The organism is Verrucosispora sp. FIM060022 (genome assembly GCF_003977705.1).
Lineage (GTDB): Bacteria > Actinomycetota > Actinomycetes > Mycobacteriales > Micromonosporaceae > Micromonospora > Micromonospora gifhornensis.
Genome location: NZ_RQIV01000003.1, coordinates 516,930 through 619,446 on the forward strand (window position 1 = coordinate 516,930; position 102,517 = coordinate 619,446).

Genomic DNA, 102,517 nt, shown 5'->3' on the forward strand with positions numbered 1-102,517 from the left:
CGAAGTCGATGGTGTCGACCCGGTTCGCCAGCTGGATGCCGGTGAGTTCAACGTCGGGCAGCGTGGTGCTGCCGCCGACCAGGCCCTCGTGGGAGATCTTCTCCAGCCAGAGACCAGCCCGGGTGCCGTCGCCGGGGTCGGGGAACCCGTGGGTCAGGCTCCACCGCTCGACGTTACTGAATCCACTGCCGCTGCGAATCTGCGTGGTGACCGCGCTCAACCGCTTGCTGGACCAGAACGTCGGGCTGAACTTGTCGACACAGGTCGAGCCGGTGCACTCCGAGTCCCACGGAGTGTCCGGCCACCGCACCTCGTTCTTGGTGGTGCAGTTGCTCAGGCACCGATCCGCCTCGGTGAAGACCACCCGAGCGCTGGCACCGTTGTCCAGCGCCGAATCACGGCCGGCGGTCACCCTGGTGCCGTAATCGATCCGCTTCAGGTAGCCACCACGGTCGTAGCTGACCGCGTCACTCGCGGTCTTGTTCCGGCCGTACTTGTTCGTCTCCTTCGTGTACCAGAACGACATCGAGTCGCCGTTCAGGTTGGCGACGTGTTCAAGGTTCCACCGCCAGGTGCGCTCACAGGAGGAATCGGCGAACGCAGGCTTCCGGCAGGGCTCGTTCACGTCGTTGCCGAACACCGGCGCGTTCCACGCCGAGTTCGTCACCGGGTCACCAGAGGTCCAGCCGGGCAAACGGTTCGAGCCGAACCGGTACTCCGTGCCGTCGGTGGTGGTGAGCGTCCAGAATTCGCCGTCCTCGTCGCCGTTGGCCGCGCCCGTGTGCCGAACGATCCGCGCCCCGTCATCAGTACGCAGGTGCCACCTTTGCTCGGACGAGTTGTAGAGCAGTTCGCCGGAGAAGCCGTCAAGGTGCAGCGTCGCGTTGTCGGTTTCCCAGCACAGGTCGTACGTCTTGGTGGTGTTGTTTCCTCCGGTGTCCTTGGCGCAGGAGCGGTACCGGCGCTCGATGTAGCCGCCCGGCCAGAACTCGAACCCCTCGCCGACCCAGGACGGCTGGTTGTTCGACGCCGCGTGCCGGCCGTCCACCGACTGGGACGAGTAGCCGAACGCCAGATCGGGCTCCAGCCCGCCCGGTGCCGGCGGCACCCGCATCGGGTACGACCAGTTGAAGGAACCGGTGTTCCCTCCGACCGACCAGGTCGACGACGGTTGCAACGGGGTCGCCGAGTAGTCACCCGCCGGTCCGGTAGCGCCTGCGGCCACCGCCACCAGCGTGCCCGCCGCCGCTACCGGAAGTTGGGCCGACACCGTCTGGGCAACCGGGTTGTTCCGCGACTTCAGCGGTGTTCCGGCACAGCGCTGCTGCTCCGGCGTGGTCAGTGCGCACTCCGGCAGGGTCACCAGCCGCAGGCGGGTAGCCCAGTCGGCGCCGTAAGCGGTGGCGAACGACGAGTAGTCGACTGTCATCCGCAGGTCAGCCGACCCGGCGTCGGCCCGGGCGGCATCAGTGGCAGCGGTGTCGGCCTGACCGACACGCATCAGCACACCCCGGATTCCGGCCCGCTCGGTGGCCTTTCGGTCCAGGGTCTGCACCCGCACTCGCTGTATGTCCAGGATCTGCGCCCGCATCCGTTGGGAGGAAGCCGCCCCGACTCGTTCGACCCGAACCGGTAGGCCGCCGACCCGCGCCGAGGTGACCGTGGCGCTGCTGTCCAGTTCCGCTACGGCGGTCGCGGCCGACGGCCAGATCGGCGCCGGTTTGGCACTGGCGCTGCGCATCGCGGCGGCTCGTGTCGGCGCGGTGGTCGCCACATTGGTGACCGGCACCGTGGGCACCGGGCGGGCCTCGGGCTCGACCGACAACCGGTCGTCGTCGGGCCGGGCCGACGCGGGGGCTTGCAGCAGAGTCACGGCCAGGACGGTCGTGATGAAGCCGGAAAGGGTCGAGCGGCGACGTCGCCGCCATCGTGCCGAGTTCGACAGCGAATGTAACCGAGGGGTTGCCTTCACCGGTGATACCTCCGAGGCCGAGTTGGTTAGCCAGGGGCAGGGACGGATGGACGGGATCGCCGGGACCGGTCCGATCGGACCGGTCCCGGGCAACTGGTCGGGCCTACGGAAGGCGTTCGATTCGCAGTCCGGTTCCGGGGTGGAGCACAGGCTGTCGGTAGGTGTAGCGCAGAGCGCTGGTGCCGTCTGCGTTGTCGATACCGATCGTCGAGGCACCGCCCTGCTCGATGTGGGTGCCGTCGTTGTCGGTGTAGGCGAAGGTGTAGCCTCCCGCCTCGTCCATGATCACCTCGAAGGAGATCCTGGTCGTCGGGTCCTCGTACGATCGGACGTTGCGCCACTCGACGATGAATCGGCGGTTCGGCCCGCTGCCGGTGGTGGCCGTCCGGACGCTGGCGTCGGCGTCGACGATCCAGTCGTGCCACAGGGGGTAGATCGCCGCCTTCGGCAGTTGTGACTCCGCCGATGACGGGATCGGCCAGGCGTCCGGTGACGAGGCCGCGGGTTCGACGAACGTGAGCAGGCCGTTGGTGTCGACCCATGCGGTGGTGTACGTCTGGCCGTAGTGGGTGACCGGGAACGGCAGGGTGATCGGGGTGTAGGCGTCGTCACCGGTCAGCGGCAGCACCGTGCCGTCGGCCGGCACGAAGCTGACCGGCTGTTCGGCGATCGTGTAGCGGGCGCCGGACGGTGTGGCGCCCCGGTCGAAGTTCACCGCGCTCGTGGTGTTCGTGCCGACCGTCACCGGCGTCACCGCCGACCCGACACAGGGTCCGGAGCTGAGCGTGGCGATCACCGCGTACGTCCCGCCGGGCACATCGTCGAACTGGTACCCGCCGCCAGCGCTGGTGGTGGCGCTCCGGCCGGCCATTGCCACGGTAGCCCCGGCCACCGGCGTTCCCTGGCAGGTCACCGTGCCACTGACAACGCCGCTGCCCGGCGGGTTGGGCTTGAAGAAGATGCCCTTCCCGGTGGCGAGCACAGCTTCCTTGTGTGAGTACTGGAACGCGATGGTGCCTGCACCGTTCTCGATGCCGACTGTGGCCGCCGACCCCCGTTCACCTGCGTGAGCGGGGTTGATGTCGGCATAGGTGAACGTGACGTCGCCGTTCTCGTCGAAGACCGCCGAGAAGGAGGCCCGGGCCGAAGTGTCACCGTAGAGATGCACGTTGCGCCACTCCACCACCCACCGCCGGTTCGGCGCGGTGCCACTGGTCGCGGTGGCGATCCGGGCCGCCGAGTCCACGATCCAGTCGTTCCAGTGCACGTAGACGGCGGCGTTGGGTCGGCCCTCCGACAGCGGCGATGGGATCGGGGTCGAGTTGGCGTAGATCCAACCGTGGAAAGCCGGGTTCCGGAAGGTCATCACACCGTTGGCGCTGACCCAGGCCGAGGTGTACGACTCGCCGTACAGCTTGATCGGGAATGGCGGGTTCTTCTGCCACACCGTGTCGTCGCCGCTCCACGACTCGGTCACATTGCCCGGGATGAAGGGCTGCGACCCGGTCCTGCACCCATAGCCAAACTCGTCGCCATCGATCATCACCGAGAGGTCGATCCAGCTGGTGGTTCCACCGGCGAAGTTGAACACTTCCCGGGCGTACTGGCCGGCACAGCGGTCGTCACCGGTCGCCGCGGCAACGACGTGCTCACCGATCGGCACACCGGTGAACTCGTAACTGCCGTCTGCGGCGGTGGTGGTAGTCGCCCCCGACGGCGTCAGGGTCACCGTCCGACCGGCGACCGGCTCACTGGTGACCGCAGTGGTCACCGTGCCCCGGACCGTGCCCGACGTGTTCGGGCTGTAGACGATCGACCCGTTGCTCGGCACCACTGCCGTCTGGAAGGAGTACAGGGCAGCGACCTCGGCCCGCTCCGTGCTCTCCAAGCCGACAGTGGCTCCCGCACCCTGCTGGATCGGGGTGGTCAGGGTGCCGTAGTGGAACCCGATCCGCCCGTCCTCGTGCAGCATCAACTCGAAGGTCACCCGGTTGTTCGGCGCGGCGACCCCCTGCATCAGCACGTTCCGCCACTCCACCACGAACCGCCGATTCGGTGCGGAACCCAGCAGCTCGGTACGGATGCTGGCCGACGAGTCCACGTTCAGGTCATCCCAGAACGGGGCGATGACCCCGTTCGGAATCGCCGCCGTCGGCATCGTCGGGTTCACCCAGATCTGTTGCACGTTGCCCGGCTCGGCCCCAAAGTTGATCAGGCCATTGGTGTGCAGCCATGCCTTCGAGTACGGCCGGCCGTGATAGGTGAACGGGAACGGCAAGTTCAGGTTTGCCCAGGCGTCGTCGCCGGTCAGCGCCACCACATTCGACGCCGCCACGTAGCCCGACGCGCCTACCACGCAGGCGTACCCCATCGTCCCGTGGTCCGGGCCCAACCGGAGATCGACCGTGCGGTTGTCGTCCAACTCCACCTGGTCCTCGGCGCTACGGCCGCAGCGGGCCCCGACCCGGGTCGAGACGGTGTAGCTGTCCGCCACCAGATCCTCGAAACCCCACGCCCCACCCGGGCCGGTTGTCGTCGACAACCCACGCGGGTCGAGCGTCACCGTCGCACCCACCACCGGGTTGCCGTTCTCGTCGCGCAGCACCCCGGAAAGGTCATGCAACTCCAGCGTGCCGTCCTCCTGCGGGTGCACGAAGGTGACCGCCTGCCCGCTGGCCAGCGCAGGCTCGTCCACCGAGTACGCCAGACCGACCTCCCCGTCCGGCGCCTCGATACCGACCGCCGCGTAAGCACCTCGCACGGGATCGCTCGTGAGACCGTCGTAGTTCGTGGTGATCGTGCCGTCCGGCGCCAGGACCACCTCGAACGAAAGCCGCTGGGCCGTATTGCCCTTGCGGTGCACGTTGCGCCACTCGACCACGAACCGTTGGTCCGCTCCGCTGCCGGTGCTCGCCGTTCGCACACTCGCCGACCCGTCCACCACCAGGTCGTCCCAGAACGGGGCGATCAGCGCGTTCGGGGCTGCCGGCAGCGGCCAGGTGCCGTTGGTCTTCGGATGCGACCCACCGGGGTCGATGAAAGTGAGATAGCCGTTGGTGTCCACCCACCCGGACAGGTACGCCTGACCGTAGAACGGGAAGGCGAACGGCAGCGACACCTCGGTCACCGCATTGTCACCGGTCAGCGGCAGCACCGTCTCGTTGGCAGTGGCGAACGAGGCCGTCCGGCTAGCGCAGGTGTAACCGGAGTCGTCCGTGTACGGCGCGAGGTAGAGATCTCGCCACCGCGGCGAACCAGCGGTGATGGTGATCGTCGCGCTGGCGGTCAGGCCACATCGGTCGCCGTAGCTGGCCGTGAGCGTGTACGTGCCCGGTGGCATTCCGGTGAAGGCGTAGGCCCCGGAGTTGTCGCTCGTCGTCTGGAACCCGCCCGGTTCCAGCGTCACCACCGCACCCACCAGCGGACTGAAGTCGGCGTCGTCCAGCACCGAACCGCTGAGGCTGGTCGCCGCGGTCACCTCGAAGTACGCCTGCGCGAGTCCGCTACGCCGGTTGCCGTCATCGACGGCCACCACGAACAGGGAACGCTCGCCAACCACGCTGCCCACATTGATCGACACTGTCGCCGTGCCGCCGGGTGCCGATGCGGACACCTCGGTGTCCACCGCAGTGCTGCCAACGCTGTAGCGGAACTTCGTGACGTTGGTGTCCCCACCCGCGTTGAAGGTGACGGCAAGCTGGCTGCCCGTGTTCGCCTCGGTGCCACCGGGGAATGCGACCACCGCCGGCAGCGGGACCGCCAACTCGGCGAGGTTGGCCGCGCTCTCCGCGAAGTTGTAGATCCGCACGTCGTCGATAGCACCGGCAAAGAATCCGTCGTCCCCGCCATTCCACTTCCGCTTACCCACGGTCACATTCGTGGCCGCGTTGAAGCCACCGCTCAACGTCGCGGTCGCCGTCTGCGCGACACCGTTCACGTAAAGCCGCAACGTGCTCGTCGACGCGTCGTAGACCGCCGCCAGGTGGGTCCACTTGCCCGCCGTGGGGGCACTGTTGGACAACACCGAGAACAGCGCCGGATTGTCCGCGTCCGCACCCGCCATGGTGAACCGCCAGCGGTTGTCCGGGCCCGAATAGCCAAGCGTGTAGGCGAACACCCGCAACCCGTTGGCCGAGACAATGGTCCGCTGGCCGGTCACCCCGCTCGTCGAATCGACCCGAACCCGCGCCGTGACGGTGAAGCTGGAATCCGTGCGCATCGAGGTCAACACGTTCGTGTCCGGATGCGGGTAGCGAACCGCCCCGGTCACCACCCCGTGTCCCGTCGTGCCGTTCACCGACAACGCGCTGCCCACCCCCGACCGACCGGCCGTCCGCGACGCGCCACCGGCCAGGGAAAGGTCGTTGTCGTGCTCGGTCACGTCGCCAGCGCTCCCGCTGGCCTCGTCGAATGTCCAGTGCGCCGCCGGGCCGGCGCCGGCCCGCACGACGAAGGTGTACGTCCTGGGCGTCGCCGAGTAGCGTCCGGCATGGTCCTTCGACCACACCCGCAAGGTCTGCGTCCCGTCTCGGACCGGCTTCACCGTGAGAGTCGCACCGTAGTCTCCACTACGGGCAGGGACCGTGGCGGCGTTCAGGTAGGTCCCGGAGTCCAGCGTCCAGGCGTACTCCTTCACCTCGTGCCGACGCAGCGTCGGAGCAGTGACCTCGAAGGTGCCCTCGATGCCCACGCCGCCGCGTGGCGTGCTCCCCGTCGGGTAGTCGGTGGAGGCCACGTTGGAGGGCGTTTCCGGGGGCGTCGCATCGACAACGAACTCACAGGTTCCCGACCAGTCGCTGTAGTGGCTCCCATCGTGGGTACGCGACTGCCAGACATACGTACCACCGTCGACCAGCTTGCTGGCCGGGATGGCGCGCGACACCGTGGAGGGGTTACCCGAGGCCTGCGAGATGCGGTCGGTGTCGTTCCGTGAGCCGCCGAGCGGCCACCAGTGGAACCAGGTGGTCAGCGACTGCTGACCGGTGTCCGGGTCCGACTGCCGGGCGGCGAGGGTCGGCGTCAGGGTCAACACGTACGGCCGCGCGGAGCCGGTCGCGCAGGCCCTACCGTCCGACTTGCGGTCCGTCGGCGCGGCCGGCTTGGTGTTGTAGGTGATGGCCAGTTTCGGCGAGGAGTGGTTGAACCGCTTCCACTGGTTCTTGGTGCTCTCGTCGACCGCCCGCAGCCCGACGGTCATGGTCGACTTCTTGTCCTGCTCCGCCACCTTCTTGACCATCGAAAGGACGTTGAACTCGATCGGGCCGACGCCCAGGCAGCCGTGGACCGCGCCGTTCTTGCGGTTCGCGGCGGTCTGTGCGGTGTAACTGCTGTTCCAGGTCGGCTGTTTGTTCCACGTCGTGCTCGACGAGATGTCACCCGTCAGCCAGAGCTTGGCGTTCGACTTCGGGCTGCACGTCCAGGAGTGGCGTTGTTCGATCCGGAAGGTGGCGGCCTGGATGATCTTGCCCTTGACGCCGGAGACGTCCATCCGGAAGAACGACCGGATGATGTGGTCACCGCATCCCGCGCAGTCCTCGGTCCGGCCCGCGCCGGCCGAGCCGTTGGTGGAGCCATTGTTCAGCGCGCTGGCGTTCTTCCAGAACGAACTGGTCTTGTACTTGCTCCACACCGTCGTCCACGAGCTACCGGAGATGTTTCCCGTCCACGCCGGGTCGATGTAGATCGGGAACGTCGCCGTCGGGCTGTTCAGCAGCGCCTTGTCCGGCACGATCGTCAGGCTGTTCCGACCGATCTTGACGGGCATCACCGCCCGCCGAGCACCCTCGGCCGGCTCGCGCGCCGCCGCGTCCGCCGATTTCGCCTTCGCGTCCTTGTCAGCCGCGGCCGTGGCCGGATCCTCGCCCTTCCGGCGTGCCGGAGCAGCTCCAGCCGGCGGAGAGCTCAGCCTCAGCTCATCGCCGGGTAGGTCCGAATTGACCGAGGAGTCCCACATCAATGGTGCCGGGGCCGTGAACACGGCGGATCCCCGGTCGTCGTGTGCGACGAGCGTCCCCCCGTCGCCTTCCTTGACGGTCACCCCTTTGGTCGACATCCCGAACCGGAGTTCGGACAGCCGGGAGTTCTTCGCGGCCTTCGGCGTCCGGACCACGAGTACATGGGAGAATCCCAACGCGCTGGCGGTGACCTGAAGATCCGTTTCCGGCAGCACCTCACGGTAGATCGCGGTGTCTCCCGACAACTCCGGTGCAGGCAACGGATCCGGCCAGGACACCGACAACTCCCGGCTCCCGTCCACGACCCGCGCCAACGGTCCGTCGCCACCTGTGGAGAGGAAGACCGGCAGCACCGACGCCTTCGGCGAAACTCCCTGCGATGTCGCCTTCAGTGTGGTGTTCACCGGTACCCACGATGACCCGCGCCGCACCCGCACCGGCGCCAGACTCTCCTCCAAGGTCCGCGACCCGTCCGGGTTCAGGAAGGTCTGCGACACCTCGGTTCGCTCGGAGAGAATCTCTACCCGACTCTGACAGATCGCCACCATCGACTCGGCGCTGCGCGCGTCCGGCTGCTCATCGACGCAGGCTGGTTCAGCCGGCGCCGCCGGCTCGGCAGCGGCGGGAGAGGTCGCCACGAGCGAGCTGGCCACCATCACGAGCGCGGCCAGCCCGGCCGTACGGGCTCGCCAGACGTACCTGTGCCGATTGTTCCGGCCACGGATTCCCAGCGCGGTCGACATTGATGCCCTCCGAGTCTGCGTTCGAGCGGTGAGATGTGCCCTTGACGTCGGCACAGGGATAGGAGTGGCCGTGCTATTGCTACGGCTGCGCCAGGTCCTAGATGGGGTCAGCGGAGGTGAGCCAGCCGGTGGTGAGGCGCGCTGGCAGGTGCCGAGGCGGGTCAGGCCCAGGAACTCGTTATCGCCATTGACGAAGCCCGTGAGGCCGGGACAGGCAAGATGGTTGCCACGCCGATCGCCGTAGGAGTCTGACGGCATCCGGAAGACAACGCCGATGGCGATGTTCTGGGGCGCGCTGGGAGTCGTCGGCAAGCCAGGTGAGCCCGCCGAGGGTGCCGGCGGCGATGATGCTCGACACGGCGCAAACCGCCAGCCCTTACGTCACCCTCTGCTGCTAACTCCGCCGTCCACGCACGCCGCGACACGCCCATGCAGATACCAGCCCCCGTGATCATGCACATCGATGCGCTAACTGTAGGAGGGGACACGATCTGTGTAAATAGCCGTCACACGCAGCGACCACAAATCGGGCATTTGAGCTTCGAAATCGCCGAACGTGATCACGGGATTCCTGCCAGCACGAGCCCGCCCAGCTCACGCCCGTCACCGGAGTGCAGTATCGGGCGCTGGGTGACCATGGCCGCGACCACGAGATCACGGAAAATCGGCACCAGTCGATGACTGGTGCCGATTTTCCTGCACAAATACAAGGTGGAGCCGAGGGGACTCGAACCCCTGACCCCCACACTGCCAGTGTGGTGCGCTACCAGCTGCGCCACGGCCCCTTGCGGTTGTCCCCGGTCACCCGGGCACTGGAAGAACTATACACACGGCACCCGGCATGGTCATCTCGCGGGGTCCCCGTCGGGCGGGTCAGTTGAGCGTCACGTCCGGCGGGAAATGCGCCACCGCGGCCATCATGCCGCCCTGCCGGCGCAGCACCATGGGCCACAGGTCGTCGGGGCGCTCGACGAAGGCGTCGCCGGGCAGCGCGTCCAGCACGAACCAGGAACCCTCCTCGATCTCCTGCTCCAGTTGCCCACCGCCCCAACCGGCGTACCCGGCGAAGACCCGGATGGTCTGCACGCTCTCCCGTAGCCGGTCCGGGTCGACGGACAGGTCGAGGGTGCCGACGGCTCCGGAGACCTGGTGGAAGCCTTTGAGACGGCGTACCGGCGAATGCATCCGGGCCAGGCAGATCGCCGACTCGGGCTGCACCGGGCCGCCCTCGAACAGCACCGCCGGGTGCCGGGCCAGATCACCCCAGTCGCGCAGCACGTCGGCCACCGGCACCTCGGTCGCCCGGTTGAGGACCACGCCGAGGGCGCCGCCGGGCTCGTGGGCGACCAACAGCACCACCGTACGGTCGAAGTTCGGATCTTTCAGTGCGGGCGTCGCCACCAGTAGTTTCCCGGTCATCGACTCCATGGCTCGCCCGCCGATCGCCTGCCCCTCTCCCTGCATCACGTGTACCCGTCAGCCGTGTAGCAGCCGAGAGGGCCGGTCATGAAGACCGTCAACGAGCCCTGTCGATGCCATCCGCGCTGTCGTAGCCATGTCTGGCACGATAGCTTGCGTCCCCGGCCGTGGCGACGGTCTGATCGTCGTGTGATCGACAGTGATGCCCGCAACGCCGAATGGCCCTGTCGGCCGAAGCCGCCCGGTTAGATTCAGGGGCGATGGCAACGGTCCGTGACACCACCTACGAGCTGCTCCGTGCGCTGGGCATGACCACCGTGTTCGGCAACCCCGGGTCGACCGAGGAGCCGTTCCTGCATGCCTTCCCCGACGACTTCCAGTACGTGCACGCGCTGCACGAGGCGTCGGCGGTCGGCATGGCCGACGGGTACGCCCAGGTCACCGGACGACCGGCGCACGTCAACCTGCACACGGCACCCGGCACCGGTAACGCCATGGGCAACATCGTCACCGCCTGGCACAACCGGACACCGCTGATCGTCACCGCCGGGCAGCAGACCCGGCAGATGCTGCTGCTCGAACCGCGCCTCACCGCCCGCCGTCCCACCGAGCTGCCCCAGCCGTACGTCAAGTGGGCGTACGAGCCGGTCCGGGCGCAGGACGTGCCGGCGTCGCTGATGCGGGCGTACGCCACCGCGATCCAGCCGCCCGCCGGGCCGGTCTTTCTCTCCCTGCCGCTGGACGACTGGGCGCAGCCCGCCGATCCGCCACCCGCGGTCCGGTCCGTGGCGACCCGGTTCGCGCCCGACCCGCAGCGGCTGCGGCAGTTCGTCGCCGCCCTGACCAGCGCCCGGTCACCGGTCATGGTGCTCGGTGCGGCGGTGGACCGCGCCGACGCCTGGGACTCGGCGGTGGCCGTGGCCGAGCGGCTGGCCGCGCCGGTCTGGTCGGCACCTGCGCCCGAGCGGACCGCCTTCCCCGAGAGCCACCCGCATTTTCAGGGCGTGCTGCCCTACGCCGCCGGGCCGTTGGCCGAACGGCTGCACGGGCACGACACCGTGCTGGTGGTCGGTGCCCCGGTGTTCCGGTACTACCCGCACGTGCCCGGCGACACCGTGCCCGAGGGCGCCCGGCTGCTGCACGTCACCGACGATCCGGAGGAGGCGGCTCGCGCACCGGTCGGTGACAGCCTGCTCGGCGACGCCGGACTCACCCTCGCCGCCCTGGCCGAGCTGCTGCCGTCGGCGGACCGACCACCGCCGGCCGCCCCACCCGATCCGCCACCGGTCGAGGATTCCCTCCCGCTGAGTGCGGACGCGCTCTTCGCCGCGTTGGCCCGGTACTGGCCCTCCGACGGGGTGCTCGTGCAGGAGTCGCCGTCGAACCTCTCCGCGCTGCGTCGCCGGCTACGGTTCAGCCGACCCGGGTCGTACTTCACGATGGCCAGCGGTGGGCTCGGTTACGGGCTTCCGGCGGCGGTCGGCATCGCGCTGGCGCAACGGGACACCGGCCAGCACCGGCCGGTGATCGCGGTGATCGGCGACGGCTCGTTCCACTACTCGGTGCAGGCCCTGTGGACCGCGGCCCAGCTGCGACTGCCGCTTGTCGTCGTCGTACCGGTGAACCAGCAGTACGCCATCCTCAAGGCGTTCGCCGAACTCAAACACACTCCCGGCGTACCCGGGCTGGATCTTCCCGGCATCGACGTCAGCGCGGTGGCCCGTGGTTACGGCTGCGCCACCGCGGTCGTCGAGAGCCCCGACCAGCTCGGCGAGGCCCTCGACGTGGCGCTGCGCGCGGACGGCCCGACGGTCCTGCCCGTACCCATCCGCACCGACATCCCCCCACTCCTGTAGGGGTGGATGTAAGGAAGGTGCCCTTCTTAACGCCTGAGGTATAGGAAGGGCCCCCTGTTAACACCACAGAGCGCTTAGTTGCCGCCGATGCGCAGCGGTGCGCCGGTGAGCGCGTCCAGGACGGGCCGGGCGCCCAGCGGCTCCTTGAGCGTCACCTCGACCGGCTCCATCCTGAGCATCGCGTCGCAGACGTCGGTGGAGCGCACCACCGTGCCACCCACCACCACGATGTCGTCGCGCTCCTGCACCAGCGGGGTGATGTCGGTGTCGCAGCTGCCGACCCCGAGCCGGAAGGCCAGCCGCGTTCCGTCCACCTCCACGATGTCCTGCGCGGCGACCAGCCCCTCCGGGGCGGTGTCGGAGGGTGCGACCGGCTCGGGCACCGCATCGACCGCGTGCGGTGCGACGGCGGCGGCGGCCACCACGGCGCCGATCTCCTCGACGGTGAACAGCCAGGCCGGCACCTGCGCCTCGCCACGGCTGGTGCGCAGCGGCGCGGTGCCCAGTTCGACCTTGCTGATGGTGAGCGCGACGCACTCCCCCTGCGGCCGGCTGGCGACCGTGTCGTCCGGTTTGCCGCCGGGCGCAGGCGGCGGCGGGATGGCGGGCTCCTTCGACCCCGGGCACGACGGGGGGTCGCTGCCGCGGGTGAGCGCCAGGAACGCGTCGGTGGCGCTGACAAGTGGTACGCGCAGCTGCCCGTCGGGGAAGCGGATGGTGCCGTCGTCGGGCTGCCGCACGGGCAGGTCGGCCGGCTTGCGGTACCAGCCGGCCTGGAACGCCGTCTGGGTCGCCGGGGTGAAGTTCGCCTCGCCGATCAGCACCGCGGGGTCCTGCAACGGTACGTAGCCCTCGCGCCAACCCGGCCCGGGTTGCCACGCCTCGGCCACTGCGGTGGCCCGGCGGTCGAACGGCCCCGGCTCGTCAGCGGAGCTGATGGGACCGGTCGGTGCGGTTCCGGTTCCTGCCGGCGCGCAGCCGGCTACGACGATCATCAGGGGCAGACCCAACCGGGCGGCGAAGAGACGCATACCCCGTCTGACGGCTCTGGCCTGCACTTGGTTCCCACGGCACACCGGTCGGGCCCTTCTGGCGCAGACGTGCCTCTCGGGCACGAACGTGTGATCAACCTTTTGGCGTAGACGCGACTGCGCGCCCCGGCCGGGTGGCCGGGGCGCGCAGTCAGGTGGTGGAGGTGCCGGGAATCGAACCCGGGTCCTTCGCCGCCTTGTCAGGGCTTCTCCGAGCGCAGCTCGCTGTGCCTCTACTCGGCCCCTCCGATCACGCGAGCGAGTCGGTGTGACGGGCCCAGTCGCTGATTGATCTCGCCGCACGGACCCCGCGACCGGGTCCGATTGGCCAGCCTTCTAGCTGATGCCGGCTATCTGGGTCGAAGGCGCTCCCAGGCCGACAGACTCACTACTCGCCTCAGGCGGCGAGAGCGAAGTCAGCGCGATTGTGCTTGGCGCTTATTGGTTTCCGACGAACGATTCTCGAGACGACGTCGGCTTCCTCGGCTCGCTTCCCCTGCCGCAACGTACGAAGTCGAAACCAGTCACCCCCTCGACAGGCCGCCAACTTCCGGCGGCTCCGACAAGCGTAACGCCTGCCGCAACCCGATTCATCCCCAGGCCACGTCGCCGACGCGACCGAAGGGCGAACCGGACAACTCACTCAGCCATGCCCTTTCCTCGCCGACCGACCGCACGTTGGATCTCCCGGTCGGCGTCCCGCTTGGCGAGGTCCTGGCGCTTGTCGTACGCCTTCTTGCCCTTGGCCAGGCCGATCTCGACCTTGGCCCAGCCGTCGGAGAAGTAGACCTGCAACGGCACCAGGGTCAGCCCGCTCTCCCGGGTCTTGCCGATCAGGCGGTCGATCTCCAACCGCTTGAGCAGCAGCTTGCGGGTACGCCGAGGCTCGTGGTTGGTCCAGGTGCCCTGGGTGTACTCCGGGATGTGCATGCCGTGCAGATACAGCTCACCGTCGCGCTCCTGGGCGAACGCGTCGACAAGCGACGCCCGCCCGGCCCGCAGCGACTTCACCTCGGTGCCGGTCAGCGCCATGCCCGCCTCGTACGTGTCGAGGATGGCGTAGTCGTGGCGGGCCTTCTTGTTGGAGGCGACGACCTTGCGCCCCTTTTCCCGTGGCATCGCCGCGCCACCTCCTTTCGTTGCCCGCTCCCCCGGCGACGTGCCGGCCGGAGAGCGGAGATCATGCTACCCGAACGACAAGGGCCCTTCCGCGCGGTTTATTCCAGCGCCGAAGAGCCCTTGCGACGGTCGTACCGAAAGCTAGACCCGCAGGTAGAAGCGGAGCGTGACCCAGGCGGTGACCGCGCTGATCAGGCCACCGACGCCCGCCATCACCGGGAAGGTCAGCAGCACCTCGCTCCAGCTGACCGGGGCGAACAGGCCCTGCAGGGCGCTGAGGGCGTCATCGAAGAGGAACTTCTTCAACGCGACCAGGGCACCCAACCCGAGCACCGAGCCGATCAGGCCGGCGACCACCGCTTCCAGGACGAAGGGTGCCTGGATGAACCAGTTCGAGGCACCGACCAGCTTCATGACCGCGACTTCACGCCGTTTGCTGTACGCGGCCACCTGAATCGTGTTCGCCACCAGGAGCAGCGCGGCGACGGCCATCGCGATGGCGGCGGCCAGCGCGACGTTCTGCCCGGCTGTGAACAGGTTGAAGATCTTGTCGAGCACCTGACTCTGGTCGACCACCTGGTCGACCCCCGCGGCCGAGGAGTACTGCTCCGAGATGGACTTGTACTGCTCCGGGTCGACCAGGTTCAGCCGGTACGACTCGGGCAACTGGTCCGCCTTGACCGCGCTGAGCAGGTCCGGCGAGTCCCGGAACATCTCCTGGAAACGCTGGAAGGCCTCGTCCTTGTTGACGTAGGTGACCTGTGAGATCAGCGGGTCGGCCTCCAGCCGGGAGCCCAGTGCCGCACGGTCCTCTTCCGAGATGTCGGTCTTCAAGAAGATCGACACCTGGATGTTCTCGAAGTACAGGTCCTTCATGTCGGCGACCTTGGTGTAGATCAGGCCGCTGGCACCGAGCATGGTCAGCGAGACGCCCAACGTGATGATCATCGCGATGGTCATGGTCACGTTGCGCCACAGTCCGACCAGTACCTCGGACAGGACGTATTTCATCCGCATCGGGATATTCCTCCGGCTCTCCGGCGTGAGGTGTTCGTCGTCAGATCGGGGTGCGGTGGGCTGCGCTCGTCACCCGTAGACGCCGCGGGCCTGGTCGCGGACGATGCGGCCGCTCTCGATCTCGATGACCCGGCGGCGCATCTGGTTCACGATGTTGGAGTCGTGCGTGACCATCACGACTGTCGTGCCGGTGCGGTTGATCCGGTCCAGCAGGCGCATGATTTCGATTGACGTGTCCGGGTCCAGGTTTCCGGTCGGCTCGTCGGCCAGCAGGATCAGGGGACGGTTCACGAACGCCCGGGCGACTGCGACACGCTGCTGCTCACCACCGGAGAGCTCGTGCGGGTAGCGATGCTCCTTGCCACCGAGACCCACCAACTCCAACACCTCCGGCACGACCCGGCGGGCCACCGCCTTGGTCTTGCCGATCACCTCGAGCGCGAAGGCCACGTTCTCGTACGCGGTGCGGTTGGGCAGCAGCCGGAAGTCCTGGAAGACGCAGCCGATCGAGCGGCGGAAGTGCGGGCGCTTCCAGGACCGCATCGAGGTGACGTCCTTGCCGTTGACCACGACGCGACCCTTGTTGGGGGTCACCTCGTGCAGCAGCATCTTGATGATCGTGGACTTGCCGGAGCCGGATGGGCCGATGAAGAAGACGAACTCGCCCTTGTCGATCGACACGGACACGTTGTCGAGCGAAGGCCGCGACGCCTTCGGGTACGTCTTCGTCACTTGCTCAAGCTGAATCACGGGTGGTGAGTCTACGCCGTGTAACTGTCGTGCCAAGTCCTACGCCCCGCCGTTGCGGGGGAAGTCATTGATCCAGCACGTCATGTGGAGATCGATGACGCACTCCGCCCACGACCGGTCACGCAGCGTCGCCGGCGAGCTGCTGCTGCTTGCGCCAACGGATCCCGGCTTCGATGAAGGAGTCGAGGTCACCGTCGAAGACCGCGCTCGGGTTACCGGTCTCCTGCTCGGTACGCAAATCCTTCACCATCTGATACGGGTGCAGCACGTACGACCGCATCTGGTCGCCCCACGAGCCCGCGGCGTCGGTCTTCAGGCCCGCCATCTTGGCCTGCTCCTCCTGCCGCTTGCGCTCCAGCAGCCGGGCCTGCAGCACCCGCAGCGCGGACGCCTTGTTCTGCAGCTGCGACTTCTCGTTCTGGCAGGTCACCACGATGCCGGTCGGGATGTGGGTGATCCGCACCGCCGAGTCGGTGGTGTTGACGCTCTGCCCACCCGGCCCGGACGAGCGGTAGACGTCGATCCGCATCTCGTTCTCGGGGATGTCGATGCTGTCGGTCTGCTCGACCACCGGCAGCACCTCGACGCCGGCGAAGCTGGTCTGCCGACGGCCCTGGTTGTCGAACGGGCTGATCCGCACCAGCCGGTGGGTGCCGGACTCCACGCTCAGCGTGCCGTAGGCGTACGGGACCTTGACCGTGAAGGTGGCCGACTTCAGGCCCGCCTCCTCGGCGTACGAGGTCTCGTAGACCTCGGTCGGGTAGCCGTGCCGCTCGGCCCAGCGCAGGTACATCCGCAGCAGCATCTCGGCGAAGTCCGCCGCGTCCACGCCGCCGGCGCCCGCCCGGATGGCCACCAGCGCTTCCCGGGAGTCGTACTCGCCGGAGAGCAGGGTGCGGACCTCCATCTCCTGGATGGCCTTGGCCAGCCCGGTGATCTCCGACTCGACCTCGGAGAGGACCCCCGAGTCGGCCTCGGCCTCGGCCAGCTCCAGCAGCACGTTCGCGTCGTCGATCCGCGAGCGCAGGCTGCCCAGCTTCTCGATCTCGCCGTTGACGTACGACAGCTGCGAGGTCACCTGTTGGGCCCGGGCCTGGTCGTCCCACAGGTCCGGGGCGGACGCCTCCTGCTCCAGACGGGCCTTGTCCGCCCGCAGGCGGTCCAGGTCGAGCACCGCCTCGATGTTGCGCAGGGTGGCGTCGAGATCCTTGAGCTGGTCGGCGTAATCGGCAGCGGTCACGACAGACAAGGGTACTGCTCGGACGAGGAGTGAGCTTGCGAGCCCCGCACTCCGAGCCAAAATGGCTCCGCTCGGACGAGGAGTGAGCTTGCGAGCCCCGCACTCCGAGCCAAAATGGCTCCGCTCGGACGAGGAGTGAGCTTGCCAGCCCCGCACTCCGAGCCAATTGAAAGCTGGTCAGCTGCTGACTGGTGCGTTCTTGAGCCAGGACAGGGCGGCCTTGTGGTACGCCACGGCGAACTCCAGCGCGCTCGCGTCGTACGTGTCGCCTTCCTTGCGAGCGGCCTTGACCTGCTCGCGGACCCGGGCCAGCGCCTCGGTGTGGTATTCGTTGGCCGCGGCCTGGAGGCTCTTCAGCTGGGTCGCGGAGTGTAGTTGCCCGAAGGCGATCCGCAGGGCGATCGGGTTGCGGATGGTGTCCCGCCCCGGATCCTCGGCCAGCCAGCGGGAAAAGGTCCGCTTACCGGCTGCCGTGATCGCGTACGGTTGACTCATCCGCGGCCCGGGCTTACCCAGCCGGACGAGGCCCTTCTCGGCCAGCACCGGCAACTCCCGGTAGACCTGGCTGCGGGTCATCGACCAGTACGGCGCCAGCCGGCGCTCGGCGGCGGCCATCAACTGGCCACCTGTCATGGGGCCCTCGTGGAGCAGCCCGAGCAGGGCCGCCGCCGTGGGGTTGACTCCGGATTCCGCCATGCCGTTCACGCTGCCACTTTGACGGGCCGGCGTCCAGGATTTCACCGTTTCGCCACCCATTGGGGTTTCCTATGTGCACTGTCGGTGCGCGACGGTCCACCCGGCAGCCCCGCCGACGGCACCACTCGACCACGAGCGCCCCGCCCCCACGAGCGGCCTGTCCCCACGAGCGGTAGACGTTAAGAGGGGCCCCTTCCTATGCACGAGGCGTTAGGAAGGGGCCCTTCCTTACACCTCAGCCCATGTGGGGGTAGGTGTGGTCGGTGGGGGGCACGAAGGTTTCCTTGATCGTCCGGGGGGACATCCAGCGGACCAGGTTGTGCCAGGAACCGGCCTTGTCGTTGGTGCCGCTGGCGCGGGCGCCACCGAAGGGCTGCTGCCCGACGACCGCACCGGTCGGCTTGTCGTTGATGTAGAAGTTGCCTGCCGCGTACCGCATCTTCTCGGCCACCGCGTCGACCACCCGGCGGTCGGTGGCGAAGATCGACCCGGTCAGCGCGTACGGCGCGATCGCCTCGGCCTGGGTGACCACCTCGTCGAAGCGGGCGTCGTCGAAGACGTGCACGCCGAGGATCGGCCCGAAGTACTCGGTGGTGAACGTCTCGTGCGCCGGGTCACCGCATTCGAAGATGGTCGGGCGGACGAACCAGCCGACCGAGTCGTCGGCGGTGCCACCGGCGATGATCCGGCAGCTGTCGTCGGTGGAGATCAGCTCCAGCGCGGCGGTGTGCCGGGAGAACGCCTTGTCGTCGATGACCGCGCCACCGAAGTTGCGGAAGTCGGTGACGTCGCCGTAGGTCAGGCCGTCCGCGGTGGCGGCGAGCCGATCGCGCAGGCCGCCCTCCCAGATCGAGCGGGGAACGTACGCCCGGGAGGCCGCCGAGCACTTCTGGCCCTGGTATTCGAAGGCGCCCCGGATCAGCGCGGTGTGCAGGGCGTCGACGTCGGCGCTGGTGTGCGCCACCACGAAGTCCTTGCCGCCGGTCTCGCCGACCAGCCGGGGGTAGCCCCGGTAGCCGGCGATGTTCTCGCCCACCGTGCGCCACAGGTGCTGGAAGACCTTGGTCGAGCCGGTGAAGTGGATGCCGGCCAGGTCGGGGTCGGCGAGCACCACGTCGGAGACCTCCTCGCCCCGACCGGTGACCATGTTGATCACGCCGGGGGGCAGGCCGGCCGCCTCGAACAGCCGCATGGTGAAGTGCGCCGCGAACTGCTGGGTCGGGCCCGGCTTCCAGACCACCGTGTTGCCCAGCAGGGCCGGAGCCGAGGGCAGGTTGCCGGCGATCGCGGTGAAGTTGAACGGGGTGACCGCGTAGACGAAGCCCTCCAGCGGCCGGTGGTCGAACCGGTTCCACACGCCCGGCGAGGACATCGGCTGCTCGGCGAGCAGCTTGCGGGCGAAGAACACGTTGAACCGCAGGAAGTCGATGAACTCACAGGCCGAGTCGATCTCGGCCTGCACGGCGGTCTTCGACTGGCCGAGCATGGTGGCCGCGTTGAGGGTGTCGCGCCACGGGCCGGCGAGCAGTTCGGCGGCGCGCAGGAAGATCGCGGCCCGCTCCTCGAAGGGCAGTGCCCGCCATCCCGGGGCGGCGTCCTTGGCCGCCTTGACCGCAGCCCGGGCGTCGTCGTGGGTGGCGTGCCCGGTGACCCCGAGCACGTGTGCGTGCCGGTGCGGCTGCACCACCTGGATCGGCGCGCCGCCGGCCATCCGCTGCTCGCCCGCGATGGTCATCGGCAGGTCGATCCGCTCGGCGGCCAGCTCGGTGAGTCGCCGCTGGAGCCGTTCGGCGTCGGCGCTGCCCGGCTCGTAGGTGCGCACCGGCTCGTTGTGCGGCTCGGGTACGGAGAACACGGCGTCCATCAGGGCTCCTGGCGATCTCGACGACGGTGGCGAAACCGGCCCCAAGGGTGGCGGGACCGCGCGCCAATCTTCCCACGACCAGCTTCGACCGATCACCCCCTGGCCGTTGGACGACCGTAGATCCGGAGGCAAGCAGAGGAGTCAGGCAGAGATTCGTACCTTGAGGGCCACACAAACCGAAGGAACATAGATCATTTCAGGTACGCGCAGGGCTCAGGCTCCTCCTCCGCCGGGCCGCGTACGCTGGATTGCCGGTGACGTGCCCGGGCCGGATCGCCAGGTCCGGGCGGCGAAGGGGAAACGATGAGCAACCAGCCCGGTGGGCCGACCGCCGCGCAACCCGACCGGCCGCAGACCACCGACGAGGTGGCTGCCGACGGGCCGGATCCCGCCCCGACCCAGGACGCCGACGGGTCCGTCGAGCTGCTCAGCGACGCCGCGGACGGCTCCGCCCCACCGCCACGCGCGCCGGGCACCCTCGGGTTGGCGCTGCTGGCGACCGGTTGGCTGGCCGCCATGCTCTGGTCCACCCGGGAGGCGATCCAATCGGCCACCGCCGGCGTCACCGCGATCAGCCTGTCCGCCTTCGCCCTGCCCGGCGTGATCTCGGCCGCCCTGGTGGCCGGTGCTGCGGTGGGCCTGGCGGTCAGCGAGCCGGTCACCCGCCGGGGCGATCGGGCCACCCTGCGCTTCGCGGTGGCGGTCGGCGTCGGCCTGCTGGTCGGGCTCGCCGCCGCCCTGGCCATCGAGCTCAGCTACGACGGCAACACCACCACCCGCACGATCGCCGGTACGACCGCCGCCGCGGCCGTCATCGGCGGCGCGTTGGCCGGTGCGCGCAACGGGGCGGTCATCGGCGCCGTGGCCTCCGCCGCGCTCGGCACGCTGCTCTTCGTCGTGGGCTTCAGCGTCGCCCGTGATCCCCTGTTCAACCTGTTCGGCGCGGGCGACAGCCAGCAGTCGCTGGTCACCGCGGCCACCTGGGTCTCGCGTACCGAATCGCTGCTCGCCGGACTCCTCGCCGGCCTGCTGGCCTTCGGCCATCTCACCTGGGCCCGGCGGCGAGCCGCCCGCCGCGACACCAGCGTCACCGCCCTGCGCTGGCCGGCGTACCTGGTCGCCGGGGCCGGCCCCGGGCTCCTGCTGCTGCTCGCCGAGGTGATCATCCGGGTCGGCGGGCGTTCCCTGATCGACCTGGCCGCCGCGCTGAGCGAGGCCGACGCGGTGGCGCAGACCTCGCTGGGCACCTCCCGGGTGGACAACGGGATCTGGGTGCTGTTCGTGGGCGCACTCACCGCCATGATCATCTTTGGCCGTACGCTGTCCCCGGCCCCGGAGACCGACCCCGAACCCGTCGAGGCCGGCGCAGCGCGCTGAGCGCGCGGGTCACCCCTGGTCGGCGGCGTCGCGCAGCAGCAGCTCCAGCTCGCTGGGGTCGTACCACTCCAGCTCGTGGTCCTCGACACCATCGACGGTGAACTGCGCGTCCGGGTCGCCGGCCAGCGCCTCCATCACCACCTTCGCGGCGGCGGTGACATCCGGTACGGCGTCGACGCCGTCGACGTGCAGGGCCGCCACGGCGTTGGCCGCCACCACCCCACGCAGCTCCACCAGGCTCGAACCCAGCTCACCGTCACCCCGGCCGAGCGCTGACGCGGGCAGATCCGCCGAGACCACCACCCGCCGACGCGGTGCCGCAGAATCATGATGGAGCAGTTGCAGGGCGTCCTGCGCGGCCCGGGTGAAGGCGACGTACTCCAACTCCTCCTCGTCACCCTCCGCGTACCACTCGCGCAGCATCGGGGTCACCGCGTGCGCCTGGGTCGCGGCAAGGCCGTGCTCGGGCAGCCTGGTCAGCATCGGTACGGTCGCCGACAGGTACACCCGGACAAGCTGGTCGGTCACGGTCGGTCTCCCCTGCTCTGCTCCGGTCGGCGACTGCGCCGCCCGGGCGCACGCTCACCCTGAACGTCATACACCCCCCGCCACCGTGGTGAAAGCTCGGGGCGACCGGTGTGTCCAACGCGGCACCCAACGGTGGCACGCTCAGCGCCTGCTTACGATGTCACCCCTCGGCGGCAGACCCTGTCGTCCCTCGATGGCAAACTTAGGCAAACGACGCCAACCCGGGGAGTTCACGTGGAGCCCAGGTTCCTGCTCCTGTCCGACGTGGCCGCCGAGCTGAACGTGTCGGATTCGCAGGTCTACCACATGGTGCGCAGCGGCGAGCTGCCTGCGATCAAGATCGGCGGCCGGGGTCAGTGGCGCGTCGAGCGCGCCCGGCTGGAGGAGTACATCCAGCAGAAGTACGCGGAAACCGCCGAGTGGGTACGCGGGAATCCGCTGACCGAGCGCGAACCCGAGTAGTCGCACCACGCCCGAAGGCATTGACCGACGACTCTGCCATGCCACAGAATGAGGTCTATCGAAAGCAAACGAAGGCAAACGTAGGGAACAACCGGATCGAGCGAGAGGGCCAGGGCGATGATCGATCCCCGGCGACCTGGGCCGAGCCACCCGCCTGTGCGGTTGCGGCCAGCACCCGCGTACGACCCGCCCTTCGTCGACGAGAGCGCCGGATGGCCCGAACCGGGCGACGGCCAACTCGCCCTCGACCTCTTCTCCGCCCACCAGCGATCCGCTCGGCATGCCTCGGAGCGCCCACCCCACCCGCGGGTCACCGCCCGCCCGGTCCCCGTACGCCCCGGCCACGATCCGGTCCGGCAGCTACCATCCGGCGCCCTGGCCACCGCCACCCCGTCGGCCACCCGGGTCGCCCACCGCTTCGTCGCAAACTGCATCGAGGTCTTCAACGGCTTCCGGCCGCCGGTGCAACTTCGCCGTCAACTGGACCCCACACGCAGCGCCCAACTGCTGCCCGAGCTGGCTCGCGCCACCGCCCGCGCCGTCCCGACGCGCCGCCGTACCCCCCGCCCCACCCTCCGGCTCCGCCGCCTGCGCGTCTGCGAACTCCACCCCGCCGCCATCGAGGCCGCCGCCGTACTCACCGGCGTCGTCGACACCAACTGGGCCATGGCGCTACGTCTGGAACACCGGCGCGGCACCTGGCTCTGCACCGACCTCCGCGTCCTCTGACACCCTGACGTCCCCCGCAGCCCGCACTGACACCCTCGGCAGCCCCATCCCAATCCGCGTGCTTACCCACTGACCAAGTCCGACCCAACCTCAGCCCCGCATCGTCGCCCTGCTCACCCGGCACCCAGCCCCGATCACCGACCTCCCGCCCAGGCTGGCCTCAACATCGAGACGCTGGAGCGACCCAACTGCCGCAGCAATCACCCACAGCATCCTCAAGATCGCGCTCGATCCTGGATCGAGTGGTCACCTTGCCGCTCCGAAACCACTCGATCCCACATCGAGCAGGACCTTGCCCCGCCAACCAGCACCAGCACCCCGGAGCGCAACGCGAAGGCGGCGCGGAGGGCCAGCGCGAAGGATCAGCGCAAGGGCCAGCGCGGAGCGCAACGCGAAGGCGGCGGGGAGGCGCAGAGCGGGGAGGGCGCAGCACGGAGGAGACAAGGGAACGGCAGTGTGGGAAGGGCGACGCAGGGCAGGGGGAATGTCGAAGCCCCGGACACCGCGTCAGCGGTGTCCGGGGCTTCGGGGGTGCTCAGTCAGCTGGCCGAGGTGCCACCGGGGGCACCGTGGCAGCGCTTGTACTTACGCCCGGAGCCGCAGGGGCACGGTGCGTTACGGGACGGGCCGTTGCTGGCCGCGGCCTGCCCGTTGGCCGCCGTCTGGCGGGCCGTGCTGGATGCCACTCCGGCACCGCGCAGGCCATTGGCCTGACGCTGCGGCGCGGCCGGGGCGGTGCGGCCGGGGGCTGCCGGTGCGTCGGGCTCCGGGCCACCGATGCCGAGCGCCGGGGCGCGCTGGTCGTCGCGCTGCACGGCGACCGCACCGGCGCCGGCCTCACCGTCGATGGTGGGGGCGGAGTACTGAAGGCCCTGCTGCTGCGGTGCACGGCCGAGGCCCTTGGCCCGGATCTCCACCGGCTTGTCCAGCAGCTGGACTTCCTCTTCCTCGGGCTCCGGCTCGTTGACCTGCACCTCAAGGTTGTAGAGGAAGCCGACCGTCTCCTCCTTGATGCCTTCCATCATGGTGGCGAACATGGCGAAGCCCTCGCGCTGGTATTCCACCACCGGGTCACGCTGGGCGTACGCCCGCAGCGTGATGCCCTCCTGGAGGTAGTCCATCTCGTAGAGGTGTTCACGCCACTTGCGGTCGATGACCTGGAGCAGCACCATCCGCTCCAGCTGCCGGGTGCCCTCGGCACCGAGCTGCTCCTCACGACGGTCGTACGCGGCGTGCGCGTCCGCCCGCAGTCGGGAGATGAGGAAGTCGGCGTCGATGCCGGCCCGGGAGCCGCCGGCCTCCTCCTCCATCTCCTCGATGGTGATGCCCACCGGGTAGAGCTGCTTGAGGCTGGCCCAGAGCTGCTCGAGATCCCACTCCTCGGCGTAGTTCTCCGACGTGGCGCCCTGGACGTACGCCTCGATCACGTCGTCGATCATGTTGCGGACCTGCTCGGAGAGGTCCTCGCCGTTGAGTACGCGCAGCCGCTCGGCGTAGATCACCTGGCGCTGCTGGTTCATGACCTCGTCGTACTTGAGGACGTTCTTGCGGATCTCGGCGTTCTGCCCCTCGATCTGGGCCTGCGCGCTCTTGATCTGGCGGGTGACCATCTTCGACTCGATGGGCACGTCCTCCGGGATGTTGAAGCGCTCCATGACCGCCTCGACCGCACCGGAGCGGAACCGCTTCATCAGCTCGTCCTGCAGCGACAGGTAGAAGCGCGACTCGCCCGGGTCACCCTGCCGACCGGATCGACCGCGCAGCTGGTTGTCGATCCGCCGGGACTCGTGCCGCTCGGTGCCCAGCACGTAGAGCCCACCGGCGGCGGCCACTTCCTCGGCCTCGGCCTCGCAGGCCTGCTTCCACTTCGGCAGGACCTCTTCCATCGCCTTGTCGTACTCTTCGGCGTTCTCCACCGGGTCGAGCCCGCGCTGGCGCAGCTCGCTGGCGGCGAGGAACTCGGCGTTGCCGCCGAGCAGGATGTCGGTGCCTCGACCGGCCATGTTGGTGGCGACGGTGACCGCGCCCTTACGGCCGGCCTGCGCGACGATCTCCGCCTCGCGGGCGTGGAACTTCGCGTTCAGCACCGAGTGCGGGATGCCCCGGCGGCGCAGCAGCTGGGAGAGGATCTCGGAGTTCTCCACCGAGACGGTGCCGACCAGCACCGGCTGCCCGGCCTGGTGGCGCTCGGCGATGTCCTCGATGACCGCGTTGAACTTGGCCTTCTCGGTCTTGTAGATGACGTCGGCCCGGTCCTGCCGGACCATCGGCCGGTGGGTCGGGATGGTCACCACGCCGACCTTGTAGACCTTGTTGAACTCGCCCGCCTCGGTCTGGGCCGTACCGGTCATGCCGGAGAGCTTGTCGTAGAGGCGGAAGTAGTTCTGCAGGGTGATGGTGGCCAGGGTCTGGTTCTCCTGCTTGATCTCCACCCCCTCCTTGGCCTCGATCGCCTGATGCATGCCCTCGTTGTAGCGGCGACCGTGCAGGATGCGGCCGGTGAACTCGTCGACGATCAGGACCTCGCCGTCGCTGACGATGTAGTCCTTGTCGCGCTTGTACAGCTCCTTGGCCTTGATGGCGTTGTTCAGGTAGCCGACCAGCGGAGTGTTCACCGACTCGTAAAGGTTGTCGATGCCGAGACGGTCCTCGACCTTGGCCACGCCGCGCTCGGTGACCGCGATGGTGCGCTTGGCGTAGTCGACCTCGTAGTCGCCCTCGCCGTCCTTGCCGGCCTGCAGGCGGGCCACCACGGCGGCGAACTCGCCGTACCAGCGGGCGGAGTGCTCGGCCGGACCGGAGATGATCAGCGGGGTCCGGGCCTCGTCGATCAGGATGGAGTCGACCTCGTCGACCACGGCGAAGTTGTGGCCGCGCTGGACCAGCTCGTCCTTCGACCAGGCCATGTTGTCGCGCAGGTAGTCGAAGCCGAACTCGTTGTTGGTGCCGTAGGTGATGTCGCACTCGTACGCCGCGCGGTGCTCGGAGGCGGGCCGGTTGGGCAGCACCACACCGACGGTCAGGCCGAGGAACTGGTGCACCCGACCCATCCAGGCCGCGTCACGCTGGGCCAGGTAGTCGTTGACGGTGACCACGTGCACGCCCTTGCCGGACAGCGCGTTGAGGTAGACCGGCATGACCGAGGTCAGCGTCTTACCCTCACCGGTCTTCATCTCGGCGATGTTGCCGAAGTGCAGCGCCGCGCCGCCCATCACCTGGACGTCGTACGGTCGCTGACCGAGCACCCGCGCCGCTGCCTCCCGGCAGACCGCGAACGCCTCGGGCAACAGGTCGTCCAGGGTCTCGCCTTCGGCGAGCCGTTCCCTGAACTGCTCGGTCATGCCGCTCAGCTCTTCGTCGGTGAGGTTGACGTAGTCGTCCTCGATCGAGTTGACGGCGGCGGCGATCGCCTTCAGCCGGCGCACCATGCGCCCCTCGCCCGCGCGAAGGACCTTTTCCAGAATCGACACGGATCAACGCTCCCCTAGACAGTCTCGAACCATCGTAGGCGTTTCATCGGGCCAATGGTCACTGGTGGCGGCCCTCGGCCATCGCGAAACCGACATAACGTCCGACGCTCCAGGCTACGCGCCCGGTTTACCCGTTACGCCGTGGGCGAACGATCCGGCACGATGGGTCGAATGGAGCCCGTGGAGATCACCGAGGCCGGACTGACGCTCCGGCCGTGGCGGCCGACCGACGCCGACGACCTGCATCGCGCCGGCCAGGATCCGGAGATCCAGCGCTGGATCGACTTCCCCCGACCCTACCGGCCGCAGGATGCGCAACGGTTCATCGCGGGCCGCACGCGCCAGTGGGCGGAGGGCACGGCAGCCGCCTTCGCGGTCTGTGACGCCGCCACCGGCCGACTCCTCGGCGCCGCTGATCTGCAGCGAATCGACCGGAGCCGGCAGCTCAGCGAGATCGGCTACTGGACCGCCCCGTGGGCGCGCGGTCAGGGGGTGGCGGTCCGCGCCGTCCGCGCCCTCGCCCGGTGGTCCTTCGCGGAACTGGACCTGCGCCGGCTGCTCTGGACGTCCCGCGCGGGCAACCACGCCGCCCGGCTGGTCGCCCTGCGCAGCGGCTTCCGGATCGAGGGTCGGCTGCGCGCCGCCGACCCGGCACCCGGCAGCTACGAGTGGGTCGGCTCGCTGCTGCCCGGTGAGGTGCCGGCACCCGGCGAGGTCGGTCCGGCCGGCCCAGGCTCCCTGGAGGCTCGCCGAGCCGCCGTCTTCGGCCGGGCCCAGCCCACCCTCTTCGCCAGCACATCGCGACGCGAGTTGCGCCTGCGTCCGCTGGAGGACCGCGACCTCGACGCGTTGGTGATCACCTGCCAAGATCCGGAAACCCTGCGGTGGACCACCGTCCCGGAGGCCTACGACCGGTCGGCGGCCGTGTCCTTCCTGGCCCACTGCGAGGACTGCTGGGCCGGCGGCACCGCCACCTGCTTCGTGATCGCCGACGAGCAGGACCGCTACGCCGGCTCGATCGACCTGCGGCTGTCCTCCGGCGACCCGCTGCTGGCGACCGTCGGCTTCATGACCGCGCCGCACGCCCGGGGTCGCGGCTACCAGACGGCGGCGCTGGCGGCGCTTACCACCTGGGGCTTCGCCACGCTCGGGCTGGCCCGCATCGAGTGGTGGGCCAAGGTCGGCAACGTCGCCTCCCGCCGGGTCGCCGAGAAGGTCGGCTTCGCCATGGAGGGCACCGCCCGGGCTGCGCTGAACCACCGCGGCACCCGGGCCGACGCCTGGGTCGGCGCGCTGCTGGCCGAGGACCTGGTCCCGCTGAGCAGCGCGGCACGAACCAGCGCAGGTACCAGCAACCGGCCGGCAGCGGGCCAGGTGACGGTGTGACGCCCGAGACGATCGAAGCCCACGGCGTACGCCTGCGGCCGTTCCGTCCGGCCGACGAGGCCGATGTCGTCGCCGGCTGTGCCGACCCGCTGACCCAGCGGTTCCTCGACGGCCTGCCCAGCCCGTACACCGAGGCCGACGCCCGGTGGTGGATCACCGAGGGTGCTCCCGCGGCGTTCGCCGCCGGTGGGGCCGCGTACGCCGTCGCCGATCCGGCCACCGACCGGCTGCTCGGCACCATCGGGCTGAGCCACGCGATGCCACCGCGACGGCAGGCCGAGATCGGCTACTGGGTGCATCCGGACGCGCGGGGACGTGGGGTGGCAACGGCGGCCACCCGGGCGCTGGCCGAGCGCGCCTTCACCGACGGCATCGAAAGGCTGGAGTTGCTCGCCCAGGTCGAGAACGTGGCCAGCCAGCGGGTCGCGTTGGCCACCGGTTTCCGACCCGAGGGGATACGTCGAGGTGGTGGCCGGGCGCGCGATGGAGGCCGACGGGACCTGGCCGTCTGGGTACGGCTGGCCGACGATCCGCCCGGACCGTACCCCCGGCTGCTGCCCGACCTGCCCGGTGGGCGACTCACCGACGGGGTGATCGTGCTGCGGCCGCTCGGGCCCGAGGACACCGACGAGATGTACCGCCTGAACACCAGCCCGGACGTGGTGGCCAGCCGGGTACCACCGGGTCCGCCGGCCCGCGAGGAGATCGTCCGGCGCAGCGTCGGTGCGGCGCACGAGTGGCTGGTCGGTACGGTCGCGTCGATGACCATCCTCGACGCGGCCTCGGGGTCGGTGGCCGGAACCTGCATGTTGCTGCACGACCAGCCCGGCGGGCAGGGGATGCTCGGCTACAGCCTGTTCCCGCAGTGGCGGGGACGCGGCTTCGCCACCCGCGCGGTGCGGCTGCTCGCCAGGTGGGGCTTCGAGCAGGTCGGTCTGGCCCGGTTGTGGGCCGGCACCCTCCCGGACAACCAGGCCTCCCGGCGGGTGCTGGAACGGGCCGGCTTCCGCTACGAGGGACTGTTGCGCGCCCGGCTTCCCGGCGCGGAGGGCAGCCGGGGCGACTCGACCGTGTACGGGCTGCTCCCCGGCGAACTGCGGGACTGACCGCGGACGGAGCGGTGCGGGCCGGGCGCTGCCGCCGGCCCGCACCGACGCCGGTCAGATGTCCAGCGAGATGATGCCGTAGTCGTAGGCGTGCCGTCGGTAGACCACGCTCGGACGACCCGATTCCTTGTCCTGGAACAGATAGAAGTCGTGGCCGACGAGTTCCATCTGGAACAGCGCGTCGTCGACGGTCATCGGCTCGGCCGGGTGCACCTTCTCCCGGGCGATGTGCCACGGCTGGTCGTCGTACTCGTCCTCCTCGGCGCGTTCGGCGACCGCGGTGGCAGCGCTGGCCGGTGCGCCCAGGGCGGCGGAGGGGAGGTCGGTTACCGGCAGGCCGGCGGTGGCGGCGGCGACCGACAGCGGCGCGTGCCGGCCGCGGTGCACCCGACGCCGGTCGGCGGCGCGGCGGAGTCGGGCGTCGAGCTTGGCGATCGCGGCGTCCAGGGCGCTGTAGAAGTCGCTCGTGCAGGCCTCGGCCCGGATCACCGGGCCCCGGGAGAAGCAGGTGATTTCCACTCGCTGGCAGTGGTCGGCCTGGCGCGGATTGCGCTCGTGGAAAAGCTCCACCTCGGCACGAATCAGCTTGTGGTCGTAACGTTCGATCTTCGCCAGTTTTTCTGCTACGTGCACCCGGTAATGATCCGGCACTTCGACGTTACGGCCCTTGACCACGATGTCCACCGTGACCTCCTTGCTCGGACGGTCTTTGCTCCGAAAACTCCGGTCGCGCGTCCGGGGAGGGGCCCCGCTCGGCGTCGACCGGTCAATACGGCTACGCCTCCTCTCACCGCCGGGGGTGGGTGGCTGACCTCCTACCCTCGACAAGCAAACGCTAACTCTTGTTTGCCCGCTCGTCATCCCCAGCCCTCGACAACGGCCGGAATTTTGCAAAGATCACACACGAAGGAGTGAATTGGAAACACAATCCGTCACCGTTGGTGCCTTTTTTCGGTGGCGGCCAGCACCGCCGCCACCGACGGCGACATTCCTTGTACGGCCAGCAATTGACTGATCGCGGCAAGTGTCGACCCGGTGGTGACGATGTCGTCCAGCAGGACCACTGTCGCGCCGGGCGGCACCGGACCGGCGTCCGGCCGTACCCGGAAGGCGGCCAGCGCCGTCGCCGCCCGACCGGCGCTGTCCAGGGTGACCGAGTCCGGCCGGGGCAGCGCGCGTACCGGCCGATCAACGCGTACCGGCCAGCCGGCCGCGTCGAGCCGACGGGCGCAGTGCCGGGCGAGCCGGCCGAGGTGATCGCCGAAGCGGGCCCGGGCCGCCGCCGGGGTGTCCGGCACCGGCACCAGCACCAGCGGCCGGGCCGAGCCGACCGCATCGGCCACGACCTCGGCGAGCAACGCGCCCAGCGGTCGGGCCAGACCGTGTCGGCCATGTTCCTTGTACGCGAGCAGGGTCTCCCGCAGCGGCCCGCCGTAGCTGCCGAGCGCGTGACAGGGCGGCAACCCCACCGGGGCCGGCACCGGTCGGACCTGCACGGGGCGCAGCGCGTGCAGCGCGGTCACGCAGTGCGGGCAGACGCCGTGCCGCAGCCCGGGCCGGCGCTGCCGGCAGCCGGCGCATTCGGTGGGCAGGGCCAGGTCGGCCAGATCCGCCCACAGCCCGCGCAGCACGGTCGCCTCAGTAGAGGAAGACGGGGGCGGTGGGATTGCCCGGGCGGACCCCGGTCGGCGGCGCCGTGACGTCCTGGACCTGTTCGCGCACGATCCGCTCGAACGGGTTGTTGCGGTAGGTCACGCCGTTGGCCTCGTACATGAACGTGGCGGCGAGCGGCGAGGTCGGGGTGGCCGGGTGGGCGGCCAGGTGGGTGACCTCGGCACCGGCGTCGTCGCGCAGCCGGGTCTCCAGCGCCCCGTCGACGCTGACGTCGTAGATCGCGGGTCGACCGGCGGCCCCGGCCACCAGCAGGCGGCTCTCCGCCCACCAGTCGACCGCGGTCAGTCGGTTCAGTGAGGTCGCCAGGCGTCGGGCCGGTCCGATGGTGGGCACCCCGCCCTCCCAACTGATCGCAGCCACGTGCAGCGCACCGCCGACGATCAGGGCGATCCGGTGCCCGTCCAGCGAAGCCGCCACCGCGTCGACCCGGCCCGGCAGGCCGAGCTGCACCGGGCGCATGGCCCCCCGGTCGTCGAAGCGGTACAGCTCGCCGTCGGCGACCACCAGACCGGCCGGCTGATCGCTGTCGGTACGCAGCCAGACCGGCCGGCCGATCACGGTGTGTGCCGGCCCCGTCATGAAGGTTTCCACCACGTCCCGGCCCCGGCCGACCCGCAGCCGCTGCCCGGCGCCGTCGCTCACCACCAGGGCGGCCAGCACGTCGCTGCCGGCGCGGCGCAGCCCGGCGGAGAGCACGTCGTGGTTCGCGTCGGCCGCCACCGGAACCCGGCCGATCGGCTCGTTGGCCACGGCGAGCGCGTGGATGGCGCCCTCGTAGACGCAGAACCGTCGGGCGCTGCTGTCGTCGAGCCGGTACAGCTGATTCGACGCCCGCTGTTCGCCCAGGTCGACCAGCTTCCGGGACTGGTTCAGGATCTTGATTTCCAGGATGCCGTCCAGTTCCAGCAGCGACCAGGCCAGCTGGGTGGCGAACTGCTCCAACCGGACCTCGTCGGCACCGGGCATGTCGAGGTTGACCTCCCACCGGCCGTCCGAGCCGGTGGCATTGTTGATCATCTCGGTGCGGTCGGGCAGCCCGGAGACGCCGACCCGCAGCCAGTCCGACGGGCCTGCGGTCAGCCAACGGACCACCTCGCTCACCCGACGCTCGGCGGGCACCGCCGAGGAGAGGTACCGCTGGTCGGGCACCAGCCGGGTCCGTTCGGAGTTCCAGAAGTAGATGGATTCGGCCTGGTAGTACAGGCGCAGCGCCTCGTCGCTGAGCAGCAACACGTTCGGCGGGCCGCTGACGTAGAACCCGGCGTCGTCCTGACCCGCCGGACCGGCATTGATCAGCCGGAACTCGTACGTCGTCTCGGTGGCCAGGGGCGGCACCAGCATGCCGTTGGCCCGCAGCAGGCCGACCTGCTGCACGCTGATGGTGACCTTCATGCTGTCGACGTCCGGCTCGATCACCGGGTCGTCGGTGAGGCGTACCACCGACAGCGCCACCTCGCTGCCCTGCTTCACCTGCAGGCCGCCGCGCTCCGCCACCGCGATGTACTGCTTGACCCGGTCGTACGCCCGATCCGGCTCGCCTGCCGCAGCGGCCAGGAAGTTACGGACGAAGGCCTCGGCGTCGCTTCCGCTGGCCTCCCGTGCCGGCGGTTCGCTGCCCCGACCCAGCGACCAGCTTGCCTCCGCCGCGGGCCCTCGCTGCTCGGTCTGCACCTCCGACCGGTCGGGGATGCCGCAACCGACCGCGCCGGCCAGCACCAGCGTCGCGCCGAGCGCACCGCTGAGCAGTCGTCGCCTCACGAAGCCACCTCCGCGCGCTGCTCAGGGACCGACTTCGCCGGCCCGACCGTGAGTGCGCCGTCCGGTCCCGGGCCGATGGCCAGCTGACTCTCGGTCGACGTCGCGCCGAACGACACGGCCGCGTCCGCCGGCACCAGCCGCAGCGGCGAGGTGATCAACCGGTCGCCGGCCCGCGCCGGCAGGGTGAGCCGGAACTGTGCGCCCTGCCCCGGCGCGCCCCATGCCTCCAGCCAGCCACCGTGCAGCCGGGCGTCCTCCAGGCTGATCGACAGGCCCAGCCCGGTGCCGCCGGTCTGCCGGGCCCGGGACGGATCGGCCCGCCAGAACCGGTTGAAGACCAGCTTCTCCTCGCCGGGCTTGAGCCCGACGCCATGATCGCGGACGGTGACCGCGACAGCGGTGTCGTCCATCCCCAGGGTGATGCGCACCGGCCGACCCTCGCCGTGCTCCACCGCGTTTCCGACCAGGTTGCGCAGCACCCGCTCCACCCGGCGCGGGTCGATCTCGGCGATCACCGGGGTCGCCGGCACGTCCAGTTCGATCTCCACGCCGACCCGTTCGGCCAGGCCGGAGAGGCGGTCCACCACCCGGTGCACCACCGGCACCAGGTCGGCCGGCTCGGCGTCGAGGACCGCGAAACCGGCGTCGAACCGGCTGATCTCCAGCAGGTCCGTCAGCAACTCCTCGAAGCGGTCCAGCTCGGCTTGCAGCAACTCGGCGCTGCGCGCCACCGACGGCTCGAACCCGTCCCGCTCGGCGAAGATCAGATCGGCGGCCATCCGTACCGTGGTCAGCGGGGTACGCAGCTCGTGCGAGACATCCGAGGTGAACCGCCGCTGCAGTCGCGACATCTCCTCCAGACGCAGGATCTGCCGTTGCAGGTTGGTGGCCATCTGGTTGAAGGAGGCGGCGAGCAGGGCCAGGTCGTCCTCGCCGTTGACCGCCATCCGCTGATCGAGCAGCCCGGCGGAGAGCCGCTGGGCGGTGCGGGCCGCCACCCGTACCGGCGTCACCACCAGCCGGGTCACCAGCGCCGCGAGCAGGCCGAGCAGCAACACCAGGGCAAGGCCGGTGAGCAGCACCGTGGTCCGCGCCTGGCTGGCCGTCGAATCCTGCAACGTCAGCGGTACGAAGTAGTAGAGCTCCACCTGACCGAAGCGGGTCGGTACCGGCGAGCCGTAGACCAGGTACTTGGTGTCCCGATCGCCGGTGAGCCTGCCGGTCTGGATCTGGTTGGCCACGTTGCCGCCGGCCACCGCCGCCCGCAGCTCGGGGCTGATCAACGGCCGGAAGTCCACCGCGGGCGAACTGCGCGGCAGGATCATGCCACCGACGCCGTCCGCGGTCAGCGCCACCACCACACCGCTGGTCTGCTGCGGATCGCCGCCGGCCAGGTAGTTGACCGTGCCGTCGATGGTCTCCTGGAGCTGGGCCTCCTGCGGCTGGCTGTAGAGGCTGAACTGCTTGGCCGCGTACTCCGCTCCGCTGGTCAGCCGCAGCCGCACGTCGGTCTTGGCGTTGTCCAGCAGAATGCTGGTGATCTTGCCGGCGATCAGGTAGGCGAAACCGCCCACCAGCAGGCTCGACACCACGAGTGTGATGGTGACCACCCGCACCTGCAGCGAGCGCCGCCAGGTGTGGTGCAGGCCGGCGAACACGCGGGCGGCCCGACCGCTGAGCCGACGCCACAACTCCCGCCCCGCGCCGGGGCGGCGGGACGTGGTGTCGGGATCCGGAATCGGGGCGGCGGTCACAGTGCGACCCAGGCTATCCGGTACCCGCCTTGTAGCCCACGCCCCGCACGGTGAGGATGATTTCAGGTCGCTCCGGATCCGGCTCGATCTTGGCCCGCAGGCGTTGTACGTGCACGTTCACCAGTCGGGTGTCGGCCGCGTGCCGGTAGCCCCAGACCTGCTCCAGCAGGACCTCCCGGGTGAAGACCTGGCGCGGCTTGCGGGCCAGCGCCACCAGCAGATCGAACTCCAGCGGGGTCAGCTTCACCTCCTCGCCGTTGCGGCTGACGGTGTGCGCCGGCACGTCGATGGCGATCTGGTTGCCGGGCGGGCCGATGGTGAGCAGCTCCGGCGCGGCGTCCTCGCCCCGGCGCAACCGGGCCCGCATCCGGGCCACCAGTTCCTTGGGCTTGAACGGCTTCACCACGTAGTCGTCGGCCCCGGACTCCAGGCCGAGCACCACGTCGACGGTGTCGCTCTTGGCGGTCAGCATCACGATCGGTACGCCGGACTCGGCTCGGATCGCCCGCGCAACGTCTATGCCGCTCATTCCGGGCAACATGAGGTCAAGCAGGACGATATCGGGACGATTGTCGCGGAACGCCGCCAGCGCGCGTTCCCCGTCCGCCACGAAGGAGGGCATGAACCCCTCGCTACGCAGGACGATGCCGAGCATCTCGGCGAGCGCAGGGTCGTCGTCGACCACCAGTACCCGGGCTCTCATGGGGTTAATGTTTCCATCCCGTTCAGTTCAGGGGGTTCGGGCGTCATCCCGGCACGCTACTGCCGGGACCCACGCCGTGCCCAGCACCCGCCGGTACACCGCTCACACGAGCCGCCCCACCGGCCGGGGCTCCACCTGTCCGACTCGCGCGTGTCAACATGATCCCTGGCTGCGTCCCCGCGCGCCACCGCCCCCGCCTTCCACAGGAGTGCGCGTGCCCCACGCCGGCTCGATCGCGGTACTCCCCAACCGGCCGCTCACCGTCGGTGAACTGCTCGACTCCGCCGTGCTGCTGCTGCGCGGGCACCTGGGGGCACTGCTTCCCCTGGCCGGAGCGCTCGCCCTCGTCGAACAACTCCTCCTGCTGCCCCTGCGGTCCGCCGTCGGCGTCGATCCACCACTGTGGTGGACCCTGTCGATGAGCAGTCTGGGCCCCTTCCTGGTCCTGCTCGCCATCGGCGCAGCGACCGAAGCCGTGATCATCACGCTGCTCGGCAACCCGGCCGCCCGGGCCGCCGGCAACGCCCTGGTCGGCCGTCCGACAAGCATGCGGGACCTGCTCCGCCCCCGGGGTGCCCGCTGGGGCGCCACCCTGCTGCTCTGCCCGGTCGTCGGCGTCACGATGTTGCTGGCGTCCCTGCCCGGCCCGACCTGGTTCCTCGGCTTCGCGCTGCTCGGCGGGGTGGCCCCGGCACTGGCCCTGGACCGGCTCAGGCCGCTGCGTGCGCCGATCCGTTCCGTCGACCTCGCGCTGCGGGTCGGCGGCCGTGCCGCCGGTCTGCGGCTGCTCGGTTACCTCGTCTGGTGGCTGCTCCGGGTCGGTCTCGCCTGGGGCATGTTCACCGGGTTGTCCAGCCTGAACCTGATCGCGGCGGGCTGGGCCGTCGCCGTGGCCATGCTGCTGTGGGCGGCCGTCAACATGGTCGGCTACGCCGGGCTGGCCTGCCTGGACGCGGTCCTGCACCTGGAGACCCGGATCCGCACCGAGGGGCTGGACATCCACCTCTCCCGGGCACCCGTAGACGCGCCGCGGACCACCCTGTTGGCGGTGGGCAGATGAGCTTCACCCGCTGGTGGACCGAGACCACGGCTGCGCTCGGTGATCACGTCCCACTGCCCCTTGTCGCGTTGCTGCTGGTGCTCACCACGATGCTGGCCTCCGCCGGCTGGTACACCTACCCCGCCTGGGTGCCACGCCGGTTTCCCCGACCGCACCGGTTCCCCCGACTGCGTCGGCGCCGACGTCCCGCCCGGGCACCCCGGCCGCGCCGGGCCGACACCGACCCTGCCGTCGACCTTGCGTCGCCGCAGCCGACCGGACCACCGGCGCACCATGTCACGCTGGCCGACCGGCTGGCCGCCGAAGGACGCTACGACGAGGCGATCCGGGAGCGGCTGCGCGGCATGGTCCGGGAACTGTCCGCCCGTGACCTGGTGTCGGTACGCCCCGGCACGACGGTCACCGAGATCGTCGAGGCAGCCGCCACCCGCCACCCACCGGCCGGTCCGCCGCTGGCCGCTGCGGCGACAATCTTCGCCCGCGTCTGGTACGCCCAGCATCCCGGCACCGCCGACCACGACCAGCGGGTACGCGACCACGCCGCCACGCTGCACCGGCTGCTCACCGACGGGCCCGCCGACAGCAGCGACGGCGCGGTATCAGCCGGCAGCGGCGGGGTATCAGCCGGCAGCGGCGGGGGCGAAGGTTCCGGGGAGTACGTCCGGTGAGCGCGCCGACGGTACACCGACGGCGGCACCGCATCCTGATCCCGGTGTTGCTGAGCGCCCTGGTGGTCATCACCACCCTGGTCACCCACGCGATCGACCAGCCGGACCAGACCGACGCGGGATTCCTGTCACCGCTGTCGACCGGGGACGACGGCGGCAGCCGGTTGGCCGCCGGCCTGGCCGAACGTGGCGTGCAGGTGCAACGGGAGACCGACACCCTCGCGGCGCTGCGGGCGGCGAGGTCTCGCCCGGCCACCCTGTTCGTACCGGCCCCGGAACTGCTGCACCCGCAGACCGTCGACTACCTGAACCTGCTGCCCGGCCACACCCGGCTGGTGCTCGTCGACCCGCCCCGGCGGGTACTTGCCGCCGCCGGGATGCCACTGCGACCGGCAGGTCGGCGGTGGGCGGCCCGCGCCGTCACCCCACACCTCACCGGGCCCTGCGCACTGCCCGAGGTCACCGGCGCGACCGCCGCCGTCGCCCGGCAGCGGTACGCCCCCACCGGCCCGCCCGGCTCGGTGGACCTCTGCTACTCCGCCGGGCTGGCCCGACTTCCCGGTGCGGCCGAGAACGTGGTGGTGGGCGCCAGTGATCCGTTCCGCAACGGCCGCATCGGCGAGTGGGACAACGAGCTCTTCGCCACCGCTCTGCTCGCCACCACCGGCCGGGTGCTCTGGCTCGACCTCGACGGACCGGCACCTCCACCACCCACACCCAGCACCGTGCGGACCACACCGCCGTCCGAGCCGGACGAGGAACCCTACGACGAACCCGACGGCGACCAGGGCGACCTGGGTGCCGGCGACAGCACCGAGACCATGCCGCCCGCACCACCGGGCGGTAACGCCTCCGGCTCCGACGGACCGGGCCGGGAGCAGACCAGCAACCCGCTCTGGTCGGCCTTTCCTCCCTGGTTCTGGGCGCTGCTTGCACAGCTCGCGCTGGCCGCGCTGCTGATCGCCATCGCCCGGGCCCGCCGCTTCGGCCCGCCCACGCCCGAACCGCTGCCGGTGACCGTCCCGGCTGCGGAGACGGTGTTCGGCCGGGCCCGGCTCTACCATCGGGCGAAGGCTCACCAGAGCACCGCCGAGGTGCTCCGCGCCGCCGCGAAGGACCGGCTGGGGCGGCGGCTGCAGCTGCCGGCCGGCACCCCCGACGTGGCTGCCGTCGTGGCCGCCGAGACCGGCGAACATCCGGACACCGTCCGTGACCTGCTCCAGGGCGACGCCCCGGACACCGACCAGGAACTGCTGGAACTGGCGAAGGAACTGGATCGCGCGGCTCGCGACCCGCGACCGTCCCCAGTTCGGCCGCCGCTGCCCCGATCCGAAGGAGACCCCCGGTGACCCGACCCGCCACGCTCAGCGACCCGCTGGCCGCCGACCCCAGCCGGGCCGCGCTGCACCGACTGCGTACCGAGGTGGCCAAGGCGGTCGTCGGGCAGGACAGGGTGGTCACCGGGCTGATCGTCGCCCTGCTCTGCCGCGGTCACGTGCTGCTGGAGGGCGTACCCGGGGTGGCCAAGACGCTCCTGGTACGCACCATCGGCGCGGCGCTGGACCTGTCGACCCGACGGGTGCAGTTCACCCCCGACCTGATGCCGGGCGACGTGACCGGCTCAATGATCTTCGACGCCCGTACCGCGGCCTTCACCTTCCGGGAAGGACCCGTCTTCACCAACCTGCTGCTCGCCGACGAGATCAACCGGACGCCGCCGAAGACCCAGTCCGCCCTGCTGGAGGTGATGGAGGAACGGCAGGTCACCATCGAGGGCACGCCGCATCCGCTGCCCGACCCCTTCATCGTCGCCGCCACCCAGAACCCGGTGGAGTACGAGGGCACCTACCCGCTGCCCGAGGCGCAACTGGACCGGTTCCTGCTCAAACTCACCGTGCCGCTGCCCGCTCGTGAGGAGGAGTTGGGCGTCCTGCGCGCCCACCACGCCGGCTTCGACCCCCGGGACCTGGCCGCCGCCGGCGTACGCCCGGTGGCCGACGCGACCGACCTCGCCGTGGCCCGCGCGGCGGTCGGCCGGGTGCACGTCGCCGAGCCACTGTTCGGCTACGTCGTCGACCTGTGCCGGGCCACCCGCGCCATGCCCGCGCTCGAACTGGGCGCCTCGCCACGTGGGGCGACCGCGCTGCTCGGCACCGCCAAGGCGTGGGCCTGGCTGGCCGGGCGCGACCACGTGGTGCCCGACGACGTGAAGGCGATGGCCCGGCCCACCCTGCGGCACCGGCTGCGGCTGCGCCCGGAGGCCGAACTGGAGGGGGTCGGGATGGACGCCGTACTGGACTCGGTGCTCGCCACCGTGCCCGCACCACGATGACGTGGCGGGCGGCAGCACTGCTCGCGGCCGGTGCGCTGACCCTGCCCGCCTGGCCCGCGCCCTTCATCGGGGTGGCGGTGATGACCGGCGTGGTCCTGGTGTTGTGCGCCCTGGACTTCGCGCTGGCCGCACCGCTGCGCGGGCTCACCGTCGAGCGCGACGGTGAGCGTTGCGTCCGGCTCGGTGAGACCGCCACCGTCACGGTGCACCTGCACAACGACACCGGCCGGACGTTGCACGCCCAGATCCGCGATGCCTGGGTGCCGTCGGCCGGGGCGCAGCCGGACGTACCACCCGACCGCGTCGTGCACGTGCCCGCCGGTGACGTGGCGGCCCTGCCCAGCCGGCTCACCCCGACCCGCCGCGGTGACCGGCCGGCGGTGGCGCTGACGGTCCGCTCGCTCGGGCCGCTCGGGTTGGCGTTCCGGCAGCGCACCGGCCGTCCGCCCACCCCACCGTGGACGCTGCGGGTGCTGCCCCGCTTCGACTCCCGCCGGCATCTGCCCGAGAAGCTGTCCCGGCTGCGAGTGATCGACGGCACGCAGGTCGGCCAGGGACGCGGCGCGGGCACCGAGTTCGACACCCTGCACGAGTACGTGCCCGGCGACGACGTACGGTCCATCGACTGGCGGGCCAGCGCCCGCCGGGCCGAGGTGCTGGTACGCACCTGGCGGCCGGAACGGGACCGGCGGCTGGTGTGCGTGCTGGACACCGGCCGCACCTCCGCCGTACTGCTCGGCGACGAGCCCCGGCTGGACGCCTCGATCGACGCGGCCCTGCTGCTCACCGCCCTGGCCGCACGGGCCGGTGACCGGGTGGACGTGCTGGCCGCCGATGCCGTCTCGCGTGCCTCGGTCGGCGGCGCCGAGCGACCGGCCCAGTGGCCCCGGTTGGCACATGCGCTGGCCCCCCTGCAACCGGCGCTTGTCGAGACCGACTTCCAGCTGATCGCGGGCGAGTTGCTGCGCCGCCACCGGCCGCGCAGTCTGGTGGTGCTGCTCACCTCGCTGGAGCCCGGGGCGCTCGGGTCGGGACTGCTGCCGGTGCTGCCCCGGCTCGCCGCCCGGCACCGGGTGCTGGTGGCGGCGGCCCAGGATCCGGTGCTGACCGCGCTCACCAGCACACCGCCCCGCCACCCGCGAGACGCCTACAACGCCGCCGCTGCCTGGCGTACGCTCGCCGAACGTGACCGCCTGACGGCGGCGCTGGCCCGCTACGACGTCGCTGTGGTGGACGTGCCCGCCCCTCGGCTGGCGCCGGCCCTGGCCGACGCCTACCTGCGCCTCAAGGCCGCCGGCCGGCTCTGAGCCGACCTCGTCGCGGCCCGCGCCGTCACCGATCGTCGACGTCGGCTCTGGCCCGGGAGCCGAGCAGCACGACGTAGGCCAGGAAGGCGAGCCAGGCGGCGGCACCGACGGCGATGCGTACGGCCGTCGGCACGGGTGCGGGGGTCACGAACGCCTCGATCACCGCGGCGACCGCGAACACCCCGACCAGGCCGAGGGCGACCAGGATGGCGTCGCGGCCCGCCCGAGCCACCGCCTGCCCCCGGGTCAGCTGCTCCGGTGGCGAGATCCAGGCCCAGCCGGTACGCAGCCCCACCCCGGCGGCGACGAAGACCCCGGTCAGCTCCAACAACCCGTGCGGGGTGATCAGGCCGAAGAAGACGTCCGCCCGGCCGTAGGAGATCATCACCCCACCGACCACCCCGATGTTCAGCACGTTCTGCCAGAGCAGGTAGCCGACCGGGACGATGAGCACCCCGGCGGCCAGGCACTTCGCCGCCAACCAGGCGTTGTGCGTCCAGAGGTGGAAGGCGAACGTCGGCGCGGAGAACTCCGTGTAGTAGCCGGCGAATCCGGATTCGACCAGGTGCGCCGCCTCCTCGTCACCGATGAAGGCCGCAGCGGTCTCCGGGTTGTCCGCGACGAACCCGATGAGCGTGAAGGTGAGCAGGGTGAAGACGGTGGCCACCGCGCACCACCACGGTGCCGCCCGCCAGACCGCCCCGGGAAAACCGGCAAACATAAACCCGCGTACCGCCGCCCAGGACGGCCGGGGCCGGCCGGTGAGCCGGGCGCGGGCCCGGAGCACCACCTGGGACAGTTCGCCCAGCAGCGCCGGATCGGGAGAGCGGCTGCGCAGCACCGACAGGTGAGTGGTGACCCGCTGGTAGAGCGCCACCAACTCGTCGACCTCGGCGGCGTCGAGACGCCGCCGGTCACAGAGCTGGCTCAGCCGACGCCACTCCCCGCCATGCTCCGCGACGTACGCGTCGAGATCCACCGCCAGCCACCCCCGTCCGCGCGATCATAGTGTTCACTGTCGTAGATGAGCACAGCAGCGCGGTGGACCGCCCCGGCCGCCGGTGACGCCGATCTGGTCAGCGGAGAGGCCGTACGGCTGGACGTGCGGGCCGCCCGAATCGGCTCCCGGGTGCTCGCGCTGCTGATCGACGTGCTGCTTCAGCTGGTCTTCGGCCTGCTGCTCGTCGTGATCACCGCGCTGACCCTGGCCGCCCTGCCGTACGGCCTGTTCGACGCGGCCCTGGAACGGGCGTTGCTCACCGTCGGGGTGGTCCTGCTGCTGATCGGTTACCCGGTGTGTTTCGAACGGCTCAACGAAGGACGCACGCCGGGCAAGGCCGCGGTCGGGCTGCGAGTGGTGAGCCACGACGGTGGCCCGGTGGGGCTGCGCCAGTCGCTGACCCGGGCGCTGGTCGGGGTCGCCGTCGAGTGGCCGGGGCTGGTGCTGCCGCTGCTGTCCTGGGTCGCCGGTGCGACGGTGATGCTGACCGACGCCCGGGGTCGACGCCTCGGTGACCTGGTGGCGGGCACGCTTGTCGTGCACACCCGCACCGCGGTCAGCTGGCGTCCGGTGCCGGCCCCGCTGCCGGTGCTGACCTCCTGGGCGTACACGCTGGATCTGAGCCGGTTGGACCCGAGCCTGGCGCTGGCCACCCGGCAGTATCTGACCCGGTCCCACCAGTTCGCCGAGCCGGCCCGCAGCGATCTGGCCCGGCAGTTGTGGCGGGAGGTCGCCGCGACCACCGGTCCGCCGCCACCAGCGGGGCTGCCGGAGTCGGTCTACCTGGCCGCCGTGCTGGGCGAGCGGCACCGACGAGCCCGCCAGCGGCTCGCCGGTGAACGTGGGTTGACCGCCGCGCTGTGGCCGCAACTGGGCTCGACACCGACCTTCCGGTCGGCCGAGCCGACGCTCACCGCGCCGCTGCCCGACCCTGTGCCGACCTCGGTCCCAGGTCCGGTGCCGAGCCCGAGGGCGGTCGAGGCGGGGCAGGCCGCGCCGGGCGGTCTGGTCGGCGTACGCCCGTCGGTGCCGGCCCGCCGCAGCGGGGCCGACGGGACGGGCGGACACTGAGACGCGAACGATGCCGGTGGCCGGTGTCGAGCGGACACCAGGAGGCAATGGTGAGAGGTTTCGGGCCGTGGCTGGCGGTACTCGCGTTGGTGCTGCTGCTCAGCGCGCTGCGGCTACGTACCCTGGCCGCGCTGGTGTCGGTGGGTTGGCTGATCTGGTGCGTCTGGACCTGGATCCGCCCCGGCCGTCGCAGTAACCCACGTTGACCCGCGGCCCGGCCGGACATGCCGAACCGGGCCGACCCGAGGCAGGGTCGACCCGGTTCGACGACCTGATCAGTAGCGGTAGTGATCCGGCTTGAACGGACCCTCGACGGCGACGCCGAGGTAGGCGGCCTGCTCCTTGGTGAGCGTGGAGAGCTTGGCACCGAGGGCGGCCAGGTGCAGCCGGGCGACCTTCTCGTCCAGGTGCTTGGGCAGCACGTAGACGCCGATCGGGTACTCCTCGGTCTTGGTGAACAGCTCGATCTGGGCGATCGTCTGGTTGGCGAACGAGTTCGACATCACGAAGCTCGGGTGACCGGTGGCGTTGCCCAGGTTCAGCAGACGTCCCTCGGAGAGCACGATGATCGCGTGACCGTCGTCGAACTTCCAGAGGTCCACCTGCGGCTTGATGTTCTCCCGGGTGACGTCCGAGCGCTTGGCCAGACCGGCCATGTCGATCTCGTTGTCGAAGTGACCGATGTTGCCGACGATGGCCTGGTGCTTCATCCGGGCCATGTGCTCGTTGGTGATCACGTCGAAGCAGCCGGTCGCGGTGATGAAGATGTCCGCGATCTCGACCACGTCGTCGAGGGTGGCGACCTGGTAGCCGTCCATCGCCGCCTGGAGGGCGCAGATCGGGTCGACCTCGGTGACCACGACCCGGGCGCCCTGGCCACGCAGCGACTCGGCGCAGCCCTTGCCCACGTCGCCGTAGCCGAGCACGACCGCCATCTTGCCGCCGATCAGCACGTCGGTGGCCCGGTTGATGCCGTCGATGAGCGAGTGACGGCAGCCGTACTTGTTGTCGAACTTGCTCTTGGTGACCGAGTCGTTGACGTTGATCGCCGGGAAGAGCAGGGTGCCGGCGCGGTGCATCTCGTAGAGCCGGTGCACGCCGGTGGTGGTCTCCTCGGTGACGCCCTTGATGGTGGCGGCGATCCGGGTCCACCGCTGGCCGTCCTCGGCGAGCGAACGGTGCAGCAGACCGAGGATGACCGCGTACTCCTCGGAGTCGGCGGACTCGACCGGCGGTACGACACCGGCCTTCTCGAACTCGACTCCCTTGTGGACGAGCAGGGTCGCGTCCCCACCGTCGTCGAGGATCATGTTCGGGCCCTGCCCGTCGGGCCAGTCGAGCACCTGCTCGGTGCACCACCAGTACTCCTGGAGCGTCTCGCCCTTCCAGGCGTACACCGGAACGCCGGCGGGGGCGTCGGGGGTGCCGTCCGGGCCGACGACGATCGCGGCGGCGGCGTGGTCCTGGGTGGAGAAGATGTTGCAGGAGGCCCAGCGGACCTCGGCGCCGAGCGCGACCAGGGTCTCGATCAGGACGGCGGTCTGAATCGTCATGTGCAGCGAACCGGTGATCCGCGCCCCCGCGAGAGGCTGCGCCTCGGCGAACTCGCGGCGGATCGCCATCAGGCCGGGCATCTCGTGCTCCGCGAGGCGGATCTCCTTGCGCCCGAACTCGGCGAGTGACAGATCCGCCACCCGGAAGTCGCCTTCGGCGAGAGTGCGCGGCCGGGCATTCGGCGACGTGCCGCTGGCGGACGCCGGGAGGGTGCTGGTCATAAAAGCTCCTGTCGGACGATTGTGCTGCGCAACCTCCCACTTTACGCGCGCCTACCCGATCACGGCTGGCGTGAGGGCAAACAGCGCACGGGGCGACTAGTGACGGACGTTTCACCGCCCATCTCCAGCCGCCCCGCACATCCCCCCGGTTTGGTTCCCCCGCGCGTTCTCGGACCTTCGTCGCGATAACGCTACGCACTCATAGAGTCACACTCCGCATGCATCGAGTCAAGCTATTCCGGAAAAGTCGGACTCGCGTGTTGCCGGGTCGGACCTGCTTCGACGCGCGCCGGCCAGGCCGGACACCCTGCGGTTCGATCAGACGACTCAGCAGAGGCCCGGCGACGCGACGTACACCTCACCCGCACCGCTGACCGTGAGTGACCCGCCGGCGGCGGACCCCACCGCGGCCTGCCCCGGCCCGAGCGTCACCGGGGCGACCACGTCGGCGACGTCGACCTGCCCGGACGTGCACAACACCAGCCACGGCCCCGGCACCGTCAAGGTGACCTCGGGCTGCCGACCCACCGTCACCCGGTGCAATGCGAAATCCGCCACCGGGACCGGCCAGGTCACCACCCCGTCCGCAACCGGTCGAGGCGCCACCACCGGCTGGTCGAGCACCTCGAAGCGAAGCACCCGGAGCAGCTCGGCCACGTCGACGCGCTTGCGAGTGAGCCCGCCGCGCAGGACGTTGTCACTGGCCGCCATCACCTCCACACCCGTACCGCGCAGGTAGGCGTGCAGATTTCCGGCCGGCATCCAGATGGCCTCGCCCGGCGCCAACCGCACCCGGTTGAGCAGCAACGCCACCACCACCCCCGGATCGGCCGGGTATGCCTCGGCCAGCAGCTCGACAAGTTCCGCGTCCGGCCCGACCACCGCCGCCTTCCGCACCGCCGCCACCAGCCCGGCACGGTCCGCCGCCGGCCAGGTCAGCAGCAGGCGTACGGCCTCGGCCAGCCCGGCCGCACCGGCGTCGAGCGCATCGAGCACCGGCCCCAACGCCGGTACGCCAAGCCCGGCCAACACCTCGGCCGAGACCGCCGGATCCCGGAAACCGCACAGCGCCTCCATCGGCCCGAGCGCCACCAGCAACTCCGGCTTGTGGAACGGGTCGACGTAGTTGCGGTGCCCGTCGCACCGGGCATCGTCGGCGGCGTACCCCGCTCGGGCCTGCTCGGCGTCCGGATGGGCCTGCAAGCTCAGCGGCGCCGCGGCGGCCAGCACCTTCAGCAGGAACGGCAGTCGCGCGCCGAACCGGTCGACGACCCGCTGGCCGAGCCAGCCGGCCGGATCGGCGGCGAGCACCTCGGTCAGGGCGACCCGGCCACCGTCCCGGTCGACGCTGGCCGGCGCGCCCGGATGAGCGCCCAACCAGAGTTCAGCCTCCGGGCCCTCGCTGGGCACCGGACGCCCCTGCAACTCGGCGATGGCGCAGCGGGAACCCCACGCGTAGTCCTTGATCGGCCCGTACAGCAGTTCCACCGGTCAGCTCCCCGATCGACCGGACGCCTCCGCCGGCCCGACCTCTCCCCGGTAGATGTCCGGCTCCAGATAGATCACCCGGGCGGTCGGCACCGCCGCACGGATCCGGGCCTCCACCGCGTCGATACCGCGCGCCAACTCCTCGGCGGTCTCCCAGCGCGCCACCGCGATCTTCGCGGCCACCATCAACTCATCCGGACCGAGATAGAGCGTCTTCATGTGGATGATCCGCTCGACCTCCGGCCCGCCGGTGACCGCCTGCTCGATGGCGGCGATCTCGGCCGGCTCGGCACCCTCCCCGAGCAGCAGGCTCTTGGTCTCCAGGGCGAGCACGATCGCGATCGTGACCAGCAGCAGGCCGATCATCGCGGTGCCCGCCGCGTCCCACCGGCCGTCGCCGGTGGCCAGGGTCATTCCCACACCGAACAGCGCGAAGAGCAGACCGACCAGGGCGCCGAAGTCCTCCAGCAGCACCACCGGCAACTCCGGCGCCTTGGACCGGCGGATGAACCTGGTCCAGGACTGACGGCCCCGGACCAGGTTGGACTCCTTGATCGCGGTACGGAACGAGAACGACTCCAGCACGATCGCCACCAGCAGCACCGTCACCGGCACCCAGTGCCAGCTGGTGATCCCGTGCGGATCGGACCACTTGTGCCACGCCTCGTAGAGCGCGAAGACCCCACCCAGGCTGAACAGCACGATGGCCACGATGAACGCGTAGACGTAGCGCTCCCGGCCGTAGCCGAAGGGATGCTGCGCGGTGGGTGCCCGCCGGGCCCGCTTGCCACCGACCAGCAGCAACGCCTGGTTTCCGGTGTCGGCAACCGAGTGGATCGACTCCGCCAGCATCGACGACGACATCGTCAGCAGGTACGCCACGAACTTCGTCACCGCGATGCCGAGATTGGCCAGCAACGCCGCGACGATCGCCCTGGTGCCACCCCCGGCGCTCATGCCGCCGCCGTTCCGGTCACTGGTTGGCCAGCTCCTTCATCTCCGTGATCGCCGGCACCGCCATCGGATCCAGGCCGTGTGCCAGGGCCAGGTAGATCGAGGCGAAGTCCGGCACCGCCACCAGGGAGGCCAGCCGTTCCAGCGCCGAGCCGCCCTCGGCGGTCACCACATCGCACCGTACGCCCCGGCGCTCGGCGAGCGTCTGCACCGCGTCGGCGCGCCGCTCCTCCACCGCGAGGGGCTCGTCGGCGTCGTCCTCGGCGTTCAGGCCACCGTCGCGCAGCAGCACCAGCCGCAGCCGGGTGCCGTCGGGCGTCGACTCCTCCGGGTCGGCGAAGATGTCCCGCTCCCCTTCGGCGAGGCCGCCGAAGACGCCGTCGAGCAGACCGACCCGACCCCGGCCCGCCTCGCCGAGCGCCCCGGTGACCACCGGGTAGCGGGCGTTGGCCGACAGGGTGTCACCGAACCGGCGAGCCGCGACCGAGGCGAGCGGGGACGAACCCCACACGATCGGGATGGAGCCGGCCAGGCCGAGGGCGAGCGACTTCGCCGGGTTGACGAAGGACTCCGCGGTGGGCCGGCAGCGGTCGGCGTCGGCGTCCAGCCGGGCCGCCGTCTCGGCGAGGTCCGCCTCGTTGACCTTCACCAGACCGAGCGCCCGGGCGGCCAGCAGCACCGGCACAGTGAGACCCCAGAGGCTGGCCCGCGCCGGCGCCCGGCGGGGCACCGGAATGAACGGGGCACGAGCCCGCTCGGCCAGTGACTGCAACTGGGAGTCGGCCGGACCGACGGCCACCAGCCGGGCACCACGGCGGTGCGCCGCCTCGGCCGCACCGAGCGCCTCCGGGCTGCGACCGGAGGCGCTGACCGCGATCACCACGTCGGCGGCACCGACCCAGCCCGGCACGCCCGCGCTGCGGTGCGCAATGACCGGCACCGGGCAGCGCGGCCCGGCGACCGTGGCCAGCACGTCACCGGTACGCCCGGCGGTGCCGATGCCGGCGATCACCACCGCGCGGGGACGGCCGTCGTCGGCGAGCATCGACAGGTTCGCCTCGGCGGCCAGCGCGGCGGACTCGCGTACCTGCGCGCCGGCCGAGGCGGTGTGCCGCAGCATGCCGCCCGGGTCCCGCTCGGCCAGCGCCTTCGGGTCGTCGAGCAGTTGGTCGTCGGCGTGGCGGTGGCCGCTGACCCCGGCCGTCCCGTCGATCACGACCGCTCCGCAGGGCCGCGCGCCTCGTCCAGCAGCAGCACCGGGACGTCGTCACGGACCTCGAAGATCCGGCCACACTCGGTGCAGGTCAGCGTCTGCGCCTGTGCGTCGTAGTCGAGCGGGGCATGGTGGGTGTCCGGGCAGGCGAGGATTTCCAGCAACTGCGGGTCGAGGGCCACGGCGCGGCTCCTTCCACGTATGCGGTTTCACCGATCGGCGGCACCGAACGGCGCGAGCGATCTTATCGGCGTACCCGGTCGAGCACGTCGTCGCGCAGCGACGTCATTCGCTGCGCAGTGGGCGCCTCGACATTGAGACGCAGCAACGGCTCGGTGTTCGAGGCACGCAGGTTGAACCACGCCCCGTCCGGGAAGCGCAGGGTCAATCCGTCCAGTTCGTCGACCTCGGCATCCGGGTAGGCGGCCCGCACCTCGGCGACCTTGGCGGCCTGGTCCGTCACCGTGGAGTTGATCTCGCCGGAGGCGACGTACCGCTCGTACTCGGCGGCGAGCACGGAGAGCGGCTGCGGCTGCTCGCCGAGCGCGGCCAGGGTGTGCATCGCGGCCAGCATGCCGGTGTCGGCGAACCAGAAATCCCGGAAGTAGTAGTGGGCGGAGTGTTCACCACCGAAAATCGCGTTGGTACGCGCCATCTCCGCCTTGATGAAGGAGTGACCCACCCGGGCCACCACCGGCTCGCCGCCGTGCTCACGGATGATCTCCGGCACCGCCTGCGAGGTGATCAGGTTGTGAATCACCGTCGAGCCGGGGTGCTTGGCCAGCTCCCGGGCCGCGACCAGCGCGGTGATCGCCGACGGCGAGACCGGCTCGCCGCGCTCGTCGATGACGAAGCAGCGGTCGGCGTCCCCGTCGAACGCCAGGCCGATGTCCGCGCCGTGCGCCACCACCGCGCGTTGCAGGTCGACCAGGTTGGCCGGGTCCAACGGGTTGGCCTCGTGGTTGGGGAACGTGCCGTCCAACTCGAAGTACATCGGCACGATCCGCAACGGCAGGGCCGCCAACGCGGCGTCGCCGAGCACGCTGGGCACGGTGTGCCCGGCCATGCCGTTGCCCGCGTCCACCACCACGGTCAGCGGCCGGATGCCGGACAGGTCCACCAACGTGCGCAGGTGCGCCGCGTAGTCGGCGAGCAGATCCTGCCGGTGCACCGGCGCGGTCGGCTCACCCACCGGCTCGCCCTTGTCCAGCAGCGCCTGCGCCCGTTCACGAACCTCGGCCAGCCCGGTGTCCTGCCCGACCGGGCGGGCCCCCGCGTGGCACATCTTGATGCCGTTGTACTGCGCCGGATTGTGACTGGCGGTGAACATCGCACCGGGCAGATCCAACGAACCGGAGGCGTAGTAGATCATGTCGGTCGAGGCGAGCCCGATCTCGATGACCGCACGCCCCTCGGCGCGTACGCCGGCGGCGAAAGCGTCCGCCAACGCCGGACCGGAGGCACGCATGTCGTGCCCGATCAGCACGGCCTTGCCCGCATCGCCGGTGGCGTCGAGCATCTGCGCGAAGGCGGAGCCCAAGGCGGCGGCAACCCCCTCGTCCCACTGCTGCGGCACCGTCCCACGGACGTCGTACGCCTTGACGATCTGGGACAGATCAGACACCGGTTCCACTCCTCGACTGCGGTCCGTCAACAAAGCTGAGCGTATCGGAGGCGCGGCCCCCACCCCGGCTCAGCCGGGCAGCCCGCCCCCGTACCTCGGATCGTCACCTGGCACGGCGGGCGGCGGCGGGTCCTGCCACCCCGGCGACCCGCCCTGCGCCGGCGGCGCAGACACCGGCGGCACGGCAGCAGACCCCGACACCGGCGGTACGGGCGCAGAGCTGGAGACGCCAGGAGCGGTCTCGGTCGGGCTCTGGTCGCCGGCACCGGTCGGCCGCGCGCCGTACAGGCCGCCGGCGGGTCGGGCCGTCGGCGTACCGCCGTAAACGCGGGGCGTGGGCGGTCGACCCGTCCCGTACACCTGGCCGGGTGCTGCCGGCGGCACTGCCTGCGGACCGGGTGGCGGCAGCACCTGCGGACCGGGTGGCGTCGGCGCCGGAGATCGGGTGGAACGGTAGGTGGTGCCGGCCGGATTACCCGGCAGCGGGACGTCGACCTGCTCGCCACGCCGTCGCCGATCCCGGCGCGAGCGGAACACCAGCAGCCCGATGAGCAGGGCACCGGCCGCGACCATGGCGATGCCGACGTACATCACCGACGAGATGCCGCCGGACTGGTTGGCCGCCTGGCTCATCTCCCCCGGGGTGTCCGCCGCCAACGCCACCGTCGCAGTGGGCGCGGGCGGCGTGTCGACCACCTCGTCCAGGGTGGGGGTGGGAGACGGCGAGCGGGACGGTGTCGGGGCGACCCGGCCACCGTTCACCTGGGACTCCGCGACGGCGCGCCCCAGCAGGACACCGCGCGCCGTGACCGCCTCGCCCGTCACGACCAGCCGGCCCCCGGGAGCGTCGGCGCCGAACGCCACCCGGTAGCGGATCACCGTGCCCTTGCGCTTGCAGAGTTCGTCCCTGGCCGGGGCGACCGGCGCGGTGGTCACCAGCCCGTCGGTGCCGGAGACCGGCACGGACACCCATCGGCGGTCGACCTCCGCCTGGACAGTGACCTGCTCGGGTCGGACGCCGGGCAGACTCAGCCCCAGCGCGCCCCGCACCCGTACACAGCCGTCGGTACGTTTGCGTACCTCCAACCGGACGTCCTGGGCGGCGCGGCCCGCGGTGAAGCTGCCGGCCGACCGCACCCGCACGCGGTCCTCGTCGGCATGCGCCGGTGCGCCACCGAGCATCACCAGCCCGCCGAGGAACACGCAGACCGTCGCGAGCCGCGCCGCGCGGCGACCTACCGACATGAGCTCCCACCGTTCCTCCCCCGACGGGGGAACCGCCGGTCAGGCTACTACCGGCGCCCACACTCGGCTCGTCATCGACCACCCCGGATGTGCGACCCGCCACGCCGGCGACGGCCGCACACCACACCGGCGTGAGCCTCGCCCATGCCCGACGGCCACCTGCCTTCCCGGGCGGTCGATGACCCGTCCCGAACTGTCACGCTGCCCGGTCGTGGTCTTCCGAGACGGTCACTGGCCGACGCGGCCGTCGATCCGTTCGCGCAGCAGGTCCGCGTGGCCGTTGTGCCGGGCGTACTCCTCGATCATGTGCACCAGGATGTCGCGCAGCGGATACGCCTCGTCGCCGCGACGCCCCCGCATCCCGAGATCCGCCGTCTCCGCGACGAACCGCTCCGCGAACTCGACCTCCGCCCGCCAGGCCCGCCACGCCTCGTCGACCACCTCCGGGTCGGGCAACGCACCGTCGAAGTCCGCGTCCGGTTCGGTTTCGCTGCACCAGATGCGCGGCGCGTCCAGTCCTGCCATCGTGCGCCGGAACCAGCCGCGCTCCACCTCGGCGAGGTGCCGCACCAGGCCGAGCAGCGACATGGTCGACGGTGGTACGGACCGACGGGCCAACGCCGCCGCGTCCAGGCCGGAACACTTCATCTCCAGGGTCAGTCGCTGGTCGCGCAGATAACCGACGAGGGTTTCCCGCTCGCCGTCGAACCCACCGTCGGCACGCGGATCGTCCTCGGGTCGGACGAACATGTTGGACCAGCCGAAGCGTCGGATCGGATGGTCGGCCGAGGAATCGAAATCCGTCATGTCCCGACCCTTATCGTTCGTGCCGGGTTGGGCAAGCGCGTTTCGTCCCGGCCCAGAGCAGTCCACGTCACCTCGGCCGGGTGGAGACGCTCAGCCGGAATCGCCGAGCAGGTGCACCCGGTTGAGGTACGGATCGCCGTACCCCTCGAATTCCTCGGCGGGCGGATATCGGGGCAGATCCGGTCGCTGGCTGTAGATGCCCCGACGCAACCCGGCCAACGGCATCGGCCGGGCACCGCCGTCGAGCACCAGCACGTCCGCGTCGACCGCGTTGAACGGGTGCGCCGGCCCGTGGTACCGGTACAGCGGTTGATCACTGACCAGCCCGACCTGCGGGTCGACGTAGAGCACCGTGCCGTTCTGATTCAACGCCACCCAGATGTGCGCACCACCCCGCTCCAGATGGTTGACGACGAAGGCGAAACTGCCGTGCCCGCCGAGCACCAGTTGGTCGCGCAGGTTGCGGTAGCCGGTGTCCAGCGCCCGTTGCAGTTCGACGGGCGTACGGGCGGTGCCGTCGCAGAGCCGCTGGAAGCGGCCACCCGTGACATCCTCGACCCGCCCGGTGCCGTCCTGCTCGCCGTTGAGCGGCCGAGTCACGTCACCGGCCTGGTACGCGTCGAAGGTGCGTGGCGCCGCGACCCGGGGACGCCCGTGCACCCAGGTGTCGTAGAGCGACAGGGTGCAGTCCAGGCAGTTGATCCCTCGGGTCGGGTCCGCCCGCGGCCCACCGTCGTTCATCAACCCGAACCAGTCCCCGGCCCGAGGATCGGCGGTCCGCACCACGTTGCCCGCCTCGTCGCGGGGCAGTTGCTGTTCCACGTCCCGTTGGTGCAGAGCCAGTGGTGGACGCAGCCCGCCCGGCTGGCCGTACCGGCGGGACCGGTCGATCGGCGGTGGATGGTCGTCGCCGGTCAGGGCGGAACGATCGCCGGTGTCGATCGCGCCGACGGCGAGATCGCCGACGTCGTCGTTGATCCGATGGAAGTCCTCCGGCCGGTCGACGGCCACCACGTCGGGCACGACAGCACCCGACGCCACCGCATCGGCCAGATCCAGACACCGCCCGTACGCACGGGTTTCGGCCTTCGCTGCCTGTTGCCAGTTGGCTGACGCATCGCGATGGCCCGCCTGGTGGAGTTGGCGCGCATATGCTGTGAAGTCGCTGGCGCGCTGGTAGTGCTCGTCCGCCTGACTCCTCAGCCGGGAAACCTCACGAGACCGGCGGCTTTCCTCATGCCCGGCTCTTTGTGACTCGTAATAGCCCTGGTAACGACGCCGTTCGAGAGCCTCGTAGTCGGCAGTCCGGCTGGCTTCGGGATCGGGGCGTGTCGGCGGCGCTGTGGGTGGGGTGACACGCCCCGGAGAGTTCACCGTCGGCGCGTTCGGAACGAGCGCTTCGACAAGTGCGGAGCGGGGTGGCGCGGGCGAAGGCTCCGGCCGCGACGGTGGACCGCCGGGAGAACCTGCCTCCGGCCGTGTCGCCGTCGACGCGCCCGGCACCCGGTCCATCACCGGCCCTGCTGCTGCGGAGCCCGTCGCAGTCGACGATCCGCTGATGCCGACCGCGGCCACCGGGCCCGACGCATGGACCGGACCGCCCGGATGGACCGCACCGCTCGAATGGGCCGCACCGCTCGAATGGGCCGCACCGCTCGGAGGGGCGAGACCGCCAGCCACTCCGCCCGCCGCCGTCATGTCCGGACCGGTAGCGACACCTGGCACGACCGACGGTGGCGCGACCGTGGACAGCGCCGGCCCTGAGACGTCGACCAGTCCGGCCATCGAGGCTGGGCCTACGGCAGCAACGCTTGACTGAGCACTCGCCGGGACCTCGCGGCCCGGCCGGGTCGATTCCGGAGTCGAGCCCAGCTCAGTGGTCAGAGCCGAGCCCGGAGTCGGGGCCGACTCTGTAGTCAGGCCCGGATCCGGCGGGCGGTGCACCGTTTCGTTCAGGGCGGATCCGGCAAGACTCACCGGCCCACCGCCATGAGGCGGCTCCAGGTCCACACCGCCATCGGCTGCCGGCAGGGGCAGCGCGGGCCCGGCAGCCGGCGACGTCGAACCCATCGGCCCGACGGCAGGTGGTTCGGTCGAGGTCCGTTGAGCCGGGATCGCCGCGCCCTGCGCCGACTCCACGACGGGCGTTGGCTGCGTCGATGCTCCGCCGGCGAGCGGTAGCGTCAGCTCTGGGGCAGCAGGCGCCGGGATGGCCGGCCCGGGCAGCACCGACGGGAGCGCCGGACCGGACAGGGCGGCCAACTGGCCGTCGAGCCGGGCCTGCAACGCCCGGTCAGCCTGACCGGTGGCCGAGCCACGGGCACCCGAAGCAGCCGCCCGGGCGGCATCCTCCAGCGACGTCAACCCCTGCCCGGTGGCCAGACTCGCGGCCTGGTCGGCGATCACCTCGCCGGTCATCTCCCGGCCCAGGTGTTCGGCCATCCGGGCACCCCCACCAGTGGCGTGCCGGCCGAGACCGGCCAGTGACGCCGCCGCCCCGCCGGCCAGGCCGCCGATCGCGTTCGTGCTCAGGTCGGTCACGTCCAACTCGTGCCGACGGCCGGTGCTCTGCTGATAAACCTGGGTGGCCAGGTTGACCCCGGCCTCCTGGGCCGCCTCCGTCAACCCTTCTCGGGCGGCGTGCCGGGCCAGCCCGCGCGCACCCGTGGTGGTCACCTGCTTCGCCGCGCGTTCGCCGACTTCCTTGAGGCCCTGCTTCAGCGACTTGCGCGCCAGCTGGGCGAGCAGACGCCGGAAGATCTGCTGGACGATGAAGCGGGTCGCGGCGATCACCCCGGCGGCGGCCGGCGAAGCAGCCCCGGCGGTGAGCACCGCCGCCACCGCCAAGGCCAACAACTCGACCACCAGGATGCCCAGCTCGATCCAGACTTCGAGCTTGGCGCCCTCGATGTCGCACCCGCACTCCTCCACCACCCGTCCCAGGTCGTGGCTGACCGCGAGCAGCACCGGCAGTGGGGCATCCTCGCCATCGGCCACCCGCCGCCACGCCCCGCCGAACGCGGCCGCGACCGCACCGACGCCGCCGTAACCCTGGTGCACCTCGGCGGCGGCGGTGCTCGCATCCGCCTGCGGGCCGGCGAGGGATGCGGCCACCGCGTACCACTGGTCGGCCAGATCCCAGACGGCGCGCTCGTCGCCTTCCGGCCATTCGACGCCGATCACCCAGTCGAGGGCCTCGTAGATCCAGCCCGGCAGGTCCCACGGTGAATAGTCCAGCGGGTGCGGAATCGGGCTCGGCAACAGCGTCATCGGAGATTCCCGGCCCGGATCAGCGCCGGGGGCGCGGGTCGGAGATGCGGTCGAACCGGGCGCCGCTGGCCGCGTCGGTCTGTTGGTTGGTCTCGACCGAGCGGACCACGTCCCCGCCGAGTTCGGCCAGCCGTCGTCCGACGCCCGCCCAGACCCGCAGTGCCATCTCCTCGTAGCCCCGGTACTGCCGCTCGAACGCCGCGCCGATGTCGTCGCGGCCCCAGGGCCGCCGGCTGCTGGCCGCCGCTATCGCGGCACCGGCCTCGGCATGCCGACCGGCCACCGCCTCGCCCGCCCGGGTCAGGTCCGCGCCGCCGCGACGGGCCCGCGACGGGTCGAGCCAGAGCTGTCCGGCCATCACTCGCTCCGTCGCAGCACGGTGTCGGCCCGGCCGAGCAGGGTGCCGAAATCACCGGTACGCAGGAAGTCGGCGGCCCCGGACCGGGTCGGCAGGTAGGTGCTCACGAGATCCTGGGTGGCCGTCGTCGCGGCGGCGGCGGCCCGCCGTACCGTGGCGGTGATCTTCGCGCTCAGCGCCTTGGCGTCGTGGTCACGGTAGATCGAGGGATTCAGGTCCACCGCGATCAGCTCGCCCTGAGCGCCGACGGTCGCGGTCACCTGGCCGTCGTCGGAGCGCTGTGTCACCCGCAGCTCGGCAAGCCTGGTCTGCAGTTCGTCCAAACCGGACCGCAGCTGCTGATACTGCCCGTACACCTCGTCGAAGCGGGCCCGGAGGGCACGATTGGCATCACGGTTCACGCTGTCGGTCAACGCCACCCCTCTCGTAACCGTCGGTAAGCCGAACCATACCGGCTGCCACGAATTCGCGTTGTCCGGTAGGTTCGCGGTGTGATTGACCGCGAGCAGGCCGAGCAGATCGCGGCGGTATGGGCCCGCCGCGACTCACAGCGCCTGGGTCACGAGTGCCGTCCCATGGTCACGGAGTTCGACCTCGGGTACGTCATCACCTCGACGGTGTCCACTCAGGTCAGGTCCATGCCCGGTGACCTGCCGACCACCGTGGTCGACAAGGAGACCGGCGAGGTGACCACCTGGCCGCGGGTGCCGCCCGACGTGGTCGAGCAACTCTTCCGCCGCGGTCGCCCCACCGGCCCGCCGGCCCCCCGCACCGTGGATCCGGCCGGCCAACTGCTGCGCGAGATCCGTCGGCTACCCACGCCGACCACCGCGGCACACCTGACCATCGAGGGCCGCATCTTCACCGCGCACGGCGCGAAGGGCGACATCGAGCTCAACCATCATCCGCTGGTCCGCGCGTACCTCGACGGGCTGCCCGCCGGGCACCTGGTCCGTGGCGGCGACCGGCACGCCGAACTGGTCGTCGTCTCCGACGTCCTGCACGAGTACGACCACCGCCGCACCGCCGAAGGCATCGCCCCGATGGAGGCCGGAGACGCGGAGGCACTGCTCAGCGCGGCGCGATTTGACTGCTACCTCGTCCGGGAGGAGGGCGACCCGGCGGGTGGGCGGGTCGAACGCCCCTGCGACACCTGCATCAACTTCCTCGTCCACTTCAACGTCCTGCCCTGGTCCGAACGCGGCTGGACCGCACCGTGGTATCCCGAGCCCGCACCCGATCCCGAGCCGGGTCGCTTCCCGGCCGATGTGACGAACGCACTCGTCGCCGCCGGCTGGCGCCCACATTTCGGCGACGAGGTGGTGGCGACGTCAGCCATCCGAGATGTCAGAGAGGTGCGTGGCAAGACCCATGAACACGCCGTCCCTCCGGCCGCTCTGCGGACTCTGACCGCATTTCCGAGCCTGGTCGGGGCCAAGCTCGGCCCGGGGGAAGAGGTGTGGATCTCCCGGTTCGACATTCGGCCTCGGCAGGTCGCGCACACCGCTGACACGCTTGCCGACTTCGCAGCGGTGATCGGGGCACGACTGTTCCCCATCGGTACGGAGAACCAGCACAGCATCATCGCCGTCGACGAGCACGGCCGGATCTTCGCGCTGGATCAGGCCGGCGAGTGGTTCCTCGGCGCGAACATCGACGAGGCTCTCGTCACCCTGCTGCTCGGCCGCGCCCCGGCTCGGGTACGCGACGACGGCAGTTGGTGAACCACTCCGGCGTTAATAGGGGGCCCTTCCTCTACCGGAGGCGTTAATAAGGTGCCCTTCCTTACAGCGCTAGGCCGGTGAGGACGGTGACGCGGGTGTCGGTGTAGTCGTCCATGGCGCTGCGCAGCCCCTCCCGCCCCACACCGCTGCCCTTCACTCCCCCGTACGGCATCTGGTCGGCGCGGTACGACGGCACGTCGCCGACGATCACCCCGCCGACCTCCAGGGTGCGGGCGGCCGCGAAGGCGACGTCGAGACGGTGGGTGAAGACACCCGCCTGGAGGCCGTACGCCGAATCGTTGACGGCGGCGAACCCGGCGGCGTCGTTCTCGACCCGGTCCACGACGAGCACCGGGCCGAACACCTCCTCGGTGCACACCTTCGCGTTCGCAGGCACTCCGCTCAGGACGGTGGGTGGATAGGTCGCGCCGTCCCGCTGGCCGCCGGTCTCGATGGTGGCGCCTGCCGCCACCGCCTCGTCCACCCAGGCCTCCACCCGGCGGGCGGCGTCGACGGATACCAGCGGACCGACGTCGGTCAGTGGGTCGGTCGGGTCGCCGGCACGCAACTCCCGTACGGCCGCGACCAGGCGGGGCAGGAACCCGTCGTAGAGCCACTCGTGCACGTACACCCGCTGCACCGCGATGCAGGACTGGCCGGCCTGGTAGTTGGAGAAGGTGGCGATCCGTTGTGCCGCGAAGGTCAGGTCCTCGTCGGCGGACCAGTCTTCGCAGATCAGGGCCGCCGCGTTGCCGCCGAGTTCCAGCGTCACGTGCTTGTCCGGTACGGATCGGCGGATGCTCGCGCCGACCGGCCCGGAGCCGGTGAACGAGACGACCGGCAGGCGGGGGTCGGTGACGAGTTCGGCGGCGCGGTCGTTGGGCAGCGGCAGCACCGAGAACATCCCCGCGGGCAGCTCGGTCTCGGCCAGGATCTCACCGAGCAGCAGCGCCGAGAGCGGGGTGGCCGGGGCCGGCTTCACGATGATGGGTGCGCCGACCGCCAGCGCCGGGGCGACCTTGTGGGCCACCAGGTTGAGCGGGAAGTTGAACGGGGTGATGCCCAGCACCGGCCCCTTCGGCACCCGCCGAACCAGGGCGATGCGGCCGGTGGCGGCCGGGTCGGTGTCGAGTCGTTGCAGCTCGCCGGAGTAGCGCCGGGCCTCCTCGGCCGCCCACCGGAAGGTCGACACCGCTCGGCCCACCTCGGCCCGGGCCCACTTGACCGGCTTGCCGTTCTCGGCGGTGATCAGGGCGGCGATCTCCTCGGCCCGTTCGGCGAGCCGGCGCGAGACGTGGTCCAGCGCCGCCGCGCGGGCGTGCGCGGGCAGTGCGGCGGCCTCCGCCGCCACCTCGGCCGCCGCCGCCACGGCCGCCTCGACCTGGTCGGCGGTGGCGAGGCTGGTACGCCCCACCGGCCGCCCGTCGTACGGATGGTGGACGGTCACCTCGTCGGTGCCGTGGCTGGGTCGACCGGCGACGAAGAACGGTGTGAGCTCCACGTTCCGCAGCCTAATCCAGAGCCGCGCCGACGGATACGGTCGCCCAGGCCCTTGTCTGCCGCGAATTCAGTAGCGAAGATGGCACGAAGGTTGCGATAACCGCCGCAGCGCGCCCCCGGACCCCTCGGAGTGATCCTGTCATGAGTGACCAGCAGAAGCTGCGCAACTTCGTCAACGGCGAGTACGTCGAGCCGGTCGACGGTGGCTACGCCGACCTGATCGACCCCTGCACCGGGGAGGTCTTCGCCCAGGCCCCGGTCTCCGGGACCGCCGATGTCGACGCGGCGATGCGGGCCGCCGCCACCGCCTTCGACAGCTGGCGAGACAGCACCCCGGCGGAGCGGCAGAAGGCCCTGCTCAAGCTCGCCGACGCGGTCGAGGCCCGGGCCGCCGACCTGGTCGACGCCGAGGTCCGCAACACCGGCAAGCCCCGCCAGCTCACCGCCGACGAGGAGTTGCCGCCCGCGGTGGACGAGTTCCGCTTCTTCGCCGGTGCCGCCCGGCTGCTGGAGGGCCGTTCGGCGGGCGAGTACATGGCCGGGCACACCTCGTACGTGCGGCGCGAGCCGATCGGCGTCTGCGCCCAGGTCACCCCGTGGAACTACCCGTTGATGATGGCGGTCTGGAAGATCGCGCCCGCCCTCGCCGCCGGCAACACGGTGGTGCTCAAGCCGTCGGACACCACGCCGGTGTCGACGCTGCTGCTGGCCGAGATCGCCGCCGAGGTCCTGCCGCCGGGCGTGTTCAACGTCGTCTGCGGTGACCGGGACACCGGTCGTGCCCTGGTCGCGCACCCCACCCCGCAGCTGGTGTCGATCACCGGCTCCACCCGGGCCGGCATGGAGGTCGCCGCCGCCGCTGCGCCCGACCTCAAGCGCACCCACCTGGAACTGGGTGGCAAGGCCCCGGTGGTGATCTTCGACGACGCCGACATCGCGGCGGCGGCCGAGGCCATCGCGATGGGCGGCTACTTCAACGCCGGCCAGGACTGCACCGCCGCCACCCGGGTGCTGACCGCGCCCGGCGTCCACGAGGACTTCGTCGCCGCCCTCACCGAGCAGGCCCGCAACACCAGGACCGGCCTGCCGGACGAGGAGGACGTGCTCTACGGCCCGCTGAACAACGCCAACCAACTGGCCCGGGTACGCGGCTTCGTGGACCGGCTGCCCGACCACGCGAACCTGCAGACCGGCGGCACGCAGGTGGGCGAGCGTGGCTACTTCTACGCCCCGACCGTCGTCTCCGGTCTGCAGCAGGCCGACGAGATCATTCAGCAGGAGGTCTTCGGCCCGGTCATCACCGTGCAGCGCTTCTCCGACGAGGACGAGGCGGTGCGCTGGGCAAACGGCGTCGACTACGGCCTGTCCGCCTCGGTCTGGACCCGCGACCACGGCCGCGCCATGCGGATGACCCGCCGGCTCGACTTCGGCTGTGTCTGGGTGAACACCCACATCCCGTTCATCTCCGAGATGCCGCACGGCGGCTTCAAGCACTCCGGGCACGGCAAGGACCTCTCGATCTACAGCCTGGAGGACTACACCCGGATCAAGCACGTCATGCACAACATCGAGGGCTGACCAGTCTCATGACCTCTTCAGCGGAGCTGCACAAGCGGCGGGGTTCGGCCGTCGCCCGGGGTGTCGGCAGCGTCATTTCCTCCTATGTCGACACCGCCTCGGGCGGTACCCTCACTGACGTCGAGGGCCGCCAGTGGATCGACTTCGCCGCCGGCATCGCCGTCACCAACGTGGGCAACTCTGCCCCGAAGGTGGTCGAGGCGGTACGCGCCCAGGTCGAACGCTTCACCCACACCTGCTTCATGGTCGCCCCGTACGAGTCGTACGTGGCGGTCTGCGAGCAGCTCAACGAGCTGACTCCGGGCGGCTTCGAGAAGCGCTCTGCGTTGTTCAACTCCGGTGCCGAGGCGGTGGAGAACGCGGTAAAGATCGCCCGACACGCCACCGGTCGACCGGCCGTGGTGGTCTTCGACCACGCGTACCACGGCCGGACCAACCTGACCATGGCGCTGACCGCGAAGAACATGCCGTACAAGCACCGGTTCGGGCCGTTCGCCGGGGAGATCTACCGGGTGCCGATGTCGTACCCGCTGCGCGACGGTGGCCTGGACGGCGCCACCGCCGCGGCTCGGGCGATCGAGCTGGTGGAGAAGCAGGTCGGTGCGGAGAACGTGGCGGCGCTGCTGATCGAACCGATCCAGGGCGAGGGCGGTTTCGTCGTACCGGCGGCGGGTTTTCTGCCGGCGCTGCGCGAGTGGGCGACGGCGGCCGGGGTGGTCTTCATCGCCGACGAGATCCAGACCGGCTTCTGCCGCACCGGCGACTGGTTCGCCTGCCAGCACGAGGGCGTCGAACCTGATCTGATCACCCTGGCCAAGGGCATCGCCGGTGGGTTGCCGCTGGCCGCGGTGACCGGCCGGGCGGAGCTGATGGACGCGGTGCACGTCGGCGGGCTCGGTGGCACCTACGGGGGCAACCCGATCGCCTGCGCCGCCGCACTCGCCTCGATCGACACCATGCACGAGCTGGACCTTGCCGGTGCGGCCCGGCGGATCGAGGCCGTACTGGGTGCCCGGCTGCGGGCGATCGCCGAACGGGATCCGGCGATCGCCGAGGTACGCGGTCGCGGCGCGATGCTGGCCGTGGAGATCGTGCAGCCGGGCACCCTCACTCCCGACCCGGCCGCCACGGCGGCGATCTCGGCGGCCTGCCACGCCGCCGGCCTGCTCACCCTCACCTGCGGCACGTACGGCAATGTGCTGCGTTTCCTGCCCCCACTGGTCATCGCCGACGACGAGCTGTCCCGTGCGATGGAGATCCTCGACGCCGCCTTCGGGTGACCCTGGACGGCCGGGTGACTGCCGCGTCCGCACCGCGCGACAGCCACCCGGCCCGGTCTCAGCGCAGCAGTTCGACTGTGTTGTTGCGGACCAGGTTCTTGCCGGGTTCCCGGATCTGTTCCATCGCTGCGGAGTTGAGCAGCACGCAACTGCCCGACGGACCGGTCACCGTCACCGTTGTCGACCGGTTGTTGTCCAGGTTCGTCACCCGCAGCCGGGTGCCGACCGGGAACCGGTCGCTGGTGGCGGCCGGGGCGGCGGCTTCCTCGAAGAAGGTGATCGCGCCCTGACAGGCCGACCCGTCGACCGGGCGGACCGCGGGCGGTGACGCGACGCCGGGCCGGTCGGCGACCTGGCCCGGCTGCCTGGGCGGTACGGCGACACCGCCCAGCCGCTCGACCACGTTACGTCGGATGACGTTCTTCCCCGGTTCGCGGACCAGGTCCATCGCGGCGGAGTTGAGCAGTACGCAACTGCCCGACGGCCCGACCACTGTCACCTCCGCCGTCCTGGCGTTGTCCAGGTTTGTCACCCGCAGTCGGGTCCCGACCGGGAACTGGTTGCTGGTGGCGGCCGGGGCACCCCCTTCGGCCGAGAAGGTGATCGAGCCGGGGCAGACGCTCTGGGCGGTCGGCGTGCTGTCGGCGAAGCCGAGCCCGGTGCTCACCGCCAAGGCCCCGGCGGCCATCACCGCCACCCCCGCCGCCAGCATGTGCTTGCGCTGCACCTTCACCTGTCGCCTCCCGTACCTCGGCATCTGCTTCGGATGCTGGTACGGCCTGGGAGCGCTGTCGGGTTCAGGTGGATCGGAAACAAACTTCACATCGACTCTCCGACACCGTGCCCGCACAGGATGACGCCGCCCCTCACTCTCACAGCGGGCCGTAGCGGGTGTGCGGTGCCCCGGTCATCAGTGCCCAGTACCGGTCGCCGTAAGACCAGTGCCACCACTCGGTGGGGTAGTTGACAAGTCCCGCGCAGGCCAGCGCGGCACCCATGATCCGCCGGTGCCGGCGGGCCGGCGCGCCGATCGACGTGGCGGCCGTGAAGCAGGCGTTTCCGCTCGCCTCGGGGGTGGCGTCCACCGCGGTGCCCATGTCCACCTCGATCCCATCGGCGGTGCACAGGGTCAGGTCCACCGCCCCGCCGGTGCTGTGCGGCGCCACCTCCACCGGGGAGACGAACTTGGTGGTCTCCTCGTACACCCGCTGCGGCGACCAGTCCGGATGGTTGCGGCGCAACTCGTCGCGGTAGGCGGTGAAGATGTTCAGCTGCGCCTCGTACGGCCGGTATCCCTCGATGACCAGCAGGCGCAGGCCGTCGGGCAGGGTGCGCTGCGCGGCCAGCAGACGCTCCACCACACCTTGACGCAACCGGGCGTACGCCCCGGCCGGATCGGCGGCCCGACCGTCGAGCCGCAGTTCGGGTACGTCCCGCAGGTCGACCAGGGGGTCACCGTCGTCCACGCCGGGCACCGCCGCCACCCGGGGATCGCAGAGCAGGATCACGCCTGACCCTCCTGGCTGGTGGGACGGCTCGCCCGCCGTTCGACGGCGAGCGCGACCAGCCGGTCGACGATCTGCTGGTAGCCGACCCCGGCAGCCGCCCACACCTTCGGGTACATCGAGTGCGCGGTGAAGCCGGGCATCGTGTTCAACTCGTTGACGTACAACTCGCCGGCCGACTCGTCGTAGAGGAAGTCGACGCGGGCCAGCCCCCAGCCGCCGATCGCGGCGAACGCCCGCAGCGACAGGTCCCGGATCCGTTCGGTCACCTCGTCGGGCAGCACCGCCGGCACCACCATCGGATCGGCGTCGCCGAAGTACTTCTGCTGGTAGTCGAACCAGCCTCCGGTGACCCGTACCTCGCCCACGGTGGATGCCTCGGGACGGGTCCCGCCGAGCACCCCGCACTCCAACTCGCGGCCGGTGACACCCTGCTCCACCACCACCAGGTTGTCGTGCCGCAGCGCCTCTTCCACCGCCGCGGCCAGGTCGTCGTCCTCGGTCACCCGGGAGATGCCGATCGACGAACCCATCCGCGCCGGCTTGACGAACAGCGGCCGGCGCAGCCCCACCACCAGCTTCTCCACGTCCTCCGTGGTGCGGTAGGTGTGCTCGTCGAACCAGACGTGCGGGGTGATCGGCACTCCCTCGGCCCGCAGCGCCCGCTTCATCGCCACCTTGTCCATCCCGACGGCGGAGGCGAGGATCCCGCATCCCACGTACGGCACGCCCAGCGATTCGAGCAGCCCCTGCACCACACCGTCCTCGCCGTACGGGCCGTGCAGGACCGGGAAGACCACGTCGAGTACGGCGTGCACCTCGCCGGGCGATTCCGCCCCGGTGACCAGTGCGGTGCCGGGCCGCTCGCCGGCCCGCAACTCCACGGCCGACCCGGTCACCGACAGCCGGTCGTCGATGGCCCGCGCCGCCGCCGTACCGTCGATGTGGGCGGCCAGTGTCTCCTCGGGGACGAGCCGCAGCCGGCCTTGACGGGTGACGCCGAGCGCCACGACCTGGTACCCGCCGCCGACAAGCGCCCGCGCCACCCCGAGCGCCGAGGCGCAGGAGACCTCGTGCTCCGCGGACGGCCCACCGAACAGCACCCCGATCACCTGCGGCCTGCCGCCGCCGTCCCGTCGCGCTCCCCCGCTGTGACGCTCGCTCATGCTGCCGCCCCTTCCTCGATCCGATGCGGGGTCGCCAGTCGGGCGACCAGGTCCGCTTCCACATTTCCGCCGGTCAGCACCACACCGACCGTGTGCAGCCGCCGCGTACCACTCCCGCCGACGCCATCTACCCCGGCCTGACGCTCCGCGTCCCGGCCGCCGGGCTGCTCGGCGTTGCTGCCGGACAGCCGTCCGCCGGGCTGCTCGGCATTGCTGCCGGACAGCCGGAGTACGCCGGCCAGGCCGGCCGCGCCCGACGGCTCGGCCAGCACCTTCAGTTCCAGCAGGAGCAGCCGGAACGCCTCGGCTATCTGCTCGTCGTCCACCCGGATCACCCCGCGCAGGCGGTCCCGGACGATGGCGAACGGCAGCGCACCCACGCAGGACGGCCGAAGACCGTCGGCGATCGTCGGTGCGGGCGTGACCGGGACCGGTCGACCGGCGTCCAGGCTGCGGGCCAGCGAATCGCAGCCGTACGGCTCCACGCCGTACACCTCGATCGGCCGCCCGGCGGCGGCCAGGCACGCCCCGGCCACGCCGCCGCCCCCACCGACGGGCAGCACCAGCGCGTCCAGCGGAGCGCCGGACCGCTCGGCCTCCTCGATCAGTTCGAGGCTTGCGGTGCCCTGCCCGGCCACCACGTCCGGATGGTCGTACGCGTCGACGATCGGATGGCCGGTCTCGTCGCTGAGCTGCCGGACCACCGCCAGCCGCTGCGCGACGTCGGTACCGGCGAGCACCACCCGCGCACCCGCCGCCCGGGCCCGCTCGACCTTCGTCGCGGGCGCGTCGACCGGAAGCACCACCGTGGCGGCCACCCCGTGTCGCCGCGCCGCCAGCGCCACCGCGACGGCGTGGTTACCGGTGCTCTGCGCGACCACCCCGCGGTGCCCGGCCGCCACCAGCCGACCGACCGCGAACAGTCCGCCCCGCATCTTGTACGAGCCGCCACGCTGCAGGTTCTCCGCCTTCATCAGCACCCGCACGCCGGCCAGCCGGTCGATCGCCGGGGACCGCAACAACGGAGTACGCAGCACCCGGCCGTCGAGCCAGCGGGCGGCCTCCGCCACGTCGACCCGGGCTGGGTCGACCTCCGGGGAAGCTGAGCGGGACATGTCGTCTCCTTCTGGTTCAGCCGGCGAAACGCCGGTCAGGTGGGTGGCAGGCCAGGTGGTGATCACGTCGACGCGGCCTTCCGCCGAGCGGGCAGGTCGAACAGCCACCACGCGCGGGCCGCGAGCAGGGTGCGGTGCACGCCCAGGCTCAGCGCCAGCACGGCGACGGTGAGCGAGAACGGAAAGCCGAAGGCCAGCGCCAGCCGGGCGGGCTCGTCCAGGTCGGCGACCCGGTCGGCGATCAGCAGGTGCAGCAGGGCGAGCACCGGCATGTGGATCACGTAGATCGGCAGTGTGTGCCGGCCGAGGGCCGCCAACGGTTCGGCGACCACCGGCCACCGGCTGAGGCGTACCGCCCCGGCGATGCCGAACAGCACCGCGACGGTGGACACCAGCACCGCCACGCCGGGCAGCCGGCCGACGTCGGTGGCGAGCAGGACCGCAGACCCGATGCCGTACGCCGCCGCCGCGAGCAGCAGCCGTCGGCCGGTCACCGCCTGCGCCCACCTCAGCACGTACGGCCGCAGGTGCAGACCGGCGAGGAAGAACACCAGATTCTGGTAGAGCCCGCCCCGGTTGCCCAGGGTGTCCAGCAACCCGGTAGCCGCGACGGCGGCAAGCGTGCCCGCTGCGCCCAGCAGCACCGCCGGGTGGACCCGACGCAACGCCTTGGCCAGCACGAAGTAGAGCGCCAGCGCGTACAGGTACCAGAGGTTGGACGGGGTGATGGTGAGCTGGGCCAGCAGTTGGCCCACGCTGCTCGCCCGGTCGGTGGGGAAGTCCGGGGCGAAGGCCAGCACGGCGGTGTGGATCAGCAGCCAGAGGGCGTACAGGTAGAGGAACTTGGCGACCCGGGAGCGGGCCACCGCCCGCCACGGCCGGTGCACGGCGGCGGCCGCGAACATGCCGGAGATGGTGAAGAACAGTGGCATCCGCATCGGCAGCAACAGCTCACCGAAGGTGCCCCAGGCACCCGGCACCGGCACCGTGAGCCGCCAGTCGATCTGCAGGTAATCCTTCATGATCACGTGCCAGAGCAGGACCAGGACGATGCAGCCACCCTTGGCGACGTCCGCCCAGGCCAGCCGCCCACCGGCCGCCCCGCCGTGCCGGTCGTACGCCGGCCCGGAAAGCCCGCCGTGCGCCGACCCGGACTCCCCGACCGGCACCGACCCGTACTTCCCGCCGTGGGCTGACCCGGACTGCTCGTCGTGGGCCGACCCGGTCGGAGCCGGGGCAGCGCTGGTGGGCGGTGCCGGATGCTCTCGGGTGGTCACGATGTTGCTCCTCTCTGCCGGGCAGCGCCCGATTCCGGGCACGCCGAAGGCCGAGTTGCCGCGCTCGGCGGTCGATGTGGGGTGCGGTGCTGTCGGGGCGGGTGCGGTGCGTGGTCGGCTGGACCGGGTCAGGGCGCCTTGGGTAGCTGGACGTCGACCCGTAGACCGCCGTACTCGGCCGGTCGGGCGGCGATCAGGCCGTCGTGCGCCTGGGTGATCGAGCGGGCGATGGCCAGGCCGAGGCCCGCCCCGCCGCTGTGGTTCGTCCGGTCCCGGGCAAGTCGGCGGAACGGCTCGAAGAGCCCGGCCACCGCCTCGGCCGGCACCACCTGACCGCTGTTGACCACGGTCAGCGCCGGTTCCCGGCCGACCGTCACGGTAAGCGTCCCGCCCGGCCGGTTGTACTTGATCGCGTTCTCCACCAGGTTGCTGACCAGGCGTTCCAGCAGCACCCGTTCGCCCATGACCACCCGGGGTGACAGGTGGCTCTGCACGGTCACCCCGGCCTCCTCGGCCCGTTCCTGGTATCCGGCGAGGACCGTGCCGACGATCTCGTCCAGCCGCTGCGGAAGCCGTGCCCGCAGTCCCTGGTCGCTCTCGCTGAGCGCCAGCAGACCCTCGATCAACCGCTCGTTGCGCTCGTTGGTCTCCAACAGTTGGCTGGTCAACAGTTCGAGTTGCTCGCCGGTGAGCGAACGGGCCATCCCGACCTCGATCAGCGTCCGCTGCACTGCCAACGGCGTACGCAGTTCGTGCGAGGCGTTCGCGGCGAACCTGCGCTGGCCCTCGTAGCCGGCCGCGATGCGTTCCATCATGTCGTCGATGGCACGGGCCAGCCGGGCCATCTCGTCGTTGCCGCGCGGCCGGATCCGGTGGCCGAGATTCTGCGGCCCGACGTGCGCGATCGGCCCGGCGAGATCACTCACCGGACGCAGACACCACGCCCCGGCGACCCAGATCCCGACCAGCGCGATCACCAGGACCACGAGGCCGGTCAACATGCTGAGCTGACCGACGACGCTCCCGGCCGCCCCGCACGCCGTGCGCACCCCGGGCAGCCCAGCGTCGCAGAGCCGCTGGCCGAAGACCCACACCAGGTTCAGCACCCTCTTGACCACGAGGGGCATGGCGATCCCGACGATCAGGGCGGCCGCGCCGACCACCAGGATCCGCCGACGCGGCGTCATGCTTTCGCACCGCCGATCCGGTACCCGGCCCGCGGCACGGTGTGGATGATCTGCGGGGTGCCGAGCTTCTTACGCAACGTCATCACGGTGACCCGGACGGCGTTGGTGAACGGGTCGGCGAACTCGTCCCAGGCCTGTTCCAGCAGTTCCTCCGCGCTGACCACCCGCCCCTCCGCGCGCATCAGCACGTGCAACACGGCGAACTCCTTCGGACTCAGGTTGACCTCGCGGTCGTCCCGGGTCACCGTGTGCCGGGCCACGTCCAGCGCCACACCGTGCTGGCGCAACACCGGCGGCACCGCCGGTGCCGAACGCCGCCCGAGCGCCTGCACCCGCGCCACCAACTCGGCGAAGGCGAACGGCTTGGTCAGGTAGTCGTCCGCACCGAGACCGAGCCCCTCCACCCGGTCCCGGATGCCGGCGGCGGCGGTGAGCAGCAGCACCCGCGTGGTGGCCCCGGATTCGGCGAGGCTGCGGCACACCTCGTCACCTGTGTGTACCGGCATGTCCCGGTCCAGCACGGCAACGTCGTAACGGTTCACCCCGATCCGCTCCAGGGCACCGCCGCCGTCGTAACAGACGTCGACCGCCATCGAAAACTGGCGCAACCCCTCGGCGACCGTGTCCGCCAGCAAACGCTCGTCGTCCGCCACCAACACCCGCACGTGCACTCCCCCGTGATCCGCAACTGTCCGGCACACGTTCGCAGGCCGGAGTTAAGGGTTCTGTAAGCGCCTGCCGCCGCAATCCTCCACGCCCCCGCCCCGACCACAAGTCCAGGCCCTCCAACCCCCTCCAGCAACCCCAACCACCCCCCAAACACCCCCTCCCCACCCCCTCAAAGTGACCCACCTCACGCCCCCACCCCACCCACCCCACCCCGACCTCGCCCACCCCACCCCGACCTCGCCCAGCCCACCCCGACCTCGCCCAGCCCACCCCGACCTCGCCCAGCCCACCCCGACCTCGCCCAGCCCCGCGATCTTGCACTTGCGGTCGCACATTTGACTAGTTACATCCCTTTTGTGACGACAAAAAGTGCAAGATCGCGGGGCCGGAGCGGGCGGGAGGGGCGGGAGGGGGCGGGAGGGGGCGGGAGGGGCGGGAGGGGCGGGAGGGGATGACGCGGTGGGAGGCGGGGTCGGTCAGGAGAGGGCGGCTCGGATGGTGGCGACGATGTGGGCGGGGCGGCGGTAGAGGTCGCGGTCCGTGAAGTAGCGCATCCGCCAGCCCTGCGCGTCGAGCCAGTTGACGCGCTCCCGGTCGTACCGCAGGGCATCGCGATCCAGGTGGGTGAGGCCGTCGTACTCGATGCCGACCCTGCGCTCCCGGTAGCCGAGGTCAAGGCGGTAACGCAGCGCGCCGTAGCGGTCCGGAACCCACAGTTGCGGCTCGGGTGGAGGCAGCCGGCCGTCCAGCAGCACCAGCCGCAGTTGGCTCTCCTGACGGCATTCCGCCCGGCCGTCCGCGAGCGGCACCAGTTCGCGCGCCTGCCGCACCCCGCGTAGCCCGCGATGTGCGGACACCTCGGCCAGCAGATCGTCCGGCGTCACCGCCTCGGCGCGCAGCGCGGAATCCAGGACGGGAAGGGCATCGAACCGCGACACGGTACGCGCGAGGTCGATCGCACAGCGCGCCGCCGGTACGCATGGCAGCCCCTGCACGAGGACCGGCTGCACCGGCAGCACGCAGTGATGCACCACCAGCCCGGGCAGCCGGGGCTTCGGCACGCTGGGCGGCACCTGGACGTGCACGAGATCGTCGCGCAGTACGCCGAATCCGTGCCGCCGGGCCGCCGTCTGCCGGGCCAGCATGGTCCCCGCCGGCAGGCACAGCAGGAGCGCCCGTAATTCATCCTCGTCGTCAACGGGCTGATCGGAGTAGACACCTCGCCGCACCCGGCGCAGTTCCTCCCGGCTGAGCCGGGTACGAAGCCGACGGGCGGTCAGTGTGCGCATCAGGGTTTCCACCCGCCACAGTTGAGCAGTCATCCCGGCACCCTGCCCCGCACTCCGCCCACCCCTCCACCCCGCACCCGCCCCCTGTGGACAACCACCCGCCCTGTGGATAACCCCCACCCACCCCCTCCCTCGTGCTAAACACCCCCACCCCCACCCCACCCCCACCCCCACCCCACCTCGTCGATCTTGCACTTACCGTCGCCGATTCACGTCTTATGTCCCGTATTCCCCGACCAAAAGTGCAAGATCGACGGGGCTGGAGCGCGGGGCGCGCGGGCGCGGGCGTGAGAGGGCGCGGGCGTGAGGGGTGAGGAGCGCGGGGCGGGGGGGGTGGGGTCAGCGGGAGTCGAGGAGGGGTTGGGTGGGGGTCCAGGGTGGGGTGCCGGTGGCGTCGTGGCGGCGGCGGGCGATGGCGGAGAGGGCTTCCAGGACGATGCGGTTGCCCAGGTAGGCGGTGATGTCGGCGTGGTCGTACGGTGGGGCGACCTCGACCACGTCGACTCCGACGATCGGGAGTTCGTAGCAGGCCCGGCGGACCGCGTCGAGCAGTTGGCGGGAGGTGAAGCCACCGGGCTCGGGGGTGCCGGTGCCGGGTGCCATGCCCGGGTCGACCACGTCCACGTCGACGGAGAGGAAGACTCCCTCGCACTCGTCGGTGGCGATGTCGAACGCCTCGGACAGGCAGTCGTCCAGGCCCCGGGCCACGATCTCGGTCATCTCGTACGAGCGCATCCGCTGCTCGGCCATCCACCGCAGCGTCTCCGGGCCCGGCCAGTAGCCGCGCAGTCCGATCTGGAGGAAGCGGTCGCCGCGTACCGCGCCGGACTCGATGAGTCGACGCATCGGTTGGCCGTGCCCGTGCAGGGAGCCGAACTCGATGTCCCCGGTGTCGGCGTGGGCGTCGAAGTGCAGCAGCGACACCCGGCCGAGCCCGTGGTGGCGGGCCACTCCGGTGGCGTCGGGCAGGGCGATGGAGTGGTCGCCGCCGAGGATCACCGGGATCGCGCCGGCCGACGTCACCGCGTACACGGCGGTTTCCAGGGCGGCCAGGGAGCGGTCGATGTCGCCGGAGAACATCTCCACGTCACCGGCGTCGTACACGCACAGGTCCTTGAGGGCGTCGACGCGCAGGGCCAGGGAGGGGCGGGAGCCGTCGTGCGGCAGGTAGCAGGCCTGGCGGATGGCCGACGGGCCGAACCGGGTGCCGGGGCGGTGTGAGGTGCCGCCGTCGAAGGGCGCGCCGATGATGACCACGTCGGCGTCGGCGTACGTCACCGGTTCCTCGATGGTGCAGGGTGGCACGCCGAGGAATGTGACGTCGGGGCCGAACATCGGGCCGTAGCGGGTCATCGTTCCTCCATGCCCCAGGGTGAGCCGTAGTCGGTGAGCAGGTCGAGGAAGGGTTTCGGGGGCAACGCCTCGGGGCCGAGCACTCCGACACCCGACCAGGCGCCACCGGCCAGCAGTTCCAGGGCGACGACCGGGTTGATGGCGGTCTGCCAGACCACCGCCTGGTGGCCGTACTCGCGCATCGACCACTCGTTGTCGACCACGTGGTAGAGGTAGACCTCGCGGGGTCGGCCGTCGACACCGGTGCCGCGTACCCAGGTGCCGGCGCAGGTCCTGCCGCGCATCCGGTCGCCGAGGGTGGCCGGGTCGGGCAGGCAGGCGGCCACCACGTCGCGCGGCGACACCGACACCCCGCCCACCTGTACCGGCGACGTCGCCGGAAAGGCCGAGCTTGTGCAGCGTCTTGAGCACCTCGATGAACTCGTCGCCGAGGCCGTACTTGAAGGTGACCCGCTTCGCCGGCACCCAACGCGGGATCAGCAGCACCTCCTCGTGTTCCACGTTGACGCACTCGACCGGCCCGATGCCTGCGGGGAAGTGGAACACCTCCGGTTCGCTGAACGGCTCGGTGGTGAACCAGCCGCGCCCGTCCTCCCAGATCACCGGCGGGTTGAGGCATTCCTCGATGGTGGTCCAGATGGAGAACGACGGCGCGAAGTCGTAGCCGTCGACTGTCAGGTTCGCCCCGTCGCGTACCCCGATCTCGTCGATGTCGGCGAAGAGTTCGTCGGCGGCGTAGCGGGCGAAGACGTCGGACAGGCCCGGTTCCACGCCGATGCCGCACAGCGCCAGCCGACCCGCGTCGGCCCAGCGCTGCGCCACCGCGAACTGCTCGTCGCCGAGCTTGACGCCGGTCTCCCGGTAGGGCCGGTCCGGGTGCGGCTTCGACAGCGACATCGCCATGTCCAGGTAGTCGGCGCCGGCCGCGTACGCCCCCTCGAAGATCGGCATGACGAACCGCGGGTCGACCGCGTTGAGCACGTGGGTGATCCGATGCTCGCGGCAGGCCGCGGCGACCGCCTCGGCGGAGCCGGCGTCAAGCGTCGCGGCGACGAAGCGGGCGTCGCGGCCGTCGACCGCCCGCGCCGCGCGGGCGGGGTCGTAGTCGGCGACCACCATGGCCTCGAAGAAGGCGCGCCGCGCCGCGATGGCGACCACGGCGGCACCGACCCCACCAGCGCCGACAAGCAGAACACGCATCAGGAATCAAACCCCAAACCAACCCGATCGAGCGTACGGAGCCAGAGGTTGCGCCGCCCTTCATGCGCATCGGCGCGGGCCAGGGACCAGCGGGTGAACCCGATGCCGACCGCGCGGGCCGGTTCGGGCGGGAACGGCAGCGGCTTGTCGCGCACCAGGGCGAGCCGGGTCAGCGGGGTGTCCGCCCCGGCGACCAGGTCGAGCAGGACGCGGGCACCGAACCGGGTCGCCCCGACCCCCAGCCCGGTGTAGCCGCCCGCGTACGCCAGTCGCCCGTCGTACGCGGTGCCGAAGAACGCGCAGAACCGGGTGCAGGTGTCGATCACCCCGCCCCACCGGTGGCTGAACCGCAGGTCGGCCAGTTGCGGAAAGGTGGTGAAGAAGTGCGTGGCCAGGGCCGTGAAGGTGGCGTCGCGCTGTTCCAGGGCGGGGGCCATCCGGTTGCCGTAGTGGTAGACCGCGTCGTAGCCGCCGAACAGGATCCGACCGTCGCCGGTGATCCGGTAGTAGTGGAACTGGTTGCCGGTGTCCGCCAATCCCTGCCGGTTGCGCCAGCCGATGGCGTCGCGCTGCGCGGGCGTCAACGGTTCGGTCATCAGCGCGTAGTCGTACACCGGCACCACCCAGGCGCGCAGCCGGCGCAGCAGCGGCGGGAACGCGTTGGTGGCCAGCACCACCCGGTCGGCGCGTACCGCCCCGGGCACGCCGTCGGCGCCTGTGGTCTCGGCGAGCAGCGCCGCACCGGCCCGGCGCAGCCCGGTCACCCGGGTGTGCTCGTGGATGCGTACGCCGAGGTCGAGGCAGGCCCGACGCAGCCCCCAGACCAGTCGCGCCGGGTCGAGCATCGCCACCCGGTCGCGGTCCCACAACCCGCCGAGGTACGTCGGTGAGTCCACCTCGGCCCGCACCTCGTCGGCGTCGAGCAGGCTGACGTCGTGGCCGTACCGGCGGGCCAACGCGACGTCCTCGGCCAACCCGTCGAGCTGGTACGGCTCGACCGCCACCGCCAACTCGCCGGTGCGTTCGAAGTCGCAGTCGATGCCGTACGCGGCCACGGTCGCCGCGATGGCGTCCAGGTTCTCCCGGCCGAGCCGCTCCAACTCGTCGATCTCGTCGGGGAAGCGTTGCACCCCGTTGGCCAGCCCGTGGGTCAGCGAGGCGGCGCAGAACCCGCCGTTGCGTCCGGACGCCGCCCAGCCGCAGCTGCCCGCCTCCACCAGCAGCACGTCCCGTCCCGGGTCGGCCTGCTTGGCCAGCAGGGCGGCCCACAACCCGCCGTACCCGCCACCGATCACCAGCAGGTCGGCGCTTGTCGGCCCGGCCAGCGGCGGCACCGGGTCGGGGCGCTCCGGCCGGTCGAGCCAGTACGGTGCGCGTACCGCGTCGGTGAGGGCCCGGCCGGGCGGCGGGAGGTTCATGACCGGCTGGCCGCCCGGGGCGCCGGAACGGCCGCCGTGATCGCCGACCGGCGGACCCGCCGCCCCCGCAGCATGGTGGCCAGCACCAGCAGCAACGCGATCGCGAACATGGCCGTGCCGATGACGTTTACCTGCGGCGGGATGCCCCGCTGGGCGGCACCCCAGACGTACATCGGGAACGTGACGGTCGTGCCGGAGTTGAAGTTCGTGATGATGAAGTCGTCGAAGCTCAGCGAGAAGGCCAGCAGGGCGGCGGCGACGATGCCGGGCAGCACCAGCGGCAGGGTGATCCGGCGGAACGTCTGCCATTCGCTGGCGTACAGGTCCATCGCGGCCTCCTCCAGCCGCCGGTCCATCCCGGCCAGCCGCGCCTTGACCGTCACCACCACGAACGACAGGCAGAACATCACGTGCGCGATGACGATGGTCCAGAAGCCCAGCGGCACCCCACCGGCGACGAAGAGGGCGAGCAGCGAGGTGCCCATCACCAGTTCCGGGGTGGCCATCGGCAGGAAGATCAGCACGTTGAGCCCGGAACGGCCCCGGAACCGGTGCCGGACCAGCGCGAACGCCATAAGCGTGCCGAGCGCGGTGGCGGCCACGGTGGCGAGGAAGCCGATCTGCGCACTGCGCAGCACCGCGTCGCACATGTCGGAGGTGGCGCACGGGTTGCGCCAGTTGTCGAGGGTGAACTCGTTGAAGTCGTACGACAGTCGGCTCGACGGGCGGTTGAACGACAGCGCGGCGACCACGGCGATCGGCAGGAACAGGTAGCCGAGCACCAGCAGCGCGACCCCCATCACCCAGTGCTGGGCGAACCAGCGAGAGACCCGGCTCATAGGACTTCCTCCGTACCGGCCCGGCGCAGGTAGACGAAGACCACCGCGAGGATCGCCGACATCAGCAGGAACGACAGGGCCGCGCCCTGCGGGTAGTCCAGCCGGACCAGGAAGGCCGAGTCGATGACGTTGCCGATCATGTACTGGTTCGGGGTGCCCAGCAGTTCGGCGTTGATGTAGTCACCTGTCGCCGGGATGAAGAAGAGCAGGGTGCCGGCGATCAGACCGGGCATCGACAGCGGCAGGGTGACCCGACGGAAGGTCTTCAGCGGACTGGCGTACAGGTCGCTGGAGGCCTCCAGCAGCCGGTAGTCGAGCCGCTCCAGGCTCGCGTACAGCGGCAGCACCAGGAACGGCAGGAAGTTGTACGTCAGGCCGAGCACCACGGCGATCGGGGTGGCCAGCAGCCGCCCGTCCGGCCCGAGCAGGTGCACGTCGCGCAGCAGCCCGACCAGCCAACCGTTGTCCGACAGAATGGTCTTCCAGGCCAGGGTGCGCACCAGGAAGCTGGTGAACATGGGCGCCACCACGCAGACCAGCAGCAGGTTCTTCCAGCGGCCGGCCTTCTGCGCGATCGCGTACGCCAGCGGGTAGCCCATCAGCAGCGCCAGCACCAGCGCCATGCCGGCGTACAGGAACGACCGGCTGAACTGCGGCCAGTACTGCTGCAGCGCCGTCGGATAGTTACCGAAGGCCCAGGTCAGCGCGTACCCGGTGGAGAGTGAGCCCTCCGGGTCGTAGAGGCTGGCCGAGGCGAGTTGCACCAGCGGCACGGCGAAGAACAGCAGCAGCCAGGCCGCGCCGGGCAACAACAGCAGGTACGGCAGGAACCGGTACCGCGCCGATCGGGCAGCTTGCGGCGGCGACGCCGGCTGCCCGGATCCGGTGGGTACGTGCGCCAGGATGCTCATGAGGAAGCGCCCACCGGCTGGTCGAGCACCGGTGTGGTGCGGTCGTCCTCGTCGGCGCGGCGGCCGAGCAGGAAGGCGTGCCGGGGGTCCCAGTACGCCACGGCCCGCTCCCCGACGGCGAAGCGCTGCTGGGTCCCGCTGTTGGCGACGAACACGCTCAGCTCCGTGCCCCAACTGGTGCGCAGCAGATACTGGGTGCTCACCCCGACGTACGAGGCGTCGGAGATGGTCCCTTCGAGATGCTGACTGCCGGCGGGCACCTGCACGGCGGCCCCGGCCAGGTGCAGCTTCTCCGGGCGTACGCCCAGGTAGACCGGGCCCTGGTCGGTGCGGGCCCGGGCCGACGGCACGGAGAACCGCGCCCCTCGCGCGGTGACCAGGGTGTCGTCGCCGTTGCTGCCGGAGACCTCACCGGCGATCAGGTTGGACTGGCCGAGGAAGTTGGCCACGAACGCGGTGGCCGGGAACTCGTAGATGTCGGCAGGTGCGCCGAGTTGCTCGATCCGCCCGGCGTTCATCACCGCGACCGTGTCGGCCATCGTCATGGCCTCCTCCTGGTCGTGGGTGACGTGCACGAAGGTGATGCCGACCTCGGTCTGGATCCGCTTGAGTTCGATCTGCATCTGACGACGCAGTTTGAGGTCCAGCGCGCCCAGCGGCTCGTCGAGCAGCAGCACCTGCGGGTGGTTGATCAGCGCCCGGGCCAGCGCGACCCGCTGCTGCTGCCCACCGGAGAGCTGGGTCGGGCGACGTCGCTCGTACCCGTCGAGTTGCACGAGCGACAGCATCTCGCGCACCTGGCTGTCCACCGACCGGATGCCGCGTCGACGCAGCCCGAATGCCACGTTCTCGAAGATGTCCAGGTGCGGAAAGAGGGCGTAGCTCTGGAACACCGTGTTGACCGGCCGCTTGTACGGGCGCAGCCCGGCGATGTCCCGGTCACCGAGCAGCACCTGCCCGCTGGTCGGCTCCTCCAGCCCGGCGATCATCCGCAACGTGGTCGTCTTGCCGCAGCCGGAGGCACCGAGCAGGGCGAAGAACGAGCCCTGGCCGATCGTCAGGCTGAGATCGTCGACGGCGGTGAACGCGCCGAACGTCTTGGTGAGGTTGGCCAGGCGCAGGTCGCCCGCCGGTGTCTCCCGCGCCATCGTCACGCTCCGATAACCTGCTGGAACTTGGTCTCGTACTCGCGCTCCTGCTTCTCGTCCAACGCCATGAAGACCCGCGCCTTGGAGAGGATGGCCTCGTCGGGGAAGATCAACGGGTTGGCGGCCAGCTCCGGGTCGATCTTCTCCATCTCCGCCTGCGCGCCCTGCACCGGGCAGATGTAGTTGACGTAGGCGGCGAGTTGGGCGGCGACCGCAGGGTCGTAGTAGTAGTTGATCAGCGCTTCGGCGTTGGCCTTGTGGGTCGCCTTGTTCGGCACCAGCATGTTGTCCGACCAGAGCATCACCCCGGAATCGGGCACCACGAACTTGATCTGCTCGTCGTCGAAGCCGAGTTGGATGATGTCACCGGACCAGCCGATGCACGCCGCGATGTCCCCCTTGGCCAGGTCGGGCGCGTAGTCGTTACCGGTGAACCGGCGGATCTGCCCGGAGTCGACGGCCCGCTTGAGCTTGTTGAGCGCGTCGTCGAACTGGTTGCTGGTGAAGTCGGACGGGTTGTGCCCGTTGGACATCAACATCAGCCCCATGGTGTCACGCATTTCGGTCAACGCGGTCACCTTGCCCTTGAGATCCGGGCGGGTGAGCAGTTCGTCGAGCGTACGCAGCTCACCGGTGACCCGGCCGTTGTAGGCCAGCCCGGCCAGACCGGACTGCCACGGTACGGCGAGATGGTTGTCCACGTCGAAGGGGCGGTTGCGCAGCGACGGCAGCAGGTTCGCCTCGACGTTCGGCAGGTTCGCCTTGTCCAGCTTCTGGATCCAGCCCAGCCGGATCATCCGGGCGGCCATCCAGTCGGTGAGCACCATGATGTCCCGCCCGGTGCCCTGGCACGCGGCGAGCTGGTTCTGCACCTTGCCGAAGAACTCGTTGTTGTCGTTGACATCCTCGGTGTAGGCCACCTGAATGCCGGTCTTGCTGACGAATCCGTCCAACGAGGGTCGCTTGGCGTTGTCGTCATCGTCGACGTCCATGTACTGCGGCCAGTTGGAGAAGGCGAGCTTCTTCTCCGTACCGGAAAGGTCCTCGCTGACGCAGCCGGCCTCGGTCTGTTGGGCGGCCGGGGTGCCACAGCCGGCGAGGGAGCCACCCGCAGCGAGCAGCGCAGCCGAACCGAGGGTGCCGGTGAGCAGACCACGCCGGGTGAGGGGCCGGAAGGCACTACGCATGTGACGACTCCTATTGATCGGTCGGCGGCGGGACGGGGGGTGGCGCGCCGACGGGAGGATCAATGGCGATGGACGACTGATCCTGACATGAGGAACCCTCTCGTACAAGGGATTCCGTTGCCGCATTAGCTTCCGACGACGAATTACGCCAAACTCACCGATGGCATTAGGCTCAGCCCGGTGACGGACATGGGGAGCGGTCGATGACGAACCGGCAGCACGACAACGGCAACGGCAACGGGGGCCGCCGGGTCAGTGTGCGCGAGGGCGCGAGCCACGCCCTGCTCGACGACGTGGCCAAGCAGATCATCGAACAGTTGCAGCAGGACGGCCGCCGACCGTACGCCACCATCGGCAAGGCGGTCGGGCTCTCCGAAGCAGCCGTACGCCAACGGGTGCAGCGCCTGCTCGACGCCGGGGTGATGCAGATCGTCGCGGTGACCGACCCGCTCCAACTCGGCTTCCCCCGACAGGCCATGATCGGCCTGCGTACCGATGGTGACCTGGAGTCGGTCGCCGACCGGATCGCCGAGTTCGACGAGGTCGACTACGTGGTGATCACCGCCGGCTCGTTCGACCTGCTGGCCGAGGTGGTCTGCCGCAACGACGAGCACCTGCTGGAGATCCTGCAACGCCTGCGCGCCGTCACCGGCGTCGTCTCCACCGAGGCGTTCGTCTACCTCAAACTCCGCAAGCAGACCTACACCTGGGGCACCGCCTGACCCACCCTGCTTGATCGACTCCGTTTCGCCGTATCGGCGGTATCAGGGCGGCGTCGACCCCGCCGTTACGGCGAAACGGAGTCGATCAGCCAGCCCGGCGCGGCGAACCGCGACAGTCAGCGGCCGGGTCGGCGCCCGGTGGCGGCGACGAAGGCGCGCCAGACGTCGGGGGTGAAGGTCAGGACGCCACCGGCCCGGTCCTTGCTGTCGCGCACCAGGATCCGGCCGGGCAGGTTGTCGGCCACCTCGACACAGTCGCCGCCGTTGTTGCTGCTGCGGGTGGCGGTGCGCCAACGGGCGCCGGTCATCTCCATGTCGTCGCCACTTCCCTGATCAGCTCGATGGATTGGCGACGGGGCAGCGCCTCACCGGTGACGCTCTCCCATCTCGCGCTCAGGCTAGCAAGGTCGGCACGCTCGGTCACCACCTGACCGCGCAGCTGATTGTCCAGATAGGCCGCCTCACCGCCGTCCGGCGTGCGGGCCAGCACGAACGGCCCGGCCAGCCCGGTGTGCCACGGGTTCTCCGCCGGAATCACCCGTACCTGCACGTGCTCCCGCTCGCTCAACTCCGCCAGGTGGCCGAGTTGCCCGACCATCACCGCCCGATCGCCGCCCACCTGCCGACGCAGCACCACCTCGTCGATCACCGCCACCAGTTGGAGCGGACTCTCCCGCTCCAACACCCGCTGCCGCGCCATCCGCCCCGCAACGATCTCCTCGACCTCCGTCGGCGACATCAGGCCGCCGGTGGCCAGCACCCCCCGGGCGTACGCCTCGGTCTGCAGCAACCCCGGCACCAACAGCGGCTGGTACGACCGGAGTGAGCTGGCCTTCTGCTCCAGATCCGCCCACTCCCGGAACCACGGCAGATCGCGGCGGCGAAACGGCTCGGGCCACAGCTCCTCGGCCTGCCGCCCGAGCACCGTGGCCACCGCGACCCTGGTCCGAGGATGCGGAACCCGCCCGTCCGCGATCCACCGACCCGCCGTCTTCGGGTCGACGCCAACCTTCCCGGCCAACGACTCAGCCGTCTCCCCCTTGTTCGCCATCGCCAGCCGCAGCACCTCGTTCATCTCCCGACCTCCACCCCGACCCGTGACGTTGCGCAGCACGCTAGCCACCCTGGGTGGCCCTGTCCGCCCGGTCCCGGCGTGTCGCGTAAGGACTGTTTCGCGCACTTCAAACGTCCCCGAAACGCCCCCCAATCGCCCTCGACATGCCCCCACCCACCCGGCCCGGCCCCACCAGCGACGCCGGAGCCGACATGCGTCACACTCCGGTACGGATTCCGTTGCCCGCAAGGCCCGGACTTGCTAAATCCGTCGCCAATGGCCGCCTGGTCAACCGATTGCACTTGCCATTCGTCGCTTGACTGTGGGATAACCGTGGGCAGAGCGGCCGGTGACCCCTGACCGGCCCGAGACCGATGGGGCTGACATGGCCAACGCCACCGACCACCTCTGGATGCACTTCACCCGGATGGCGAGCTACTCCGCAGGCGAGGTGCCGACCATCGTGCGCGGCGAAGGAGCGTACGTCTGGGACGCGCAGGGTCGCCGCTACCTGGACGGGCTCGCCGGGCTCTTCGTCGTCAACGCCGGCCACGGGCGCACCGAGTTGGCAGAGGCCGCCGCCAAGCAGGCCGGCGAGCTGGCCTACTTCCCGCTCTGGTCGTACGCCCACCCGACCGCCGTCGAGCTGGCCGAACGGATCTCCAGCCTCACCCCCGGCGACCTGAACCGGGTCTTCTTCACCACCGGCGGCTCCGAGGCGGTGGAGGCGGCCTGGAAGCTGGCCCGGGCGTACTTCAAGCGGGTCGGCAAGCCGACCAAGCACAAGGTGGTCAGCCGGTACATCGCCTACCACGGCACCTCGATGGGTGCCCTGTCGATCACCGGCCTGCCCGGCATCAAGACCGACTTCGAGCCGCTGGTCCCGGGCGGCATCAAGGTGCCGAACACCAACTTCTACCGGGCGCCGGAGCACGGCGACGACCCGGTGGCGTTCGGCCGGTGGGCCGCCGACGAGATCGGCCGCGCCATCGAGCGGGAGGGGCCGGACACCGTCGCGGCGGTCTTCCTGGAGCCGGTGCAGAACTCCGGCGGCTGCTTCCCGCCGCCGCCCGGCTACTTCGAGCGGGTCCGTGAAATCTGCGACGCGTACGACGTGTTGCTGGTCAGCGACGAGGTGATCTGCTCGTGGGGGCGGCTCGGCGAGTACTTCGGCGCGGTCCGCTACGGCTACCAGCCCGACATCATCACCACCGCCAAGGGCATCACCTCGGGGTACGCCCCACTCGGCGCGATGATCGCCAGCGACCGGCTGATGGAGCCGTTCCTGACCGAGACCGGCATGTTCGCCCACGGGGTGACCTTCGGTGGTCACCCGGTCTCCTGCGCGGTGGCCCTGGCCAACCTGGAGGTCTTCGCCCGGGAGGACCTCGTCGGGCACGTACGGGCCAACGAGGGCGCGTTCCGGTCGACCCTGGAGAAGCTGCACGACCTGCCGATCGTCGGCGACGTGCGGGGCGACGGCTACTTCTACGGCATCGAACTGGTCAAGGACAAGACCACCCGGGAGACCTTCGACGAGGCCGAGTCGGAGCGGCTGCTGCGCGGCTTCCTCTCCACCGCACTCTTCGACGCCGGGCTCTACTGCCGGGCCGACGACCGGGGTGACCCGGTGGTGCAGCTCGCTCCGCCGCTGATCGCCGGGCAGCAGCAGTTCGACGAGATCGAGCAGATCCTGCGCACCGTACTCACCGAGGCCTGGTCCCGCCTCTGACACAAGCCGGGCCGCGCCAGCGTCCATCCTGGTCGGGCCGGGCTGTCAGGTCCGGTCCGACCAGCAGCGTCGGGAGTCGCCGTGTCCTACCACGACCTGTCGTACTGGCTGTCCACCGTCGACGAGCCGCTGACTCCGCGTCCGACGCTGGGCGGTGACGCCGACGCCGACGTGGTGATCGTCGGTGCCGGCTACACCGGGCTCTGGACGGCGTACTACCTGGCGCAGGCCGACCCGACGTTGCGCATCGTGGTGCTGGAGCGCCAGGTGGCCGGGTTCGGCGCGTCCGGGCGCAACGGCGGCTGGTGTTCCGCGCTGCTGCCCACCTCGCTGACCGGGCTGGCCCGTCGGCACGGTCGGGACGCCGCGATCGCCATGCAGCGCACCATGCACGACACGGTGCGCGAGGTCGGCCGGGTGGTCGCGGCCGAGGGCATCGACTGCCATTGGGCGTACGCCGGCACTGTCGTGCTCGCCCGCAGCGCACCGCAACTGCAGCGGGCCCGCGCGAGCGTCCTGGAGGCGCGGGAGTTCGGTTTCGGCGCCGAGGATCTCGCCCTGCTCGGTCCCGACGAGGCCGAGGCCCGGTGCGCCGCCGAGGGGGTACGGGGTGGCACGTACACCCCGCACTGCGCGACCGTGCATCCGGCCCGGCTGGTCCGCGGGCTGGCCCGGGCGGTCGAGCGACGAGGGGTGACCCTCCACGAACGGACCCCGGTCACCCAGATCCGTCGAGGCGCGGCGGTGACCCCGCACGGGACGGTACGCGCGCCGGTGGTGGTGCGGGCGACCGAGGGGTACACCCCGGGGCTGCCCGGGCAGCGGCGGGCCATCGCTCCGGTCTACTCGCTGATGCTCGCCACCGAGCCGCTCCCACCGGCCACCTGGGCCCACATCGGCCTGGTCGAGCGGGAGACGTTCACGGATCTTCGGCACGTCATCATCTACGGCCAACGCACCGCCGATGGTCGGCTCGCCTTCGGCGGGCGGGGTGCGCCGTACCATTTCGGCTCGCGGGTGCGGGCCGCGTACGACCGGGAGCCGCGGGTCTTCGCGGCGCTGCGTCGCACGCTCACCGAACTCTTCCCGGTGCTGGGCGCCGACGTGCCCGTGTCACACACCTGGGGTGGGCCGCTCGGGGTGACCCGGGACTGGACCGCCTCGGTCGGCTACCACCCGAGCGAGGGGCTGGCCTGGGCCGGCGGGTACGTGGGTGACGGTGTCGGCACCAGCAACCTGGCCGGACGCACCCTGGCCGACCTGATCCGGGGTGAGCGGACCGAACTGACCGCACTGCCCTGGGTCAACCACCGGTCTCCGCGCTGGGAGCCGGAGCCGCTGCGCTGGCTGGCCGTCAACGCCGGCCTACGGGTCATGTACTCCGCCGACGACGCCGAAAGTCGCACCGGCCGCCCTTCCCGCCGAGCCGAGACCTTCTCCCGCCTGCTCGACAGCTGAGCCCTTCCGTCCGCACCTCTGGAATCGGGCGGGACGCCCGCGCGGGTCAGTGGGACGGGGGGATCACGCGGAGGTGGCCGCGGCGGGAGGTCGCGGAGCTGGGGGGTGTGCTCGCCTGGGCGTTGGGGTTCTGGTCGTCCTGGGGCGGACGGGGGGCGGGGCGGGCGGCCTCACGTACCGCCTCGGCGAGGGCGACCAGGTCGTCGGTGGTGGGCGGCGGGGGCTCGAACTCGCCCTCGTGCCGGACCACCTCCCAACCCCGAGGGGCGGTGAGGCTGCGGGCGTGCGGCTCGCAGAGGTCGTACGTGTGCGGTTCGGCGAAGGCGGCCAGTGGGCCGACCACGGCTGTCGACTCGTTGTAGACATAGGTCAGCGTGGCGACTGCTTGCCGGGGGCAGCCGTTGCGGGAGCAGCGCCGTGGTGACCTCACGGGCGCAGGGTATCTCCATTACCGGGTCCGGCGCACCGCTTCGCGTTACGACACGCCCGTCTTGGTGATCACATTTCCCACACGACGGTCCGACGCGCCACGTGCCGACGCAGCTGTGACCTGCCCCGGGCGGCGGCTACCCTTTGGCTCATGACGAGCCCGGAGAGCCGCCGCCCCGGCGGCAGCCGGCGCGGCCACCGCGACCGGCATGGCCGTGGCCTGCGCGGACGGCTCGTGCCGGCCACCGTGCCGCTGGCGCGCACCAAGGCCGAGATCTTCGACGACCTCGTGCTGGACACCGTCGAGACGCTGGAGCGCCGGTTCGCCAAGGAGCTGGCCGGCGTGGAGTTCGCGGTGGAGGACGTCCCGCCGGAACTCAACGTCTACGACTCCGACGTGCTGGAGGACGGCGAGGTCCCGCTGGCCCGGTTGCTGCCGGGTCGGCCCGGCCGCCAGGAGGTGCCGCCCCGGATCGTGCTGTACCGCCGCCCGCTGGAGTTCCGGGCGATGGACCGGGAGGACCTGGCCGACCTGGTGCACGACGTGATCATCGAGCAGGTGGCGAACCTGCTCGGCGTCGACCCGGACGAGCTGGCCTGACCCTCGGGTCCGAACGACTGTCGCGGCCCCCACCGCGACACGCCGTCCCAGTCTGGGCGGGGCGGTCCCCCACCGCCCCCACCCGACGACGGATCAGGCGGCGCGCCGCTTGAGCTTGCGACGCTCCCGCTCGGAGAGCCCGCCCCAGATCCCGAACCGCTCGTCGTGTCCGAGAGCGTATTCGAGGCACTCCGTCTTGACCTCACACCGCGAGCAGATCCGCTTCGCCTCGCGGGTCGAGCCGCCCTTCTCGGGGAAGAACGCCTCCGGGTCGGTCTGCGAGCACAACGCCCGCTCCTGCCACTCCGGCGCGTTTCCGAGCAGGTCGGCCGCCTCGAGTTGGCCGTCCATCAGTTGCCTCCTTGTCGCGCACCGGCGTCATCGCCGCTGCAACCCCCCACGCGAAAGGCGTGTTTGTCCGTCCGGCCCCGTTTTGTTGCGTTCCGTGCGAACAACCCCATTCAAATTACACGCGTGTAATGCGTGCGCCGTCAAGCCAAACTTGATAATGGAGTCGCCCTCCCGACACGCCCCCGGACGGCCGTCCGGACCACCCGGCCTCGCCCTGCCCTATCGATTCAGACCCCGGCCGAGTAACGCCCCTCCCGGCGAGTTGCGCGAGTTTTCTCCCGTGGCGCTCGCTCCTCGGCCGGCCCCGTCGGGCCGCGCGCAAGCGCTTCCGGCAGACTCCCCGGCAAACCTTTGATCTTGATCCGCAAGGTTATCCCGACTTCGCCGGCGCCGCCCGTCGGCGACAAAAGCGACGGCCGCACCTCGTCCACAATGTGGACTGGGCGCGGCCGTCGGCAGAGCGAGCAGAGTCAGTCGGTGGGTGGAGAATCGCTGGTGGGCCAGACGAACTCGGCCACACCGCCACCGGTCACGGCGACCGTCCCGGCCGGCCGCTTTTCGTCCCACCAGATGGTATACGATCCAGCGGGGAGATCCGGATACACGGCACTGTGGAACGTCCCGTCCTGGACCGGGCGTTCCCGCACAGCAGCATGGGTACGCGGTCGACCGTCCTCGCCCAGCGGGCTGATCTCAATTTCCCGGCCGAGCAGTTGACGCCCGGTGTAAATGATCAGAGCACCGGTGTCGCCACCCAGGTTGAGCAGGACGGTTCCGCTGCCCGTCGGCCCGTACGCGTGCACGTGATCGGTCATCCGACACCCCGGCTCAGGTCTGCACCGACGGGTTGTTGAACCCGTCGTACGGCGTACCGAGGAATGGGAAATTGCGCAGGAACGGCGCGGTCACGTCGGCCTCGGTCAGGCCCGGCGTCACCGCGGCGGCGGCATCGTCCGGAGTGAACTTCCGGTCCACCAGCGGCACGGTGAGCCCGGCGATCGCCCGCAGCGCGATTGTCACCACGTCGTCGGTGACCCGCCGGCCGTTGGGGTAACCCGCCAGGTCACCGCCGAGCACACCGAGCCGGTTCGGTCGGCGGGCCGGCGCGATCGCGGTGTTCAGGCGCAGCATGTCGGCCTGGGTGTCCCCGGTGGTGTTGGTGAAGCCCCTGATCAGCCCCTCCGGGATGCCGGTGAGCAGGATGGCGACGAGGTCCGCCCGCGCCTTCTTCGACTTGTTCAGGTTCTCCAGGTTGGGGAAGACGCCCGGGTAGAGCACCGGCAGCAGCGCGGCCAACTCCGGTTGCTCGACGAACTGCGCGAACCGCTTGTCCTCCGACGGCGGCAGGGTGTTCCACAGATCCTTCTGCGCCATCGGCACGATTACCTCATTGAACAACGGGTTACCCAGCCGGGAAACCTGGGTGAACGGGCCGGTGCTGGTGTCGGCGGCGACCTTGTCACCAAGCACCCGCACCTGACGCCGGGAGGCCGACGTCCACACCCCGATCACCGACGCCGGCTCCTGCCAGTGGTACCGGTCGGCACGCCGGCGCAGCTTACCGACGGGCACCTGGAGGGCGATGCTGTGCACGTTCATCCGGTCGAGCGCGTTGACCGGCTCACCGGCGGCCTTGAAGATTTTCTTGCCCGCCACGTGCAGCTGCTGGAACGGACGCAACGTGCCGAGGTCGAAGATCGCCCCCAGGTCGACGTAGAAGCCGTCCGCCCGCTGGCCGGCGAAGACCTTCTCACCCGTGGAGAGGTTGAAGGTGGCCTGGCGCACCAGGTCGCCGTACTTCGGAGTGGACAGTGGGCCCACGTTGCTCGGCGGGCAGGGCAGCTTGCGGGCCAGCACCTGTTCCTTGCCACCGGCGATCCGGGTCAACCGGTAGAACTGCCGCCGGTTCCAGTTCTTGCTGTCGAGCGCCTCGATCGGGCCGGTGTTGTAAAGGAAGCTGTTCGGGTTCGTGATCTCGGTGCTGAACTCGAAACGGTAGGTGACGTCCGGCCGACCGTCCCCATTGTTGTCAATATGGATGTCGTACCGCACATCGTCGCCGAACTCGAAGAAGTTCGGGCCGCCAGAGGGCAGTTGCAGCGGCACGTAGTTGGCGATCAGCGTCACGGTGTCCGGGCGGTCCGGGGTGACGAACGCGTACAGGTCGGAGGAATCGGCGACCGGATCCTTGGCGATCTCCGGTGCCTCACGGTGGGAAGACATGGCGCAGCCACCTCACTGAGCGAGAAGAAAGGGGATTTCGACGACCGGTGGGGATCAGCGCCGAGCGGCGCGCCGCAACCGATCGGCCAGGCCACGGTCCCGCACCTCGATGCGGGACTCACCGACGAACACGTCCATCGCGTCGGAGCGACCGTCCCGCAGGTGCACCACGATCGTCTCGTCGACACCGGCGGCAGCGCCCTTGTCGTCACCGGCGGACGACAGACCCGGCACGGCGAGAGCAGCCGCGCCGAGGGTGGCGCTGGCCGCCGCTGTCAACGTCTGCCGGCGGGTCAAGCGCGGCCAACGCCGCTTGCGCGTCTCAGTTCTCATGGCAACCTTTCCGGCAGCGGCGCACACGGCCCGCGATGGCGGACGGACCGACACGACGACGCGCGCCGGCTCCGTGAGGGAGTTGCCGGCGGCGATCCTCGCCGCTACCGCCGCCGGCATCGACAGGTACGGCCGACGGCTGACGAAGGTTCGACGTCAGGCTTGAACGTGACCGTACGCAGTCGTACGCCTACGGGCCGGTCGGCCCGCTGCCGCCGCGATCGCCCGCAACTGCTCCTCGGTACGCGCCGACCCGTTGCCCGAGCCCGCCATCCGGGAGATGGTCTCCTCCATCAACGTGCCGCCCAGGTCGTTGCAGCCACTGCGCAGCAACTCCGCGCTGCCCTCGTCGCCGAGCTTCACCCAGGAGCACTGGATGCTGTCGATGCGGCCGTGCAGCAGCACCCGCGCCATCGCGTGCACCGCCCGGTTGTCCCGCCAGGTCGGCCCCGGCCGGGCGATGCCGGCGAGGTAGATCGGCGCGTTGGTGTGCACGAACGGCAGCGCCACGAACTCGGTGAACCCACCCGTACGATCCTGGATCCCGGCCAGCACCCGGAAGTGGGTCAGCCACTGGCCCGGATGATCCACGTGTCCGTACATCATCGTGGAGCTGGACCGGATGCCCAGCTCGTGGGCGGTGCTGACCACCTCGACCCAGGCGGCGGTCGGCAGTTTGCCCTTGGTCAGCACCCAGCGCACCTCGTCGTCGAGGATCTCCGCGGCGGTGCCCGGGATGGTGTCCAGCCCCGCTTCGCGCAGCCCGCTGAGCCACTCACGCACGGACACGCCGGCCTTGGCGGCGGCGGTGGCGATCTCCATCGGCGAGAAGGCGTGCACGTGCAGCTGCGGCACCCGCGCCTTGATCGCCCGGATCAGGTCGGCGTAGCCGGTCACCGGCAGCTTCGGATCGATGCCGCCCTGGAGGCAGACCTCGCTGGCACCGGCCTGCCACGCCTCCTCGGCCCGGTCGGCGACCTGCTCCACCGACAGCCGGTACGCGTCGGCGTCGCGCTCACGCTGGGCGAACGCGCAGAAGCGGCAGCCCACGTAGCAGACGTTCGTGAAGTTGATGTTGCGGTTGACGACGTAGGTGACGTCGTCCCCCACCGCGTCGCGGCGCAGGTCGTCGGCGGTACGGCAGAGTTCGTCGAGCGCTTCGCCGTCGGCGGCGAACAACGCCAGCGCCGCGTCGGCGTGCCGGGGCTCCAGCAGGGCCGCCGGATCCTGCGCGGCCAACCGCAGCCCGGCGCGCAGGTCGGCGTCGCCGACGCCCACGGTGGCCGACCGGCCGGCCGCCCCCGCCGGGCCGTCCTCCGCCGCCCGGGTCGAAGGTACGACGGCCTTGGCGGCCACCTCCGACCAGTCGCCGTAGACGTGGTCGAAGTCGCCTCGCCGGTCGCCCGTACGTCCCGTGGTGTCGATGGTGACGTGCAGGTCGGTACGCCCGCCGTACGCCTCGTCGGGCTCCTGCCACGGCCGACCCACCGGCCGGGCCGACTCCACGGCCAGCCCGGTCGCCGGATCGGCCAACGCACCGACGTGCGGCAGCAGCCGCGGATCCAGCCACGGGTCGCCGGCCCGCACGTACTCCGGGTAGATGGTCAGCCTTTCCCGCAGCGTGAACCCGGCCCCGGCAGTACGCGCCGCCAACTCGTCGAGCTGCGGCCAGGGGCGCTCCGGGTTGACGTGGTCCGGGGTCACCGGGGAGACCCCGCCCCAGTCGTCGATGCCGGCCCGCAGCAGCAGGTCGTACTCGCCGGCGATCAGGTTGGGCGGGGCCTGGATGCGCGCCTTCGGCCCGAGCAGCACCCGGGCCACCGCCACGGTCGCGGCGAGGTCGTGCAGCTCCGCGTCGGGCATCGACCGCATGGCGGTGTCCGGCTTGGCGCGGAAGTTCTGCACGATCACCTCCTGGAGGTGGCCGTACTCCCGGTGCGCCCGGCGGATCGCAAAGATCGCCTCCACCCGCTCGGCGAGGGTTTCGCCGATGCCGATCAGGATGCCTGTGGTGAACGGGACGCCGACCCGGCCGGCGTCGTCGAGCACCCGCAGCCGTACCGCCGGTTCCTTGTCCGGTGAGCCGTAGTGCGGGCCACCCGGCTCCGACCAGAGCCGGGGCGCGGTGGTCTCCAGCATCATGCCCATGCTCGGCGCGACCGGCTTGAGCCGCTGCAACTCCGACCAGGAGAGCACGCCCGGATTCAGGTGCGGCAGCAGGCCGGTCTCCTCCAGCACCGCCACCGCGCAGGCCCGCAGGTAGTCCAGGGTCGACTCGTAGCCCCGCTCGTCCAGCCACTGCCGGGCCGCCGGCCAGCGCTCCTCCGGCCGGTCGCCCAGCGTGAACAGCGCCTCCTTGCACCCCTGCGCGGCACCCGCCCGGGCGATCGCCAACACCTCGTCGCGATCGAGGAACGCGGCCGGCAACCGGTGCGGCACGGTGGCGAAGGTGCAGTAGTGGCAGCGGTCCCGGCACAGCCGGGTCAGCGGGATGAAGACCTTCTTGGAGTACGTCACCACACCCGGCCGACCGGCGTCACGCAGACCGGCGTCGCGGATCGCCCCGGCGATGTCGAGCAACTCGTCAAGCGCCGCGCCGCGCGCGGTCAGCAGTGTCGACGCCTCCTCGACGTCGAGCGCCCGCCCGGCCGCAGCCCGGCGCACCGCCCGGCGCACGCCGGCCTCGCTCGACACGGGCCCGCTCCCGTCAACCATCCGCTCAGCCTATTCGCTGCGGCCCGTCCCTTTGCGCCGGCGTGGGCAACCACACCGTTGCGTCACACGTCAGGTCGATTGCCCGCCCAGATCGATGCGCCGGGTACGGTCATCGTCACCGTCCGGCCGGGGCAGCGCCTGGGTCGGTTCGGCGCTGGACGTCGCCTCGCTCGGACGAGCGATGGCTTCGGTCGGCTCGGCGCTGGACCTGGCTTCGGTCGGGCGCGCGATGGCCTCGGTCGGGTCGGCGCTCTGGCGCGCGATGGTCTGGGTGGCGTCGGCCGACGCGGGCTGACCGAACGGCGGCGCGGAGGGCTGCGGCGCGGACGGTGGCGACTGCGGGGGGACGGCCGGCTGACCGTGCGGCGGCCAGGTGTGCGGGGACGCGGACGACTCCGACGACGGCGCCTGCCCGGCCATCGGCCACCCGGCGGAGGCACCGGTCTGCTGACCCGCACCGGCGCTGCTCGGCTGGTCACCAGCAGACCACCCGCCGCTCGACCACCCCTCGGCCGGATAACCGGACTGCCCGCCCGCACCGGAACCAGGCTGACCCGGATAGCCGGACTGGCCGGCCCCGCCGGGACCGGGCTGGCCCGGGTACCAGGGCTGCCCCGCGCCGCCGCCGGGCTGGCCCGGGTTGCCCGGCCAGCCGGGCTGCGGAGTGCCGTACACGCCGGGCTCGGCCTTTGGCCGGGGCACGTGGTAGAGCCGCCGCCAGATGCTCCACACCACGTACGCGGCCAGCCCGAACAGCGCCACCCAGGCGGTCCGGGCGAGCATGCCGGTGAGGGCGTCGAAGATCTGCGCCTCGGCCAGCCGACCGACCATCCAGATCAACAGGGTCAGCCCGCCGAGCACGGCGCTGACCGCGTACTCCACGAGCGCGACCTGTGTGATCAGCTTCGCCTTCGGGACCGCCGGGGCGATGTGCGTGGCCAGCAGCACGGCCAACAGCGGCAGCACGACCGCCTCCAGCCCGATGAAGGCGAAGAAGGCACTGCCCGCACGGCCGGTCACCGTGCTGTAGGCGCCCTGGGGGGTCACCAGCCGGATCAGACCGACGAAGAGGAATACGGCGTTCGCGGCCAGGAGCACGAGGGCGGCGAGTTCCCGCAGCGGCCGGGTCACCTGACCGGCCGGCGGCGGGGTGTGGGGCGAGGGCTCGGCGGGGCTGGTCACGAACTCTCCCTGGGGGCGAAAGCGGACAGATGCCGACGTGAGCCTAGTCTCCCCGGGCGACTCTCCGCCGCAGGCGTCAGGTAGGCGAGGATGGTCGGATGCGCATCGTGGTTCTGACCGGGGGAATCGGCGGAGCCCGCTTCCTGCTCGGGGTGCGGGCCTACGCCCGGGAGGTGGGCGCGGAGGTTACCGCAGTGGTCAACGTCGGCGACGACCTTCGCCTGCACGGGCTACGCGTCTGCCCGGATCTGGACAGCGTCATGTACACCCTCGGCGGGGGTGCCGACCCGGAGCGGGGCTGGGGCCGGACCGGGGAAAGCTGGACGGTCAAGGACGAGTTGGCCGCGTACGGTGCCGAGCCGAGCTGGTTCGGGCTGGGCGACAAGGACCTCGCCACCCACCTGGTTCGCACCCAGATGCTGGACGCGGGCTATCCCCTGCACGAGGTGACCGAGGCGTTGGCGACCCGCTGGCAGCCGGGCATCCGTCTGCTCCCGGCCACCAACGACCGCCTCGAAACCCACGCCATCGTGAGTGCGAGGAGTGAGCTTGCGAGCCCCGCAGTCACGAACGACGCCCATGGTGTCGAGTTCGGCGGTACCCAGCGGGCGATTCACTTCCAGGAGTGGTGGGTGCGGCATCGGGCGCAGTTGCCGACGCACCGGTTCGTGTTCGTCGGGGCGGACGCGGCGAAGCCGGCTCCCGGCGTGACCGAGGCGATCGCCGAGGCGGACGTGGTGCTGATCGCGCCGAGCAATCCGGTGGTCAGCATCACGCCGATTCTGGCCGTGGCGGGCCTGCGGGACGCGGTGGCGAACGGGCCGGCGCCGGTGGTGGGCGTGTCGCCGATCATCGGTGGCGCGCCGGTGCGGGGGATGGCGGACCGGTGCCTGGCGGTGGTCGGGGTGGAGTGCAGCGCGGCCGGTGTCGGCCAGTTGTACGGCGCACGGTCGGCCGGTGGCCTGCTCGACGGCTGGCTGGTGGCGGAGGAGGATGCGCAGACGCTGGTGCCGCAGGTGTCTGTGCGGGCGGCACCGCTGCGGATGAGCGACGAGGCGGCGACGGTGGCGATGGTCCGCGCCGCGGTGGGGATGGCATGAAACTGGAGATCCTGCCGGTGCCCGGCATCGGCCACGTGACTGAGGGCGACGACCTGGCCGCACTGATCGCGACGGCTGCGCCCTGGCTGCGCGACGGCGACGTGCTCGTGGTGACCAGCAAGATCGTGTCCAAGGCGGAGGGCCGGTTGGTGGACGTCCCGGCCGACGGCCCGGAACGGCAGGCCGCTCGGGACGAGATTCTCGCGGCCGAGACCGCCCGGGTGGTGGCCACCCGGGGCGCGACCCGGATCGTGCAGACCCGGCACGGCTTCGTGATGGCCTCGGCCGGCATCGACGCCTCCAACGTCGACAAGACGCGGCTGGTCCTGCTCCCCGAGGACCCGGACGCCTCGGCCCGCGCGCTCCGTGCCGACCTGCGCGACCGGTACGGCGTGGAGGTGGCCGTCATCATCAGCGACACCATGGGGCGGCCCTGGCGTAACGGGCTGACCGATGTGGCCCTCGGCGTGGCCGGGATGAGCGCCATCCGCGATCACCGGGGCGAGGTCGATCCGTACGGCAACGAGTTGGTGCTGACGCAGATGGCGGTGGCCGACGAGTTGGCCGGGGCGGGCGAACTGATCAAGGGTAAGTGCGACCAGATGCCGGTGGCGGTGATCCGTGGCTACCTGAGCGCGACCCCGCCCGACGACGGCGAGGGAGCCCGGGCCCTGGTCCGGGACGCCTCGATGGACCTGTTCGCGCTCGGTACCGCCGAGGCGACGGCTACCGGGCTGGCCGCTGCCGCCACCATCGCCGACCGCCCCGGTGACACCGCCCCCGATCCGGTGGCTGTCGATCGGGCGATCGCCGCGGTGGCGGACGTGGTCACTCCCGGCACGGTCTTCACCCAGGTCACCGACAGCGACGTACGCAATGGTCTGGTCGCCACCGTGGCCGGTTGGCCGGCCGAGGCGACCGCTCTGGTGCTCTGCTCCCCACCCACCCCGGTCGGCCCGGTGCAGCTGGTGCGTTTCGGTGCCGACGTGCAGCGCCTGCGCACCGCCCTCGCGGCGCACGGCGTCCCCTCTCAACTCCTCCCACCGCCCGCCCACACCACCGCCGTCGCCGCCCTGGCCCTCTGATCCGCAAGGTCGACGACACGTGGCCGATCTGCACGAAGTGGTCAGGTGTTCAGGATGGCGCGGCCCAGGGGGGTGAGGGTGTGCAGGACGGTGTTGCGGTCGCGGTGACTGGCCAGCAGACCGGCATTGCGCAGGACGGTGGTGTGCTGGCTGACGGCGGCCGGTGAGATGTACAGCCGGCGAGCCAGTTCACCGGTGCTGCAGCCGTCGTCACTGGCGGCGAGCACCGCCGCGCGGGTCCGTCCGAGCAGTGCGGCCAACGCTGTGGTGGATTTCTCCGGTTTGTCCGACGCCAGGCCACCCAGCCGGTCCACCGGGTAGACCAGCACCGGCGGCAGTTCCGGATCGAGCAACGCGACAGGCATGTCCGCGCAGAAGAACGACGGCACCAGCAGCAGGCCGCGTCCTTCCAGGTGCAACTCGCGGCTGTTCGGATAACCGGGGATCTCCAGGATGCCCGAGTCCCACCGCACCCCCGGCCGCAGACCGGTCAGCAGCCCTTTGACGCCACCGTCGAGCAGGGTCCGCGCCCGCCGAGCCCGGTCGGCCTCCACCGCCGCCTGGACGTGCGTCCAGTACGGCCCGAGGGCCAGCTCACGGTAGCGGCCCATCGCGGTCGTCAGTTGCTCCAGGGCATCCGGCTCGCCCCGCGCCAGCGCGCCGGCGTCGGCGGGCAGGCTTCGGGTATTGGCCACCAGGGTGAGGTCGCGGTGCAGCAGCGACACCGGGGTACGCCGGACGGCCTCCATCCCCGCCTCGAACCCGTCCACGCTCTCGTACGGAGTGAGGAAGTCCGGGAAATATCCACGTGGCGGATTCAGCGCCAGCAACAGCCGCAGGCCGTCGATGTTCTCCTCGCGGTACAGATCACGCAGGACGTCGCGACGCCACCCGGACAGCAGCGGATCCCCGGTACGTTTCGGCAGCAGGTGCAGACTCAGCACCGCTTCCCAGACCGGATTCGCCGCCGGAGCCACCCGGGTCCGGAGGATGTCCTCGCCGGAGAAGTGGATCTTCAGCATGGAACGTCTCCCCGTCGCCTGGTTAGGGACGCCTGGCGACCTTCCGCACTTTACCTGGAGCGTGTCCGACAAGGGATGTTAAGCCTGGGCTAAAAGACCTCGACGGGCTCCGATCGAGTACGCCATAGTTCCCCATGTCGCACGGGTGCGACGCTCCTCGGACGTGCCGCAGGCACGACCGAGGTCGGGGGAAGGGTTGAACGGGCGGCGCCGTACGAGGGTCTGCGGCGGATATATTCCGCAGGGGTGCCGCCCGTTCGCCAACCCCGTGAAGGAAGGGCTCGATGTCAACGCCTCCAGTACTGACCGGGCCCCCGCTACAGCACGACGACGGCTGGGCGGCGCTGCACGCCGACGCCCTGGCGGTGCTCACCGACTGGCAGCCGACCTCCGCGGAGGCCGCGACGGCCCGCGACCGTACGCTCGACCTGCTGGCCGCCGGCACGACCGCGATGAGCCGGACGCACCGGGCCGGTCACGTCACCGCGAGCGCCCTGGTCTTCGACTCGACCGGCACCGAGGTGCTGCTCTGCCTGCACGGCAAGATGAGCATGTGGGTGCAGCTCGGCGGGCACTGCGAGCCGGGCGACCGGACCCTGGCCGGGGTCGCGTTGCGCGAGGCCACCGAGGAGTCCGGCATCGACGGCCTGTGGATGGACCCGCTGCCGATCGACGTGGACGTGCACTCGGTCGCCTGCCAGGGCGGATCACTGCACTACGACGTACGCTTCGCTGTTTTCGCCCCGCCGGCGGCGGTGGCGCAGGTCAGCGCGGAGTCCGAGGAGCTCGGCTGGTTCCCGCCGGACCAGCTGCCACATCCGCTGGCCGGCGGGACGGCCCGGCTGATCGCACCGGGCCGGGCCGCGTTCAGACGAGCTTGTCCTCGCCCCGCTCCTTGAGTTCGTCCACGATCGCCTTGACGTCCTGAGCGCGGTCACGCGGGCAGACCAGCAGCGCGTCGGAGGTGTCGACCACGATCAGGTCGCGCACCCCGACGGTGGCCACCAGCCGGCCGGACTGCGGCACCACCACCATGCCGCTGCTGTCGCGCAGCAGCACCTCGGCCTTGTCGTCCATCCCGAGCACCACGTTGCCGTCGGCGTCGGCCGGCAGCACCTCACCGAGGGTGTGGAAGTCACCCACGTCGTTCCACCGGAAGTCACCCGGTACGGTCGCCACCCGGCCCGCGCTGGCCGCCCCCTCCATCACCGCGTAGTCGACGGAGATCTTCGGCAACGTCGGCCAGACCGCGCCGAGGACGTCGTCCTGCTCGTCGCTGCCCCAGGCCGCCGCGATGCTTGTCACCCCGGCGTGCAGGGCGGGCTGCTGTCGGGCCAGTTCGGCGAGGAACGCCGACACCCGCCATACGAACATGCCGGCGTTCCACAGGTAACGGCCGGAACGGACGTACGCCTCGGCCACCTCGGCGTTCGGCTTCTCCTTGAACTCGGTGACCGGCCGCATCGGACCGCCACCGACCGGGTCGCCGGTCTGGAGGTAGCCGTAACCGGTCTCCGGCCGGGTCGGCGTGATCCCGACGGTCATCAACAGCCCCTGCTCGGCGCCCCGAATCGCCGCCTGCACGGTCTCCACCCAGCTCTGCGGGTCACCGATCAGGTGGTCGGCGGCGAACGAGCCCATGACCGCGTCCGGATCCCGTACGGCGATCACCGCCGCGGCCAGCGCGATGGCCGCGCAGGAATCCCGGGGCGAGGGCTCGACCAGGATGTTCTCCTCCGGTAGGCCGGTCAGTTGGCGGGCCACGGCCGCGGCGTGGGCCGCGCCGGTGACCACCATGGTCCGCTCCGGTGTGGTCAGCGGCGCCGCCCGCTGCACCGTCGCCTGGAGCAGCGAAGCGGACGTGCCGGTGAACGGATGGAGAAACTTGGGATGGCCGGCCCGGGACAGCGGCCACAACCTTGTGCCGCTGCCACCCGCCGGAATGACGACATAGATCACCAGGACATCATGCCCGAACCGCCCGGAGTGAGCGCCCGGGTTGCCCCGGGTTGCCGGCGTCAGGGCCGGGCCCGGGACCAGGCGGCGATGTGCACCTCGGCACTGGACTCCCAGGTGAACTCCTTCGCCCGATCGAAGCCGGCCTTGGCCAGCGACAGACGACGAGGCTCGTCGTCGAGCAGGGCCGCCAGGTCCGTGGCGATCTGGTCCGGGTCCTCGCTGGTGTACGCCACCGCGTCGCCCCCGACCTCGGGCAACGACAGCCGGGGCGTGGTGAGCACCGGGGCGGCGCACGCCATCGCCTCCAGGATCGGCAGCCCGAAACCCTCGCCGTACGACGGGTAGGCGGCCACCAGGGCACCGCCGAGGAAGCCGGGCAGGTCGGCGTAGCGCAGATAGCCGGGACGCAGCAGCCGCAGGTGCGAGGGCACCTCCGCCACCGCGCGGTCGATGTCGTCGTCGTGCCCCTGACCCCCGGCTACCACCAGAGCCGGCGGGTCCTGCCGGTCGGCCACCGCCCGGGCCCAGCCCCGGATCAGATTCGGTACGTTCTTGCGCGGCTCCTTGGCACCGAGGAACGCGACGTAACTGCTGCTGCCGAGGCCGAGTCGAGCCCGTACCCGGGCCTTCTCCTCGTCGCCCGGGGCGTGGAAGGCGGAGGGATCGACGCCGTGGTACGCGACGTCGATACGGGTCGGGTCGGCGTCCAGCAGCCGGATCAGCTCGTCGCGAGTGGCCTTGCTGGGCACGATCACCCGGTCGGCGCGGCGCAGCGAGGTCTTGATCGCACTCCGGAAGAACGTCCGGCGGGACTTGTCGTAGTGCTCCGGCTCGGTGAAGAAGGTCGCGTCGTGCACGGTGACGGTGACCGGACAACCGGCCCGCAACGGACAGGTGTAGAAGGGCGCGTGCAGCACCTCCGCGCCGACCTGCTGGGCGAGCAGCGGCAGGCCGGTCTGCTCCCAGGCCAGCCGGGCGGGGCGGTGCGCGACGGCGGCCGGCGCAGGGACGATCTCTGCGCCCGGCAGCATCCTGCGATAGCGCTCCAGGTCGGTGCGGAGACTGACGACGACCAGGTCCACCGCCGACCCGCACACCTTGCCGAGGGCGCCGAGCAGGCCATCGACGTATCTGCCGACGCCGCCACGGTCGGCGGGGACACTCGTGGCGTCGATGAGCACGCGGGGCGGGCGGCCGGCGGTCACGGGGCGACTCCTTGCGAAGGCGGGACTGTGGGGAACAACACTTCCGGCAAGCCTACGCCGGAGCCGGGTACGGACGCTGACTGCGACCCGACCGTACGCCGACTTGTCGTTGCCATCGAGTACGGCTGCCGGCCGCGTATCGTTCGCGTCGATGGCCGACAACATTGCCCGGGTGTTCGCCGACGCGATCGCGACCGACCCGAACCGACCCCTGCTGACCTGGTACGACGACGCCACCGGCGAACGCACCGAGCTTTCCGGCGCGACGCTGGCGAACTGGGTGGCCAAGACGGCCAACCTGCTCACCGACGAGTTGGCGCTGGGACCGGGTGGCACCGCCGCCGTACTGCTTCCGCCGCACTGGCAGACCGCCGCCGTTCTACTGGGCTGCTGGGCAGCCGGGCTGACCGTGGCCGAGCAGCCGGGTGACGTGGACGTGCTCTTCGCCGCCGCGGACCGGGTCGCCGAGGCGGATGCCTGGTCGACCGACGAGCGGTACGCCCTCGCGCTGCACCCCTTCGCGCTGCCGCTGCGGGAGGTCCCGGCCGGCTTCGCCGACTACGTCACCGAGGTACGGGTGCACGGCGACCACTTCGGCGCGTACCCGCCGGGCGGCCCGGCGCACACCGCGCTGATCGAGCGGGCGAGAGCACGCCCCGCCGAGTTGGGCATCTCCCCGGCCGACCGGGTCCTGATCGACGTGGACCGCCACCCGGACCCCCTCGACTGGCTACTGGCCCCCCTGACCGCCAACGCCACAGTGGTCCTCTGCGCCCACCCCGACCCCACCCTCCTCCCCACCCGCCAATCCACCGAACACACCACCCTCACCCTCCCCTAACCCCAACCCCCTCCACGCCCCCGCGCCCCCGCGCCCCCGCGCCCGCGCCGCGCCGCGCCCCGCGCCGCGCTTCCGCGATCTTGCAGTTTCGGTCGCCGATATGCCCTTTGCGCGACTTATGCCGCGACCAAAAGTGCAAGATCGCGGGGGCGAGGCCGTGGGGACGAGGGCGTGGGGGGGCGAGGGCGTGGGGCGGGAGGGAGGGGCGGGGTGAGGGTGAGGGCAGGGGTGGGTTAGGGGGTGCGGTGGTGGGCGAGGGTGGCGAAGGCGGTCAGGGACTCGGGGTTGGCCAGGGCGCCCTTGGCGGCGGCCTGGTCCACCGGGGTGCCGGTGAGGATCTTCTTGACCGGGACTTCGAGCTTCTTCGCCGACAGGGTGCGGGGGACGGCGCGTACCTGGTGAATCTCGTCGGGCACGTGCCGGGGTGACAGGGCGGTACGCAGTTCCCGGCAGATCTTCTTGCGCAGCTCGTCGTCGAGGGTCAGGCCGTCGGCGAGCACCACGAACAGCAGCAGCTCACCCGCGCCGCCCTCGTCGTCCTCCAGGTGCACCACCACCGAGTCGACGACCTCGTCCAGCGCCTCCACCACCGAGTAGAACTCGGCGGTGCCCAGCCGTACGCCGCCGCGGTTGAGAGTGGCGTCGGAGCGGCCGGTGATCACACACCCGCCGCGCGAGTTGACGGTGATCCAGTCGCCGTGCCGCCACACGCCCGGGTACACGTCGAAGTACGCCTCCCGGTAGCGGATGCCGTCCGGGTCGTTCCAGAAGCCCACCGGCATGCTCGGCATCGGCTCGGTGATGACCAGTTCGCCGAGTTCACCGAGGACCGGGGTGCCGTCGGCGGAGCGGGCCTCGACCTTGGCGCCCAACGCGCGGCAGGTGATCTCACCGGCGTACACCGGCAGCAGCGGCACCCCGCCGACGAAGCCGGTGCACACGTCGGTGCCGCCGGACAGTGACTGGAGTTGCAGGTCGCGGCCGACGGTGTCGTACACCCAGGTGAAGCCCTCGGCGGGCAGCGGCGCACCGGTGGAACCGACCCCGCGCAGCGCGGACAGGTCGGCGATCTCGCGCGGCACCAGGCCGGCCTTGCGGCAGGCCAGCAGGAACGGCGCGGAGGTGCCGAAGTAGGTGGTGCCGGACTCCTGCGCGAGCCGCCACAGCGCGCCCAGGTCGGGGTGGCCCGGGTTGCCGTCGAACAGCACGATCGCCGCGCCCACCGCCGGGGCGGAGACCAGGAAGTTCCACATCATCCAGCCGGTGGTGGTGAACCAGAAGAACCGGTCGGCCGGGCCCAGGTCGTGGTGCAGGGCGAGCATCTTCAGGTGTTCCAGCAGGATGCCGCCGTGGCCGTGCACGATCGGCTTGGGCAGGCCGGTGGTGCCGGAGGAGTAGAGCACGTAGAGCGGATGGTCGAAGGGCACCGGCGTGAACGTCAACGGCTCGTCGGTCGCCGCCGCGAGGTCGGCCCAGGACAACGCGCCATCCGGTGCGGGTGCCGCCGGGTCGAGGTAGGAGATGCCGACGGTGTGCCGCAGCGACGGCAGCGCGGCCCGGATCGCGGTCACCTCCGCCGAGCGGTCCACCGGCTTGTCGCCGTAGCGGTAGCCGTCCACCGCCACCAGCACCTTCGGCTCGATCTGCTGCCAGCGGTCGGTGACGCTGCGGGTGCCGAACTCCGGCGCGCAGGAGGAGAAGATCGCGCCGAGGCTCGCGGTGGCAAGCATCAGCACGTACGTCTCGGGGATGTTCGGCGCGTACGCGGCCACCCGGTCGCCGGTGGTGACGCCGAGCCGGCGCAGCCCGGCGGCCACCCGGCGGACCTGGTCGCGTAGCTGCGCGACGGTCAGCACCTCGGGCTCGCGGGTCTGCCCGTACGCGAGCACCACCGGGTCGTCGTCGGCCCGACCGGGCATCCGCAGCACGTTCTGCGCGTAGTTGAGGGTGGCGCCGGGGAACCATCGTGTCCCCGGCATGTCCCGCCCGGACAGGGTGGCGGTCGGCGGGGTGTGCGCGATCACCTCGAAGTGGTCCCAGATGGAACGCCAGAAGGCGTCCAGATCGGTGACCGACCACTGCCACAGCGCGTCGTAGTCGGCGAACTCCAACCCCCGGTGCTCGGCCAGCCAGCGCAGGTAAGCCCCGATCCGCGACCGCTGGAGCACGTCCGCCGGCGGCGTCCACAGCACGTCAGTCACTGCTCACTCCTCCCCTGGCCCGGCACGACGCTGTGCGGTGGGCCGTGGCGCCATCTTGCCCTACCCCGAAGCGCCATTCTCCGCAGCCGAACCCTGCGGGCGCATGTGCCCAGCCCACACGAGCGGGCCCGGTGCGGTGGGTGCGGGCGAGGGATCAGCCTGCCCGGTGGGCCTGGATGGCACGGCGGCGGGCCAGTCGGTGCTCGCGGCGGATCTCCGCCTCCCGCCAGCGTCGTTCGTCCTCAGCGGTTTCCGGCAGCACCGGTCGCACCGGCCGTGGCGCGCCGCCGACCTCGACGCCGACGAAGACGAGGTACGCGGTGGCCACCCGTACCGGCTCCTGCTCGGCCGAGTCCCAGCGCTCGGCCATCACCCGTACGCCGATCTCCATCGAGGTCTGCCCGGTCCAGTTCACCTGGGCGTACGCGTGCACCAGGTCACCCACCCGGACGGCCTCGGAGAAGACGATCTCGTCGATGGCGGCGGTGACCGCCGTACCGCCGCTGTGCCGGGCCGCCGCCGCGCCGGCCACGTCGTCGACGAACTTCATCAGCACGCCGCCGTGCACGGTTCCGTAGAGGTTCACGTCGATCGCGGTCATGATCCGACTGAGCGTGACGCGGGAGTACGACGTGGGTTTACCTGGCATGGCGGAGAGGTGCTCGGTCATGTCGAAAACGGTACGGTGCGCGGATGCGACATCTGTGGAGCTTCCTCGCCGGTTTGGTGGTGGTGCCGGTCACCTGGGTGCTGGTCACTCTCGGGCAGGACGGGTCGGCCAGCACGGTGAACCGGTGGGTGGAGATCGGCACCTCGAACACGGCCAATCTCATCGAGCCGGCCGTCTACCTCGCGGTCGGCGGCATCGTGCTGGGCCTGCTCGGCACACTGCGCATCTCACCGCTCGGCCCGCTGGTGGCCGGGCTACTGCTGGTCACCCCGTACATCGGGATGTTCGTCACACCGTTCGGGGTGCGCGACCGCATCCCGGCGGACTGGGAGTTCCTCGGTGATCCGCTGCCGCTACGCCTGCCGGTGGAGAACGGCACCCTGTTCCTGATCGGCATGATGCTGCTGGTGGCGACGTTCAGCGGTCAACGCTGGCGCCGCTGGCCACAGCCGGTGGCCGCACCGATGCCGGCCTCGGCCGCGGCGCCGACCCCGGCCGCAGCCACGGAGCAGACCCTGACGGACTGGCCGCCGGTCGAGTCGAACGAGCAGGACACCGCGCCGCTCAGCCTCGGCTATCCGGACCCGACCCCGACCGAGCCGCTGCCCCGCCGGACCGGCCACACCTCACCCTGGTCGGCCCCACCCGGCAACCTCCCGCGCCACGACGACACCCCCCACTGACCCAGCTCATGAGGTTGGCGGCGATCCGGAGATCCATCCGCCGCCAACCTCATGATCAGCAGGGGCCGACGTGGGCCTGGGGTCAGTCCTTGAGGAGCTGGCGGGCCATGACGATGCGCTGGACCTGGTTGGTGCCCTCGTAGATTTGGGTGATCTTGGCGTCGCGCATCATCCGCTCCACCGGGTAGTCCCGGGTGTAGCCGTAGCCGCCGAGCAGTTGCACCGCGTCGGTGGTGATCTCCATGGCGGCGTCCGAGGCGAAACACTTGGCCGCCGCACCGAAGTAGGTCAGGTCGGCGTCGCCACGCTCGGAGCGGCCGGCAGCGGCGTACGTGAGCTGCCGGGCGGCCTCCAGCTTCATGCCCATGTCGGCGAGCATGAACTGCACACCCTGGAACTCGGCGACCGCCTTGCCGAACTGCTTGCGCTCGGCGACGTACCCCTTGGCGTAGTCGAGCGCGCCCTGGGCGATGCCGACGGCCTGGGCGGCGATGGTGACCCGGGTGTGGTCCAGGGTCTGCATCGCGGTGGCGAAACCGGTGCCCTCGGCACCGATCATCCGGTCCGCCGGAATCCGCACGTTGTCCAGGTAGACCTCGCGGGTCGGGGAACCCTTGATGCCGAGCTTCTTCTCGGGTGCGCCGAAGCTCACCCCGGGATCGGACTTCTCGACCACGAAGGCGGAGATGCCGCGCGACCGGGCAGCGGGGTCGGTGACCGCGAAGACGGTGTAGAACTCGGAGACACCGGCGTTGGTGATCCACCGCTTCACGCCGTTGAGCACCCAGTGATCACCATCACGTACCGCGCGGGTGGTCATCGAGGCCGCGTCGCTGCCGGCCTCCGGCTCGGACAGGCAGTACGAGAACATCGCCTCGCCGGACGCGACCGGGGGCAGGTAGCGGCGCTTCAACTCCTCCGAACCGGCCAGCAGCAGCGGCATGGTGCCCAGCTTGTTCACCGCCGGGATGAGCGAGGACGAGGCGCAGGCCCGCGCCACCTCCTCGATCACGATGGCGGTGGCCAGCGCGTCCGCCCCGGCGCCGCCGTACTCGACGGGGATGTGCGGGGCGTGGAAGTCCGCGGCGCGCAGCGCGTCGTACGACGCCTTGGGGAACTCTCCGGTCTCGTCCGCCTCAGCGGCGTGCGGCGCAACTTTCGCCGCACAGACTTCACGAACCGCCTCTCGGATTGCTTCATGTTCCTCGGGCAACCGATATGCGTCGAACGACTGTTCTGCGGCCATGTCGGCCCCTCCCCTTCACGGCTATCATGCGCAGTCTGTAGCGTCACGTGGACGCCCCCCGCGCAGACTGAAGGATAGCGACCACAGTTCAGCCGATGTTACCGGCGCGTAGGCTTGGCCATCACGGTGTACGCCGCCGCTCGGCGATGATGGATGACAGAACCACCAAAAATGACCCCTCCGGCGCCGGCCCGGCGCCGCTGCGGAACGCGACGCGATTGCGCGCCGCCAGTGCGAGCGGAGAGACAGGCGTGACCATCCCGTACCCGAACACCCAGCCGATGCCCGTCATCGCCGCGGTGACACCCCCCTCGGGTGCCTCCCGCCCTCGGGTGACCTTCCTCGGCACCGGTTATCTCGGCGCGACGTACGCCATCTGCTACGCCGAACTCGGCTACGAGGTGCTCGGGTACGACGTCGACCCGGACAAGATCGCCAAGCTGAACGCCGGCGAGGTGCCGATCCACGAGCCCGGCCTCGACGAACTGCTACGGCGCAACCTCGCCGCCGGCCGGCTGCGGTTCAGCACCGACATCGCCGAGACCGCCGACTTCGGTGACGTGCACTTCATCTGCGTGG

Annotated in this window: 84 protein-coding genes, 1 tRNA gene, 1 other RNA gene and 2 pseudogenes (1 of these 88 running past the window's edge); 26 read left to right on the top strand and 62 right to left on the bottom strand. The window is 70.8% G+C overall.

Annotated elements, in window-relative coordinates; all coding sequences use genetic code 11:
- From EG812_RS12875 to EG812_RS12890, 4 genes are all read right to left on the bottom strand, one after another.
- Positions 1 to 1,873 carry the 5' portion of an RHS repeat domain-containing protein gene (locus EG812_RS12875; protein ID WP_126711674.1) on the bottom strand. The gene continues 4,250 nt to the left of window position 1, outside the view, so 1,873 of the gene's 6,123 nt are visible here — the first part of the coding sequence; its start codon is at positions 1,871 to 1,873; its stop codon lies off the left edge, out of view.
- Between the two features lie 202 nt (positions 1,874 to 2,075).
- Positions 2,076 to 8,669, bottom strand: coding sequence for an NIDO-like domain-containing protein (locus EG812_RS12880; protein WP_233579468.1), 6,594 nt, complete (start codon positions 8,667 to 8,669; stop codon positions 2,076 to 2,078).
- Between the two features lie 712 nt (positions 8,670 to 9,381).
- A tRNA-Ala gene (locus EG812_RS12885) sits at positions 9,382 to 9,454 on the bottom strand.
- A gap of 88 nt (positions 9,455 to 9,542) precedes the next feature.
- Complete coding sequence (locus EG812_RS12890) at positions 9,543 to 10,133, bottom strand: YqgE/AlgH family protein (RefSeq protein ID WP_043723032.1); 591 nt, start codon at positions 10,131 to 10,133, stop codon at positions 9,543 to 9,545.
- Between the two features lie 215 nt (positions 10,134 to 10,348).
- On the opposite strand from EG812_RS12890, the gene mdlC reads away from it, so the two are divergent.
- Complete coding sequence (gene mdlC, locus EG812_RS12895) at positions 10,349 to 11,944, top strand: benzoylformate decarboxylase (protein WP_126711675.1); 1,596 nt, start codon at positions 10,349 to 10,351, stop codon at positions 11,942 to 11,944.
- A gap of 74 nt (positions 11,945 to 12,018) precedes the next feature.
- Here the strand turns inward: mdlC and EG812_RS12900 are convergent, their stop codons facing one another.
- From EG812_RS12900 to pruA, 8 genes are all read right to left on the bottom strand, one after another.
- Positions 12,019 to 12,975, bottom strand: coding sequence for a hypothetical protein (locus EG812_RS12900; RefSeq protein ID WP_126711676.1), 957 nt, complete (start codon positions 12,973 to 12,975; stop codon positions 12,019 to 12,021).
- A gap of 156 nt (positions 12,976 to 13,131) precedes the next feature.
- Positions 13,132 to 13,507: a transfer-messenger RNA gene (gene ssrA, locus EG812_RS12905) on the bottom strand.
- Between the two features lie 107 nt (positions 13,508 to 13,614).
- Positions 13,615 to 14,094: an SsrA-binding protein SmpB gene (gene smpB / locus EG812_RS12910; protein ID WP_013731751.1), complete on the bottom strand. Its 480-nt coding sequence runs from the start codon at positions 14,092 to 14,094 to the stop codon at positions 13,615 to 13,617.
- 141 nt (positions 14,095 to 14,235) lie between these two features.
- On the bottom strand, positions 14,236 to 15,111 hold the full coding sequence (ftsX, locus tag EG812_RS12915; RefSeq protein WP_013731750.1) for a permease-like cell division protein FtsX: 876 nt from the start codon (positions 15,109 to 15,111) through the stop codon (positions 14,236 to 14,238).
- A 69-nt stretch (positions 15,112 to 15,180) separates the two neighbouring features.
- Positions 15,181 to 15,861 (bottom strand): cell division ATP-binding protein FtsE, encoded by a 681-nt coding sequence (gene ftsE, locus EG812_RS12920; protein ID WP_013731749.1) that lies wholly within the window; start codon positions 15,859 to 15,861, stop codon positions 15,181 to 15,183.
- A 118-nt stretch (positions 15,862 to 15,979) separates the two neighbouring features.
- Positions 15,980 to 17,101, bottom strand: a complete 1,122-nt coding sequence (gene prfB / locus EG812_RS12925; RefSeq protein ID WP_013731748.1) for a peptide chain release factor 2 — start codon at positions 17,099 to 17,101, stop codon at positions 15,980 to 15,982.
- 177 nt (positions 17,102 to 17,278) lie between these two features.
- A complete protein-coding gene (locus tag EG812_RS12930; protein ID WP_043723029.1) occupies positions 17,279 to 17,797 on the bottom strand; it encodes a PadR family transcriptional regulator in 519 nt (172 codons plus the stop codon).
- Positions 17,798 to 18,032: 235 nt separating this feature from the next.
- Positions 18,033 to 19,661: an L-glutamate gamma-semialdehyde dehydrogenase gene (pruA, locus tag EG812_RS12935; protein ID WP_126711677.1), complete on the bottom strand. Its 1,629-nt coding sequence runs from the start codon at positions 19,659 to 19,661 to the stop codon at positions 18,033 to 18,035.
- A 303-nt stretch (positions 19,662 to 19,964) separates the two neighbouring features.
- Between pruA and EG812_RS12940 the strand changes: the two genes are divergently transcribed.
- Positions 19,965 to 21,038 (top strand): hypothetical protein, encoded by a 1,074-nt coding sequence (locus EG812_RS12940; RefSeq protein ID WP_126711678.1) that lies wholly within the window; start codon positions 19,965 to 19,967, stop codon positions 21,036 to 21,038.
- Between the two features lie 9 nt (positions 21,039 to 21,047).
- On the opposite strand, the gene EG812_RS12945 is transcribed toward EG812_RS12940, so the two are convergent.
- Positions 21,048 to 21,566 carry a DUF6912 family protein gene (locus tag EG812_RS12945; RefSeq protein WP_126711679.1) on the bottom strand — a complete coding sequence of 173 codons (519 nt, stop codon included), beginning with the start codon at positions 21,564 to 21,566 and terminating at the stop codon, positions 21,048 to 21,050.
- Between the two features lie 234 nt (positions 21,567 to 21,800).
- Between EG812_RS12945 and EG812_RS12950 the strand changes: the two genes are divergently transcribed.
- Both EG812_RS12950 and EG812_RS12955 read left to right on the top strand, forming a co-directional pair.
- The gene (locus EG812_RS12950) at positions 21,801 to 22,028 is read left to right on the top strand and encodes a helix-turn-helix transcriptional regulator (protein ID WP_102658219.1); all 228 of its coding nucleotides are present in this window, start codon (positions 21,801 to 21,803) and stop codon (positions 22,026 to 22,028) included.
- Positions 22,029 to 22,145: 117 nt separating this feature from the next.
- A complete protein-coding gene (locus EG812_RS12955; protein WP_126711680.1) occupies positions 22,146 to 22,757 on the top strand; it encodes an Rv3235 family protein in 612 nt (203 codons plus the stop codon).
- A 539-nt stretch (positions 22,758 to 23,296) separates the two neighbouring features.
- Here the strand turns inward: EG812_RS12955 and secA are convergent.
- Positions 23,297 to 26,227, bottom strand: a complete 2,931-nt coding sequence (secA, locus tag EG812_RS12960; protein ID WP_043719763.1) for a preprotein translocase subunit SecA — start codon at positions 26,225 to 26,227, stop codon at positions 23,297 to 23,299.
- A gap of 171 nt (positions 26,228 to 26,398) precedes the next feature.
- On the opposite strand from secA, the gene EG812_RS12965 reads away from it, so the two are divergent.
- Complete coding sequence (locus EG812_RS12965; protein WP_013731740.1) at positions 26,399 to 27,613, top strand: GNAT family N-acetyltransferase; 1,215 nt, start codon at positions 26,399 to 26,401, stop codon at positions 27,611 to 27,613.
- Complete coding sequence (locus tag EG812_RS12970; RefSeq protein ID WP_126711681.1) at positions 27,610 to 28,719, top strand: GNAT family N-acetyltransferase; 1,110 nt, start codon at positions 27,610 to 27,612, stop codon at positions 28,717 to 28,719. Before EG812_RS12965 ends, EG812_RS12970 begins: the two co-directional genes overlap by 4 nt.
- Before the next feature lie 54 nt (positions 28,720 to 28,773).
- Here EG812_RS12970 and hpf read toward each other — a convergent pair whose 3' ends face one another.
- The 5 genes from hpf to mtrA all read right to left on the bottom strand — a co-directional run bounded on the left by hpf (position 28,774) and on the right by mtrA (position 34,608).
- A complete protein-coding gene (gene hpf, locus EG812_RS12975) occupies positions 28,774 to 29,403 on the bottom strand; it encodes a ribosome hibernation-promoting factor, HPF/YfiA family (protein WP_013731738.1) in 630 nt (209 codons plus the stop codon).
- Between the two features lie 248 nt (positions 29,404 to 29,651).
- The gene (locus EG812_RS12980) at positions 29,652 to 30,350 is read right to left on the bottom strand and encodes a ComF family protein (RefSeq protein WP_126711682.1); all 699 of its coding nucleotides are present in this window, start codon (positions 30,348 to 30,350) and stop codon (positions 29,652 to 29,654) included.
- Between the two features lie 7 nt (positions 30,351 to 30,357).
- Positions 30,358 to 32,151, bottom strand: a complete 1,794-nt coding sequence (locus EG812_RS12985; protein WP_013731736.1) for an LpqB family beta-propeller domain-containing protein — start codon at positions 32,149 to 32,151, stop codon at positions 30,358 to 30,360.
- Entirely contained in the window at positions 32,148 to 33,905 is a 1,758-nt protein-coding gene (gene mtrB, locus EG812_RS12990) for an MtrAB system histidine kinase MtrB (protein WP_013731735.1), read from the bottom strand. Before mtrB ends, EG812_RS12985 begins: the two co-directional genes overlap by 4 nt.
- A 13-nt stretch (positions 33,906 to 33,918) precedes the next feature.
- Complete coding sequence (gene mtrA / locus EG812_RS12995; protein ID WP_013731734.1) at positions 33,919 to 34,608, bottom strand: MtrAB system response regulator MtrA; 690 nt, start codon at positions 34,606 to 34,608, stop codon at positions 33,919 to 33,921.
- A 214-nt stretch (positions 34,609 to 34,822) separates the two neighbouring features.
- Here mtrA and EG812_RS13000 point away from each other — a divergent pair, with 214 nt between their 5' ends.
- The 5 genes from EG812_RS13000 to EG812_RS13020 are packed head-to-tail and all read left to right on the top strand — an operon-like array spanning position 34,823 to position 39,975.
- Positions 34,823 to 35,668, top strand: coding sequence for a hypothetical protein (locus tag EG812_RS13000; protein WP_013731733.1), 846 nt, complete (start codon positions 34,823 to 34,825; stop codon positions 35,666 to 35,668).
- Complete coding sequence (locus EG812_RS13005) at positions 35,665 to 36,336, top strand: DUF4129 domain-containing protein (RefSeq protein WP_126711683.1); 672 nt, start codon at positions 35,665 to 35,667, stop codon at positions 36,334 to 36,336. Before EG812_RS13000 ends, EG812_RS13005 begins: the two co-directional genes overlap by 4 nt.
- The gene (locus EG812_RS13010; RefSeq protein WP_013731731.1) at positions 36,333 to 37,685 is read left to right on the top strand and encodes a DUF4350 domain-containing protein; all 1,353 of its coding nucleotides are present in this window, start codon (positions 36,333 to 36,335) and stop codon (positions 37,683 to 37,685) included. Before EG812_RS13005 ends, EG812_RS13010 begins: the two co-directional genes overlap by 4 nt.
- Positions 37,682 to 38,668 carry an AAA family ATPase gene (locus EG812_RS13015; RefSeq protein ID WP_013731730.1) on the top strand — a complete coding sequence of 329 codons (987 nt, stop codon included), beginning with the start codon at positions 37,682 to 37,684 and terminating at the stop codon, positions 38,666 to 38,668. Before EG812_RS13010 ends, EG812_RS13015 begins: the two co-directional genes overlap by 4 nt.
- Entirely contained in the window at positions 38,665 to 39,975 is a 1,311-nt protein-coding gene (locus EG812_RS13020) for a DUF58 domain-containing protein (RefSeq protein ID WP_013731729.1), read from the top strand. Before EG812_RS13015 ends, EG812_RS13020 begins: the two co-directional genes overlap by 4 nt.
- Positions 39,976 to 40,000: 25 nt before the next feature.
- Here EG812_RS13020 and EG812_RS13025 read toward each other — a convergent pair whose 3' ends face one another.
- Positions 40,001 to 40,954 (bottom strand): stage II sporulation protein M, encoded by a 954-nt coding sequence (locus EG812_RS13025; RefSeq protein WP_013731728.1) that lies wholly within the window; start codon positions 40,952 to 40,954, stop codon positions 40,001 to 40,003.
- Positions 40,955 to 40,999: 45 nt separating this feature from the next.
- Between EG812_RS13025 and EG812_RS13030 the strand changes: the two genes are divergently transcribed.
- The gene (locus EG812_RS13030) at positions 41,000 to 42,046 is read left to right on the top strand and encodes an RDD family protein (protein ID WP_126711684.1); all 1,047 of its coding nucleotides are present in this window, start codon (positions 41,000 to 41,002) and stop codon (positions 42,044 to 42,046) included.
- A gap of 50 nt (positions 42,047 to 42,096) precedes the next feature.
- Positions 42,097 to 42,252: a hypothetical protein gene (locus tag EG812_RS29285; RefSeq protein WP_169804608.1), complete on the top strand. Its 156-nt coding sequence runs from the start codon at positions 42,097 to 42,099 to the stop codon at positions 42,250 to 42,252.
- 69 nt (positions 42,253 to 42,321) lie between these two features.
- Here the strand turns inward: EG812_RS29285 and ahcY are convergent, their stop codons facing one another.
- From ahcY to EG812_RS13085, 11 genes are all read right to left on the bottom strand, one after another.
- The gene (gene ahcY / locus EG812_RS13035; RefSeq protein WP_013731725.1) at positions 42,322 to 43,821 is read right to left on the bottom strand and encodes an adenosylhomocysteinase; all 1,500 of its coding nucleotides are present in this window, start codon (positions 43,819 to 43,821) and stop codon (positions 42,322 to 42,324) included.
- 327 nt (positions 43,822 to 44,148) lie between these two features.
- A complete protein-coding gene (gene manA, locus EG812_RS13040) occupies positions 44,149 to 45,309 on the bottom strand; it encodes a mannose-6-phosphate isomerase, class I (protein WP_013731724.1) in 1,161 nt (386 codons plus the stop codon).
- Positions 45,310 to 45,312: 3 nt separating this feature from the next.
- On the bottom strand, positions 45,313 to 46,266 hold the full coding sequence (locus EG812_RS13045; RefSeq protein WP_013731723.1) for a cation diffusion facilitator family transporter: 954 nt from the start codon (positions 46,264 to 46,266) through the stop codon (positions 45,313 to 45,315).
- A gap of 16 nt (positions 46,267 to 46,282) precedes the next feature.
- On the bottom strand, positions 46,283 to 47,479 hold the full coding sequence (locus EG812_RS13050; protein WP_013731722.1) for an SIS domain-containing protein: 1,197 nt from the start codon (positions 47,477 to 47,479) through the stop codon (positions 46,283 to 46,285).
- Positions 47,476 to 47,658: a Trm112 family protein gene (locus EG812_RS13055; protein WP_013731721.1), complete on the bottom strand. Its 183-nt coding sequence runs from the start codon at positions 47,656 to 47,658 to the stop codon at positions 47,476 to 47,478. Before EG812_RS13055 ends, EG812_RS13050 begins: the two co-directional genes overlap by 4 nt.
- Before the next feature lie 62 nt (positions 47,659 to 47,720).
- Positions 47,721 to 49,100 carry a phosphomannomutase/phosphoglucomutase gene (locus tag EG812_RS13060; RefSeq protein WP_043723009.1) on the bottom strand — a complete coding sequence of 460 codons (1,380 nt, stop codon included), beginning with the start codon at positions 49,098 to 49,100 and terminating at the stop codon, positions 47,721 to 47,723.
- Between the two features lie 69 nt (positions 49,101 to 49,169).
- Positions 49,170 to 50,345, bottom strand: a complete 1,176-nt coding sequence (locus EG812_RS13065; protein ID WP_013731719.1) for a hypothetical protein — start codon at positions 50,343 to 50,345, stop codon at positions 49,170 to 49,172.
- Positions 50,346 to 50,573: 228 nt separating this feature from the next.
- Entirely contained in the window at positions 50,574 to 51,152 is a 579-nt protein-coding gene (locus EG812_RS13070) for a DinB family protein (RefSeq protein WP_013731718.1), read from the bottom strand.
- Positions 51,153 to 51,242: 90 nt separating this feature from the next.
- Positions 51,243 to 54,422, bottom strand: a complete 3,180-nt coding sequence (locus tag EG812_RS13075) for a toxin glutamine deamidase domain-containing protein (protein ID WP_013731717.1) — start codon at positions 54,420 to 54,422, stop codon at positions 51,243 to 51,245.
- A gap of 19 nt (positions 54,423 to 54,441) precedes the next feature.
- Entirely contained in the window at positions 54,442 to 54,780 is a 339-nt protein-coding gene (locus EG812_RS13080; protein ID WP_013731716.1) for a hypothetical protein, read from the bottom strand.
- A complete protein-coding gene (locus EG812_RS13085; RefSeq protein WP_013731715.1) occupies positions 54,780 to 55,199 on the bottom strand; it encodes a YbaB/EbfC family nucleoid-associated protein in 420 nt (139 codons plus the stop codon). Before EG812_RS13085 ends, EG812_RS13080 begins: the two co-directional genes overlap by 1 nt.
- A 72-nt stretch (positions 55,200 to 55,271) precedes the next feature.
- Between EG812_RS13085 and EG812_RS13090 the strand changes: the two genes are divergently transcribed.
- Positions 55,272 to 56,504, top strand: a complete 1,233-nt coding sequence (locus EG812_RS13090) for an SUKH-3 domain-containing protein (protein ID WP_013731714.1) — start codon at positions 55,272 to 55,274, stop codon at positions 56,502 to 56,504.
- A 61-nt stretch (positions 56,505 to 56,565) separates the two neighbouring features.
- Here EG812_RS13090 and EG812_RS13095 read toward each other — a convergent pair whose 3' ends face one another.
- Positions 56,566 to 58,005 carry an aldehyde dehydrogenase family protein gene (locus tag EG812_RS13095; protein ID WP_126711685.1) on the bottom strand — a complete coding sequence of 480 codons (1,440 nt, stop codon included), beginning with the start codon at positions 58,003 to 58,005 and terminating at the stop codon, positions 56,566 to 56,568.
- 140 nt (positions 58,006 to 58,145) lie between these two features.
- Between EG812_RS13095 and EG812_RS13100 the strand changes: the two genes are divergently transcribed.
- Positions 58,146 to 59,582 carry a gamma-aminobutyraldehyde dehydrogenase gene (locus EG812_RS13100; RefSeq protein ID WP_126711686.1) on the top strand — a complete coding sequence of 479 codons (1,437 nt, stop codon included), beginning with the start codon at positions 58,146 to 58,148 and terminating at the stop codon, positions 59,580 to 59,582.
- An 8-nt stretch (positions 59,583 to 59,590) separates the two neighbouring features.
- Positions 59,591 to 60,862, top strand: coding sequence for a 4-aminobutyrate--2-oxoglutarate transaminase (gene gabT / locus EG812_RS13105; RefSeq protein WP_013731711.1), 1,272 nt, complete (start codon positions 59,591 to 59,593; stop codon positions 60,860 to 60,862).
- A 58-nt stretch (positions 60,863 to 60,920) separates the two neighbouring features.
- Here the strand turns inward: gabT and EG812_RS13110 are convergent, their stop codons facing one another.
- The 15 genes and pseudogenes from EG812_RS13110 to EG812_RS13185 all read right to left on the bottom strand — a co-directional run bounded on the left by EG812_RS13110 (position 60,921) and on the right by EG812_RS13185 (position 77,126).
- On the bottom strand, positions 60,921 to 61,595 hold the full coding sequence (locus tag EG812_RS13110; RefSeq protein WP_013731710.1) for an RlpA-like double-psi beta-barrel domain-containing protein: 675 nt from the start codon (positions 61,593 to 61,595) through the stop codon (positions 60,921 to 60,923).
- A 139-nt stretch (positions 61,596 to 61,734) separates the two neighbouring features.
- Positions 61,735 to 62,370 (bottom strand): M15 family metallopeptidase, encoded by a 636-nt coding sequence (locus tag EG812_RS13115; RefSeq protein WP_013731709.1) that lies wholly within the window; start codon positions 62,368 to 62,370, stop codon positions 61,735 to 61,737.
- Complete coding sequence (locus EG812_RS13120) at positions 62,367 to 63,533, bottom strand: D-alanine--D-alanine ligase family protein (protein WP_013731708.1); 1,167 nt, start codon at positions 63,531 to 63,533, stop codon at positions 62,367 to 62,369. Before EG812_RS13120 ends, EG812_RS13115 begins: the two co-directional genes overlap by 4 nt.
- Positions 63,530 to 64,648: a threonine ammonia-lyase gene (locus EG812_RS29290; RefSeq protein ID WP_013731707.1), complete on the bottom strand. Its 1,119-nt coding sequence runs from the start codon at positions 64,646 to 64,648 to the stop codon at positions 63,530 to 63,532. Before EG812_RS29290 ends, EG812_RS13120 begins: the two co-directional genes overlap by 4 nt.
- 62 nt (positions 64,649 to 64,710) lie before the next feature.
- The gene (locus tag EG812_RS29295; protein WP_199743858.1) at positions 64,711 to 65,925 is read right to left on the bottom strand and encodes an acyltransferase family protein; all 1,215 of its coding nucleotides are present in this window, start codon (positions 65,923 to 65,925) and stop codon (positions 64,711 to 64,713) included.
- Positions 65,926 to 66,053: 128 nt separating this feature from the next.
- Positions 66,054 to 67,112: a sensor histidine kinase gene (locus EG812_RS13130; RefSeq protein ID WP_126711687.1), complete on the bottom strand. Its 1,059-nt coding sequence runs from the start codon at positions 67,110 to 67,112 to the stop codon at positions 66,054 to 66,056.
- The gene (locus EG812_RS13135; RefSeq protein ID WP_043722995.1) at positions 67,109 to 67,777 is read right to left on the bottom strand and encodes a response regulator transcription factor; all 669 of its coding nucleotides are present in this window, start codon (positions 67,775 to 67,777) and stop codon (positions 67,109 to 67,111) included. The genes EG812_RS13130 and EG812_RS13135 overlap by 4 nt, the downstream gene beginning before the upstream one ends.
- A 480-nt stretch (positions 67,778 to 68,257) precedes the next feature.
- A complete protein-coding gene (locus EG812_RS13150) occupies positions 68,258 to 69,103 on the bottom strand; it encodes a type IV toxin-antitoxin system AbiEi family antitoxin (RefSeq protein ID WP_050814542.1) in 846 nt (281 codons plus the stop codon).
- A 306-nt stretch (positions 69,104 to 69,409) separates the two neighbouring features.
- A complete protein-coding gene (gene speB, locus EG812_RS13155; protein WP_013731702.1) occupies positions 69,410 to 70,423 on the bottom strand; it encodes an agmatinase in 1,014 nt (337 codons plus the stop codon).
- Positions 70,420 to 71,623: pseudogene (locus tag EG812_RS30060) on the bottom strand (saccharopine dehydrogenase family protein). The gene speB and the pseudogene EG812_RS30060 overlap by 4 nt, the downstream one beginning before the upstream one ends.
- The gene (locus EG812_RS13165) at positions 71,623 to 73,041 is read right to left on the bottom strand and encodes an NAD(P)/FAD-dependent oxidoreductase (protein ID WP_013731700.1); all 1,419 of its coding nucleotides are present in this window, start codon (positions 73,039 to 73,041) and stop codon (positions 71,623 to 71,625) included. Before EG812_RS13165 ends, EG812_RS30060 begins: the two are co-directional and overlap by 1 nt.
- Complete coding sequence (locus EG812_RS13170; protein WP_013731699.1) at positions 73,038 to 73,880, bottom strand: ABC transporter permease; 843 nt, start codon at positions 73,878 to 73,880, stop codon at positions 73,038 to 73,040. Before EG812_RS13170 ends, EG812_RS13165 begins: the two co-directional genes overlap by 4 nt.
- The gene (locus tag EG812_RS13175) at positions 73,877 to 74,791 is read right to left on the bottom strand and encodes an ABC transporter permease (protein ID WP_013731698.1); all 915 of its coding nucleotides are present in this window, start codon (positions 74,789 to 74,791) and stop codon (positions 73,877 to 73,879) included. The genes EG812_RS13170 and EG812_RS13175 overlap by 4 nt, the downstream gene beginning before the upstream one ends.
- Complete coding sequence (locus EG812_RS13180) at positions 74,788 to 75,939, bottom strand: ABC transporter ATP-binding protein (protein ID WP_043719755.1); 1,152 nt, start codon at positions 75,937 to 75,939, stop codon at positions 74,788 to 74,790. Before EG812_RS13180 ends, EG812_RS13175 begins: the two co-directional genes overlap by 4 nt.
- Positions 75,940 to 75,941: 2 nt before the next feature.
- The gene (locus EG812_RS13185; RefSeq protein WP_013731696.1) at positions 75,942 to 77,126 is read right to left on the bottom strand and encodes a polyamine ABC transporter substrate-binding protein; all 1,185 of its coding nucleotides are present in this window, start codon (positions 77,124 to 77,126) and stop codon (positions 75,942 to 75,944) included.
- Positions 77,127 to 77,329: 203 nt separating this feature from the next.
- Between EG812_RS13185 and EG812_RS13190 the strand changes: the two genes are divergently transcribed.
- Positions 77,330 to 77,848, top strand: a complete 519-nt coding sequence (locus EG812_RS13190) for an Lrp/AsnC family transcriptional regulator (protein WP_013731695.1) — start codon at positions 77,330 to 77,332, stop codon at positions 77,846 to 77,848.
- Positions 77,849 to 77,964: 116 nt separating this feature from the next.
- Here EG812_RS13190 and EG812_RS13195 read toward each other — a convergent pair whose 3' ends face one another.
- A complete protein-coding gene (locus tag EG812_RS13195) occupies positions 77,965 to 78,162 on the bottom strand; it encodes a DUF397 domain-containing protein (protein WP_126711689.1) in 198 nt (65 codons plus the stop codon).
- Positions 78,153 to 78,962, bottom strand: coding sequence for a Scr1 family TA system antitoxin-like transcriptional regulator (locus EG812_RS13200; RefSeq protein WP_233579469.1), 810 nt, complete (start codon positions 78,960 to 78,962; stop codon positions 78,153 to 78,155). The genes EG812_RS13195 and EG812_RS13200 overlap by 10 nt, the downstream gene beginning before the upstream one ends.
- A gap of 325 nt (positions 78,963 to 79,287) precedes the next feature.
- Between EG812_RS13200 and EG812_RS13205 the strand changes: the two genes are divergently transcribed.
- Positions 79,288 to 80,634, top strand: a complete 1,347-nt coding sequence (locus EG812_RS13205; RefSeq protein WP_013731692.1) for an aspartate aminotransferase family protein — start codon at positions 79,288 to 79,290, stop codon at positions 80,632 to 80,634.
- A gap of 81 nt (positions 80,635 to 80,715) precedes the next feature.
- On the top strand, positions 80,716 to 82,092 hold the full coding sequence (locus EG812_RS13210; RefSeq protein WP_013731691.1) for an NAD(P)/FAD-dependent oxidoreductase: 1,377 nt from the start codon (positions 80,716 to 80,718) through the stop codon (positions 82,090 to 82,092).
- A gap of 46 nt (positions 82,093 to 82,138) precedes the next feature.
- Here EG812_RS13210 and EG812_RS13215 read toward each other — a convergent pair whose 3' ends face one another.
- Positions 82,139 to 82,522, bottom strand: coding sequence for a DUF3499 domain-containing protein (locus tag EG812_RS13215; RefSeq protein ID WP_050814541.1), 384 nt, complete (start codon positions 82,520 to 82,522; stop codon positions 82,139 to 82,141).
- Between the two features lie 150 nt (positions 82,523 to 82,672).
- On the opposite strand from EG812_RS13215, the gene EG812_RS13220 reads away from it, so the two are divergent.
- A complete protein-coding gene (locus EG812_RS13220; RefSeq protein WP_043719749.1) occupies positions 82,673 to 83,122 on the top strand; it encodes a metallopeptidase family protein in 450 nt (149 codons plus the stop codon).
- A 93-nt stretch (positions 83,123 to 83,215) separates the two neighbouring features.
- On the opposite strand, the gene EG812_RS13225 is transcribed toward EG812_RS13220, so the two are convergent.
- The 6 genes from EG812_RS13225 to EG812_RS13250 all read right to left on the bottom strand — a co-directional run bounded on the left by EG812_RS13225 (position 83,216) and on the right by EG812_RS13250 (position 89,926).
- On the bottom strand, positions 83,216 to 83,473 hold the full coding sequence (locus EG812_RS13225; protein WP_013731688.1) for a WhiB family transcriptional regulator: 258 nt from the start codon (positions 83,471 to 83,473) through the stop codon (positions 83,216 to 83,218).
- 470 nt (positions 83,474 to 83,943) lie between these two features.
- The gene (locus EG812_RS13230; RefSeq protein WP_043719747.1) at positions 83,944 to 84,288 is read right to left on the bottom strand and encodes a hypothetical protein; all 345 of its coding nucleotides are present in this window, start codon (positions 84,286 to 84,288) and stop codon (positions 83,944 to 83,946) included.
- 13 nt (positions 84,289 to 84,301) lie between these two features.
- Positions 84,302 to 85,696, bottom strand: coding sequence for a DUF4331 domain-containing protein (locus EG812_RS13235; RefSeq protein WP_013731686.1), 1,395 nt, complete (start codon positions 85,694 to 85,696; stop codon positions 84,302 to 84,304).
- 54 nt (positions 85,697 to 85,750) lie between these two features.
- Positions 85,751 to 86,029 carry a hypothetical protein gene (locus EG812_RS13240; RefSeq protein ID WP_043719744.1) on the bottom strand — a complete coding sequence of 93 codons (279 nt, stop codon included), beginning with the start codon at positions 86,027 to 86,029 and terminating at the stop codon, positions 85,751 to 85,753.
- A gap of 156 nt (positions 86,030 to 86,185) precedes the next feature.
- Positions 86,186 to 88,744 carry a bifunctional FO biosynthesis protein CofGH gene (locus tag EG812_RS13245; protein ID WP_043719742.1) on the bottom strand — a complete coding sequence of 853 codons (2,559 nt, stop codon included), beginning with the start codon at positions 88,742 to 88,744 and terminating at the stop codon, positions 86,186 to 86,188.
- A 69-nt stretch (positions 88,745 to 88,813) separates the two neighbouring features.
- Positions 88,814 to 89,926: a hypothetical protein gene (locus EG812_RS13250; protein WP_013731683.1), complete on the bottom strand. Its 1,113-nt coding sequence runs from the start codon at positions 89,924 to 89,926 to the stop codon at positions 88,814 to 88,816.
- A gap of 98 nt (positions 89,927 to 90,024) precedes the next feature.
- Between EG812_RS13250 and cofD the strand changes: the two genes are divergently transcribed.
- On the top strand, positions 90,025 to 91,026 hold the full coding sequence (gene cofD, locus EG812_RS13255) for a 2-phospho-L-lactate transferase (RefSeq protein WP_013731682.1): 1,002 nt from the start codon (positions 90,025 to 90,027) through the stop codon (positions 91,024 to 91,026).
- Positions 91,023 to 92,111, top strand: coding sequence for a coenzyme F420-0:L-glutamate ligase (locus tag EG812_RS13260; RefSeq protein ID WP_013731681.1), 1,089 nt, complete (start codon positions 91,023 to 91,025; stop codon positions 92,109 to 92,111). The genes cofD and EG812_RS13260 overlap by 4 nt, the downstream gene beginning before the upstream one ends.
- Before the next feature lie 41 nt (positions 92,112 to 92,152).
- Here the strand turns inward: EG812_RS13260 and EG812_RS13265 are convergent, their stop codons facing one another.
- Positions 92,153 to 93,133: an ArsR/SmtB family transcription factor gene (locus EG812_RS13265; RefSeq protein WP_126711690.1), complete on the bottom strand. Its 981-nt coding sequence runs from the start codon at positions 93,131 to 93,133 to the stop codon at positions 92,153 to 92,155.
- Between the two features lie 284 nt (positions 93,134 to 93,417).
- Between EG812_RS13265 and EG812_RS13270 the strand changes: the two genes are divergently transcribed.
- Positions 93,418 to 94,032 (top strand): NUDIX hydrolase, encoded by a 615-nt coding sequence (locus EG812_RS13270; protein ID WP_126711691.1) that lies wholly within the window; start codon positions 93,418 to 93,420, stop codon positions 94,030 to 94,032.
- Here the strand turns inward: EG812_RS13270 and EG812_RS13275 are convergent.
- A complete protein-coding gene (locus EG812_RS13275; RefSeq protein WP_126711692.1) occupies positions 94,001 to 95,092 on the bottom strand; it encodes a mannose-1-phosphate guanylyltransferase in 1,092 nt (363 codons plus the stop codon). The two genes, EG812_RS13270 and EG812_RS13275, sit on opposite strands and share 32 nt — an antisense overlap.
- A gap of 59 nt (positions 95,093 to 95,151) precedes the next feature.
- Positions 95,152 to 96,297, bottom strand: coding sequence for a glycosyltransferase family 4 protein (locus EG812_RS13280; protein WP_013731677.1), 1,146 nt, complete (start codon positions 96,295 to 96,297; stop codon positions 95,152 to 95,154).
- A gap of 151 nt (positions 96,298 to 96,448) precedes the next feature.
- Between EG812_RS13280 and EG812_RS13285 the strand changes: the two genes are divergently transcribed.
- Positions 96,449 to 97,138: a TIGR03089 family protein gene (locus EG812_RS13285; protein ID WP_126711693.1), complete on the top strand. Its 690-nt coding sequence runs from the start codon at positions 96,449 to 96,451 to the stop codon at positions 97,136 to 97,138.
- 233 nt (positions 97,139 to 97,371) lie between these two features.
- Here EG812_RS13285 and EG812_RS13290 read toward each other — a convergent pair whose 3' ends face one another.
- Both EG812_RS13290 and EG812_RS13295 read right to left on the bottom strand, forming a co-directional pair.
- Positions 97,372 to 99,339: an acetoacetate--CoA ligase gene (locus tag EG812_RS13290; RefSeq protein ID WP_126711694.1), complete on the bottom strand. Its 1,968-nt coding sequence runs from the start codon at positions 99,337 to 99,339 to the stop codon at positions 97,372 to 97,374.
- Positions 99,340 to 99,493: 154 nt separating this feature from the next.
- On the bottom strand, positions 99,494 to 100,009 hold the full coding sequence (locus tag EG812_RS13295) for an acyl-CoA thioesterase (protein WP_013731674.1): 516 nt from the start codon (positions 100,007 to 100,009) through the stop codon (positions 99,494 to 99,496).
- Between the two features lie 23 nt (positions 100,010 to 100,032).
- On the opposite strand from EG812_RS13295, the gene EG812_RS13300 reads away from it, so the two are divergent.
- On the top strand, positions 100,033 to 100,692 hold the full coding sequence (locus EG812_RS13300) for a hypothetical protein (protein WP_126711695.1): 660 nt from the start codon (positions 100,033 to 100,035) through the stop codon (positions 100,690 to 100,692).
- 82 nt (positions 100,693 to 100,774) lie between these two features.
- Here EG812_RS13300 and EG812_RS13305 read toward each other — a convergent pair whose 3' ends face one another.
- Complete coding sequence (locus tag EG812_RS13305) at positions 100,775 to 101,938, bottom strand: acyl-CoA dehydrogenase family protein (protein ID WP_013731672.1); 1,164 nt, start codon at positions 101,936 to 101,938, stop codon at positions 100,775 to 100,777.
- A 251-nt stretch (positions 101,939 to 102,189) separates the two neighbouring features.
- Between EG812_RS13305 and EG812_RS13310 the strand changes: the two are divergent.
- Positions 102,190 to 102,517, top strand: a pseudogene (locus tag EG812_RS13310) (UDP-glucose 6-dehydrogenase); the annotation flags it as partial.

Excerpts from the sequence above, each read along its gene's own strand:
- mdlC (WP_126711675.1), top strand. The coding sequence starts at position 10,349 with ATGGCAACGGTCCGTGACACCACCTACGAGCTGCTCCGTGCGCTGGGC.
- EG812_RS13150 (WP_050814542.1), bottom strand. The coding sequence starts at position 69,103 with ATGACTGCTCAACTGTGGCGGGTGGAAACCCTGATGCGCACACTGACC.
- cofD (WP_013731682.1), top strand. The coding sequence starts at position 90,025 with ATGCGCATCGTGGTTCTGACCGGGGGAATCGGCGGAGCCCGCTTCCTG.
- gabT (WP_013731711.1), top strand. The coding sequence starts at position 59,591 with ATGACCTCTTCAGCGGAGCTGCACAAGCGGCGGGGTTCGGCCGTCGCC.
- EG812_RS13190 (WP_013731695.1), top strand. The coding sequence starts at position 77,330 with ATGACGAACCGGCAGCACGACAACGGCAACGGCAACGGGGGCCGCCGG.
- EG812_RS12955 (WP_126711680.1), top strand. The coding sequence starts at position 22,146 with ATGATCGATCCCCGGCGACCTGGGCCGAGCCACCCGCCTGTGCGGTTG.
- EG812_RS12890 (WP_043723032.1), bottom strand. The coding sequence starts at position 10,133 with ATGCAGGGAGAGGGGCAGGCGATCGGCGGGCGAGCCATGGAGTCGATG.
- EG812_RS13230 (WP_043719747.1), bottom strand. The coding sequence starts at position 84,288 with ATGACCGATCACGTGCACGCGTACGGGCCGACGGGCAGCGGAACCGTC.
- EG812_RS13270 (WP_126711691.1), top strand. The coding sequence starts at position 93,418 with ATGTCAACGCCTCCAGTACTGACCGGGCCCCCGCTACAGCACGACGAC.
- EG812_RS12930 (WP_043723029.1), bottom strand. The coding sequence starts at position 17,797 with ATGGCGGAATCCGGAGTCAACCCCACGGCGGCGGCCCTGCTCGGGCTG.
- EG812_RS13185 (WP_013731696.1), bottom strand. The coding sequence starts at position 77,126 with ATGCGTAGTGCCTTCCGGCCCCTCACCCGGCGTGGTCTGCTCACCGGC.
- pruA (WP_126711677.1), bottom strand. The coding sequence starts at position 19,661 with ATGGACGCCGTGTTCTCCGTACCCGAGCCGCACAACGAGCCGGTGCGC.
- EG812_RS13005 (WP_126711683.1), top strand. The coding sequence starts at position 35,665 with ATGAGCTTCACCCGCTGGTGGACCGAGACCACGGCTGCGCTCGGTGAT.
- EG812_RS13020 (WP_013731729.1), top strand. The coding sequence starts at position 38,665 with ATGACGTGGCGGGCGGCAGCACTGCTCGCGGCCGGTGCGCTGACCCTG.
- EG812_RS12940 (WP_126711678.1), top strand. The coding sequence starts at position 19,965 with ATGAGCAACCAGCCCGGTGGGCCGACCGCCGCGCAACCCGACCGGCCG.
- EG812_RS13245 (WP_043719742.1), bottom strand. The coding sequence starts at position 88,744 with ATGGTTGACGGGAGCGGGCCCGTGTCGAGCGAGGCCGGCGTGCGCCGG.
- EG812_RS13100 (WP_126711686.1), top strand. The coding sequence starts at position 58,146 with ATGAGTGACCAGCAGAAGCTGCGCAACTTCGTCAACGGCGAGTACGTC.
- EG812_RS13220 (WP_043719749.1), top strand. The coding sequence starts at position 82,673 with ATGACGAGCCCGGAGAGCCGCCGCCCCGGCGGCAGCCGGCGCGGCCAC.
- EG812_RS13240 (WP_043719744.1), bottom strand. The coding sequence starts at position 86,029 with ATGAGAACTGAGACGCGCAAGCGGCGTTGGCCGCGCTTGACCCGCCGG.
- EG812_RS13070 (WP_013731718.1), bottom strand. The coding sequence starts at position 51,152 with ATGACGGATTTCGATTCCTCGGCCGACCATCCGATCCGACGCTTCGGC.
- EG812_RS13180 (WP_043719755.1), bottom strand. The coding sequence starts at position 75,939 with ATGGCGCGGGAGACACCGGCGGGCGACCTGCGCCTGGCCAACCTCACC.
- EG812_RS13170 (WP_013731699.1), bottom strand. The coding sequence starts at position 73,880 with ATGAGCCGGGTCTCTCGCTGGTTCGCCCAGCACTGGGTGATGGGGGTC.
- ftsX (WP_013731750.1), bottom strand. The coding sequence starts at position 15,111 with ATGCGGATGAAATACGTCCTGTCCGAGGTACTGGTCGGACTGTGGCGC.
- EG812_RS12880 (WP_233579468.1), bottom strand. The coding sequence starts at position 8,669 with ATGTCGACCGCGCTGGGAATCCGTGGCCGGAACAATCGGCACAGGTAC.
- EG812_RS13260 (WP_013731681.1), top strand. The coding sequence starts at position 91,023 with ATGAAACTGGAGATCCTGCCGGTGCCCGGCATCGGCCACGTGACTGAG.
- EG812_RS13285 (WP_126711693.1), top strand. The coding sequence starts at position 96,449 with ATGGCCGACAACATTGCCCGGGTGTTCGCCGACGCGATCGCGACCGAC.
- mtrA (WP_013731734.1), bottom strand. The coding sequence starts at position 34,608 with ATGAGAGCCCGGGTACTGGTGGTCGACGACGACCCTGCGCTCGCCGAG.
- EG812_RS13075 (WP_013731717.1), bottom strand. The coding sequence starts at position 54,422 with ATGACGCTGTTGCCGAGCCCGATTCCGCACCCGCTGGACTATTCACCG.
- EG812_RS13045 (WP_013731723.1), bottom strand. The coding sequence starts at position 46,266 with ATGAGCGCCGGGGGTGGCACCAGGGCGATCGTCGCGGCGTTGCTGGCC.
- EG812_RS13265 (WP_126711690.1), bottom strand. The coding sequence starts at position 93,133 with ATGCTGAAGATCCACTTCTCCGGCGAGGACATCCTCCGGACCCGGGTG.
- EG812_RS13065 (WP_013731719.1), bottom strand. The coding sequence starts at position 50,345 with ATGTCGGTAGGTCGCCGCGCGGCGCGGCTCGCGACGGTCTGCGTGTTC.
- EG812_RS13225 (WP_013731688.1), bottom strand. The coding sequence starts at position 83,473 with ATGGACGGCCAACTCGAGGCGGCCGACCTGCTCGGAAACGCGCCGGAG.
- EG812_RS13300 (WP_126711695.1), top strand. The coding sequence starts at position 100,033 with ATGCGACATCTGTGGAGCTTCCTCGCCGGTTTGGTGGTGGTGCCGGTC.
- ahcY (WP_013731725.1), bottom strand. The coding sequence starts at position 43,821 with ATGACCAGCACCCTCCCGGCGTCCGCCAGCGGCACGTCGCCGAATGCC.
- EG812_RS13235 (WP_013731686.1), bottom strand. The coding sequence starts at position 85,696 with ATGTCTTCCCACCGTGAGGCACCGGAGATCGCCAAGGATCCGGTCGCC.
- speB (WP_013731702.1), bottom strand. The coding sequence starts at position 70,423 with ATGACCCGCTACGGCCCGATGTTCGGCCCCGACGTCACATTCCTCGGC.
- EG812_RS13130 (WP_126711687.1), bottom strand. The coding sequence starts at position 67,112 with ATGACGCCGCGTCGGCGGATCCTGGTGGTCGGCGCGGCCGCCCTGATC.
- EG812_RS13165 (WP_013731700.1), bottom strand. The coding sequence starts at position 73,041 with ATGAACCTCCCGCCGCCCGGCCGGGCCCTCACCGACGCGGTACGCGCA.
- EG812_RS13175 (WP_013731698.1), bottom strand. The coding sequence starts at position 74,791 with ATGAGCATCCTGGCGCACGTACCCACCGGATCCGGGCAGCCGGCGTCG.
- EG812_RS13295 (WP_013731674.1), bottom strand. The coding sequence starts at position 100,009 with ATGACCGAGCACCTCTCCGCCATGCCAGGTAAACCCACGTCGTACTCC.
- EG812_RS13195 (WP_126711689.1), bottom strand. The coding sequence starts at position 78,162 with ATGGAGATGACCGGCGCCCGTTGGCGCACCGCCACCCGCAGCAGCAAC.
- EG812_RS13080 (WP_013731716.1), bottom strand. The coding sequence starts at position 54,780 with ATGGCCGGACAGCTCTGGCTCGACCCGTCGCGGGCCCGTCGCGGCGGC.
- EG812_RS13030 (WP_126711684.1), top strand. The coding sequence starts at position 41,000 with ATGAGCACAGCAGCGCGGTGGACCGCCCCGGCCGCCGGTGACGCCGAT.
- smpB (WP_013731751.1), bottom strand. The coding sequence starts at position 14,094 with ATGCCACGGGAAAAGGGGCGCAAGGTCGTCGCCTCCAACAAGAAGGCC.
- EG812_RS29290 (WP_013731707.1), bottom strand. The coding sequence starts at position 64,648 with ATGTCCCGCTCAGCTTCCCCGGAGGTCGACCCAGCCCGGGTCGACGTG.
- EG812_RS13205 (WP_013731692.1), top strand. The coding sequence starts at position 79,288 with ATGGCCAACGCCACCGACCACCTCTGGATGCACTTCACCCGGATGGCG.
- EG812_RS13120 (WP_013731708.1), bottom strand. The coding sequence starts at position 63,533 with ATGAGCGAGCGTCACAGCGGGGGAGCGCGACGGGACGGCGGCGGCAGG.
- EG812_RS12965 (WP_013731740.1), top strand. The coding sequence starts at position 26,399 with ATGGAGCCCGTGGAGATCACCGAGGCCGGACTGACGCTCCGGCCGTGG.
- EG812_RS12900 (WP_126711676.1), bottom strand. The coding sequence starts at position 12,975 with ATGCGTCTCTTCGCCGCCCGGTTGGGTCTGCCCCTGATGATCGTCGTA.
- EG812_RS13305 (WP_013731672.1), bottom strand. The coding sequence starts at position 101,938 with ATGGCCGCAGAACAGTCGTTCGACGCATATCGGTTGCCCGAGGAACAT.